The following is a 115,045-nucleotide window of genomic DNA, read 5'->3' on the forward strand; positions in this document are numbered from 1 at the left end:
GTGGCGTGGCTCGCCACTTCACGAATCGATCCCGCCATTTCCTCGGTGGCACTGGCGAGTGAATCAAGATACTGACGTTGGCTTTCACCCAGTGATTCACTTTCGTCGCTGCGCTGCTGCAGGCTCGATGACAAGCTATCCATCATCTCTGCGCTTTGCTGAATGGCTTTCACCATGTTTTGCTCACGCTCAAGCACTTTGTCGATGGTAATCGCGATCTGGCTGAACTCATCCCTTACTGGGAAGAAGTTCATTCGGTAGCTGAGTTCCCCATCTGCTAGCTTTAAGAGAGCTTGGTTCATGGTGTACATCGCGCCGCCGATAAAGGTCATGATGTAATAGGTCAACAGCGCAATCACCACTACCATGCCAAGCAGCAAGCTCCAATCGAGTGTGCCAAGGTAGGTGAACAAGGTGCCATCTGGTTGATAGTCAAGCTGTCCCGACGGCGTGAGCGTAAACCCGCTTTGCTGGTTTTGTAGTACCGTGCGTACTTCTTGCGCTGGCAAATCGTATTTCGCCACTAGGGCCTGAATGGCTTGGCCTTCCGCCTGCATGTTGGTTGCCACTCGCGTGTCCGACGCTGCATCGAGTGTCAGCGCTATCACTATCATTGCGAGGAGGGGAAGGAAAAAGATAAGGTAAAATTTTTCTTGGAGCCGAAGGTGGATGAGGTATTTATCAATCCATCGAAACGCTACTTCTTTCATGACGTAATCCTGTCAAACGACTGTCTCATGTAGCGTTATACAGATGTCATTATGCAATGGAAATACAGTGGAGGTGACCGATGTCTCAAAAATGCGTCAAGGCCTATGTCACAGGTCACGTTCAGGGCGTTGGCTTTCGTTATCACACCGCGCACGAGGCATTAAAACTGTCTTTGACTGGGTACGCGAAGAACTTGCCAGATGGACGTGTTGAGGTGTTGGCATGTGGCCGCGAAGAGTCGGTTGATGCCCTTATTGCATGGTTAGATCAAGGGCCGCCCACCGCGAGCGTGAATCACGTTAAACACGAAGACACTGAATGGCGTTCCGTGGATGGGTTTGCCATTCAGTAGGTCATAGGACAGTCTTTAATGGGGCCTAGTTACAAACATTTGGCGGGTTTGGGGAGGCCTGCCAATTTGGTCGCTTGTTTGGCCGGGCCTTTCGGAAAGAGCTTAAACAGGTATTTGCTGTTACCTTTCTCTGGACCGTATTCTTTTTCCATCGATTTTACCAATAAACGCACCGCCGGTGAGGTGTTGTATTCTTGGTAAAAATGGCGGACAAAGTGGATCACTTCCCAGTGGGCCTCGGTCAGTGCAATGCCTTCTTGCTCAGCCAACAAGGGAACCAGCGCTTCGTGCCAATCGTCTACGTTTTTTAAATACCCTTGCGCATCCGTTGCAACGGTTTCACCTTCATACACCAACATAGTCTTGCCTTTGTTCGTCATCCCAGCGGATGTTCTCGCCGTTGATAAGGCTGCAAAGCATAGCGAGCGACTGGAATGAGTGCAACTGACGTTTATTGCGGACAGGTTTCTTCATCACGCTTGTGCGTGCTGCTATAAAAAAAGCCGGCAATAGCCGGCTTTGGTGGTGCATACACAATTTTTGTGTGGCACTTAGTCGTCGTTCATGATGCCAAGAATGCTCAGCAGGTGAACGAAGATGTTGAAGATATTCAAATACAGCGACACGGTGGCGCGGATGTAGTTGGTCTCGCCGCCGTTAATGATGTTGCTGGTGTCATACAGAATAAAGGCGGAGAAAATCAGTACCGCAATGGTGCTGATCGCCAAGCTCAGCGCTGGGATCTGTAGGAAGATGTTCGCAACCATCGCCACCAATAGCGCAATCACACCAGCGACCAAGAAACCGCCCATGAAAGAGAAGTCTTTCTTCGATGTGATGGCGTAAGCCGACAGGCCAAGGAATACCATACCTGTGGTAGCAAGCGCCTGCATCACAATCCCTGGGCCACTCGACAGGCTCAGGTAATAGGTCAGTGTTGGGCCTAACGAGGCGCCCAGAAGGCCGGTGAACACGAAGGTCCACACGATACCCGCGGAGGAGTTCATGGTGCGAGGTAGCACAAAAAACACGATCGCCAACGCACCTAGGGTCATACCTAGCGACATCATTGGGCCGATGCCGACAGCGATAGCGATAAAGGCCGCGATAGCACTGGTGATCAGTGTCATCGATAGCAGTGCATACGTGTTACGTAGCACTTTGTTAGTAGATAACGCACTCTGCTGTGACTGGCTGTGCGAAACGATACGATCGTTCATAACGTTCTCCCGGTTGGGTTAACAATCCATTTCTTAATACGACAGTTATGTGGGCAGTCGTTCACTTTTTCAAGCTACCCACGTCCTTAACCTAAACCATGACTGGCTTTTATAAAGCAAATAATACCTTATCCGTGCTCAACGCCGATGGTGAAGTTGTAAAAGGATGTTAACCCAGCCCTTCAAGCGTGAACAAGGTAAACTTTGTTACATCAACCACTTCCACCAGATAAATACTGCTAAAAAGCCGAATAAATATATCAGGCCCACGATCGCCAGTGCGCGCATCGACTTACTCATGGTCACTTCAGGCGGTAAGCGGTGTTTGGTCACCAAAATATAGTTGAGTAATGCAAAGAACGGCGTGGTCACGAATGCAGCAATCATGGCGAAATCGAGCATGGTTAGCAATGCACCGGTCCAAAACGCGACAATACCGAGCGCTAACACGGCCGTGATTAACATCCAGCCTTGAGTCACCTGTGGCGAGGCTTGTGGCTGGCGACGCAATAAGCGCTGCGATTCAGACACGACCCGCGCATACCCGTCGATCACGGTAATGGTGCTGCCGAAGATACAGAAAAAGGCGACCACCGCAATCAAGTAGCGGGACCATTCACCAATCGTGGCGGCATACAGGCCAACCAATTGATGCGAAAAGCCAATCCCAGATTGCTTTAATTCAACGCCACTGCCATGCAACAGCAGGGCACCGAGTGATAGAAACACAATCGCCAATGCAGCGGTACCGATATAGCCGACGTTAAAATCAAACAGCGCCGCTTTAGCATTAATGGGCTCAGATTGCGCTTTACGCTTTAGCCACACCGAGGTGATGCTAGAAATTTCAATCGGGGCGGGCATCCAACCCATGGTGACCACGATAAAGCCAATCGCCGTGACTGACCAAATGGACGGAGCCTGAAAATTAGGTTCAACCGCGACAGGGTTGCCGATTGCTACAGTCACCGCGACCAAGGTGGCACAGGTAAGCGTCGCCATGATCACTTTAGATAGCCAATCCAACGCCTTGTAATGGCCAGCAATTAGAATGACCAAACAAGTCATTACGATAATGATGGAAAGGGCGGTCAGGGAAAGGTCAAACGGCACAAAATAGCTCAGCAGACTGGCGCTAAATAAAGTCAGTGCGGCTGTATTGATCACGCCGGATACCGCGCTGAGCACGATAAAAAGCCACAGATACCCGCGGCCGAGGCGGGCATAGCCCTCTACTAAGGTTTCGCCGGTTCCTGCGGTATATTGTACGCCTGCGCGGAAAAAAGGGTATTTAAAGAGATTTACCAGCAGGATCAATGCGGCCAATTGCCAACCATAAATGGCACCGGCTTTAGTTGAGGCAACCAGATGAGAACCACCCACGGCGGCAGCGGCCATCATAATGCCCGGCCCCAAGGCGCGAACACGTTGGATCACAGATAGACGCGACCCGGCCTCATGAGGAGAGACGGTTTGCATGATTGTTTCCTTTATAATAATTGCGTTGTTGTGTTTGTTTTTATCGCTATTTGATTAATTTTATTGTCAATAGCAGGTTATCAATAACATATGAGCGATCTGTGTCAATCAATCTTGCCAAAAACCCGTCTCGCAGCCTATCCGACCATCGTCGTAGCGTTCAGTGAGCGGCTGAGAATAAAATGTGATCAAAAGCAAAATTTAGCTGGAAATGCGATTCAAATCACAATAGAATGCCCGCCCAACATGCGCTCTTCGCCAGCCCAAAGGCAAAGAGTGGCTGTGTCGCGATTCGCGGCTGAAGAAAAAGTGTCCAAGGTTGGGCCCACCTTCACCGAACCCGCGGTACGATGAAACGCATGATGGAACCTCTTGCCACCTTGGCAGCGTGTCGTACTCATCTGTACCGCAAGTGCAACACAACACGGCAAGGTATTCTATTTATGCAACTTCTCTATAGTGCGGCCGGCATCGTCGCTCTGTTTTTGTGCGCCTATGCGTTCTCCTCTAACCGTAAAGCGATCAACTGGCGTACAGTGCTTGGGGCATTTGGCCTACAAGCGGGTTTTGCCGCACTGGTGCTTTACATTCCAGTAGGACAAGCCATGCTGGGCTCTATGAGCAATGGCGCGGCGAAGCTGCTTTCATTTGCCAACGAAGGCATTGAGTTTGTATTTGGTCCTCTCGCCAACGATGGGTTTATTTTCGCTGTTAAAGTTCTGCCGCTAATCATTTTTATCAGTGCGCTGATATCCCTCCTTTATCATCTCGGCATTATGCAGTGGGTTATTAAACTTCTCGGCGGTGGCATACAGCGATTACTCGGCACCAGCCGAGCAGAGTCTCTGGTGGCAACCAGCAACATCTTTCTTTCTCAGGGCGAATCTCCTTTGGTAGTTCGCCCTTTTCTTAGCCAAATGACACGCTCTGAACTCTTCGCTGTGATGGTGGGAGGCATGGCCTCGGTCGCCGGTAGTGTGTTGGGCGGATATGCGGCGATGGGTGTCGATTTGAAATACCTGATTGCCGCGAGCTTTATGGCTGCCCCCGGCGGACTTTTGATGGCAAAAATCATTGTGCCGGAAACACAGACGCCCGCAGAACAAAACCATGTAGAGATTAGTGACAGCGACCAAGCCAATGCGATTGACGCACTCGCCAGCGGCGCGATGAACGGCATGAAAGTCGCGGTGGCTGTGGGCACCATGCTGGTGGCCTTTATCAGCGTGATTGCGATGCTAAACGCTGGGCTGAGTAGTCTAGGTGAGCTGGTTGACATTGACGGTCTAAGCCTAGAAATGCTGTTTGGCTACCTGTTCTCACCGCTGGCACTACTCACCGGTGTACCGGTGCACGAGATCTTCACCGTGGGTAACTTACTTGGCCAGAAAATTGCGCTTAACGAGTTTGTTGCCTTCTTATCGTTTGCTGATATCAAAGCGAACTTGTCGGTGCAAAGCCAAGTCATTGTGACCTTTGCCTTGTGTGGCTTTGCTAATATCGGCTCGATTGCCATTCAGCTCGGCTCTATCGGTGCGATGGTGCCGGAGCGTCGCAAAGATGTGGCAAGCTTAGGCGTGCGCGCAGTGATTGCCGCCACCTTTGCCAACTTAATGAGTGCCGCACTGGCGGGTATTTTTATCGCGCTATAAGTACTGCGCGGTAACGAGACTCGGTTAAAGTGTCTCAGTAAAGTAGGGCGATTGGCGGCAAGCTAATCGCCTTTTGCTAGCAATATCGCCAACCTGATCATGGCTTGAGCGAACAGACCAAAAGCGGCAAATAAAGGGTTTACAAGCCACAGCGAACCCAATAATATACGCCGCGTTCCGGAGAGATGGCTGAGTGGTTGAAAGCACCGGTCTTGAAAACCGGCAAGGGTTAATAGCCCTTCTAGGGTTCAAATCCCTATCTCTCCGCCACATACTGAAAAGCCGCTGATTATTCAGCGGCTTTTTTGCATTTATGCCCCACAAATCCCCAAACCCTGACCACGCCAACATTTTAGACGCCTTTGCCTAAACACATTACCCAGCGTTTGATAATCTAAGTCCCCTAAAATTCTCGCCCATACATGGCCTTTTGGACGCCGCCAACCAGAGGGCGGTAGCGTGGGAGCCTATCACCTCGTTCCCACGCTCCTGCGTGGTAACGCGTGATGGGTTAGTTGGAAGCCTAAATGGGGGCAGCTATTTCATAGCGAGTATTGTGCGGATAGGGTGCGACATTTACTGGCGGAACACGGTGTTGAGCAGAGCATGAATCGACTAGGGAAATGCACCGATTGCTAACTTAAGACACTTACGAGAGAAGCTCAGAAAATATATTCAGTACTTTTATAATCGAACACGGTTACACAGCAGCATTGGCTATATGTCGCCGATAGCGTTTGAAAACAATGAACTTAACGAAAGACGTGTCCGTTAAAGTGGATCAACATCACCCGTTACACTCGGCGGTTTTGGTATGAAGTTCAGTGTGCTTTTTTATTTCAGTGTAGGGCACTTTATTGCAGGTGTTATGTTTTTGGGAGATGTGATTTGATTATTAGTTGGGAGAAATTAGAAAAAGTATTTAGGCTATTCTTTCCTGAGTTTTCAAACAAGGTAACATGGGTAGTTGTAATTGCTGGAATTAGTCTTACTTCAAGTTCTATTTTGCAAAGTGTTGTTAATTCAGTTTTGGAAAAACAGTACAACATTAGAGTGTTGGGTGAATATGATTCTCTTGTGGGAATTATCTTAGTCTTTTTTTCTCTAATTCATAATATATTACTTCAGCGTGAAAAGACGAAATTAGCATTAAACGCTCAGAATGAAAGTAATCATAAGCGTATAGAACATGATATAGCTCTATTTAATAAACTTGATGGAATTTTGAATGATGAGTATCTAATGCGATTTTTCCATGATGTAAAGGCAACACATGCATTCTACTCTAGTGAGCTGGATCCACTAGTTAATTTCATGTATGAAATCTATATAGTAAAAACACAGTTCATATCGAAACCTATTTCCACTGCCCTAGAGGATCTTAAGCCAGTAACAAAAAAATTACATAGTTTTATAATGTTGGAATTTTGTGAATATGGTCGTGCTAGAGGTGATGATGAAAAACTTTGTCTTCAACCATATTTTAATTGCGATCGTGGAGGTCGTTGGGATGATCATGAGGGAAGGGCTGAATACGCAAAATCAGTGTCAAAAATGTCTCAACTTATCAACGATTATAGCTGTTCGTATAAACGTTATCGAAAAGCAGTCAAGCTAGAGTTATTTGTTTAGCTAGCTTGGGAGCGATGGTATCTTCAAAGTTCAATAAAACATAACAAACGAGTATGTCGTCAATCGTTAAAATTTGGCGAGGTTTTTATCCCACATCACGCCGTCTTTGAGCATTGAACCTAAGCTCACCATCATCTCACGTTCACAGGCAATAATGACAATTTTTTGTAATTAATCTCTGAATAAAGAGAAAAGTGGTGTTTATCGAGCTCAACTTTTTCTCCTAAAACAGTGCCGAGCTAGACGGTGTCGTCTTGATAATTCGAGTGATGGTGAACATCGGCGATATAGAACAAGGATATTGTATGGAAATTAGGACTGGCAAGCATACAGATGTGTCGGCTATTACCGACATTTTTAACTTTTATATCGAACATACCAATGCTCGATTTGAGGTAGATCCTTTCACAGTAGAGAATCGCCAAGAATGGTTTTCGCAGTTTTCAAGTGGAACGAAGCATCAGCTTTATGTTGCGATAGAAAACGGCTTAGTATGTGGTTTTGCATGCTCCCAACCGTATAGGGTGAATTCTGCTTTTGACGATACGGTCGAGGTGACAGTGTATTTAGCGCCAGAGGCGAAAGGCAAAGGCTTAGGGACTAGACTGTATAAGCAGTTGTTCTCATCGATAAACACATGCGGAGTTCACCGCGCATTGTCCGGTATTGCATTACCAAATGATGCATCAATAGCTTTGCATAAACGCTTTGGTTTTAAAGAGGTTGGTGTTTTCAATGAGTACGCAAGAAAAAATGGGCATTATATTAGTTCAATATGGTTAGAAAAGACGTTGGATGCTATGCCTGATTGTGTTGATTAGTTCATAACTAGCGTATTTCTGCAAGGTAGCAATCAATGAGGATAAAATGAATACAGTGGATGTAATGCGAGACTACAATGAGTTTGAGCGAAAGCTTGCTCCCTCGTTTAATGGTGTAAAGGAGTCAGATAATAATCTGACGAAGTTCGTATCAAAAGATCGTTATGGTAGTTATATTTCTTTCTTTGATTTTGACGAAAATATTGCTGAATCAATAGTTAAAGAGCAGCTAGCATACTTTAGCCAACGCAACTTATGCTTTGAGTGGAAGACATATAGTACCGATAATCCAAGTAATATCGGCAGTGTATTACTCGCTAATGGTTTTGAAAAAGAAGATACCGAATCATTTATGGTTTTGGATCTTTCAAAGGCCATTGGTGAGCCCTTTGATGAATCTCAGATCACAGAGGTTTCTGACAGCACAGGCATTCGTGACGCAATAAGGGTTCAAGAACAAGTTTGGGGTGGAGATTTTGATTGGCAATATAATTACTTAGTAAGCCTCAAGGAACATTCTCCTGATTCTGTGTCTATCTACGTCGTATATGTAAATGGCCGACCAGTGACCTCTGCTTGGCTAACATTTAATGGTAATAGCCCATTTGCCGGTATTTGGGGCGGAAGCACAATCGAAGAATTTCGCGGTAATGGGTATTATAGTTTACTCCTTAATAAACGCATCGCTGAAGCGAAATCGAAAGGGGTTAAATATCTTATAATCGATGCCTCAGATATGAGTAAACCAATCGTATCAARGCGTGGATTTGAGGTCATAGCGACAACAACGGGATACACTTCACCAAATAGATAATAAACGATCAGCTGCCTCTGGCACTTCTTTCAGCGCGAGAGCAGCCAATAAGTAAGCGTATATACTGTTACCTTAAAAGTGGTACTTAGAGAGACTAGCGTCAAAATTAATTGATTAGATTTAGTTACCTCCTGTATTGAAGGCCGTGTCTAAGTGTGATTGATTATCAATAAATGGCTAATCCGTTAATTTTTAATATAGTATCGAGGGAACGATGCAAGATAAAAAAGTAAGAGACGTCTATAACGCTTACTTTCACTTTAATAATGAACGAACGCTCTCAACTGATTTAGACAGTGAACTTTTTTCGGTTGAATCTGAAGGTTGCTCTGTCTTTGTGGACAAAACACGTAGGTATGATAACCAGATAATCATCCATGAATTTTCTAGCATAGAGACTTTAGAGAGTTATCTGAGTTTTTACACACATAACTTGCCCCCTGAAATATCCGTCGAACCGCAGGCAATAACAAATGAGCTGACAACATGGTTACTAAATCGTGACTTTATGCCGGAATATGAGCATGAATTTCTCGAACTGAAGCCTGATGAGTATGTAGCGTGTACAGATAAATCCCAACAAGTGTCAGTTGAACAATGGTCACATGATAATGTTGATGATTTTTTAGCTTTACTTAAAACATCAGGTTTAGAGTGTTCGAACGAAACCTGGCAGAAGAAACGTCCGCTTTACTGCACCGATACGTTTCGTTGCTATGTTGCGAAAATAAACGGTGAGCCATGTGCTTGGGCAACGAGTTATATCGAGGGCGAATATGTAATACTCGCCAATGCGTATACACAAGAGAGTTATCGTTCGAAAGGGTGTCAAACTGCGTTACTTAGAGCACGAATTGAAGATGCTATTTCTTTAGGTTCCAAAGTAGTGCTGACTGATGTCATGCCAAACAGTACGAGTAGTCGCAACTGTAAATTAGTCGGTTTTAGGCATGTTGGTGCGAGAAGTGTATGGTGTAAAAATAGAGATAGTCATTGTTGATATTAAACTTCACATTCTCACTGTGATTAGGGGCACATGCAAGATCATGTTAATTGAGCCTAAATCACACTAACGATAGCGGCGTCGGCTGATTGCTGAGACGATTTGATGAGTTACTGGGTTACGACAGTTAATTTTTTATCGAGAAATTTGCGAGTCACTTTCAATGAAGAATGAACAAGGTTATTCCAATGGTATGTCCGTTTACCCTTCTGCATTGCTTGTACATGTACCTAACGTGAATGAAGGGCTAGAGTGGTATCGCAAGGCTTTTCCTAATGCAACGGCTATGTATTATCCAGACTTTGATTTTACTGTCCTCGACCTAAATGGTTTTCAGTTGGAAATTGTGCAAGCCGATGAAAAAGTCCGCAATGGTAAGTGCGGGACTGTGCTGTATTGGCAGGTTGATGACTTGTTAAGCACCCTAGATCACTTTAAGGCGATTGGCGCTGAGTTATACCGCGGTCCAATGGCGATCGAGCATGGACTATCGATGTGCCAAGTCACTGATCCATTTGGAAACCTCATTGGGCTCCGAGGGCCTGTTTGATGAATGAGAAGAGTTAGCAAAGGAAAAAGTCAACGAGTTGTCATCTCAATAAAATTACAATGGAATTGATTCTCAATGGAAGAAAAGACAGGAACGCGATCTGTACGTAGATGAAGCGCTTTATGGTCATCATAAACTGATACGTATTCCGTCAGCGAGTTTTTATGAACCATCAAAAATCGCAGATATATTATCTCGTGAAGTAGGTATCAAGTGTAATAACTTTGAAGAAAAACATTCGTTAAATGATGTTAGTAAACCAAATGTCACTTAGTGTTTGATGCAAGTAAGCTCGTCAAGTGATTAAGAGTAAAAAGTTCGTTGTTTATTATATAAAGGGATTTTATGGAAGAATATTGGAACCCAATGGTGCCAGAGTTAACTGTTAGTGATTTCGAAAGGTCACTCCATTTTTATCAGAATTTGCTTGGGTTCAAAATTAGAAATCAACGCACCACACCAAAATTTGCTTACTTAGAGTATGAGAAGGTTCATATCATGATTGAGCAAATGCACGACGCCGGATGGGAAACAGGGGCACTCGTCTACCCACTCGGGCGAGGTGTTAATTTCCAAATAGAGTTAAGTGATATTTCGCCGGTTCTGGAACGCTTGGTTGCGTCTGAAACGCCTCTTTATCAAGAACCACAAGAAAACTGGTATGACGAAGGGACAGTGCTTTGCGGTCAACGAGAGTTCTTGGTTCAAGATCCCGATGGCTATTTATTGCGCTTCAGTCAATTCCTCGGAGAGAAAGAAAAAACGTATTAATAATAATGCTTTATAATTGGATGGAATGCAGATGCGTAAAAAGACGGTATTGATAACAGGTGGTGGGCGAGGCATCGGTGCCTCAACGGCCAAGTTATTTGCACGAAACGGATACGTAGTTTTTATTAACTATAAGTCTAATCATCAGGCCGCATCTCGTGTCGCAAACGACATTAAGGCCGAAGGAGGGGAGTGTTACCCAATCCAAGCCGACGTTTCCAAAGAGGAAGATGCCATTAAATTGTTTTCGTCTGTGGATCAGCGAGTAGATAAACTGGATGTGCTAGTCAATAACGCTGGCATTTTGCGCCAGCAATCGCGCCTAGAAAATATGACTGCAAGTCGAATCAATGCCATTTTGGTCAACAATGTTACAGGATGTTTTCTTTGCTGTCGCGAAGCCGTTAAACGTATGTCGACGCGATCAGGTGGAGAAGGTGGTGCGATCATAAATGTCTCTTCTGGTGCGGCCCGCACTGGTTCCCCCAATGAATACATCGATTATGCTGCTTCTAAAGGAGCAGTTGATACACTGACTAAAGGCTTATCTAAAGAGGTGGCAGCGGAAGGAATTCGCGTGAATTGTGTACGTCCTGGCTTAATTTATACCGACATGCATGCAGATGGCGGCGAACCGGAGAGAGTCAAACGATTAGAAAATAAAATTCCGATGCAAAGAGGTGGGCAGCCAGAAGAAGTTGCTGAGGCCATTTTTTGGCTAGCGACTGATAAAGCTTCCTTTTCGACCGGTAACTTTTTAGATTTATCGGGTGGTTTGTAATCAATGTTCGAAACGTAACATCGAGCGAGTATCGCCATGTTTTTTATTACTTATGTAACAGAGAAACTAGCCAGTGAAAATCGTTGAGGCAACGACAGCAGATTTACAAGCATTCTTTGTCTATCTGCATGCTCAGCTTGAAGAAAATAACACCAACAGTGCGCCAAACTTCCAGCCGCTTTCTAAAGCATGTAGCTATGTATCCGAAGAGTTAAAAGCGAAGTTTCAAGACGGCTTTCAGTTTGAGGTGGGGCAGACAGGCTGGAGAAAGCTATGGTTGGCTAAAGAAGAGAATAATACCATTGTTGGTCATATTGACCTGCGTCAGTATAACGAACCGTACAAGGCTCATCGCGTTATGCTTGGGATGGGGGGTGAAAGTCGTATTAGGCGACAAGGAGTAGGGGCGGCATTAATTAATGCCGTGGTGGTGTTTTGTCAACACACAGAGCATGTCAGATGGCTTGACTTGAACGTGCTCTCTAATAATCTACCCGCTCAAAAATTATACGAAAAATGTGGCTTTAAAGTGATTGGCAATATGTCGGATTGTTATCGAATCGATGGTCATTCTGTTGATGAGTTAACGATGACCCGTGCTATCTAGCACTAACTTTTGCGCGCGTCATGGAGATAGAGATTATCTTGAGTAAGGATACACCCATGCACCTGACTTTCCGTCCCATCAATCTTGAAACCGATTTTGCTTATTGCGTAGCTGCACGTCGGGACGCTTTTGTCTGTAGCTTTGGCTCCGATGAGGGGTTTGAAGACTTTCTAACGGGCTATTATGAACGGGTGAGTGAACGCATGAATCAGCCCGAGTGGTTTTATCGGCATATTTTTGTCGATGGAGAATGGGCTGGGCAGCTTGAATTTCGCAGCACGTCACCGGAGCCTGAGACGGGTTATGTGCATCTCATCTACCTTGCACCTGCTTTTCGTGGTCGCGGGTTTGCCCCTTTGCTGCAGCGCTATATCGAAACCACCTTAGCAAACGCGGGGTGCCGGCGAGCGTTGCTTTCTGTAAGCCGTGATAATCATCGTGCGTTAGCCTTTTATCGCCAGCACGGCTGGGAATTTGTTCGCGCTAACCCCAAACATGCGAAGACTGATTTTTATCAGTGTTGGTTGCCGGCGTAGATACTTATTCGCGCCAATATGCGATTATGGCGCGATAGAATGTTTCAGTAAGCGAGTGGTTTATGACACTGATATGCCGGTCAAAAAGGCTCAATGTGCGACAGTTTCATCTCGACGATGCGCCGTTTATTGTGGAGCTGCTTAATGATGAATCGTTTATACGCTATATCGCAGATAAAAAGGTGCGTACTGAACAAGATGCTATCGAGTATCTCCGTCACGGACCGCTTGCGAGCTATCAAGCACATGGCTTTGGTTTAAATCTGGTAGAACGGCGGGAAGATGGTGAGCTCATCGGCATGTGCGGTGTGCTCAAGCGCGATGAATTGGCATATCCAGATTTAGGCTACGCGTTTTTATTGCGTTATACCGGGCAAGGATACGCCACAGAAGCTGCCGAGGCGGTGCTTGAAGCAACTCTGTTAGCGAGCGGACTGACTACGGTTCAGGCGATGACCATACCGGACAACCAACCCTCCAACCGCTTGCTCGAAAAGCTCGGGTTTCGGTTACAACACCCAATCATGCTTTATGGGCATAGCAACAATCTGTATCAATACACCCGTACCTGATCGACATTAGGCGTTATTGAGCACTGTCACCCTGAACCGTGACGCGGTGTAATCGTCTGGGGGCGTCACCATAATCGGTTACCGCGTAGTGCTGGGTGGCGCGATTGTCCCAGATAGCCACCGAGTGTTTTTGCCAGCGAAAACGAACGTGATATTTCGATTGGCGTGCTTGACTAAACAGTGTCGCGAGCCGTTGTTGGCTAGCCGCCTCTGGCCAGTCGGCAATCGCGCGAGTAAATTGCTCGTTAATAAATAGTACTTCTTGGCCGGTTTCTGGGTGGGTTTGCACCATGGCACGGCGAATGGGTGGGTAGTTTTGAGCGCGTTTCGAGACCACACTCTGGCCGTCGGCGTCTTGATGATCGTAACGACTGCCTTCAAAGGCGTGCAGTGCGTGAATGGTGTCGAGCTCGCGTAGCTCGATTTTTTCTTTGTCGGTGAGATCGGCCCATACTGCTGCCATGTCACACCAAATCGTATCCCCGCCATGTTCTGGTACATACTGCGCGTGTAAAACCGAGCACTTGGGCGGCACCGCTTGCCATGTCATGTCGGTGTGCCAATAGCTTTGGCTGGGTGGATTGCCGAGGCTGGTTTCAATCACGACCACTTGGTCGTTATCGGGTAGGTGCGGAAAAAACGGGTGAGGAGGCTCAAGCTCGCCGAAGCGTTTTGCCAGTGCGACATGGTCGTCGGTAGATAGAGGCTGCTCACGAAAGAAAAGCACTTTGTAGCGTAAAAACGCTTGGTACAGCGCCGCAAACTCAGCCTCTGAAAGCTGGGATAAATCTATATTATCGATTTGCGCCCCTAATGTATCGCCTAAAGGGGTTATCTTCATTTGAACCATACCTTACCGCCAATAAATTTATAGGCTGGTGTGCCTCGCACCAAGGTGTCACGCGCAAAGGGCTGTTCGCACTGAGGGCAGTGACACGGCGTGGTGGTGGCATCCTCAACAATCCTTTCTTTAAAGCACTTCACCAATGCACCTTTGCCGCCTTTGCGATATTTAAATAGTTGCGCATTACAGCGTTTACAGAAAATATCGATGGTTTTGGTGGGCCCTTTTTTATTTGGCTTTGCCATGTTGATTGATCAGACCTGAAAATAGAACTCACCATGATGATGGTGACGAGTGTGGAACGGGCTGTCAATCTTCTAAGCCATTGCGTCCACAAATTACTGTTTGAGTTTGCTGGCTCGCTGAATGGTGCGCTCACCGCTTAAAGTGGGTGAGCGCACGCGTCGGAACTATTGATTCAAGGCGGATGCGAGTTGTTCGAAGTATTCTTCAATTAAACGATCGTATTCGCCGCTTGCTTTCATGCTTGCAACGGTGTCGTTAACTTGCTTCACATCTTGCTCGCTCATCTGGCCTTTTTTAGAGAAGGCGATATAGCTGGGGGTGGATTCAATGGGGGGCGTTTGAATGGCAATATCCGATTGCACGCCCATTTGAACGGCAACATAGCGGGCGCCAAACTCATTGTTGACCCAAAAATCAACGCGGTTTGCTTGGAGGAGTTGGACGCATTGTTCGGGTGAGCTGACGCGTCTGACGCCTTTGAAGCGATTTTGCGCGACCATATCATCCAACCATTTTCCGTAGCTGACGTTGTTGATCAGGCAAATTTGAAACTGATTAATGGTGTTTTTATCCCAAGTTACGTTGGCAGCTTTGTTACCAATGGCGACGATATTTTGGTCAAACAGTACCTCATCAATATAGCGGGCAAATGTCTCGCGCTCGTCGGTTTTAAATGCCGTGAAAATGCCATCAGCTTCTCCGGTTTCGACATAGTTTATCGCGCGTCCCCATGGCAGTACTTGAATACTGATGGGCTTATCCATTTCTTTGAAAACGCGTTCAACCAGTTCAACAGCAACGCCATCGACCACGTTACCATCTCGCGTGATGTAGGGAGGGTATTCGAGCGTCACTAACTTGATCTGAGCACTTGCGGTAAAGGACATCGAGAGTAGAAACAGAAAGATAATCTTCTTCATAACGGACCCCTAATTGATGTTGGTGTCATGTTTACTGCAAACTTCTGATACGTCATGCCAGTATAGATAATGCACAGCGATGTCGAGGGATTGTTGCTTTTGGGGTATACGTTTTTGATGGACGAGAAGGGTGAAGTATGAAGAGGTCTGATGTCAGCACAGTGTGTATTGACGCTGATAGCGAACTATTCCCACCCCAGTGGATGAGAATAGCAAAAGAGAGTGTTGCGGTTAGTTTGCGACTTTAACGCGGATTTTGCTTTTCGCAACGCTGGTTAAGTGCAACGCCGCCATCGCGGCTTTCGCCTGTGTGTCATCAGGCATGGTCACGAAAGCAAAGCCTTTGGATTCGCCAGTCTCTTGGTCCAGCACCAGATTACATTCGGTAACATCACCATACTCAGAAAATAGCTGACGAAGTTGGTGTTCGGTAGTGGTGCGAGCAAGATTGCGAGCTAGTAATTTCATTGTTGTCCGTAATTGTCGAAGTAACAGCAGCGATTGTCTCAATAAAGGGTGGCAGGACCAAGTAATAGTTTGGCGATGTGACGAATAAGCGAATCAAAGACTCGTGTTCCGATGGTGTTTATGCGCCACCTTCCCCTAAGTCATGATTAATTTTGTCCAATAAATCGATAAGTTGCTGAGCTTGTTCATCGTCGATGCTTGGAAACCTACAGCGGATTTTTTCTGGGATGTCCGCCGCTTGATGTTGCAGGGCAATGCCTTTGTCAGACAATGTTACCCACCGCTTTCGCTTATCGTCTTCGTCTTTCACAATGGTGAGCAAGCCTTTATCGCTCATCTTTTTCAAAATCTGTGTCATCGCACCACCGTCGATGCCTGTCTTTTCCAATAGTGTCGCAATCGTGAGTTTATTGGTTTCCCAGAGCGCCATCATCACTACATATTGCGGATAGGTGAGATCTAGCTCGCTCAGCCATGCGCGATAAGCGCGCGAGATACCATTAGAGGCTTTATACAAGCGGTGACAGATTTGGCTGTTGAGCTTCAATTGTGGGTAAGTCATGAGCGAGTCATTGTCTATGTGTCTAAACGGTATTTTATTTTGTGCACAAAATATTTGCAATGCTAGGTAATGCGATCTAGTATTTTGCATGCAAAATAAATAAACCTGATGCAAGCGGCTTCACCGCACCTGCTGAGTGCGAAGCAGTGAGCCGCAAGCGGACTGGAACACAGGAGAGTGAAATGAAAGAGCTACACAGTGTTGCCTATACAGCAAAAGCTACCGCTACCGGAGGCCGTGAAGGGTCAGCAAAATCCGATGACGGACGTTTAGATGTGGCGCTTTCCACGCCTAAAGGCTTGGGTGGGAACGACGGCCAAGGCACCAACCCAGAGCAGCTTTTTGCTGCCGGTTATGCAGCGTGTTTTATTGGCGCGCTTCGTCTAGTGGCGGGTAAAGCAGGCGTGACCTTGCCCGAAGACACCCACATCAACTCTGAAGTGTCGATTGGCCCGATTGATGGCGGCTTTGGCATTGCCGTGAAGTTGGCGGTTTCTGTCGGTGATCTGGATAAAGACACTGCGCAGTCATTGGTCGAGCAAGCGCACCAGGTATGCCCGTATTCCAATGCCACGCGTGGCAATATTAAGGTCGAGCTGTCAGTGGTTTAATCTGGTAAGAAAAGATCGAATAGTGAGGAGCGCTCAACACAGCGCTCCTTTTTTACGTTTACGATCTAGCACCTGTTAGGTGCCATAGCCCACCGTGAATGCTTGCTGCAGATGCTTAGGTGTTTCGGCCTCATCAAGCATGGCGACCGCGAAGTCTTCCATTGAAATGCGAGACTGTCCGTCACTATCTGTCACTAAGGTGTCTGTCCCCAATGTGTACTGACTGGTGCGAGTACCAGGTGCGATCATGGCTGCAGGCGAGAGGTAACTCCAAATCACATCTTGGCTGGTGAGGCACTGCTCATATTGCACTTGGCACGCGCGTGCAATCTCAACCGCTGAAGCAGGGAGAAATCCTTCGGCGTTTAACACGGTTTCACCGTCAGTGCCCGGAATCATCAGTCGAGCGGCACCGCCAACAATCAGAACGCGCATTTGATGGTGGGCTGCGCCTTGGACGATCGCTTGGGTTAACACCGGTAATTGCGCTTCTTCGCCCGCGGGTGGACGTAACGCCGTAATGGCAAGATCATGACCAGTCATCATCGATGCCACCTTGTCCGCATCGCTCAAATTGGCGGCGACAGGTTTTACGCCGCCGGGTAGCTTGCTGAATGCTGCCTCGTTACGTGTCACTGCCGTGACCTTATGGCCGCGTTGCAACGCTTCCGACACAATTCGACTGCCAATATCGCCCGTGGCACCAAATACGATTATATTCATTTCGTTAGTCTCCATGTTATGACTCCTGTGTCCTTATGCCGCGCAATAGCCAGTAAAAAGGGCGGCTGTCATACGCTTGTGGTTAAACCATGATGAACTGATTAAGTTGTGATTTATTATCTATCTTGATGTAAAGATAAATTCTAAAAATCTTCACGTCAAGATAAATATGTGGATGTTTTTTTATTGAAGAAGACAGAGGGGAGCCAATGGAGATAGCGATCCGGCAAGGATGGCCGCTTGAGCAAGCACAAAACGTCGCTGAGTTATATGAGCAGGCGTTTGGGATGAAGTTCGCACGGGCAATCCCTAATCAGACAGCGCGCGTGGCGGTGTTGTCTCAGTGTTTTGTCCCAGACTTTTCGTTTTCCGCTATGCAAAACGGCAAGGTGGTGGGGTTGGCTGGGTTTCAAACTCAAACCGGCGCACTGACACAGGGCATGGGCGCGAAACAGTTGATCGATAGTTTGGGGTCCATCAAAGGCATTTGGGCCTGCGCGATATTGGCGCTGTTTGAGCGTAAAGCGGCACACAATGAATTGGTGATGGATGGCATTGCTGTTGATAGCGCGATACGAGGTCAGGGGATTGGCTCCCAATTATTGGATGCCATTATGGATTATGCCCAAGCGCATGGCTTTGAAAGCGTTCGATTAGATGTCATTGATAGCAACCCCAGGGCCCGCAAGCTTTATCAAGCCAAAGGCTTTGTCGCCACTAAAGAAGAGCGCTTTCCGCACCTAAAATGGTTAGTCGGCTTTTCCGGCGCCACCACCATGGTCAAGGCGCTGAACTAAAACAACAAGAGAGACAAGGATGTTTATGATTGAAACACGTCGACTTGTGCTGCGTGACATGCGGCCGAGCGATGAAGAGGCGTTTGTTCACTTAACGCAACACCAGAAGTACCAGCGTTTTTATAGCGAAACGGACTGCCAGCCGGAGACATACCGAGACTTACACGCGCGCTTTATCGAACAAGCCAACACAAATCCACGCGTGGCTTATCAGTTAGCGGTTATCTGCAAGCAATCAGAAAAATGTATAGGCACCGTCGGTTTAAGGCTTGAGGACAACCATCAAGCTTCCATCGGATACGGCCTAGCTGTAGAGGCGCAAGGCGCGGGGCTAATGAGAGAGGCGGCTGTCGCGCTGGCCGACTTTGGTTTTGAGTCTCTGGGTGTGCATCGGTTATATGCTGAGACTATTTACGATAATCTTGCTGCAACCAAGCTTTGTCGTTCACTTGGCATGCGACAAGAGGCCCATTTTCATCAGCATCGTTTCTTTAAAGAACGGTGGTGGGATACGGTGGTTTACGCCATATTACGACACGAATGGGAGCAAGGATGATGAGAAAAGCACTACTTGGGGCACTGATGGTGACACTGCAAGCGTGTACCAGTGCGCCCGTTGATAATGAAACGACCGACGCTGCAGAATGTGTCGGTAGTACGGCGTTGCCAAGCGCATGGGCAGACAAGTTTGTCGCTGTGGACGATCCAGCGTTACTGGCGTCTTCGTTGGGTCAGCCATTGGAAGGGAAGCTTTGCCAAGGCAAGGTATATCAGGCGACTGAAGGGGTGACAGTATATCGCGCGTGGAATAGCACCAACCCGCATAGTCAGTTTGGTCACTGGTGGTCGTTATCACAACCGTCTGGCTTGGTGGCGGATTATCGCCAAGATTATGAGATTTGTTATCAATGGTCGCCGCTCGATAAATTGGTACAGTGCACCTTGCAACCGGGCGCCAAGATTGTGGTGGGTAACGGTCAAAGTGCGAAATGTTCCGAGTATTTAACCTATCCAACCTCAAGTGCCCAACAAGTTTATCTGCAAGAGGCGGAGCAAGCGGTTCAACATTGTCAAACGTTTGATGCGGTGATGCGTTGGCAGTGATGCGCGGCAATCAACAACTCAATCACATCTAGGTGGCGAGCGCTAAGGCGGTGGGATGACAGACGGCCAATAAGTGTTTATTTCTCAATATCAATGAGATAGCCTTATTCTATGACAGGAATTGGAATAAGCACATGGAATTAGTCGTCCCCGCACGCCATCATCAAGCAGCCTTTTCGCGCTTTTATGATGATTTTGCTCAGTTTGACCCCGAGAATGCCGATTACTATCGGCCGGGGAAAGACGATTTCCCCGCTTACGTGACTCGGTTAACGGACGAGTCATTGGGTAAAAACCTTCGTAAAGGTTATGTGCCGTGTAGTCATAATTGGCTGCTTGATGCTGAGCAACAAATCATTGGCGCGATTCGTATCCGCCATCACATCAATACGCCATTTCTATCTCAAGAAGCCGGACACATTGGTTACGATATTGCGCCGTCATATCGTGGACGTGGATATGGCAAGCAAATGTTAGCCTTAGCGCTGCCCAAGGCGAGCGAGCTAGGGATAACTCGCGCTCTAATTACCGCGAATGAGGACAATATGGCATCGCGCAACGTAATTGAAGCTAATGGCGGCACGTTGGAAAACATCATTAATGGCGAAGTGTTCAATGAATCATTGGCGCGGTACTGGGTGGACATTAATGGATGATTCCCCGCGCGTAGACCAACTCGACAGCGATCGTCTGTTGCTGGTGGCACCCAATATGACCCATCAGCCTTTCATTTTAGAAGCCGTGTTGGAAAGTCAGCACACCCTTGCGCCTTTTATGGATTGGCTTCCGCACGCGTTGACCGAATCGAGCTCGATTGAAAACACCCAACAAGCGATTGATAACTTCGACATGTTTATTAATGAGCTACGCTACTCGATTTTTGAAAAGTCGACGGGGCAACTGGTGGGTGTGATCAGCTTAATCATCCGTAATATCGCGATTCCTTATTTTGAAATAGGCTATTGGTTGCGGAGCTCCAAAGAAGGCCTTGGCTATATGAGCGAAGCGGTGAGGACGCTAGAGCAGTACGCGTTTGATGGCCTTAATGCCAAGCGAGTTGAAATCAAAACCGCCTACGAAAACACCCGCAGCCGCGCGGTAGCCGAGCGTTGTGGGTATCACCAAGAGGCGATTCTTACCAATGACCGTATCTTGCCTAGCGGTGCGATTTCTAGCACTGTCGTATACGCCAAAGTGGCGGAATGAAAAATAATGAGGACTAAATCATGAGCATGGAACGCTTTTTTATCCAAGATGACATCATGTTGCATGGTGACACGGTTTCCTTGATCCCTTTATCTGCCTCGCACGCGGATGCATTAGTCGAAGCCGCTACCGATGGCAAGCTTTGGGAGCTCTGGTATACCTCGGTCCCGAACGCGGAATCGGTGGAAGGTTACATCGCTAGCGCCTTGGACGAAAAAGCGAAAGATAAAGCATTGCCGTTTGCCGTGATTGAGAAAGAATCGGGGCGAGTGATTGGGTCAACACGATTGGCCAATGCGGATGCCGCCAATAAGCGCGTGGAACTTGGTTACACTTGGTACGCCAGCCGTTATCACTGCTCGTCGGTAAACACCGAGTGTAAGCGGTTATTACTTGCTTATGCATTTGAAAGCTTGGGGGTGATTGCCGTTGAGTTTCGCACCCACTGGTTGAATCAGGCATCGCGCGCGGCCATTGCCCGTTTAGGGGCCAAACAAGATGGTGTGCTGCGTAACCACAAGATTGTGAATGGTGTGTACCGTGATACCGTTGTGTTCTCGATCATCGAAAGCGAATGGCCGGCGATTAAGCTAAACCTTGATTATAAGCTGGCGCGCTACCGTGGTTAAATTCGCGTTTTGCAATATCGTCACGTAGAGTAGCGCTTTTATTGACGAGCGCGTGCTCGAGTTGCTGAGAACCCTTATGGATACACAACCTAATAACCCGCTGCACGGGTTAACCCTACAAACCATATTGACCCGTTTGGTAGAACATTATGGTTGGTCAGGCCTCTACCAACACATCAATGTGAACTGTTTTTCTAACGATCCTTCGATGAAATCATCGTTGAAATTTTTGCGTAAAACGCAGTGGGCGCGCGATAAGGTCGAAGCCTTGTATATTGATACCTTTTGCTAAGGGTAAAATAGGCGGATTGGCTATTGGGTGGTTTTTGTTTGTAAGCGATTGATTTTAAATAACTGTCGTTAAGGTGTCGGGGTGCTGTCGTGGTAATGTCGCCCCCATTTTGCATAGTGTCGATAGGGAAGAGCACAAAGGAGCAAGGATGAACGTGAAAGCACTCAGAGTTCAAAAAGGGTGGTCGCAAGACCAATTAGCACAATTTAGTGGGTTGAGTGTTCGAACGATTCAACGTATCGAGCACGGCCACAAACCCGGATTGGAGTCGCTGAAATCGTTGGCTGCTGTGTTTGATATCGACATTACTGATTTGCAAAAGGAGGCAGACATGCAGGCAGATACTTCAATCRGTCCTGAAGAAAGAGCGATTGCCAATCGCGTCCGTGCCCTCGGCGGGTTTTATTCTCATTTGACGCGCTATGTGGTCGTGATGGCGATTTTGTTTATTATCAACTGGCAAACTAGCCCCGGCTATTACTGGGCTTGGTGGGCTGCAATGGGATGGGGGATTGCAGTGGTCAGCCACGGTGTCAGTGCTCTGGGCATTGTCGATCTCTTTGGTGATAAGTGGGAAAAACGCCAAATAGAGAAGCGACTGAACGCGCGGTCTAAGCGTTAATCGCTACCTGATAACGCCGAGCGAATGTGCCTCGGCGTTTTTGTTTTTCACCAACTAACAGACATGTTTACTGAGATGCCGCTTGTTGCTGTTGGAAGCGCGTTGCGTGCTCGACTAAGCCTTTGAACAGCGCACGCTGACAGCCAAGATAAAGCAAAAATTCCGGATGCCACTGTACCCCCAGTGTATAAGGGCGGTTAGGCGACTCAATGGCCTGTACAATGCCATCTAAATCACGTGCGCTTACCGTTAAATCCTCGCCTAACGCGTTAATCGCTTGGTTGTGTAGACTATTTATTTTGCGTCTGCCTTGCCCCAACCGTTGCTGTATATGGCCGTTGACATCACGCAATATACACAAGGTTTTCATCGGGAACACTGTCCAGCGATGAGAGGTTTTTTTGCGTTGCTCGCGCAAGCTTTGGTGCAAGGTGCCGCCCAAACAGATGTTGAGAAGCTGCGCACCACGGCAAATCCCTAGCAAGGGCTTTTGGCTCGCCAATGCGCTTTTGATAACGGCGCTCTCTAGCGCATCGCGTTCAGAGTCGTAGTTGGGTTTCACTTCGGGCTCGGCGGCGTACAGCACAGGCTCGACATCGTGCCCGCCAGTAATCACCACGCCTTGATAGGCGTTTGGATCCAGCGCGGTGCCGGGGTGTAACTGTAACGGTTTGCCACCATAAAGTTTGACTGCCGCGGCGACAAAAAAACGTGGCAGCCTTGCGCCTTTGCTCGGGCCGGTTATTGCGATGACGGGTTTATCCATAAATTGTGCACCTTTTCCGCCCAGTTATTAACGATACGCGCTAATGGGTCGTTGAGATAGCCCAAATAGGCTTTGCAACATGCGTCCAATCGCGCAGGATCGGCGGCGAGTTTTTCTACCTCCACCCAATCGTTCCATGCTTCGTGAATGCCCCAGTTTTGTTGGCTGACTTTGCTATCCGGCAACCGATAATGAAACGTGGGTCGCGCCTTAGTCAGCCCGTCGTTGACGGCCGAATTGACGCGCTCAGGGTCGAGGTGCGCGAACAAGGGCAACATATCTAGCGCACGGTTTCGTGTGGGATTATCCGCAAGGTAGTCATCAATCAGAGTATTCAGATCTGGCCAATAATCAGCGGCTAGCACACGTTCAATATATGCTTTCGGGAAAGGGTCAACATAGTTAGTTAGGCGCCGCGATAGATCAATGTCGGCCCGTTTTAAAAGCCAGTCATACAAACATAAGAATGCTTTTAAGTGCGCACAAATCGTTTTGGCGGTTAGATCAGGAAGCTCTGGATTGAGTTGCATGCCAAACGCATAAACCGGGCTGTCTTCGGTTCCTTCGGCGCCTTGTAGACGCAGTGAAGCAATTAAATCCTCGATGCTATCGAGGCGGTCTAGTGGGAGAGGTGGCGTGACAATTTCTACCGGCACGACCAGCTTGGCTGCCCACGCTAAAACGTCTTCGGCGGACTGATCGAGTTTATTGGCTAATGTTTTCTCGCTTCTGTCACTCTGGCCAAGGCGTTTTAATTTGGCATAATCAAGCTCAATCACCCAATCGCCAGCGTCATCCCCAGTTAGATGACGGTCGTAACGGCCTCCTTTTTTAACCGTGAGCGACAACTTATCTGCGACGATGCGTGCGATCTCGTCTAGCTCCATGCCGCTTAGTTCAAGTTCTACTCCGACGCGACGCGCTTCACCTTGCGCATTGTGCTCCCGAGGTGGTTGGGTGAGTCGTGATGTGTGCGTTTTCATTTAATATCCTCACCTTTATTGCTAAGCCTAGTAAACGTGATGAGGGCGGTATCGACAGAATTAAAGGTGTTTCTGCCTAACTATTAACCGTTTGCGACCTAGACAGAAAAAGCCATTGAATGTGCTTTCAATGGGATGGTGCCGCAGCAGCGGGTGAGGCAGAAGCGATATGTCGGTCTTTTGCCCAGCTATCAAGTGCGAGTTGCTTGATGCGACTGATCGCATCGTCAGGTAATTCGGTCGGGGTGCCTACTGCAATAGTGTCGTCATGATATAGGTATAAACGTGACAAAAACTGTTCAAAGGGCAGAGAAGCTTCGCCGTATTGTTCTCCTTTTCCTTGGGTTGATACCACGACATCGTGTCCCCAATTCTGCCCGCTATCGTTGTTGGGATTATAAAAATACACCCGCATGACGCTGTCTTGATCGAGGGCGATGCGTATCAAGGTAATGGCGTGCCAGCCCACAAATACCCCTTGGCTATTGGTCACGGCAATACCTACGGGTTGGGGATGAATGACTGGTATATTGCCGTTGTAGTAGGGGTGGTAGCGGCTATAGAAACGTTCGATAAATTGATCAAACGCCTTTAACATACCGGTCTGCACGTCAACCGCAATCATGAATTCACGCCCCACATACCAACCGTGAAACTCTGGGTTTATCCATTTGTGAGGGTCTTCTTGTCTGCCTACACACAGACGACCCATCTCAATATATAACTTATCTAGATGAGGAACGAGTGCAACGGACACCGGATCGGTATCAATCGGCAGTGACTGACTCAGCCCTTGCAACAAGGTACTTGAGTCCAGCGTTTGCCCCTCAAAATGCATCCGCAAGTTATTATTACAGGCCACTTGTACAATAGAGTTCAGCAAATAATCCGGGTCGTTATACGCCCACATGGATATCGCTCGCGCCGATTGGCAGGTTGGATTGTTACCTTGTGCCACACCAAGCGGCTGACCAAGCACGGACATGACACCGGCTAGTAAGTGGACGCGGGCAGGAAGGTGCTCCCCAAACGCAAGTGACAGCGCATTTGCGACGTCTGGGTGCAGGGTCAGATTAATTTGTCGCCACAGGCTGGGCGCGACGGGTGCATCGAACAAAACACCTCGCTCTAACATCATCGCGAGACCGTAAATCGCTTGAGCGGTTTGTGGATGGACAGCTTCTTGAATCAAGGTATGAACGAGCTGGCGGTAGGTGACCAAACAATCTAGCCCTGTATTACTTAAACCCAAGGCGGTAGGGAGGACATCGGATTGGTCATTCTCGAGTAGCCAGCGTAAAAAGGTCGCATGGTAATCAGAGACTAAGCCGACATCGTGCATGGCACGCGCGAAACCCATGGCTTCTTGTTGTAGTGAGTTCGCATCCATGGCGGATAGGCGTTCACAATAAGCCGGTAGGCCGGGATCGTCGTAACACCCCTGTGTTGGGCCATACAAGGCGCTGACTAAGCGATCAATCCCCAGCTTTGCGTCACCGAGTTGGATTTGCTCTTGAGACACAAGAATAGAAATGTGGTTAATCATTGTCTTGATGGGATTGACTTGGATCGGACGCTGCGCAAGTACACGCCAGACTTCGTCGACGAGCTCACTTAAAATCGTTTCATACCCCAAGTGTGCGAGTAGATATCGATAAAGCTCACTGATCGCAGGGGCGAGAGAACCCAGCCGTGTCCGGCTAGACTCATCGGAAAAGCCCATCACCCAAGATAAGTTGAGACTCAGGACTTTGGCGAGAAACTGTCGGGCGTCAGCGGCTGAAACGCGAGTCGTGCTTAATTGGCCGTCAACAATCGCGAGCATCCGTAGCTGGCTTAAACAATCAAGCACCACGGTGTTTTTCTCGGCGTACGCCAACGTATCTGGGACTAAGTTCGCTAACAAATACTCAGGTTCAGCCCAATCGGTTCCCTGAAATATGCCTGCCTCTTGCAAGGCAGGCATACGCATACATAGCGCTTCAATGCCATTTTCTTGTCCTAGCACCCGCCCACAGATATCTAAAACATGAAACTGGTGGCGGGCTTTAGCGATAGCGCTGACTTGACCAAGTTGTTCGATAGCGTGGTCAAGCTTATTCAATAAGCTAGACATAAAAGTCGAGATCTTCCTGTGCTTTTAATAGATCGCGCATAACGTGCGGATCGTCTCCGTAAAAGTGTAGTAGACCCCAGTGTGTGCCGAAAGCACTGCGCTTCGGTACTTTGTTTTCCATCGGTGACTGAAGTTCATGAAATTCAAAGTACTCGTGGTTTTCTGTTTCTTCAGGAATGGCAAGTTGGCTGACAACACGACGTCGAGGGTAGACACCAAATGTACCGGCGACACCTTTGGCATCTTTGATAGGCGTTGGGAAAAAGGCTTCTAGCTCTTCGTCAGTCGTGTGTGGGTCAAAGGCCACCACCATGGCTTGATAGCAATTGAAGCCGTAAACACGCTCAATGATTTCAAAGCCTTGGAAACCGGGTGGACGATAGGCGACTTCGCCAAAGTACATGCGGCCGTCCTTTGTGACGAAATACTCGGGATGAATAAAGCCAAAGTCGATATCAAAGGCATCAATCAGTTTTTCAATTTCTTGAGTCACCTTCTCACGGTATTTTTCAAGCTCTGGTGAGGCTGGCACGAACACAGAGTAGCCGAGCGTGACGTATTCAGAGATATTTAAAAACTGGATTTTTCGGTTTTTAATAAAGGCTTCGACGGCGAACTCCCAACCATCCAAGTGGCTCTCCATCAACAAGGGAAACTCTTCATCCGAGACTCGGTCGAGATCGTCCGGTTCGCGAATCATCCAGTGACCTTCACAGCCCGCTTTATCAAACGCTTTGAGGTGGATAGGATCGTTTGGGTCGCCATCCAGTTTCAATAAGGCCTGGTTCACTCGACGCAGAAAACGGACCACATCTGACTTATCTTGTGCTTCTTCAAAGATCCCGACGCGAATACCGCCGATTTGTGCCCGACGTTTCATCAGTGATTTATCGCGGAAGAGGAGGGCTTGGCCCATTAATTTAGGATTTTTAAGCAGAACGGCGTTAATTGCACCCGCCCACTCTACAGTTTCTTCAAACAGTGGAATCGCAACATCGACGCCCATTTCTTGCAAGGTGGTGGCAATTTCAAAAGAGCGGTCATTGAGTCGCTCAAAATTCCACGGCAAAAAAGGAATATCGTGTTCTTTAGCGTAGTCTTCAGCCCATGTGGGCGCCACGACGACGTACTGACGATCGAAACGGCTGATCGCGTCAATGGCATTTAAGCTCCACCCCAAAATGGCAACGAAGCCTTTATTAGGATCATAGTCAGCCATATTTCATCCTTTTACTTTCTGAGCATGAGTGACCACTGTCACATACTGCTGCACGGTCTTTAAGGCAAGCTGAGGATAAAAAGCAGGAAAGTGTGCAGTTGGACGACTGAAATCGACTGCATGCGCAACGTTTTCACCCGTCGGCTGGCCAAATGCGATCTTAATCGTTCATGGACTGAGAGCGCGCCGGAAAACTCGTCATTTTATTATTGATGTCGTTATTGGTTATGTGTAAAAGCATGGAATTACGCGGATAAATTTCGCTGCAGAGATAAATGACTTGGCGTGTTCAGGGAGTGAAAAAATGGCCAAAAATGTGGTGGTACTGGGAGCGGGCATGGTCGGTGTGTCAGTTGCTTGGCATCTTTTGAAGCGAGGCTACGATGTGACGGTCGTCGATAGGGTAGCGCCTGGGCAAGAAACGTCGTTCGGCAACGCAGGTATTATTCAGCGCGAAGCTGTTCGGCCCTATGCCTTTCCACGCGACCTTGCGACCTTGCTGCGTGTGTTACCTAATCGTTCTGTCGATATTCGCTATCGACCCACCAGTGTACTGCGTGCCGCGCATCCATTGCTGCAATATTGGCATTATTCGAGTGAAAACCAATACAAAAAGTTGGTCCCCGAGTATGCGGCATTGATCATGCAGTGCCTCGATACGCATGATGAAATGATCGCGTCCGCGGGCGCGGCCTCACTGATCCGTAAGCAAGGTTACCTCAAGTTATTCCGCAGCCAAAAAGCGTTGGATGAAGAGTGCGCGCGTGCCGCGTCTGACTCTGCCAGTTACGGTGTGGAGTATGAGGTGCTCAATAAAGCGCAGCTCGCTACGTTGGAGCCGCATTTAGCCGCGCCGCTAGCGGGGGCAATTCATTGGAAACAACCTTGGACTGTCACCGATCCCGGAGCCTTGGTACAAGCCTACGCCGACGATGTTATCGCCAAAGGCGGCGAGATAAAGCGTGCCAATTTGCGAGCACTTAAGCAGGAAGACGGACAGTGGGTCATCGAAACAGATCACGTGCGCCTTCGTGCGGATCAGGTTGTGATGGCGATGGGACCGTGGTCATCGTACTGGTTGCGCCAACAAGGCATAGAGGTACCTTTGTTCACCAAACGTGGTTATCACATGCACTACCAAGGTGACGCTAACACCCCGCTCAATCATTGGATTATGGRCGCTGAAGTGGGCTATTTGCTCGCACCGATGCGCGCGGGCGTGCGATTAACCACAGGGGCAGAATTGACAGCATTGGATGCTCCCTTGAACGAGCGGCAATTATCGGCAGCGGAAAAGGTAGCACGCGAGCTCTATCCACTGGGTGATCGCGTGGATGCAGCGCCCTGGAAAGGTGGGCGCCCGTGTATGCCGGATATGAAGCCTGTCATCGGACCCACGCCGAATAAACCCGGATTATGGCTCGCGTTTGGTCACGGGCACCAAGGCTTTACGCTGGGACCTGTCACTGGAAAACTTATCGGACAAATGATGGATGGCGAGAGCACATCGGTCGATATGCAGCCTTATCGTGTCGACCGGTTTTAAGTCTGAGTCCGGATGTTTCTGCTGTGCATACGGGGCTGGTTTAGGTGAAATTCGCAGCATTTAAACAGAATGAGTGAACCCAATCGCCCAATGGCGTCGTACTCTCAGTTGCTTTGAATACCGAAGCTATAAGACAATATCGCTTTGCTCTTGCAAGGTCGCCTATCGATGACATGGCGGTCCTGCATTTTCGCCGCTATCAAACTCAGCTAGGACAGTATCCATGTACGAGGAGTATTTCTCGATCGCCAAACCCGCCATCGTCGTGCGTGGTCCGGAAAATATGTCATTTATCGCCATTCTGGAAGCGAAACTACGCGAGTATGGCTGTGATGTCACTGTGATTGGGCCTGATGATGCCATGCCGGATTGGGATACGGTTCAGCTTATCAGCTGGGTGCCGGAAGGTGGCGCTCAAACCAAAACATTGCGCTGGCTTAGTGAGCAATGCCCGTTTATTGCGTTAATGGCGAGTCAAGCGGCGGCCGACCGTGTCGCGGCGCTAAATGCTGGCGCTGATGATGTATTATCGACGCCCGTTGATTTGGAAGAGTGTCTGGTGCGCTCAGCGATCGCCATGCACCGTCGCCATGCAACATCTGCGATGCGAGATACGTCCGGGCAGCTACAAATCGATAATCTCTGGATGCAAAAGGATACGCACCGCGTGCGTGTTAACGAACAGCCAGTAAAATTGACCCCGCTTCAATTTGAGTTGCTGTGGCTCCTTGCGCAGCATAAAGACACGACCCTCAGTAAACCGCTGCTGTATCGCCAAGTATTGAAGAAAACCTTCGTGCCAGATGATCGCAGTCTGGATATGCACCTGAGCCGGATCAGAAAAAAATTGGCCGATGCGGGCTTCCCTGCCGAAAGGCTCCAAACTGCGCACGGGAAAGGCTACTGCTTTATTTAGCGTCGCTTGCGGTTCGAGCAACGCGCCACTGTCGCGGGTGAGGGAGGCGTGGCAACAACAGCCCAGCGATCACGATGACAATGCCCACCACCTGAAGTTGGCTCACGGCTTGTCCCATCAAAAACGCGGTGAGTACCGCGAACACAGGCACAAAGTTAAAAAAGAGTGCTGCATTGGCTGAACCTAGATGGCGCACGCCGTTGAGCCAGAGTAAGTAACCAGCGACAGTACCCAGCACACCGATATAAAGAAGTTCAGAGACGGTCAGCGGACTTGCAACCCAAACTTCGCCAAATGGATGAACCTTTGGTGTAAGCGCACACATGATGCCAATGACGGTTGCGCCACTCAGCATGCCCAAAAACGTGTAGGGGATCACCGGCATCCAGCGGCCAATGCCTTGGCTGAAGAAGGTGTACGCACTCCATGCAAACATGCCAGTGAAAATCATCTGATCGCCTTGGTTAAAGTTTAATTCGCTGAGCACCTGCCATTGACCATTGGTGATCACCACAAGCACGCCCGATAAACTCACCACCAAGCTGAAAACTTGCCCTTTACGTGGCAATGCGCGAATCGCGATACAGGCGATAAGTGAAGTGACTAGCGGGCTGAGCGCCATGATTAATGACCCATTGGTCGCTTGGGTATACTCGAGCCCAGTGAACAAACAGAGGTTCAGGCCGCCAATCCCCACGGCGCTGACGGTGGTTGCCCACAGCCATTGTTTAGCGCTGAGTGTGGGGACGCGGGTACGGGTGAGCTTAAGATAAACGCCTAAACACATTGCGGCGACGGCAAAGCGCCAAAAGACCAAGGTGAGCGCATTCACTTCATTCAGCGCATCTTTACCAATTGGAAACGTGCTGCCCCAAAAAAAGGCACATAAAATGAGAAGGGCAACGGCTTTCCACAGTGAAGCAGTAGTTGTCATAGCAAGACCTGACTTGTTGAGTGATGTGCGCTAGTGTATAAGTTTCAAAATATGAATAAACCGGCAATATCAGAACGGTAGATTCCAAATATGAAACCTAACTATTCGTTAGACGATTTGCGCTGTTTTTGTACCGTGGCGCAGCTAGGGAGCTTTAAAGCCGCGGCGCAGCAGCTTGCCATGCCGCAATCCACCCTAAGTCGTCGTATTCGCCAGCTTGAACAGGATCTTGCTCTGCGTTTACTCAATCGTGATGCACATCGTATCTCGCTGACTCAAATTGGTCATCGCTACTTTGATCGTGCCGCAGGATTGTTCGATGAGTTGCAGGCACTCAATGATGATCTCGTCAGTGAGAAACATCACCCCCAAGGAAAAATTCGTATTAGCGCACCGATCAATGCCGGTAAGCAGTTTTTACGCCGCGTCTTTTTCGACTTTATGCGTGAGTACCCTGAGATTCAACTGGATCTTAACTTTTCCAATAGCTTGATAGATATTGAAGCGGAAGGCATGGATGTGGTGTTTCGGGTTGGGAATCCAGTGGTAGAAAATTGGATTGCACGGACGCTCACCGATATTCACTTCATTTTGTGTGCCAGTCCCGACAGTGACTATCACGACGTGCGCTCACCCAATGATCTGAGTGGTCAGCCGGTGGTGATTTGTCATCCGATGACGGTTTGGGAGCTCACACACCAGCAAACTGGGGAAGCGTTTGATTATCAAGCGACCACAGGCATACGTGCCGAAGTGGATGAAATTGAAATGTTAACTCATGCCGTGCAGGCCGGATTTGGCATCGGCTATATTCCTGATTATTCCGCGCTACCTTTGATAGAGCAGGGCGAATTACAGCGCGTGTTGCCGCAATGGTGCAGTCGAGCGCGTACGCTATTTTTGCTCTATCGAGACCGAGAACAGGTGCCTTTGCGCGTTCGATTGCTGGTGGAATTCGTCCTCGCCCGTTTTACATCCTTTTAGCGCGTAATCAGACATAAAAGGGCTGATTTCGATATAAAAGGGGCCACGTTGCAGTGGCCCCAATGGGTGCGATTTTTCGATTAATCGCTATGTTGCGTGTGTGCTGGCGACAATTCGGTGGATGCCGGTGTGATGGTTTTGGCTAAGAACAGATACATAGCAGGTACCACGAACAGGGTGAACAAGGTACCCAGTGTCATTCCACTAGCAATCACTAGCCCCATAGCAAAACGGGCCCCTGCGCCGGCGCCTGAGGCAATCAATAGCGGGATCATGGCGAGCACCGTCGCTGCCGTGGTCATCAAGATAGGGCGTAAACGGATGGCGGTCGCTTCTTCAATCGCCTCACGTTTGGTCCGTCCTTCTTGCTGGAGCTGATTGGCGAACTCGACGATCAATATACCGTGTTTAGCAATCAGACCAACGAGGGTAAGCAAGCCGACTTGGGTGTATATGTTCAAGGTGGTAAATCCGAGGCTGATAAATATCAGCGCGCCACAGACACTCATTGGCACGGTGACCAAAATAATGATCGCGTTTTTAAACGACTCAAACTGCGCCGCCAAGATCAAGAAAATCACAATCAAAGCAAAGAAGAAGGTCACGACCAGTTGCTGGCCCTCGCTCATAAACTGACGTGACTGTCCGGCATAATCAACGCTAAAGCCTGCTGGCAATTCTGTTGCTGCAATCTCTTCGAGCACACCCAGCGCTTCCCCCAAGGGAACACCAGGGCGCGGTACACCGGAAATTTTTACCGCATTCAGCTGCTGAAAACCGCGCAATGCTTGAGGCTGCACACTTTCTTCTAAGGTCACTAACGTTGACAGTTGAACCAATTCGCCGTCTTGGTTGCGGGTATAAAACTGGCGCAATTGTTCCGGTGTGAGGCGTTCATTACGCGCCACTTGGGGGATCACTCGATAAGAGCGGTTTTCCAGTGAAAAGCGTCCCGCATCCGCCCCGGATAACAATGAGCCCATATCCGCGGCGAGCTGTTGCATATCGACGCCCATCAAAGCCGCCTTTTCACGATCGATGTTGACCGTTTGTTTGGGGCGGTCAATGCTCAGATCGGTATCGACAAAGATAAACCGCCCCGTTTGCATCGCTTTGCCCACGATATTGTTCGCGACTTCATTTATTGCTTCAAAGGGTTGTGTCGAACCGATAATAAATTCAACCGGTGTGCCGCCGCCCGGAGACGGCAGTGAAGGGGGCACCAAGGCAAAGCTGCTTAAGCTCGGTTGGTTGTCCATAAAGGGTTGAATCTCGTTTTCCAAGATCGCTTGGGTACTGCGCTCTCGCTCATCCCATGGCGCGAGTACAATACCGGCTATTGCGTTATTGGTGCCGCCAGAGCCATTGATAATAAAGACGTTGTCGATTTCTGGTACATCGTCAATCAGTCGGTTTAATTCGTCGGTACTGGCAGACAACGCATCCAGCGTGGTTTGGCTGTCGGCTTCGAGTATCGAGAACACAAACCCTTGGTCTTCAGCGGGCTCAAGCTCAGAAGGACTGGTGATAAACAAGAAATAGCAAGACACTAAAACAATCGCGCCGAACGTGAGGATCACCGCATTGGTATTCAACAAGCTATGGAGTGTGCGTTGGTAGCGATGATGTAATCGGTCAAACTGCTTATCCAGCCAGTGCTCAAGGGAGCGCTCTTGGGTCGCTTTGTCCGCCTGATAGGGCTTGAGCACATAGGCACACATCATGGGCGAGAGCGTAAGCGCCACCACACCGGATAAGATCACCGACGCGGCGAGGGTAAAGGCAAATTCAACAAACAGTACCCCGGTTAAGCCACCAACAAAGCCGATGGGCAGGAATACCGCGACCAAGGTGGTCGACATGGTGATAATCGGCCACGCCAGTTCGCGCGCGCCCTCAAGCGCAGCTTGTGTTCGGCTTTTGCCTTCTTCGATATGGCGGTGCACGTTTTCAAGCATGATAATCGCATCATCGACCACCACACCGATTGCAAGCACCATGGCAAGCAGTGTCAGTAGGTTGATGGAAAACCCTAGCAGCCACATTAAAAAGAAGGTGCCGATGAGCGATACGGGGATCGCGACCGCAGGAATAATCACTGAGCGTAACGACCCCAAAAAGCCGTAAATCACAAACACCACGATGGCTAGGGCGAGAATAATCGATATCACCACTTCATCAATGGCGTTATCAATATACTCGGTTGAGTCATAGGCGATATAGGCCGATAACCCTTGAGGCAATTGGGTGGTAATGTCGGTATCCCACACCTGATTCACCGCCTCAATCACATCCAGCGCGTTGGCATCTGGCGAGACTTCGATGCCGATAAAGGTGGCATCAAGCCCATTAAAGTTCACCGATGTTTGGTAACTTTCGGCGCCGAGCTCAACGGTTGCCACATCACTCAAACGCACAACAGATTGGCCATCACTGCTGATCACCAAATCTTCAAATTGCTTAACGTCATGAATGTCCGTGGCAGCGTTCAAATCAATCGCCACGTCTTGGCCTTTGGTGCGCCCCAGCGTAGCAAGCACATTATTGCTGCGCAGGGCGGCAATCACATCCGTACCGGTGAGATCGTAAGCGGCCATTTTGACCGAGTCGAGCCAGATCCGCATCGCAAAGCTACTGGCACCCAACACATCAGCACGCTGCACACCCGGAATCGTCGACAGCTGTGGCTCGACCACCCGGACCAAGTAATCGGTAATTTGATTGTCAGTGAGGACGTCAGAGTAGAAGGCGAGGTACATTGCCGCGACTGTTTCCCCCACCTGCAGGGTAACGACGGGCTCACGGGCATCATCTGGTAGCTCAGAGCGCACCTTATTCACCTGTGCAGCAATTTGCGTGAGTGCTTCATTCGGATCGTAATCGAGACGCAAGTAGGCCTCAATGGTGCTCACACCGGCGGTTGAGGTGGAGACTAAGTAATCAATCCCTTCGGAGGCAGCAATTTCACGCTCTAGCGGCGTGGTGATAAATCCTTGAATCAGGTCGGCATCTGCACCGATATAAGTGGTAGAGACACTCACCACCGCATTTTTAATCTCGGGGAATTGGCGCACATTCATGTCGGTGATAGCGCGTAAGCCGAGCAAGATAATGAATAGGCTCACTACGGAGGCCAACACGGGTTTCTTGATAAAGACGTCGGTAAATCGCATCGAATCGCTCCTATTGATTCACAACGTTGGGATCAAGATCTTCGCTCGGCTGAACACGTTCGTTGTCACTGATCTTGATGTTGCTGCCGTTACGGAGCTTGAGGAGGCCGGAGGTAACGATACGGTCACCGGGTTGAAGACCTTCTTTAATCACAATCATGTCACCGCGTCGCGCGCCTGTTTGCACAAAGCGCTGTTGGACCGTCAATGCATCGTCTTGCTCTTGGATCACGAAGACTGCGTTGCCATACGGATTAAATTGAATCGCGCTTTGTGGTGCCAGCAAGACATTTTGCGTTTCTTCACCTTGATCAAGACTCACGCGTGCGAACATGCCTGACCGTAAAATGGCATCTGGGTTGTCAAAGGTGGCTTGAATGTCGACACTGCGACTCGAGGGCGTCACAACCGGCGAAATTGCAGTCACTGTGCCGGTAAAGACCTCGTCGGGCTGTGCGCTAATCGTGGCAGAAACGGTTTGGCCATTTTTCAGCGTGCTGAGCTGCTGCTCGGGTAAGGTAAAGTTGAGGTGGATGGGGGTCACTGACGTGAGTGTCGCAACGGCTGTCCCCGGTGCAATGAGTTGGCCAAGACTGACTTCTCGGATGCCAATGATGCCGTCGAAAGGCGCGGTTAATGCCTTTTGCTCGATGCGCGCTTTTTGGCTGTCGACGGCGGCAATCGCTTGCTTGGCTTCACTTTCTTTGCGCTTTAGCTCAGACTCGGAGATGTTTTTATCTTTAAACAGCCGTTGATAGCGTCTCAACTCAAGTTGGGCAAGCTCAGCGACGGACTCGAGCCGACGAAGCTCTGCTTCATCAACACTGGCATCCAAGGTGACCAGTAATTGTCCCTTTTTCACCGATGTCGCATTGTCGAACAAGATATTGTTGACGATGCCGCTTGCCTCGGTAGTTAGCTGGGTGTCATTAATGGCCGCAAAACTACCAATGGTGGTTTGTTGTTCACGCCAAGGGTGCGTTGAGACTGTAGTGGCCGTCACGGTGACCGTAGGGGCAGGCATGTTGTCAAAGAATTGGTTCATAAAATGATTGCCTATTGCTTTGTAAGCAAAAATTCCCCCAAAAACGAGCCCACATGCGACTAACATAATAATCAAACGTTTTATCATAAAAATCCCTGAACAGAATTGCTGTCACCACCCTTGGCTTTTTAGTACAGACGAAGGCGCAAAAGGTTGATTTAACCAATAACAAATATCGAACTGACCAATACAAACCTTATCACTGTTTGGTTCAGTCATTGGTGGTAAATTGATGATCTTGTGGATTAGCTCAGGTCAGTGTCATCAGCGAAGCCGAATAAGGAGAACGTCGATGCTACTCAATGCAAATAGCACGGTAACGGAAGCGGCGCTGCGTGCCGTGGCGCATATGCCAACGCGCAGTTTGCCGGTGCTGCTGGATAACAGCTTTAGCCAAAAACTGACCGATGCCGACTTGATGCGCATCGCGGTGTTGTTGGCCCAAAAAAGCGCTGATGAAGGAGGGTGCCCCATCGGTGCGGTGATTGTTGACAATGAGACACGTCAAATCGTCGGTAAAGGGCACAATACCTTGGTACAAGAAAATCATCCCTATAATCACGGTGAAACGGCGGCGATACGCGATGCTGGGCGAATTGATTTTAGCCAAACAACCTTGTTTACCAGTTTAAGCCCATGCGATGTGTGCGCGGCACTGATCACCATGCGCGGTTTCTCTCGAGTGGTGGTGGGGGATGTCACTAGTGCGAGCGGTAACGAGACGATGCTGAAAGAGAAAGGGGTGACGGTTGATGTGCTGGAAGATCCGCAGGGCATTGCGCTGTATCAGCAATTTCGATCCGCGTACCCCGAACAAGAGTTAGAAGATTGGCAAGGTGTAAGTGCCGTCAAGGCACGTTTAGCAAAGCGTGAATGAGAGGAGAACGACATGGATGTTGCGATTGGTCCGACAACGGATGCTAATTACAGTCAAAAGCTGACCCAAGAAAATATGACCCCTTATTATGAAGCGAGGAAAATCGCTTGGAACTCTCAGCAGTTTATAGAGAGTTGGCGAGTTTTCGATAATTATGAAATTCGCCATGAGCGAAAGCGTTGTGGCGTAATTCGTTTGAAGGCAGACGGTGAAACGCTTTTTATCCGCGATTTACAGATAGAGCCGAGTAAGCAGCGGCAAGGGATCGGCCGCGAGGCAATCGCTTGGGCGATCGCTTATGCTCAAACGTCTGGCTATGCGCATTTAGCCTTGCGTGTTTTTGCAGAAAATCCAGCCGTTTCATTATATCAAGCGCTGGGGTTTGTGGAGACAGGGCGCAGCCGAGATGCGGTTCTCACGCTTTCGTTGTCGTTAACCGCAACGTCCGAATAAATAGCAAAGCGCTTGAGCATGTCGATAGAGATGGCATGCTAGTCTTATAGACAGCGTAGTGAGTCAACATAGTGAGTGGTTGGATGACCCATTGGACACAAGCGTGTATTGCGATTTGGCTAACTCTTTTCTCCTTTCAACTATGGGCCGCACCATCGACCTCAGAGCCACTCAAGGTTTGTGTGGGTGACGGTAGCCCTTGGCCGCCATACACCTATTGGCAGGGAGAAACGCGCCAGCAAAAAGCGGACACCTTGACAGGTTATGCGACAGATTTGGTGCTCACCGCATTAGAGCGTAACGACATTGCCTATCAGCTGGTCTTTATGCCTTGGGCACGCGTGCAACATGAACTGGCGCGTGAGTCCGGCCGTTGTGATCTTACTTGGGATGCGAGTTACAAACCCGAGCGAGCGCAATATAGTCGCTTTACGCAGCCACTCTATTCGATATCCTTGGGTTATCTGTACGTGGGCGCACCTGACACACAAGCACAACCGAATTTATCGGCGACACAATCGGTTTGTGGTGTGAACGGCTATAACTATGCCGCATTTGGCGACAACCCCCGACCGAGGTTTGAAGCCAATACCTTGCAGCAAGCCTTGCGGATGTTAGAGGCGGGGCGTTGTCGCTTTCTTGCCAGTGAAATCGAGCCCGTTTTAGGGGGAATACGGCTCGAGCTCTATCAGTTCTCACGCGATCTCGCTTACATCGCGCTGCCCAACCCGAAAGCATTTCATGCTCAAGTGAGCCGATATGCGCCAAAAGCGAATGACTTAGTGGCGCAGATTGACGCGTATTTGGACAGTGCGGCTCAACGTGGTGAGTTACAAGCGCTCCGTGCACAGTATTTTCAGTCAGTTACCTCGCAGCCCTAGCCGTAACCAACGTCAGAGTAATGCGTTATCGTGTGCTACGCACAGAGGGTAGAGGGCGCTTGGCCCAGCGTGTGGACAGCTTGGTCGTTGCTAAGTGAGTGTGTAGCTTTTTAGCATATCGATGATAGGTCACTTGACGACCCGAGTGAAAACTCACCTTGAGTACCATGTTTCTCTCCTTGTGATTAACGTTGCGATAAAGTTACATTTTTATTCCAAATAAGTGTATTTAATTATTCTTAAGTCACATAAGAAAGCCTAATAGTGAATATGGGCTTACTGGGCGTACTATAACCTAACGGATCTGTGCCCTTAGGCTTGGATGGAGACGAATAAGCTAACTAATAAGGAAGATCATGACAGGGACGCCACCACTTTCAGGTCAACAGACTGCGCTGCTTCAAAGCCTCAAAGCGCACGGTATTTCAGTAAAAATATACCGCCATCAGCCTGTCTATACGTGTGAACAAGCAGACGCGCTCGGTTTGCATACTGATGCAAACCCGACCAAGAACTTACTGTTGAAAGATAGAAAGGGTAAACAGTTTTTCTTGGTGGTGTTACCGGGCAAAGCCACCGTTAATTTAGCCGGATTGAGTGAAGCCTTGGGCACGTCTCGCTTATCGTTTGCTTCATCGCAGCAACTCGACACCTATTTGCAGGCGCAATCAGGTGCCGTATCGGTATTTGATGTGATGAATGATCCTGAGCATCGCGTTAGTTTGGTGATCGCGAATGCGATATGGCAAGTCCAAGCGGTGGAATGCCAGCCTTTTTGTCATGATCAAACTTGGGTCATAGCCACGCAAGATCTCGCTCGCTGGCTACACGGTATAGGCCGAAGGTATCAAACGGTAGATCATCAGTAAGTTGATGAAACCTCATAGTTTTGTAACATAACTTATACAATGTTGACGAAAAAAAGCGCAAACAGTTGCGTATGGGTGAAAACAAATAGAAATGAGACTGGTTATCGTTTATTTTCCGGTGCGTTCAAATAATCGTTAGCTACAGGAAGTCTCATGTTGAAGAAACACCCACTTGCCGTTTTTGTGGCTGTCGCGCTGTCACCCCTTAACAGTACAGCCGCAACCAACCCGACAGAACCCGTTGATGAAGTCTATGTGGTTGAAGGCCATCAGGCACGTTTTAAGGCTAATAGCAACGAAACGGCGATGCGAATGGATGTCAGCCAACTAGAAACAGCGGGCCAAGTGGCTGTGATGGATCAAACGCTGATTCAAGAGCAAAACGCCACGACACTAGGAGATGTGTTGGTAAATGACGCCAGCATTGGTGTAGGTGGTACGGACCGCAATCGTGAGATTTTCATGCTTCGTGGTTTTGAACTTGATACCGGAACAGGCTACCTGCGTAATGGCCAGCAGCAATGGTCTTATTATCGTCATCCTGTTGAGCTGATGGAACGCGTTGAGGTGTTAAAAGGGCCAGCAGGTTTGCTCTATGGCAAGTCCGCACCGGGCGGTCTGGTGAATATGGTCACCAAACGACCAACAGCTGCGTTCCAAGCGTCAATCAGTCAGAAAGTCGGTACTAACGATTATCAACACACCGTCGCCGATGCGTCGGGTTCTCTCAACGAGAGCGGCACCTTACGTGGTCGGATGGTACTATCGAAACAAAGCGAGGGCTCATCACGTCGCTATTTAGATGGCAGTGAACCTGAGCTCGACCGCCAAATTGCAGGCTTGATGCTAGATTACGACATCACGCCTGATACCCAGCTTTCTCTTCATTATGATCGCGTGATTGATGACAGTAATAGCGATAACGGCGCCAACATCATCAATGGTAAACCGCAACTGGGTAGCCAATTTATCTGGGAAGCGCCTTGGTCGTTCATGGACATTGATGTTGAGAACTACGGAGTCGATATTGTCAGCCAATTAACGCCGGATTGGAAAGTCAAATCAGGCTACAATCGCCAAGACTACAAACGTCATTACCATGAAGGATTCGGACAGCGCGAAACGTACGACGCGAATACCCAATCGTTCAAATACTTTGCCATGGACCGTCACGACAATTGGGTACTGGATACGGCTTATCTTGATGTCACCGGTGCATTTCAGTTCGGAAATATCGATCACCAGGTGCTGATTGGCGCCAATGCGCTGCGTAATGACTATGTCGGTCAGCGTGTAATGAAGAAAAACCAAACCGCCGTGATTGGTGGTGCGTATCCGGAGCCAGATATTCATTATGGCACAGCAACTGCGCGTGATCCTGAGCCTACTGATTCCATTGGCTTTTATGCGCAAGACTTAATGACACTGAACCCACAATGGCAGCTGCTTGCAGGGCTTCGCTACGATCGCGAGGATAACGAGACGGATACGTATTATAACGTTTTGCCTAAAGCCGCGGTAATGTATCATCCGTCACCGGAAAAAACGCTGTACGTGACTTATTCTGAGAGCTTTGAGCCAAAAAATCCGGTTGATAGTGATACCGATATTAATGACGGCATGGCGCTAAAGCCGGTGAAGGGTAAGCTTTACGAGTTTGGCTATAAACAATCGTTATTGAACGACCAAGCGTTATTCAGTGCCGCCTTGTTCCAAATTGAACAGGAAAATAAAGTGGTCAAAGAGACAATCACCGGACAAGGCAGTCTCACTTCACGCACCACACAACTAGGTAAACAAACGCATAAAGGGGTTGAGGTCAGCCTTGCCGGTCAAGTGACTGACAGTTGGTCAGTGCATAGCTCAGCGACGTATTTAGATGCACGCATCGAAGACCCGTTCAATCCTGCGAACGATGGCAAACAGCCTGCCGATACGCCAGAGTGGGGCGCCAGCATTTGGTCTCGCTATGATGTCGATAACCAAACCTATGTGAACGTAGGTGCGCGTTATGTCGGTGATCGTTATGGCGATATGAAAAATACCTATCATAAGCCAGGTTACACCACCGTGAATGCAGGTGTGGGCCATACCATTAAAGCCGGTGAACAAACGGACTTGAAACTGAGTGTGAATGTTGAAAACCTCTTCAACGAAAGCTATCTCGCTGGTGGTGTACAAAATAAAACCACGTTGGGCGAAGAGCGCAAAGTCGTCCTCGGCGCGTCATTACACTTCTAATTTCACGTATCATTAATTACCGAGGCTCAGCATTGCTGGGCCTTTTTTGCGTTATCGCCGCCATATCGACTTAAGTTGAATAGCGCAAGCTTGATGACATGCTAGGTTGATCTAGTTATCTAGACAAAGTCAGCAAGGAGCGCGTTATGTCAGCCAGCAACATCTATGAGCTTGGCTTGGACAAAAGTCCAGCCAACTATCAAACACTGAGTCCACTTTCTTTCCTCGAGCGAGCCGCTAGCGTCTATCCAGATTATCCGGCTAGCGTTCATGGTCATCTATGTTGGAGTTGGCAGCAAGTGGATCAGCGATGCCGTCAATTTGCCTCGGCATTACGTCAAGCCGGCATCGGGCTAGGTGATACGGTATCGGTGATGGCCCCCAATCTGCCCGAAGTGTTTGAGTTGCATTTTAGCGTGCCGATGACAGGTGGCGTACTCAATACCATTAATACCCGGCTGGAAGCGGAAACCGTCGCGTTTATCCTCGAACATGCAGAAAGCAAAGTCTTTATCGTCGACAAAGAGATGACAGCAGTCGCAAAGCGGGCATTAAAAATGATCAAACACCGTCCACTGGTGATTGCGATTGATGATCCGCTCTATCCACATGGCGAATGTATCAGTGAAATTACGTACGAGACTTTTTTAGCACAAGGCGATGGTGATTATCAGTACGCATTGCCAGACGATGAATGGCAAGCCATTTCACTTAATTACACCTCAGGCACGACCGGCAACCCAAAAGGGGTGGTCTATCATCATCGTGGCGCCCATCTGAATGCGGTGAGTAATGTATTATCTTGGAATATGGATGCGCATCCTGTTTATCTTTGGACGCTACCCATGTTCCACTGTAATGGTTGGTGTTTCCCATGGACGGTGGCCGCAACGGCGGGGGTGAGTGTCAGTCTACGGCATGTCAGGGCAGAGCCTATCTTTGATGCGATAAAAACCCACAAAGTGACCCATTTTTGTGGTGCGCCGATTGTGCTGAACATGATGAATAACGCAGATCCGGCACTAAAAGCTGAGATTCATCATACGGTTAAAGCGATGACCGCAGGGGCGGCACCACCAGCTTCTGTGATTGAAGGGATGGAAGCGATGGGGATTGAAGTGACCCACGTTTATGGCCTCACTGAAACTTACGGCCCTTGTGTGGTGTGTGACTGGCAACACCACTGGGATCAACTTTCGCAACAAGAAAAAGCACGCATGAAAGCACGCCAAGGTGTACGGGCCCCAATGCAAGGTGGACTGATGGTTGCCGATCCGGTGACGTTTAAACCGGTGGCAAAAGATGGTGGCACGCTGGGTGAGATTTTTGTTCGCGGTAATATTGTGATGAAAGGCTACCTAAAGAATCCGAGCGCGACGGAAGACGCCATGAGTAACGGCTGGTTTCGCACTGGCGACTTAGCGGTATGGCATGCCGATAATTACATCGAAATCAAGGACAGACTCAAAGACATTATCATTAGTGGCGGGGAGAACATTTCCAGTATCGAAGTGGAAGATGTCCTGTACCGTCACCCTGATATTGAAGAAGTGGCGGTGATTGCGATGCCCGATGAAAAATGGGGAGAGGTCCCTTGTGCATTTGTCAAAACGACCGAAGCATCCGCCGTCACCGAAGCTGACATTATTGCTTTTTGCCGAGAGCAGATGGCGCACTTCAAGGCGCCGAAAAAGGTGATCTTTACTGCGCTCCCGAAAACATCGACGGGCAAAGTACAAAAGTATGTGCTTCGTCGTAAAGTCACTGAAAAGTCAGTGTAAATCATCAAGCGGTGGCGAGAAAACGCCACCGCTAACTCACCGCTATAGCAGGGCGAGGATCGCCTCGGCACTGGAGACGTCAAAGCTTTTTGGCGCTTCAAGGTTCAAATGCGTGACGATGCCATTGTCAATCACCATCGCATAGCGCTGCGAGCGAATACCCCCAAACTTCCCTGAGTCCATTTCTAGGCCTAGCGCTTGGGTAAAGCTGCCATCACCGTCGGCCAGCATATGAATCTGATTGGCGTTTTGTGCTTCGCCCCACGCCTGCATCACAAAGGCATCGTTGACGGAGACGCATGCAATCATATCGACGCCTTTTGCTTTAATTTCATCTGCGTTCACCACAAAGCCCGGTAAGTGCGACTCTGAACAGGTTGGGGTAAAGGCCCCCGGCACCGCGAACAGTACAACCTTCTTGTTGGCGAAAAGGTCAGGAATATCGTGGGTTTGCATTCCTTCAGCAGTGAGTTCGCTGAGTGTGGAAGTGGGTAAGGGTTGTCCTTGCTCAATCATGGTGACTCCTTGTTAAGTCATAGCAAAAAAGCATAATTTACCGTGACAGTGTACGCCTAACGCTTTGACAAAAATACCGACAATAACTGCGGATTTTCGCGATTTTGCCTGCAAAATAGCCGCTTTTTCCGCTTAACTGGTCTTACCAATTAAGTTCTCCTTTATCTCACATATCGGCCCTCTATAATCCGCCCTCTTTAACATCTTGTTGTAATCGACTGATTTGACATGGCGTTTACTAATAATTAACATCTGTAACTCAATATTAAAACAAGACCTCGGAGGTCTGACTAGTGAACAAGAAGCAGTATTCTCTCATTGCGCTCAGCGTATTTGCAGCAACCCAAGCCTACGGTGCTGGGTTTCAAGTATCCGAGCAATCAGCGTCAGGGCTAGGGCGCGCTTTTGCAGGCGACGCCGCGGTGGCTGATAATGCCGCGGTATTGGCACGTAACCCTGCAGCCATGATGCGATTTGACCGCGCCCAATTATCCGGTGCATTGACCCTGATTGATCCCGATGTTGATGTAAAAGATCGCACCAATAATGAATATGCCAAAGATGTGGCGCCGATGAAGGTCGTCCCTGCAGGCTTCTATGTTAGCCCGCAAGAGGGTAAATGGACGTGGGGGATTGGCCTATTCACCACCTATGGTATCGCGACGGATTACCCTGACGATATTCAAGCAGGCGACTTGGCCGGCGACACCGATTTGCTCTCAACCAACTTAAACCCGGCGATTGCGTATCAAGTCACCCCTGAACTAAGCCTTGGCGCGGGCGTTAACCTCACCTATGCCAAAGCAAAGTTAACCCGTCATAAAGGGGCGCTTGCGCCTTATTTGAACAATAAGAACAGCGTTACTAGCAATAATCCATCCGATAACTTGATTGGTCTAGAGGGTGAAACCTTTGGGTATGGTTGGAATCTTGGTGCGTTGTACGAAATCAATGAGAATCACCGTTTTGGTGTTGGCTATCGCTCTAAGGTGGACCTCGATTTTGATGATGGCACCTTTGATAGTTACGACAGTGGCCGCGCGACCTCGGCGTCGGTAAAAGGGCGCCTCGAGCTATCTTTGCCGTCTTACTGGGAAGTGTCAGGCTTTCACCAACTGACTGACGCTTTTGCCGTCCACTATAGCTATCAACACACCAATTGGAGCAGCTTTACTGAGCTGCGCGCCACCTCTGATGAATGTACCGACAATAAGGTGTGTTTTGTTAAAGACGAGTCTTACAAAGATAACGACCGTTGGTCAATCGGCTCGACGTATCAGTTTAATCAACACTGGACGGGCCGCCTTGGCTTTGCCTATGACGAACAAGCTGGTGAAGCCACGCTGAGTATCCCAGACGCTGACCGTTACTGGTATGCCACAGGTTTGACCTACCAATACGATAACGATCTCAGCATTGATGCTGGCTTTGCCATCGTGCGTAGCCGTGACGGCTCATTCACAGAAAAAAATGCGCTGAAACAAAACCTCGAGTTTGATTCTAACGGAACCGCTTACATCAGCTCTGTTCAGCTTAATTACCAGTTCTAACCGGGATATCATGATGCTTAAAACACAATTAAAATTGTCAGTCTTGGCAACCGCGATCATCTTGGCTGGGTGTGGCGACGAAAATGCCAGTGATACCAACACACCTCAATTTGAAAGTTATATTCAAACCGCCATTGACCGACCCACTTCGGTTGACTTTACCTTGCAAGGTGCTAATGCAGCAGTGCCTGTGCCTACCTTTTTGCTGATGGACAGTGAAGATGGCACGCTAAAAATACCCACGGAAGGTGACAACGCGCTTACCAACCCAAAGGCTGCCATGAATACCATGGACGGTTGGTCAACCTCGATGCCTTTGGTCTTTAATTTCCGTGGCGCAGGCCTCAATTCAGGGCTTGTGACTAATGGGGTTTATCTCATTGAACTGACCGACTCAATGACGGGAACACCTAGCGTTAAAGCTGTGCTCCAACAAGGTACCGACTTTCAAGTACTGAGCAATGCGGCCAGTGACACACTGACGGTGTTGCCTGTTAAGGATCTCAACGCCAGCAGTGAGTACATTATTGCTATAACCGATGATATTCAGGACGTAAACGGCGATCCGATTGGCATGCCATCGAGCTATGCGGGATTAAAATCCCAGACTGTCACCTATGAGAACTCACTACTTGAAGCACCAGAAGCGGTGATTCAGGGAGTTGAAAAATTGGTAGCTGCCGCAGAAGGTGTTGATCCGACCAAAATCGTCTACTCCACCTGGTTTTCAACCCAATCGGTGGGTGACAGCTTAAACTACACCAAGCTAGCGACGGCAAATGGCTTGACTGCAGGAAACCTTGCTGCTGTGTGGAAAGCGGGCGCCAACCCTAATAATGCCGATTTATCGGACGCTTACACCATCGACATTATCAGTACTCAGGACTATGACACGGCATTGGACGCCGATGCCCAGTTTACTAAGTACTTTGATCCCAATGATGCCGATAATATTAAGACGATACTCAAGACAACGTTTAGCGGCGTTAATGTTGATGTGAGCAAAGGTACCATCAAGCTACCTTACTATCTGGAAACGGATAGCAACTGGAATAGTCAGCCGTTTGAGTCAGCTACCCCTAGCTTGGTCAAAGTACTGAATGCGCTGCAAGACCCTGAACAGCAGGCGACCATCACCGCTCAGTTGACAGGAGCGGGTGTCGACGTTGCTGTATTAACGGGTAACGATAAATCACAGATAGTCAACGAGCTTTTCAAGCTAGCCGGCGTGACGCTGACCAAAGCTGATGGCAGTCAATTAGACCCTGAGCGCATTATTACCCGTTATAGCCCTGTACCGCAGATTAAATCGGTACAAGAGGTACCTTTCTTGCTGTTTACGCCAGCAACGGTTGATAGCGATACCCAACTCACGGTTTATCAGCACGGGATTACCTCGGCAAAAGAAAATGCTTACTTCTTTGCGCCTAACTTTGCTAATGCCAATCAAGCCATTATGGCGATTGATTTGCCGCTTCATGGCGAGCGTAGCTTAGATGCGAATCGCTCTGCCAACGTGGATGTGACAGCGTACCTGAACCTTAACAACTTGGCTGTGGCGCGTGACAATGTGCGCCAAAGTGAGTTGGATGTAATGGGTGTGCGCGCAGCTTTGACCGGCACCGAATTGGCGGGTGGATTCGCGGGGACGCCATTAGCGGCGATGTCGTCTTTTGCTACTTCGGCACCACGCTTGCTAGGTCATTCGCTGGGCGGTATTGTTGGCACCACTGCGTTTGCGGCGTCTAACCGTGATAACGCGGTAACAGGAGTTGGCCCTTACTATGATTTCTCTGCGCTAAGCGTAGCGAATTCTGGAGGACAAATTGCTAACTTGCTGCTCGGGTCAGACTCGTTTGGTCCTTTGATTAAGCACAGTGTCGCTTTTAAAGGCAGTGCCGCTTACCAGACCTTTGCCGGCGACAATTGTACGCTCGATAATAGCGCAGAAAACAATGTTATCTGCTACAAGACCTTTGAGGCAAATGGCTCAGCAAGTGCAAATGCTCAGGTTCAGGGTGTGATTCAGCAATTTAGCTATGCAGCCCAAACCTTGCTCGATACCGTCGATCCATATACAAATGCAAGCTATATTACTGGCAGCACCACGCCGATTTATATGCTGCAAGTTGATGGTGATGATACGGTCCCGAACGACGTTGCTTACACGGTTCCGGGCATTGTGGATAATTTTGCCGGCTCTGAGCCATTAGCCTCGAAACTTGGCCTACCAACCATCAATACCAGCTCACCCGCTGCACRAGGTGGCCAGAACTTTGTTGATTTTGCCGGTAATAACGCTAGCCATAGCACCTTTATTTTCCCGCAAACGGCGGAGCTTGCAGAACAAGCCGTGCACGCTGAAATGATCCGTCAAGCGGTTGATTTTGGTGGAGACGCCAGCTTGGATAGTATCGATAACTCAAACGGTGTGTTGAATTAACCGACGCGTTATCGTAAAGGTTCTTACCAAACTAAAGCGGCCTCGGCCGCTTTTTCTTATTATCCTTTAGTTAGGCAGCGTTGATTAGCGCCATGAGTGAATAGCCACATCCTTGGTCACTATTTCTTTGCCTTGGTTTCACGTAAACTATTCTCAATTCTATCTTGTTGAATCGAATGATGCTTATGTCTTCTTTACACGCTTTTCCCAATGTTCATCAGGCTTACCACGCCCATGTTTACTATGAGGCCGATACCGAAGCGCAGGCGGATATTATCTATCAAGCAGCCGCTGCATCGTCACTGCCGATCGATCTTGGCCGCTTTCATCGCAAATGTGTCGGCCCACACCCAAAGTGGAGCTTTCAGATCGCTTTTGACAACGCTGCCTTCGATGAGGTGATGGCATGGCTTGAGGTGCATCGGGGTGATTTAACCGTGTTTTTGCATGGCGTGACGGGCGATGACTACATAGATCACACTGACCATGTCGGTTGGATGGGCTCGTCTGTTGAACTCAATCTGGCCATGTTTAAGCCCAAGCGATGAATACATTTCTTGACTATCCGGCGCTCCTGATTTGGCATGGCGATGACGAACTCTCGTTTGCCTCCGATCCGGCGTCGCTTAACGCGCTGAGCGAAAACGTGATCACAGAAGACGATCGGCTGGTGGATAGCCAAGGCGTTTGCTGGCTAAGCCAAGACGGCGGCCAGCACTGGCAGCCGAGTGGGCAAATCATGCCACTTGAGCAGCTCGTGGCGCGTGTCCAAGCGCATTATGCGCAGATGGGTCAATGCTGTGTGGGAAAAATCCAGTTTAAAGATAGGGCCGCCGCCATCAAAAGTGTGGCGACGGCCCCTGAGAATTAACGGCTGTCAGCAATCCGACGTGACACTTTTAACGAAAAGTGCGGACGAATACGCTTGATTTTCAAGCGCTGCTTGTTACGCAATCGAATGTGGCAGAGCTCAAGTATCAAACCAAATGCCATCGCAACGTATACGTAGCCTTTGTTGATATGAATGCCAGCACCTTCGGCCATCAGCAGCAAGCCCAATAGCACCAAGAACAGCAAGGCTAAGGTTTTAAACCCAGGATAACGGCTGACCAGATTATTCACGGGTTCGGCCGCGATCATCATAATGATGGCGGCGGTTACAATGGCGGCGACCATCACGGGTACATCTTGGGTGAGACCGACCGCAGTGATCACTGAGTCCATCGAGAACACCGCATCTACCGCAACGATTTGCAGCAAAATTACTGCCATGCCGGTGCGAACTTGTGTCGAGTGGCTCACGGGTTCGCCATGACCCAACCATGCCCACAGCTCTTTGGCACTTTTTAGCAGCAAAAAGCCACCACCAAACAGCATGATAAGGTCTTTACCGGTAACCGGTTCYGTACCAATCGTAAACAGTGGCGCAGTCAACGACATGACCCATGCGATGGAGAGCAGCAAGCCAATTCGGCTAATCACGGCAAGACCAATACCCAAGGTACGCGCGAAGCGGCGTTTCTCTTTGGGGAGACGCTCACACAATACGGAAATAAAGACTAAGTTATCAACACCCAATACCACTTCAAGGGTCAGAAGGGTAAAAAAGACCACCCACGTTTGGGGTTCCATAAAGAGTGTTAACATACGATTACCTCCTCGTTAAAGGAAGCGGGGGAGGGCATAAAACGACATCGGTCGCTGTCCATGGATTGTGATTACCTCTGTGACTAATGAGCGCTTATATAATCACCGCCTTGACACCTTGGCAAGCAGAAAAACAGCGAGTTGACCAAAAATTGACAAAGCATGTAAACGATTAAACCTGTTGCTGAGTAAGACTCATCATGTTGGATTTAAAGAGGGAATAACGATGAAAAGAGGCTGGATGATTGGGTTGTTGTCCTTAATGTTGACCGGGTGCTTAGGTATGCCAAAACAAGTCACGCCAGTAACAAACTTTGAGCTTAGCCGCTATTTAGGCACTTGGTATGAAGTGGCGCGACAGGATCATTCGTTTGAACGAGGATTGTCGGATGTGACCGCGACCTATTCGTTGCGTGAAGACGGTGGCGTGAAAGTGATTAATCGTGGCTACAGCCGTGAAGAGGGAAAATGGCAAGAAGCGGAAGGCAAGGCGTACTTCGTTGAAAATGATAAAACGGGGTACCTGAAGGTTTCATTCTTTGGGCCTTTCTATGGGTCGTATGTGGTGTTTGAGCTGGATGATGATTACCAATATGCCTTTATCTCGGGGCCTGACCACGATTACCTATGGCTGCTATCGCGCACGCCAACCGTCTCGGAGTCGGTAAAGGAACAGTTTATTGCAGCGGCGAAACAGCGGGGTTTTGCCACTGAAGGGCTGCTTTTTGTCGATCACACTCGTACGGATCCCAAACATAAGAGCAATGAGCAGTAAAAGAGAAGCATCATGCGAAAAACAGACAAGAAATATGACAAAGCGATTCGAGAGGCACTGACAGAGGTTTGTGAGCTCACGATGGAAAATATCGAGGGGTTCGAGTGGCTGACGCATGAGGTGAATTATCAGCGTTTTCCACAAAGCTTAATCGTGCGGTTGATGTTTAAAGACCAGCAGACGCTAGCCAGCTTTAAACGGAGTGATGACTACCAAGCCGTTCTGAATGATATACAAACTCGCCTCACTGCTGCAGGGGTCACACTGAAAAACATCAATCGCCATATTGAGTTAGATACACTGTAAGGCTGTGACTATCCGCACACTTACCTTATGGCTGACAAGCTACAGTGTAAAGTCGGCCATAAGGAGGATGCTGTGTATCAACTCGATACGTCAATTTGGGTCGCTGATGGTGAAGCGGTCCCTTTCTTTACCTTGCCCTATACCACGCGCATGGTGGTGGTGAGGCTTGCCGACCAATCCCTGTGGATTCACAGCCCGATAAAGCTTACCGATGCATTACGCACTGAGCTAGCGTCGTTAGGGAGAGTGCGTTATTTAATCGCTCCTAACCAATTGCATCACCTCTTTTTATCCGAATGGGTTGAGGCGTTTCCTGACGCACAACTAATGGGTACCCAACAAGTGGCGAAAAAACGCGATGATCTTTGTTTTGACCACTGTTTTGAGGACGTGTCGGAGCCAGCTTGGCACGATGAGATTGCGCAATGTTTGATTACCGGCTCGCCAGTAATGACAGAATGCGTGTTTTTCCATCGGCAAAGTCAAACGCTGATTGTCACTGATTTGATTGAAAATTTTCGCCCCGAGGCATTTTCACCTTTTAAACGCAAAATGGCTGAGTGGGCAGGTGTGACAGCGCCCAATGGTAAAACGCCACTCGATTGGCGATTGAGCTTTTGGTTTCACAAAGACGAATTAGCAAAACATATTCGTACCTTGATTAATTGGACACCGCAGCGCCTTGTTATGGCACATGGCGAAATTGTAGAAGCGGCGGTCCCTCATTTATTGCGCGCATTTTCATGGCTAGGTGAAAAGCGGCTCAATGCCCCCACTCATTAAGCGAAGGAGCAACGGTATGGAAGCACGAATTAGTATTATCACTTTGGGTGTCGCTGATTTATCACGTTCGTATGAATTTTATCGCCAGTTAGGCTTTCCAACGCATAGCCATCCTGAAGAAGGCATCGTGTTTTTTAGTACCGCAGGTACACGATTAGCGTTATATCCCGCAGACTCGTTAGCCGATGATATCAAGCCCGGACTCACCGTTAACGAGACAGGGTTTGGTGGCATTACGTTAGCGCACAATACGCGTTCCAAAGAGGAAGTGGAGGAGGTGCTGGCTTTGGCAGAGCGTTGTGGCGGTCGTATTGTTAAACCTGCACAAGACGTATTTTGGGGAGGCTACAGCGGCTACTTTGCCGATCCGGATAACTATCTTTGGGAAGTGGCTTATGGCGATTGTTGGCAATTTGATGATAACGGCAGCCTGGTCTTGGATTAATGACCATGAACGCCTTACTGGAACAGCTGCAAATGCAGGGGACAGAGAACGACGCCCTGCAACAGGATAAAAGTAAAAAATGGCTGAATATTACGCCTGGAACCGGAAAATTCTTAGCGCTGTTAGTGGATGAAATTCAGCCTACTCGCATATTAGAAATTGGTACATCAATGGGGTATTCAACGTTATGGCTTGCGCGCGCGGGCGGCAATAGCGTGCAAGTGGTAACGATTGAGTGCGATGAAACAAAACATCAACATGCGCAACAGCACTTTAGACAAGCCGGCATGGATAAACGGATAGATGCTAAATTGGGTGATGCAAGTGACTGGATTGCTCGCCTTGAGGGACAGTTTGAGCTCATTTTTCTCGATGCCGATCGAAGTCAGTACCTCTCCTTTGCGCCACGTTTATTCCAACTTCTCAAGCCTCAGGGCCTGCTAGTGGTCGATAATGCTTTATCCCATGCTGACGAGATTGCCCCTTTTAAGCGATGGCTTGAGCAACAGTCTGAACTTGATGTGGGTGTACTTCCCATTGGTAAAGGTGAGCTTGTTGCCTATTTGCGTGAGTGAAAGTTGGCAGGATAAAAAAGGCGTCCCGAAAGACGCCTTTTTAGTCTCTAAACCCAGTGGTATTACGCGGCTGCTAGCGTTTGCGCTTGACGGTTTGCATGCCAGACCAAGCCAAAGCCAATAATGACCACCGCACAGGTTGACAGCATGACGGTGGTGACGGCGATCAAGCCGGAGGCTGCAAACGCAGATACTACAGCGCTCGCCACGAAGCAGACCATCATTTGCAAGAAGTTCAACAGCCCTGCAGCGGTCGCGCTACAGGATTTGAAATCTTCCAAGGCGCGATTGACGACCAGTGGGTAGATGGCACCGTTCGCTGCCGCGAGGAAACAGAACGGACCTAAAATTACCCAGATGTTGGTGACATCGGTACGCCAGCTGATCAAAAAGATAACCACGACACTGATAACAAACAGCTTAAGCAGCCAAGGCAAGATACTGTGATCTTTAAGCTTGTTGAGGGCATGACGACAGGCGTAGCCACCGACGACAAAAGCAATGGTTTGTGGAATATAGCTCAGACCAATATCCGCTTCGGTATAACCCATGGCTGACATCACGAACGGTGATCCCGTCAGGTAAGCAAAAAATGCAGCGGAACAACCTGCGAAAATAAGCATGTTACCGATGAATTTTTTTGATTTAAAAACTTGCTGATAGTCAATTACAAGTTTATCAATAATTTTAGTATCTTGTGTGGGTTTTGAAAGGCTTTCCTTTTCTCGTAAGGTAAAGGCAACAAAACCAACCCCTAACGCGAATAAAACCACAAAAATACTGCGCCAATCATATAGGGTGAGCAGGTGTGAGCCGACAAGTGGCGCCAATGCTGGCGATAAAGCGACGAGCGGCATGATGGTCGCGAACACTTTTTGGCCCAGCTTGCCTTCATAGCGGTCAATGACCACGGCTTGCCAAATCACCGCAGCGCTGCATGCTCCCAAGGCTTGAACTAGACGTGCGCCAAGCAATAAATAAATGTTATTAGCAAAAATACACACCACAGTCGCGACTAAATAAAGGCTTAAGCCAATTAGCAGCGCGGGCTTGCGGCCGATCCGATCAGACAGTGGACCATAAACCAGCTGCCCACAGGCCATCCCTAGCAAAAAAATACTCAGAGTAAGGCCGATATTGGCAGGGGAGGTCGCCAAATCGAGTCGCATCGCCTCAAAGGCAGGTAAATACATATCAGTGGCTAAAAAGCCCAGCATACTTAGCCCTGCTAGCCACAGTAGCGTCATAAACGGCACTTGTTTGTTCATTTTTTGTCTCTTGATAGAAAACTCGACATAGAGATAGTTTATGGCTGACAAAACTGGCTGTGAAACGCTATGATTTGAACATTGCTTTCAAAAAAATTGATTTGAATGTTTTCTTACCAAGATTTTCATGTGATCGATGTGGTTGCACGGCGGGGAAGTTTCTCTGCGGCGGCCGATGAATTGCACAAGGTGCCGAGTGCGGTGAGCTACACGGTACGACAGATTGAAGACAAACTGGCCGTTACTCTGTTTGAGCGACTTCACCGCCAAGTGCGGTTGACGCCGGCAGGAGAATACTTTGTGGCGCAAGCACGGGATATGCTAAAAACCATGGAAGATATTCGTCTACAAACGCAGCGAGTGGCCAACGGTTGGACACAAAGTGTCTCGTTAGCACTGGATAACGTCGTGCGCGAAGATAGCGTTAATACGTTGGTGCGGGATTTTTACGATGCGTTTCCTGATGTCGAGTTGTTGCTAACCATGGAAGTGTTTAACGGCGTATGGGATGCGTTGGCTGATGATCGAGCCGATATTGCGATTGGGGCCACGGCTGCTGTCCCAGTTAGCGGCGCGTTTCGCTATCGGGAAATGGGCACCCTGCGCTGGCGATTTGTGGTGAGCCCATCGCATCCACTCGTCCAGTGCACCCAGCCACTGGCTAATGAGCAGCTCGCGCCTTATCCGGCTATCTGTTTGGAAGATACTTCGCGCCGCTTGCCGCGCCGTACCACTTGGCTATTGGATAATCAGCGCCGTCTTACCGTCCCTAATTGGCACAGTGCCATGCAATGTTTTAAGGCCGGGCTGGGCATTGGTGTGATGCCGTCACATATGGCAGAAGACGCGATTGCGCGAGGGGAGTTGGTGGAGCTTGCCCTTGAAGAGCCGTTATTAAGCAGTCCGTGCTGTATTGCATGGCGCTCGGATAAAGAATCACCACCGGTGCGCTGGCTGCTCGACTACTTAGGCGATAAAGAGCAGCTGCAACACCAGTGGCTATAAGCTAGGAGGACGGCGTATCGAGTGTACGCAAGGTATGATAGCCCGCCCAAACTCGTGAGGCGGCGGTGATTAAACAGGCTGCGCCAAAAACGCCGGCAATCCACGCCATGTATGTTGGGAAAAGGCACATCAACACAAAACTGGCGATGGTCTCCGTCCCTTCGGTGATCCCGCCGATATAATACATCGACTTGTTAGCGTAAACTGGATTATCAATCTGGTGTTTGCTGGCCATGATCGCAAACGCTAAAAAGCTTGCGCCTGTGCCCATAAAGCAAAACAGCAAAAAACTGGCAGCAATGGCGTTATTGGCCGGATCGGCCAGCGCAAAGCCAAAAGGGATGGCAGCGTAGAAGATAAAATCGAGGGTAATGTCTAAAAAGCCCCCAGCGTCCGTGAGTCCTTGCTCGCGGGCGAGCGCACCATCAAGGCCATCAAAAAGTCGATTAATGATAATAAACACAAGTGCCAGCCAATACATCTGTAGCGCGAGAGCCGGCACCGCTAGCAGGCCGATCAAAAAGCCTGAGAGCGTGACGGTATCAGGTTTTACCCTCCATTTTGTAAGCTGCACCGCTGCTTGCTTCAATGGCCAGCGGATCACCGCGATGGCGTAACGATCAAGCATTCTGCATCTCCTCTTGCAGTGCTGAGTCAGCTGGGCGTTTAGGCCAATTTAAACAGCGGCTCTGGTCCGCAATATCCTCGGCATCATGCGTCACAATCAACGCAGGGATGTTTCGCTGCGCGATTTGCTCAAACACAAAGGTGCGAAAATCCCGACGCAGCGGCTTATCCAGCTTACTAAAGGGCTCATCAAGCAAGATAGCATCGGGGGCAGCGAGTAATGCACGCAACACACTGACTCGCGCGCGTTGGCCACCCGAAAGCTGGCTAGGGGCATAATTGGCAAACTCCGCTAAATTGACAGACGCTAATGTTGCGATGGCCTGATCACGTTTTTGCGCTTTGCGCATCGAGGATGGCAAAGCAAACGCCAAGTTTTGCCAAACATTTAAATGCGGGAAGAGTAAATCATCTTGAAACAAAATCCCGATATGGCGCTGCTCAGGCGGTAAGTGAGCAAAAGGCTCACCATTTAACGTCAGTTGACCGCTGTAATGCATGGGTGGTTGGATATGTCCCGCCAATACGCTCAGCAGGCTCGATTTTCCGCAGCCACTGGGTCCCATCACAGTAAGTATTTCTCCCGGGGCGACCGAAAATGACAAATCACGCACCAAGCATTGATCAGGCGCGTTTATGGTGAGTTGGTTGACACACAGTGTCATGGTGTTGAACTCCTGAGAAAGTTGGTGTTGATGTCGGTAAAAGACGGCGTTCAGCGATGCGGCTCAGCACAGTGGCCAAGGCGAAAACAACAAGGGGAAGCATCGCTTGCATCAGTCCATACAGGCCACTGATACGACGATCGAGACCGCTTGATAAGCTGACTGCCTCGGTAGTGAGAGTATTAATGCGTCCCGCGCCCAGCAATTGTGTGGGCAGGTATTGCGCCAAACTGACACTCGCGCCAACCGCCCACGCTAAGATAATGGCGGGCAAAAGGAGCGGCAGTTTAACTCGCCACCATGCAAGGGTGGCACTCACACCGAGGCTTCTGGCGGTTTGCATAAGCCGCATATCAAACTGCTGCCACGGCCCATCGAGTGCGAGATACACATAAGGAAACGCGAAAAAAATGTGAGCCCAAAGGGTTGCCGGCACGTGCCACTGGCCGGGAAGGCTATACACTGCCACCTGAATGCCAAACAAGATAGAGAGTTGAGGAACCAATAACGGAATGGCGATGACGGCTCTTGGCACTGAGCGTCGCTGATTGACCGAGCGTTCCAGACACCCGATGGCAAACAGCAAGGCGACACTGGCGCTGATCACCGCTAGAACGATGCTGTTCCCCACCAATGACCACACATAGCTAAGCTCTTGCTCCCAGAACCGTAAGCTATATCGACTCGGGAGCCAATCGGGAAATGACCAGCGCAGCGCGAATGACCACATCAGCAACACAGGCATAATTGCAAGGGGAGTGATAAACACCGGCCACCAGAGTGACTTGCCGGGTAACCATGCGTGGCGGCGCCCCGTGTATTGCCAGCGATTGAGACATTGGCAACCAAGCCATGCCAAAAAGCGAAATAGCAATAAGGCCAAGCCACACAGGGCAAATAACAGCAAAGCGCCGGCTGACGCTCTGGGCAATAGCGCTAAATCCGGGTCATTAAACCACTGCCATACCAATACCGCATAGGTGGGTGGCGTATTCGGCCCGAGGATCATCGCCACATCAACCACTGACAGGCTGTAGGCGATGACGGCAAAAACCGGGAAACGCATTTTGGCCAGCCAAAGCGGGAGAATGACTTTTAGCCAAGTTGCAGTGCGGTTATACCCGAGGCTGGTTGATACCATCGTCAGCCGAGAGACATCAATTTGATGCAGCACCGACAGACTCATCAACAATAAAAAGGGGGTTTCTTTTAGCGTCAGCGCCAAGGTGAGCCCAATAACATAAGGGTCTTGTACCAGCGCCCAAGTCACGGGGTTATCACCGAGAAGGGGACTTAGTAGGCGAAACAGCCAACCCGAGGGGGAAAGCAGTAAAACCAGACCAATGGCAAAGGCGACGTGTGGTAACGCAAGTARCGCAGGCAAGCGCGCACTGATCTTCTGCCAAATGGGCGTTTGCCAAGTGGCCTGTAAAATCATAAAGCTAAGTGCCACCGCGAGCAGACTACTGCCCAATCCTGAGATGAGCGTTAGCTGAATAGATTGTGATAGCCCCGGCCATGCCATGACAGCTTGCCAGCCGCTAAAGTTAGCCTCCGTCAGCCCTAGTGTAGGTAAGAATGCAAAGGCGGTCGCGAATAAGCCGCCCACCCCTGGCAACAAGGGTAGGCAACACACCGTTAGGGTGATGGCAAACAGCAAACGTGCCATATCAGCCTCTTTACTATTGGCCGTAGCGTTTCAGCCACGCACTCTCAAGCGCGGTTTGCCAGCTTGGATGTGGCTCGGGCTGGGTATTAAAGCGACTGACCTCGGCGGTGTCGAATAACTTAACCACGGGTGGATCGCCCCATACTTGGGTGTCGGCTTTACGCAGTTGTGCCTTTTCACTCATCAAGAAATTGATAGCGACCATAGCGCCGGCTTTAGCGTTGGCGTTGTATGGAATCGCCATAAAGTGAATGTTAGATAGCGCGCCTTGGTCAAAGGCAAACGCACGCGCTGACGGGGCGAGTTTTCCAGAGGCTACCGCTGCTTTTGCCGCATTGGGGTTAAACGCAATCGCCACGAGAAGCTCACCATCGTCCAACAATTGGATAGTTTCAGCACTGCCTGACGGGAACTGCGCGCCTTCGCGCCAAGCGACTTGATGCAGTTGGTCGAGATAGCGCGACAGTGGGGCGGTCACGGTGTCAAAGTCTACCTCATCAACCGGCAGGTAAAGTGCCTCGCGCACATCGGTAAGTTCCAGCAGGGCGGCTTTCAAAAAACTGGTGCCATGAAACTCGGGTGGTTTGGGGTAACTGATACGCCCAGGGAATGCTTTAGCCAAACTTAATAGTTCGGCGAAAGAGCGAGGTGGGTTGGCCAAAGTTTTCTGATCATGGATAAACACCAGCTGTCCCACCCCCCAAGGCGCTTCGAGGCCGTCTGTTGGCTCAGTGAAGTCTTCTTCAACCGGTAAACTTTTATCGACAATCTGCCAATTGGGGAGCGTGCTGACAAAAGGGCCGTACAGCAAATCATTTTCCTTCATTGATTTGAAGTTTTCGCCGTTAATCCAAACCATATCGACACTACCGCCGCTATCCTTACCTGCTGTCTTTTCGGCAAGTAGGCGATTGACGGTTTCAGCGATATCCGTCACTTTGACATGTTTCAGTGTGACACCATAATCGCGTTGTAACTCGCGACTCGCCCAGCGCAGGTAAGCATTGATCTCTTGATTGCCGCCCCATGCGTTAAAGTAAACAGTCTGGCCTTTGGCTTGTTGTTCAATACTTTCCCAACGGTCGTTTTCCGTGCTCGCAGAGGCAGTAAAACTGGCGGTACTTACAATTGCCAATGTTAACGCCGCTATCCAGTGTTTCATTGTCATCTTCCTTTTCAATTAGTGACGCATCCAACGATGATATTTTTCGACCCAGTTAAGCAGCTTCTCGGGCGCATGGGCTTGTTTCCACATCCCAGCGGTATACTTCACCGCCTCACTCATGGTGGGATACGGATGGACGGTGCCCAAAATTTTATTTAGTCCTAACCCGTGCCGCATAGCGAGAGTAAACTCTGCGAGCAAGTCGCCCGCATGCTCGCCAACAATAGTCACTCCCAGAATGGTATCTTTTCCTTTTGGTGTCAGCACCTTAATAAAACCGTGGTCATTGCCGTCAGCAATCGCGCGATCCAGATCATCAATGCCGTAGTAGGTTACTTCCACTTCTTGCTGATTGACCTTGGCTTCTTTTTCATTGATGCCCACGCGCGCGACTTCTGGTGATGTATAGGTCGCGGCAGGCATTACTGAATAATCAGCACGAAAGCGTTTAAATTGCCCAAATAGTGCATTCACCGCGGCATACCATGCTTGATGAGCACTGGCGTGGGTGAGCTGAAACGGCCCTGCTACATCACCTACCGCATAGATGTTGGGATAGGCGGTTTGCAGATACTCGTTGACTTGAACCGTGCCACGCTCGGTCACTGGAATATCGAGCTTTTCGAGACCAAAGCCTTTGGTGTTGGCACTGCGCCCTAACGCGACCAGCACCGCATCAAATGAGACAGACTTCTCACCGTCAGGGCCATCGAGTAAGGCGATTTGCTCATTATCACTGTGCTCAAATGCTTTGACTTTGTGCTGTGTTAAAACCGTGACGCCGTCACGCTCTAACGCCTGCTCAACCAACTGGGCGGCATCTTGATCTTCGCGGCTGAGAAGTTGGTCGGCCATTTCCGCGAGAGTGACTTGGCTGCCTAAACACGCAAAACTTTGTGCCAATTCTGCGCCAATGGGACCTCCGCCCAAAACCAACAACCGCGGCGGCAGGTCATTCAGGGACCAAATTGTATCTGAGGTGTAATGCGTGACCTCAGCCAAACCGGGAATCGGGGGCAACATAGGGCGTGCGCCGGTCGCAATCACGATGTTGCGGGTTGTGAGGCGTTCGCCATTCACCTCGACTTCCCATGGCGAAACGATTTGCGCTTCGCCTTGCACGCACTCCACGCCGAGCTTGGTGTAACGCTCGACCGAATCGTGGGGCTCAATTTGGGTAATCACTTGTTTAACCCGCGCCATGACTGCCGGAAAATCAACCGCTGGCGCTTGGGTATGAATGCCAAAGGCCTTAGCCTTGCCAATTTCTCGCATGGTTTTCGCCGCACGGATCAGCGCTTTTGAGGGAACACACCCTGTGTTTAGGCAGTCTCCTCCCATCGAACCTTTTTCGACCAGCGTAACCTTCGCTTTCACTACCGCCGCGATATAACTTGATACCAAGCCGCCTGCACCGGCACCAATCACTACCATATTGCGGTCAAACTGATGGGGCTTGTTCCAACCTTGATAGCGTTTACGACGCGTGATCCACGCCATGACCCACTTTGCCAGCAGTGGGAAGATACCCAGTAAGGCGAGTGAGCCAAGCACCGAGGGTGACACCACGTCGCCAAGTGCGTCGATTTGGGCCAGTTGGGTCCCTGCATTCACGTAGACTGCGGTACCCGGCAACATACCGAGCTGACTGACCCAATAGAAGGTGCGGGTTTTGAACGACGTTAGACCCATCACGAGGTTAATCAGAAAAAACGGGAAAATCGGGATCAGGCGGAGGGTCAACAGATACAAGCTACCGTCTTTCTCTATGCCGCGATTAATGGTATCGAGCTTATTGCCAAATTTGGCTTGGACCCAGTCGCGCAACATAAAGCGACTCACCAAGAAGGCGAGGGTGGCGCCAATCGAGCTAGCAAAGGAGACCAACACCAATGCCCACCAAAAGCCGAAGAGTGCCGCGCCCAATAAACTCGCCACTGCCGCACCCGGTAAGGACAGGGCGGTCATCACTACATAGCCGACAAAAAACACCAGGCTTGCGGTGGTCGCGTTTTCGATAATGTAATCATTCAATGCCACTTGTTGTGCTTTGGCGTTTTCAAGCGTGAGCCACTGGCTGAGATCTAAACTGAACCAAAGTGTTACAAGCGCCACCACCACTAAACCAAGCAATATCTTTTTTACTGGCATACTGTGTCTCGTCCGATAGTAAATGGGTCCCAGTTATTACTTTAGGTACTGTAGCTGAATTAACTGGCTGATTTGTCGGTTACATTGAGGAACTGTGTCCTTAATCGTACCTTTAACCAGACCCGACCGATCGCAAGAAACTTTCGTTTTCTGTCTGAAATTAGTTTGAATGATGATTTATTGAGCGTTTAGTGCGTTCAGAAAAAGCGACACCGCCATAAAGGCGGTGTTGGACGCGAACATTGCTCACAAAAAAGGTAGAGAGGTATAGGTGTTGTGAGGAATTAATTTTCTAAATGTTGTAATAATTCTTGGCGACGTTGAGGTGGAACCACAGACCAATGTTTGCCAGTAATCGCGCCTTCTAGTGACCACAGTAACTCCAAGCTTAGCTCTTTTTCATGCGCCGAGAGAAGAGCTTTATAGGCATTAACGGCACCTTGTTGCTGCAAATCTGCTGGAGATGTAATACCTGCTTTTTTGAGCATACGTTCGGTTGCCAGCCGTAAATTAGGTAGATCTTTTAATCTTGTTGGCGAAGTCCTGTTTTTCTCAGCTCGATCTCGCTTCGCTACTTCTAGGGCGTATTTTGCTTCTGACAATAACTTTTCTTCATCGTCCCACCATTCTTTTGGTATTGCAAAATACTTAGTTACAACTGGAAATCCTCTTTTCTTATACACGTAGGGCTCGAGGCCTTGTTGTTTTAATAGTGTTTCATTTTCTTTTCCGGCTCGTAAGTGGAGCTGGTTTTCTACGACTAAAACGAACATGGTATCGTCACAGAAAATACCGAATCCGCCAAACATTGAACGGGACTTAATGCTGCCAAATTTGGCAAATAACTTCATTGCATTCTTTAAAGCTGGTTTATCCATTTGATTAATATCTCGATGAATTACTAATGCCCAAAAAAGACGTCAAAATGTAACAAGGCAAAACCACAGAGTTGTCAACGATCTATCAAATAGTTGTCAGCTTCGATCATCAATTGTTGGCAACCCCGCTGCCATCAACTCCAAAACACTAGTGGAAGTTATTAGGCCGGTGGCTTTGCGTCCCATGCTTTCGCCATGGTTTGCCTTGTTCAAACGCTATTAAGCATATAATAATTAGACAGTGATGTCGTCCCAAGCAGCATTTAAAAGTGTGATCTTAGTTCAAGAGAGCTGTAAATGATTAATGGCTAAGTGAAGGGTTTATCGAGTTGTCTCTCATTAGACACACCGTCTCACAAAGGAGACGGTGTGTCATAAAAGTGTAATAAAAACACTAATCTATGATTTTAACTGATTGTCGACTCACTAGTGCAGGTTGCATTTCGAACACTTGCTGCTGAGTCTCGTTGTTGGCAATTCGCGCGAGCAAGAGCTTGACGGCTGTTTTGCCTAAACGGCGTTTAGGCTGGTGAATAGTTGTCAATGGTGGCGAGAAATACTCGGTGAGATCAATGTTATCGTAACCAATCACCGATATATCATCTGGCACTTTCAAGCCGTACTCGTTAAACGTACTAATCGCCGCTAATGCCATAATGTCATTAAAGCAAAAGACAGCGGTCGGGCGGTCTGACATTGTCGCCAATTGCTTCGCGGCAATTTGTGCTTGATCGGCTTCGAAATCCGCTTCAATCAGCCAGTTTTCATTCACTGTAATGTGGGCTTCTTTTAACGCACGGAAATAACCGTTTAAGCGATGCTTACAGGTATTTTTATCCATTTGGCCGGAAATACAGCCAATTTTAGTATGTCCATTATCAATAAAGTGTTTGGTGGCAAGGTAACCGCCTAATTCAGCATTATCTTCTATACGGTCTGTATCGATATGGTGACTGCCCCAATCCATCACGACCATAGGCAGATCGCGTTTTTTTTCTAATAACAGCATCAAATCTTCGTTGAGATCAGAGCACACCACAATGAGTCCGTCGACGCGCTTTTCTGACAACATACGCAGGTAGTCGCGTTGCTTTTCGAGGTTACCCTCGGTATTGCAGAGAATCAGCGTGTAGCCTTGCTTGTAGCAATAGTCTTCCACACCGTGAACAAGCTCGGCGAAAAAGGGGTTGGTGGATTTGGTCACCAGCATTCCCAGTGTACGTGTTGTGTTGCATTTCAAGCTTCGCGCCACAGCACTTGGGGCGTAGTTTAACTCTTCAACCGCTTGCCATACTTTCTCAGTCGTCTTCTCGGCGACAAAGCGGGTTTTGTTTATCACGTGTGACACCGTCGTGGTCGATACACCGGCGAGACGCGCGACATCTTTAATCGTTGCCATCTTGATTCTTCTTTGTAGTAATGCGTAGGGATCGTTACTCGCGACCTTACAGAAAAACGCCGCTGTTCGTCAGCGGCGATGTCTTTCACAATCCCGGCACATCAGACGGTTGCGAAGGTAACGAATCCGATTTCATCCATTCTCATAGCTAATCGGTTGCGCTCTCAGTTTACTTAGGTTGGCGCACACTCGCAATTGGTCTGATCAGCGAAAATGGACTAACAGACGGTTTTGTGAGCCAGCTATGATGTATTTATCAATTAAGACACGATCAGTGGGCAGTTATGCTCCGGATGAGTCAGAACGGTCAGCGGGTATTGGTAGATGTCTGCCACTCTATCACTACTAAAACACTGCCACGGATCGCCGGATAGGACGATTCGAGCTTCTTTCAGAAAATGCAGTTGATCGGCGTATTGCGCCGCCAAATTCAGATCGTGCAACACCAATAGCACTGTCATTCCTTGGTCAGCGAGTGCTCGACAGCGCTTTAGGGTGTAATGTTGATGGGTAATATCTAAGGCCGAAGTGGGTTCATCCAGCATCAGTATCGCTTGATCCGGTGCGGTTTGCGCTAGCTGTAATGACACGCGTGCCATGTGTACGCGTTGTTTTTCACCGCCAGATAGAATCGGATACGGTCGATGAGCAAGATGGCTAATATCCCATGCCGTTAGTTGCTCGTTGGCAAGGGCTGCGATCTGTTCTCGGTTTGCCTTTAGTGGTGTCGCCCCCATCTCGACCACTTCTTGCGCGGAGAATGCAAACGTGAGGCCGCTATGTTGGGGAAGGAAGGCAACTCGTCGGGCAAATTCTTCGCCTTGCCACTGGCTTTTGGGCTGTTGCCAAAACTGCACACTGCCATGCTGATGTTTGTCGCTAATCAATTGCTTTAACAGTGTACTTTTCCCCGCACCATTCGGCCCGAGTAAAACGTGTAACTGGCCGGCAGTAAAGGCGAGATCAATCTCGCTTAGCAGTTGACGGCCGTTAAGCGCATAGCTGAGCTTGGAGATTTGAAGGGCAGAATCTGTCATTCGTGAACCACTGCTTTTCGTTGTTGAATAAGAAGCCATAGAAAGAAAGGAGCACCCATTAGGGCGGTAATAATGCCAACAGGCAATTCGGCGGGGGCGACAATGACACGGGCAACAATATCGGCCAAGGTTAGTAACAGGGCACCAAGAATGGCTGATAAGGGCACTAGTGTGCGATGATCCGGGCCGGCAATTAAACGTCCAATGTGTGGGATCACTAGACCCACAAAGCCGATAAGACCGGCAGCACTTACCGCAATGCCCATTCCCGCCGCGGTCACAACAATGAGTAGGCGTTTTAAATGGTGTACATCAATGCCCAAATACGCCGCTTCGTTTTCACCGAGCAAAAGGGCATTTAAGTGGCTTGCGCGCTGGTAGGCAAATACCGTGAGTAAGCATGCAGCGATGCCAGTGAGAACAATTTGTCCCCAAGTCGCACCGGTCAGCGACCCCATCGACCAAAGGGCGATGTCTCGTAACGTTTGATTATCCGCAACATAGTTAATCAAGCCTAATGCAGCGCCGGACAAAGCACTGATCGCAATGCCCGCTAGCAACATGATGGTCACCGAACTGCCCATGGCCGTTGTGCCAATTCTGTATACAAATAGGGTTGCCAGTAGTGCACCGATAAACGCAAAGGCAGGCACCGAAAACACAAAGCTGGCCTCGATACTGCCCCAAGAGAGCAATAGCAAGCCCAGTGCGCCTCCTAATGATGCGCCGCCAGAGACACCGATAATACCCGGGTCAGCGAGAGGGTTGCGGAAAAGCCCCTGCATCAACGTGCCGCAAACGGCGAGCAATGCACCGATAAAAATACACAGCAAGGTTCGAGGTAATCGAACTTGTTGAACGATGGCGAGTACATGCGGCTCAACATTGTCATGCCAAGGGGTTAAGCTCTGTAAACTGGTCAGCCATCCAAGTTGCCATTGTCCCACCGCGATAGACGTTACCCCTACGACGACAAGTGCGACGATGAGCGCTGGAAAAACATGCGACTGTGAGGATCGAAAAGACGCTTGCATTAGTCGTTCTCTCCAACGACGGTGCGCTGAATACGAATGGCTTCATCCAGTGATTTCAGGCTAAGCCCTCCTACTAACACACTGCCGTCAATTGGAATAATACGCTGCTGTTGGAATGCGCGCGTGGCATTGAGTAAAGGCACGGCATCAGCGAGTCCTTCAATACCGCCTAGCTGGTCGAGAGAACGTTGCATGACCAAGATAAAGTCCGGATCAAAGCCCAGTAACGCTTCTGGCGACAGTGGTTTATAGCTACTGAGCGCCGCCGCAGCAGGGTTAGTCGCACCCATCAGCGACAACAAGGTATCCGGTGAGGTATTGGCACCCGCGACACTGGCAGGACGTCCTTGGTGAACCAGAAGAAACACGCCTTTGACCGCGGTTTTGGGCGCATGCGCTTTTAATGTCGCAATCTTGGTGTCTATGTCGGTCAGTAACTCTGCGGCTTTGGACTCTGTGTGGGTGAGACTCGCGACTTTTTTAATCCGTGTTTTGAGTGTCTCGACGCTGGGCTCACTAGACAGTCGAGCCACGGTTACCCCTGACGCTTCGATTTTCTCCAAAACCGGGGTGGGGCCCATTTCATCTGAGCCTACGACTAGAGTCGGTGATAAAGATAGCACACCTTCGACGGCGAGCTGGCGATGATAGCCGACATTTGGCACGTCTTTGTTCGGTAGATGGCTGGTGACATCAATGCCAACTATCTGTTCTGTTGCACCTAATTCAACCAGTAAGTCTGTTACACCGGCCCCTGCGCTGACAATGCGTGGTGATGCTGTGACAGAGAGTGAGAGTAGTGCTGAGGCGAGGGCAAGCAGTCTAACCGCGGCAGTTGCCATGATGAATTCCTTTATTTATTAAACCAGTCAATGTGAGTGCAATGCTCGACGTCAGTCCATTACACACTGTTAGAGAACGGAAATGTAATTATGAGTTACAAACCTAATTACGAGCAATTATCGTTTACATTGCTGTTAATGATCAATACAATCCTGCCAAATTGTTCATGATTCTCATTTTTGATTGGCTCAATAGGAAGACCCATGCTGGTAAAAACGGACGTCTCGGAAGTATTGACTCCTTCTACGATCAAGCTTGCTATCGGTGCTGCCCTTGGCACATTGGCATTTATTCCTTCAGCGTTGGCGGAGACGCAAAACACGGCGGATTCGTCATCAGACGTTATCGCGGTGTATGCAAGCCGCATTGACGCACAAAAAGCGAACGGTGCCGCTGCGGTCAGCACGGTATCACTCGAAGAAATTGAAAAACGGCAGGGGACCAGCGTAGCGGATCTAATTAGCCATTTACCCAATGTATCCATTGCCGGTGGTGGGCGTGATGAGTCACAAGCGATTGTGATTCGAGGGCTAAGTAGTGATAACGGGCGCGTGATTCAACTGATCGATGGTGTACGTCAGAATTTCTCTCTGGGACATCGCTCAAGCTTGTTTATCGATCCAGAGTTACTCAAGACTGTTGATGTTGTTCGTGGCCCTGCGAGTACCGTGTGGGGATCGGGGGCGATTGGTGGTGTGGTGGCGCAAAGCACCAAGTCTGCCTATGACTTTTTAGATGCTGACCAAGACATTGGTGGCTACCTAAAGCAGGGTTTCCACAGTAACGACAATGCGTCGCGTACGAGTGGCGCTGTATTTGGGCGTACGGATACGATTGATTGGCTAGTGCAGAGCTATTATCACGACGCTGATGACAATCAACTGGGCAATGGTAAAGCTTTATCCTACTCCGCGAGTCGTGAGAAAGGAGGACTTGCGAAGGTCACTTATACACCGTCTCTCGTGCACCAGTGGACTTTCTCGGCGCGCCAAGGCGACCGTGATGCCATGTCACCGTCGAATCCTTCGGTTCAAGATCCGTCAAGTAACTATCCATTGGTGTATCGCCAAACTCAAGACCAAAGTGTTGCTGTAGCCTATCAATACACACCAATGAATGATTGGATTGACCTCTCATCTCGAGTGTATTGGAACGATACGCAAATGAAAGAATATCGTTTAGTAACCGATGAGCATGATGACAACCAAATGCAAACTTTAGGATTGTCACTCACCAATCGTGCTCAGTTCAACGATATTGAATTTATCGCAGGATTTGATGGTTATCTCGATCACTACCAAACTCAGCGTGACGATAAAAGTGCGCCGGGAGAGCGTCCTGAGGGACAAGATGCGAAAGCGCGAAGCATTGGCGTGTTTGGCCAGCTAGAGATTCCGCTTGCAGAATCTTGGCAATGGACTGCGGGTCTGCGGTTCGACGATTACAAAAATGAAGACACGCGAACAACATCAACCATTGAGGATGCCAGTGACAGCCAATGGTCACCATCGACTGCACTGACGTGGAATATGACTGAGCAGTTGGCGTTGACGGCAAGCTATCAGGAAGCTTTTCGCGCGCCAAGTTTAGAGGAAATGTATGCCAGTGGAACCCATTTTGTGGTGCCAATGGGACCCTCAAAACTGATTAACCGTTTTGTCCCTAATCCAAACCTCAAACCTGAACACAGTGCAAACAAAGAATTAGCGCTGACCTACCAGTTTGCTCCGATGGCTTATCTGGATAGTGGCTATATCGATGCGCGTGTTTTCCGCAATGATGTCGAAGATTTTATCGAAATGAACGTGGATTTTATGGGAGCGACAACCACCCGCCAGAATGTAAGCAATGCCAAATTGGAGGGGGTAGAGCTGAGCTTCCATCATGAATATGGTCAGTTTAAAAGCGACTTGAGCTATAGCCAAATGGAAGGCAAGGATAAAGCAGATGGTCGTTACTTAGAGCAAATTCCCGCACATAAACTGGTTGCGGAAACGGATTATCGTTTAGCGACGTTACCGGTGAACTTGGGCGCGCGAGTGTCTCATTATGCAGATCAAAACGAGAACCCCGATCAGAAGACCTATGACGGTTATACATTGTGGGACCTGTATGCAAGCTATAGCCCTAAAGGTGCTTGGGATGGTGTGAAGTTTGATCTCGCGATCGAAAACCTCACCGATGAGTATTACACCACGGCGTGGTCTGAAGTCGACTCACCGGGGCGAGATATTAAACTCAACGTTCGCTATCAATTTTGATCAATCACTAAACATGGGCAGGGTTGTCCCTGCCCAACAGAAAACGATAACAATAGGCTGGGAGTAAACCATGACAACTACATTGACCGAGCAAGTCAATGCCTTACTCACCGAGAACGCCTCCATGCTGCCCGCCGATATGGCGACTACGCTGGGTGTCAGTGAAGGTGAGGTGGTACGCGCGATGCCATCCGAGTATCAAACTTGGGTGGATGGGCAACACGCCGAAACGGTGTTAAGTCAGGTGGCCGAGTGGGGCGGTCCGGTGACCGCGATCGTGCATTCTGGCGACTCGATATTTGAAGTGAAGGCCCCTTTTCCTAAAGGCAAGATCGCTTATGGCTACTACAACTTAATGGGAAAGCCGGGCGAAATGCATGGCCACCTAAAACTAGAGCGCATGGCGGGTATTGCATTTGTTAGTAAGCCTTTTCGCGGCAAAGTCACCCACTACATCGGCTTTTTCACCGAACAAGGTGACTCAATTTTTAAAATTTACTTGGGGCGTGACGAAAAGCGTCAGCTTCTTGAACATCAGATTGAAGCCTTCAATCAACTAAAAACACAGTTGGCAACCTCTCAATTGACAGAATCGGAGCAATAATCATGGATCAAGCTACTAAACAAGAACGTCTACAAAATCGTCTTGGCCCTGAAATTAAAGAATTTCGTGCAAACTGCCGCACCTTGCAGCTTGCAACACTCGACGCGCAAGGCAAACCCAATGTCAGTTATGCCCCTTTTGCTCAGCGTGAAGATGGCTTTTATATCTTGATCAGTGAAATTGCTCGCCATGCACGTAACCTGCAAGAAAATCCCAACCTGTCTTTGATGATGATCGAAGATGAGGGCAGTGCGAAGCAGATTTTTGCCCGTCAACGACTCAGCTTTGACGCTCAAGCCGAGATGGTGGCCCGCAATACTGAGGCGTGGCATGCTGGTATTGAGGCATTGAAAGCACGCTTTGGTGACATTATTGGTAACTTAAGTGGGTTGGAAGACTTCCGTTTATTCCGCTTGGTGCCAGAAAATGGCTTGTACGTAAAAGGGTTTGGTCAAGCGTTCCAAGTAGGCAATGATGATTTGGTGGGAATGGTTCACCTTGATCAAGGCCACCGCAAAGTGGGTAGCGACGAAGACATTAAATCGACCGACGAGATTGCGGTAAACAGTTAATATTAACCACGGCCATTTAGTCATTCACGGCAATGCCTCGCGCATTGCCGTTTTTGTATGCGCGCGCCTCAGTAACAACCGATCTGTGGATATGGTAAAGTGGCGTCTTACGCCAACGTGATAACGAACAACACCATGAACTATATCCCTTTATCCGACTATAAGCGCAAGTGGATCTTCACCCATCAATCATTACCGATTGCGGAGAGCGATCTCGCCGATATTAAACCCATGACGGAGGCCCGTGCAGGACAGCTATGGCAAGAGTTTGTCAGCAAAGACAGTCCTACGCCCGATCATTTTGGCAAACAGGATTGGCCAACTCACCAAAGCGTTTGGAAAAACCGCTTGGTATGGCAGAGCGCATGGGATAATGATGAGGATCTTCCTGATGAGTTCTTGGCGCATTTCCCCTGGGAGGACAACATTGTGATCTATTTTTGTTACGACAAACACAATGTCGTGGAGTCTCGCTGGGGAATCTTTAAAAAATATTGGAAGAACTTTCTATTCTATGATGATAAACCCATCTTGCTTGGCCGCCGCCGTAAAGAGGTGGCCATGTTTGAGCAATCGGGTGAGGTGGTTATCGGAACGCGCCAGTCTTAGTCGGCATTTAAATTGCATTGTTTTAGGTTATCAGTGAAGTCAGGGGCAATCAGGGACAGGTCATGATTAAAAATGTGGTTATTTTAAGTGTATCGCTGGCCGTAACCGGCTGCGCGGTGCCGCAGTTTTCTGACTTATGGCGTAATTACAGCACCATTGGCCTTAATGAAGAATTGCGTGGTGCGCAACAAGCGCTGGTCCATTGTCGATACGACAACACATTAGATATCGCGCAGCGGTATACTGTGATCGGCACAGACAGAGAGAAAGCGCGTGCATTTGAGCTAATGGGGGTGACCTATGATGAACAGGAAAACACGCATGAGTTCAACCACACCTTGCAGCGCTTTTTGTTCTCTGAGCCCGGCAAGGCCATGAACGAATCGCAAGTGCTGATGCAATGGCGGCAAGCGAGACTGCAAATTGAACATGAGCGGGAGTTGGCCTTGGGCCAAACACACTGTTTACAATCGACCGATCCCCCGAAAACGGGACCGCTCAAATAACAAAAGGCAGTCGATGACTGCCTTTTGTCTCTTACCCTGCATCATAGCAATGGGTTAACACGCTTTGAGAATGCTTTCGGCCAGTGTCATCAGGCGCGGATAGGCAAACTCGCTCTGCTGTGCAATGCTGGCTTGCTCTTCTAGCACCTCATGGAGAATGTCATGGGTCGTAAGTGGATTGGCCAATACCACGCGGAAAACCGTGGTGGTTCGACGTTGCCACTGCTCGGGGGTGAGACGCGTCCGTGACACAAAGGTGTTGCCGCACTCTCGCTGACGTTTTTGAATAAATTGGGTCAAATCGTTGAGTAGATCGTGCATCAAATCGACCTGTTCATCACTGGCAATCGCAAGCGCCGCTTGAACACGTTGAGGCACAAAGCGATAGGTGAGTAGGCATAACTCGGGCTCAGAAATCAGCTCATAGTCAGAGTGAGCGTCAATCATTCGCGCAAAATGAGAGGCTTTATCGATGCTCTGATCGATCAACAACTCATAACCGCGTCGCGAGATAATGTTCATACACGCGAACACTAGCATCGCCATTCCACTCCGTGAGCCCTCAAGCGTGTGGCTGCCCAAATCTTTTGAACCCTTACGCAAAATGTATTCAGCGTGATGCTCAATCGATGCGACGAGAGACGGGTCTTTAAACAGCACCATACCGGCACCCATAGGCGCATAGAGTTGCTTATGCGCATCAATGGTGACAGAGTCGGCCCGTTCAATGCCCGCCAGCTTATGTCGCTGATTATTCGACATCAAGGTCGCACCACCCCAAGCCGCATCGACGTGGAAGTGGATCCCTTCACGCTCGGCAATGTCTGCGAGAGCATTAAGCGGATCAATGTTGCCTGTTTCTGTGGTCCCTGCGACACCGACAATCGCAATTGGCTTGATATTGGCTTGGTTAAGCTCAACAATTTTCTCTTCCAGTGCATCAATGCAAATACGGTTATTGCCATCAGCAGGAATAGAAATCAGCTGGTCTCGACCGATGCCTAATACATCGGAGGCTTTGCCGAGTGAATAATGACCGCGCTCAGACACCAATATGGCTAGATCTTGGTAGCCATAATGGCGCATGGCACTGAATAGTCCCGCTTTATGAATGCCGGGAAAATCACCGTCTGGTTTCAATACATTGTTACGGGCGACCCAAAGGGCGGTCATATTGGCAATGGTGCCTCCCGAACAAAATGCCCCTAAAGAGTGGTTAGCACTGTGCATCCAGCTTTGGTAGAAGGCATCGTCTTGGCCGTAAATCAAGTTATGCAACATGCCCAAGACTTGACGCTCCAATGGCGTAAAGGCCTTCGATGTCTCGATTTTCACCGTATTTTGATTTAGCCCGATCATAATTTTAGATAACGGCATCAAAAAGTACGGCAGCGCCGATGTCATGTGACCGATAAATCGCGGCGAGGAAGTATGTACAGACTGTGCGACCAATTTATCGAGCAAAAACTGGGTATGGTCGGACACAAACGCAGGATCTTCAGGGATCGTCGGATCACTAAAGTCACTTTCAATATCTGCCAAAGAGCGATCGCTGGCGGCAATATGGTTTTGCAAAAATCGATTGAGGTTTTGCGAGATCTCTTGCTCGATTTTGCTCAGTGTGGAATCGGGCGCTTCTGGAACAGTAAAAATCCGGTGCAGCGTTTCCGGTGTGGCGTCCGCAGCTTTGTTTTGTGTTGCCATGGAATTCTTCTTTTGTATCTGCTTCGCAGTTCAAGATTGGCCATCATAAAGTGACAGGGTCACTGATGGTCACGAGAGCACTTGCTGAGAAATGGCCACAACATAGCAAAAAAACCGGCTAGCATCAGGCTTTTTTTATCAGTCAGCAAGGTGTTATCCCCAACGCGTAGGGGAGTGAAAGCGAAATGACGTCGTGCTTTGTTCACCGGTAGATGGACAAAGAGCCGGGGTGAACCGGCTCTACCTGCAACCATTCAAAACTAGGTGGCGTTTAAGCGTACAGACTATTTACACTGGCGCTGATTAATCGCGGCCATTTGATTGTTGTACTGATTAAGCGCGGTATCAATTTCTTTGGGATGGCTGAGCAAGTCAGCAAGTGCACTGCGCAGCGCATAGTTCCCTTCCATGGCTTCGCCTTGGCGAAACTCAAAGACTTCTTTGGCGAGCTTAGCTGGTGGCAATGACGATTGTGAAAGGGCTTTGACGTCTTCTTGCGTGAGTTGTAGCCAAGATTCAACTGGGGCATCGAGGCTTAGCTTGGCGGTATCGTTGCTGAGATAATAGTCAAAGGCTTGTGCGTTGAGCTTAAAATGGTTTTCTCGGCCACGTAAGAACCAATCGGCAACGTCTTTTAACGACTCGTCTTTACTGACGGTCAAGGAGACTAAATCTTGGTACCAGTTGATCGAGGCGTCAACGTAATCGTGGTATTTGGCGGTATAGCAATCCGCATTCTCGACGGGAGCCGCCTGTGACATCGCTGGCATTACCGCTGCTAACAGCGCTAGGGCATAGCGTTTCATAACATTATCCTTATCGTTATTATCATCGCTCTATGCGTTTCACTGCCACAGTTGGTGGTGACAGGGCGACATAACCGCGAGCGATACGTGAGGTTTTGGGCGTTAGTTTAAACGTTAACGGGCGACATTGTAGAACGAGCCTTTGTTAAAGTTAAATAAAACATTGATATAAAAAGCCATCTGTCGAGCTAGGTATGAGGCAGGTCGCAGATTTAGTGGTTATTTTTCGTCCGAACGATATCAAATTGCGTCCTATTATCCCGACATAGTGCGCCTTCGGTTAGCCGGTTATTGACGCTTGAGAGTGAGAAGTTGGTGCGCAAATTCCGCGAAGCCAAAACCGCCCGGTTGGGTGGTGATCCACTGTGGGGGATGGGGCAGTGAGGGTAAATGGTGCGCGATATTCGCGACGCCTACGCTCAAGGGAAACGAAGCGAACATTTGGCTGTCATTTAGCGAGTCGCCAATAAACGCAACTTGTTCACTGTATTGTTTACCGGATAAACCTTGCTCGGCTAAATAGCGAAAACTCGATACCTTCTTACTGTGATCGCCCACCCAGGCATTGATATGAATGGAGCTTGCTGTCGCATTGGCACCATAGGCGTGGAGTGCATCAAGAAGGGCTCGGATTTCATCCTTTGGCGCAGCCGGAGTGTGCTGACCTATATCAATCGCCACTTCTGCGACACGGTAGGCTTGATCGCTGGCAATGCGTCGTGCCGGATACTGAGATAAAAGCGTTTGTACGAAAGCGAGTAATGCCGCTTGTGCTTGCTGGGCAGTGTGATTGATGGTGGTGTTTAAGGTTCCGTTTTGACGCTGCATCACGAATGCACCATTTTCTCCAATCACGGCGTCAACGGGCCATGCATTTGCAATATGATCACACCAACCTGCACACGCGCCCGTTACCGGTACCACGCGGATTCCCGCATCGCGAAGTTGGCTAAGTGCCTGTAACGTTTGCCAAGGCAGCGCCCCCTGCCAAGTGAGCGTGTCGTCCACGTCTGTTAGCAACCAACGAAGGTTACGCCAGTCTGCAGCAGACTGTGACAATTGAGCAATCGGCAAAGGGGCGGTCATGGGGATACTCCGATGTTAGGATACCGTCTCAATCTGACGTTCTGTTTGTTGTAAGGTGACATCCAGTCTCTTGCCATGCTCACCGTCGAATACATGCAGGTTGTGAGCAGCTATCGTCAGCGGCAACTGATCGCCTTCTTTCACTTTGGTATGGCCTTCAAGGCGGAGCGTCAGCAAGCTGTTGGTATCACGTATGTGTCCATAAACCAGTAAATCTGCACCGAGTGACTCGGTAAGAGTTACCGTCATGGTGAACAATGCTTTACTCGTATCAACCACTTTCAAATGCTCTGGTCGTAACCCAACAGAGACGGATTGATGACCTACCACATCACAGGTTGCCAGTGTGTGTGCACCGATGTTGAGCTGACCGTGCTCGAGGCGTCCGGTAACAATGTTCATGGCGGGTGAGCCAATAAAGGTCGCGACAAACAAGCTTGCCGGTGCGTCATAAACCTCGAGTGGTGTGCCAATTTGCTCGACATTGCCACCATTAAGGACTACCAAGCGGTCGGCTAACGTCATGGCTTCGACCTGATCGTGGGTGACATACACCGCCGTGGTATTCAGTTTGCGTTGTAGGCTTTTTATCTCGAGCCGCATTTGTACCCGCAGTTTTGCATCCAGGTTTGATAGCGGCTCATCGAACAAGAAGACTTTTGGTCGACGCACAATGGCGCGGCCCATGGCAACACGTTGGCGTTGTCCGCCAGAGAGTTGATTTGGGCGTCTGTCTAGTAAGTGGTCGAGTTCAAGCATGGTCGCAACTTCTTGGACCAATTGCTGGATTTTGTCCTTTGGCGTTCCGCGGTTACGCAAGCCATAGGCCATATTATCGAACACACTCATATGCGGGTAGAGCGCGTAGTTTTGAAACACCATCGCGATATCACGTTCGCCGGGCTCCAAGTCGTTGACCTTTTTCTGGTCGATAATCAGATCGCCTTTAGAGATCCCTTCCAGACCGGCAATCATTCGTAGCAAGGTCGATTTACCGCACCCACTGGGACCGACGAGTACGATCATTTCGCCATCGTCTATGGCTAAATCAATGCCATGAATTGCTTTAAACCCGTTTGGGTACGTTTTCTCAATATGATTAAGGGTTACCGTCGCCATTTACTTCTCCGTCTCCACCAAACCTTTTACAAACAACTTTTGCATCCCCAACACGACTAAAACCGGGGGAAGCATGGCCATCAATGTGGTCGCCATTACGCGGTTCCATTCCACTTCACCATCACCGACTGAGAGCATACGTTGAATACTCATCACAATGGTGTAGTACTGGTCGTCGGTGGTGATCAAAATGGGCCAAAGGTATTGGTTCCATCCATAGATAAAGGTAATTACAAACAAAGCCGCGATATTTGTTCGAGAAAGCGGCAATAAAATGTCTTTGAAAAACTTAAAGGGGCCTGCTCCATCAATGCGTGCCGCTTCTAGCATTTCTCCGGGGACCGTCATAAAAAACTGACGGAATAAGAAAGTGGCGGTGGCACTGGCAATTAATGGAATGGTTAATCCCGGCATTGAGTTGAGCATATTGAGGTCAGCAATCACCTGAAACGTGGGCATAATACGGACTTCAACAGGCAGCATCAGGGTCATAAAAATCACCCAAAAAGCCAGCATGCGACCGGGAAAACGAAAGTACACCACCGCATAGGCCGATAAAATAGAAATGACCAGCTTACCCAGTGAAATTCCCATCGCCATTAAAAAAGAATTCCACAGCATGCCTGCGACCGAGATCTTCAGTTCGCGTGAGGTGCCTTCTGTGAGGACCTCTTGAAACACCGACAAACCTTTATCCCCAAACCACAGCGGCGTCATGCCACTGACAAACGCACTGCTATCGTGCGTAGCGGCAGTAAGTGCAAGCCATACTGGCAAGGCCACTGACGCAACACCCAGCATCAATACCAAGTGCGAGAAAAAAGTTAACCAAGGGCGACGTTCAACCATCAGTAAGCCACCTTCTTTTCAACGTATTTAAATTGGATAACGGTCAGCGCACCGACCAATAGCATGAGCACCACAGATTGCGCCGCTGATGAGCCCAGATTTAGACCGACAAAGAGAGCAGCGGGAAGATAATGGTAAAAAACCGTTTACCTGGGCCGGCGCCATCAATGGCAGCCGCTTCAATCAAGGAGCGAGGAATAGACTGCAACCCTGCGAGGAAAAACAGAAAGTTATAGCTGATCTGCTTCCATGTTGCGGCAATGATCACCATGGTCATTGCGTCTCCCGAGTGGGTAAACGGGTTCCAGTCTAGCCCCAGCGCTTTCAGCGCATGAGCCAATACACCGACGGTCGGGTTAAACATAAAGAGCCACAGTACCCCAGCGACAGCTGGTGCGACGGCATAGGGCCATACTAATAATGTTTTGTAGCCTGTGGCACCTTTAATCACACGGTCGGCCATGACTGCGAGGATAAGGGCAGAGATCAACGCGGTGCCTGCGACGGCAAAACTAAAAAACAGCGTGGTAAAAAAGGAGCCATAGTAGCTTGAATCACCGAGCAGTTCGATAAAGTTTTCCACCCCGACAAATTCGGTGCTCAGGCCGAATGGATCCTCTAATAAGGTTGATTGCCAAATGGCCTGTGCGGCGGGCCATAAAAAGAAGACAAACGTAATCAATAACTGAGGCGTGAGGAGCAGTATTGGAAACGCACAATGGTTAAATGTGGGTTTATTGGACATAGGCTTTCTCAATAACAGGAGCGGGCCTAAGGCACCGCTCCTTCATACAACAACTAACTTATTTGTTCGCTTTCGCGAATTTAGACAGCAGACCATTGGCACGCTCAACCGCTTCGTCGAGCGCTTCTTGTGCCGATTTGTCGCCAGACCAAACCGTTTCAAGCTCTTCGTTGATCACATCGCGGATCTGCACGAAGTTGCCCAAGCGAATCCCTTTTGATGCAGGGGTTGGCTCGACTTCTGTCATTTGCTTGATAGCAATGTCAGTCCCTGGGTTCTGCGCATAGAAGCCTTGTTTCTTGCTCAGCTCGTACGCTGCATGGGTGATGGGTAAGTAGCCAGTAAACTGGTGCCAATCAGCTTGGATCTCAGGCTTTGAGAGGAAAGAGAAGAACTGGGCGACACCTTTGTATTCTTCAGACTCGTGGCCTTGCAGGACCCATAGGGTGGCACCACCGATAATGGTATTGCGTGGCTGCTCGACCGCTTTGTTCCAGTACGGCAGTTTTGCAACGCCAAACTCGAAGTCCTTGACGCTTTCTTTCACACCGGCATAAGAGGCCGATGAATTCATGTACATGGCACACTCACCGCTGTAAAACAGTGGTGCACTGTCAGAGCGGCGACCACCGTATTCGAAAATGCCAGCTTGCTGCCAATCGGCCATCTTCTGAATGTGATCGACAAAAGGTGCTTTGTTGATCAACATTTTGTTGTCGATACCGGCAAAGCCATTGTCATTGGTCGCAATGGGAGCGTTGTGACGGGCGCCAAGGTTTTCAATTTGTACCCACGATTGCCAACCTGTGGTAAAGCCACATTTCGCGCCGTTCGCGAGGAGCTTTTTCGATGCGGTTTCAACGTCTTCCCAGGTTTTAGGAGGCTGAACACCGGCTTGTTTGAACAAGTCTTTGTTGTAATACAGGACGGGCGTTGAGCTATTGAAAGGCATTGACAGCATGTTGCCGTCTTCATCCGAATAATAGCCGGTGACAGACGAGAGATAATCAGATTGATCGAAGGGCTCGTTGGCATCTTTCATCAGCTTGTACACCGGATAGACGGCGCCTTTTGCTGACATCATGGTCGCGGTGCCAACTTCAAATACCTGCACAATATGAGGTTGTTTGTTGGCGCGGAACGCAGAGACGGCGCCGGTCATGGTTTCGGTATAGTTGCCTTTGTATACCGGTTTAACAATATAGTCATCCTGACTGGCATTGAACTTTTCAGCGATTTCATTCACTTTTTCGCCTAAGTTCCCGCCCATCGCGTGCCACCATTCAATTTCGGTTGCTGCGTTGGCAGAAAAAGAGGCCAACAGAAGGGCCGAAGAGATCGCGGTTAAGCGTTGGGTTTTCATGCATAACTCCTTTTGAGTGGGTGTGAACATGACGCAACTTAATGAACAAAAATGAACATAATATGAACGGATACGAAAAGGGAGATGACGATTTGATGACTTTTGACTGGGGTCGCACTTAAGGTTAAATCTCTGTTAACGAGCGCAGACTTTGTGCATGAAAATGCTGAAATATCTGACACCTGTAAGTAACAAAACTGTAAGCTAGTTCGGCGACAATGCGTCCACTGCGTGCCAAATTGGCGCTGCCATCACTGACTAAAGAGAAATGTTCAAATGAAAATTAGCCCCAAACAACTCTGTGGCCACCGGGGTGTCGCCGCGGATGCTCCTGAAAATACTTTGGCGTCGATTCGCCAAGTGCGCTTGTGGGAAATGGAATGGGTTGAAATCGATGTCCAACTGACGCAAGACGGGGTACCCGTTGTGTTTCATGATGACACACTGAGCCGTTGCACCAATGGTGTGGGGCGGTTAGGGGAAACGCCGTATGCACAGCTTGCACAGCTTGATGCCGGTGGATACTTTGACTCGCAATATCAAGGCGAGCGCGTTCCTACTTTGGCCGCCGTGCTAGCCCAAGTGGCTGCCGATGATTTACACATCAATATCGAAATAAAAACTTACCCTGAAACAGATATTCCCCGTTTGTGTGATGCGGTTGCCGCCACGCTGAGTGAAACCGGTTTCCCACTCGAGCGGGTACTGCTTTCTTCATTCTCTCTCGAGGCGCTTGCCTACTGTCAAACGGCGATGCCGAGCGTGGCAAGAGCGATTTTATGGGATGTGGTGCCCGAAGATTGGCAACGTTATCAAGATCTCGCAACCTACAGTATCCATTGTCACTATCGCGGCATAACAGAGGTACAAGCCAAAGCGATTAAAGCGAGCGGTTTAAAGATTAAATGTTACACCCCTAATCACCCTGAAGAGGTTGCTCACCTTTGGGAATGGGGGGTCGATATGATGATCACCGACGCGCCATCTAACTATTTAGGTTCTGAGCCAACGGAATGAGCGAATCTAGGAGAGGAATACGTTGACAGACGTGGCCGATTTAAACCGACGTCAGCAGGCGATTATGCGCCAGCTCAATGAGGTAGAACACTTAGAAACGGATACCTTGGCGGCCCAATTTTCGGTGACTACCCAAACTATTCGTCGTGATATCAATCAACTGTGTGCACTTGGGTTAGCGCGACGCCACCATGGTGGGATCAGTGTGCCGGCAGCGTTGGCCAATACCGACTATCAGCGACGCTTACAAAGTCACTCACGCGAAAAAGAAGCAATTGCTCAGGCGGTTGCTGCGCGTATCCCTGATGGTGTTACTGTGATGCTAGGTATCGGTACCACGGCGTCGGCGATTGCGGATCAGTTACTTTCTCGCAAAGATCTACGGGTGGTGACTAATAATCTTAAGGTGGCGCATCGGTTGGGGGCGAATCCGCATATTGATGTATGGTTAGCGGGGGGAAAACTACGCGCCAATGATCAAGATATGGTCGGCCATTCGGTGATCCAATTTTTGTCTCGTTTTCAGCCTGATATTGCCATTATTGGTTGTGCGGCTGTCAGTGAACAAGGGTGGGCGTGCGAGTTTACTCCCGATGAAGCGGCGGTGAGCGAAACGATTTTAGCCAATGCAACCGCGCGATGGTTGGTGGCGGACCGCTCAAAATGGCAACGCCAAGCGCCGGTTCGTGTGACATCGCTTACGACGTTTGATTGTGTCTTTACCAATTACACCGGATTGGATGACACCATTCCGCGCGTACTGTGTCAGCATGATGGGCCAACGGATGAGGCCTAATCTGTTGAATTAGGCCTGTGCAGATAAAATGGCGCGATAGAGGGCTTGGGTCGCCTCCTCGGGTGTTTGCTTAGGGTTATAAAAGAATTCATTAATCACATCAAAAATCGCGCTTTGGACGTAACGGGTGGTCGATAACCCATGCGACATACTTGGGCTCAGTGTGTTGTGCTGCTCGGCATAGAGAAAGGCCTGACGCGATTTTTCGGCACAGGTGTCCCCGTTCGGGAGTGGGATATCAAAGCGAATAGGCAGTGAGCCTTTGTAGCGATTGAAATCGCGTTGAAACTGGGGTGTTAACAAGTATTCGGCCATATCTGTTTGGCTTTGTCGCTCTTCGGCATTGTTTGGCTTAAAAAAGACAAAGCTATCTATGTTATAGCTAAACGCTTGCTCTGTACCGGGGACCGCGACACAGGTAAAGCTTTTTCCCTCTTGCTGATCCGCAGCAAGAAATTCACCTTTCGCCCAATCGCCCATCACTTGCATGCCCGCTTGGTTATCGATCAATAGTCGTGTGGTATCACTCCAATTCCGGCCGAGATTGTCGGAGTCGGTGTAAGGGCGCATTTTGGCTAATAGAGAAAATGATTTTGTGACACCGTCACTTAAAAGCGCATCGCGATCAAAGTCGAGAAAGGCTTGCTGATAATGTTCAGGCCCCATTACGGATAAGGCGAGTGTGTCAAACAAGGTCGCCACCTGCCAAGGTTCTCCGCCTAATGCCAGTGGGATATAGCCAGCCTGCTGTAGCTTGTCAGCAGCGGTAAAAAAGCTCTCAAAATCATGGGGAATGGCAGCCCCCGCGTCCTCAAAGGCACGCAGATTGATCCAAAGCCAGTTCACGCGGTGAATATTAATCGGGGCCGCGACATAATCCCCTTGGTATTGCATCACGTCACGAAGCGGGGCAGGGATTTTGTCTTCCCAGTGTTCTGCTTCCGCAATGTCATTGAGGTTGCGTAAAAAGCCTAAACGCGCCCATTCGGTAATCTCTGGTCCTTTAATCTGTGCGGCGAGGGGAGGATTACCACTGATTGCGCGGATCCTTAAGGTATTCATCGCGCTGATCCCCGCTTGTCCGCCGACCGCAAAATCACGCCATTGATGACCGCGTTGCTCGATCCCAGCGCGTAAAACAGAGGCCGCTTTGGCTTCTCCTGCCGACGTCCACCAATGGAGCACTTCCACCTCGCTGGCATGGGCGGCAGGCGTCACATACAGCAGTGTCGATTGAATGACGCTGGCGCACAGTGCTTTAAGAGTCAATCGCATTATTCTTCTACCCGTGGAAAACTAATATCGACTTGCAGGCCACCTTCATTGCGGTTGCTGAGTACCATGTCACCGCCGTGGGCATGAATAATATCACGCGCAATGCCAAGCCCTAACCCTGAGCCCTCGTTATCGGTATGAAGGCGCACATAGGGGTCAAAGACTGAGTCGAGCTCTTCTTCCGGGATCCCTGGCCCTTGGTCGATGAGGGTGATATCCAGCGTGTGTTCGGCATCCATCACATAGATGGTGACTTGTTCGCCGTATTTAACGCCGTTATCAATCAGGTTAGATAAACAGCGTTTAAACGCGAGAGGTTTACAGGTAAAGCCTTTCACCGCCTCACATTCGATGGTGACACGCACCCGATCTTGATTGTGGGGCTCGGCAATCACCGCCAAGAAATCAATCACATCAATCTCGGCCATGTTTTCGTGAATGTCGGTATCACGCACGGTTTGAACGGCACCTTTTACCATGATTTCGAGCTCATCCAAGTCTTTGTTCATTTTGGCGGCTTGGATATCATCATCAATCAATTCGGCTCGCAGACGTAATCGGGTTATCGGGGTTTTTAAATCATGTGACATCGAGCGAAATAGGGTTTCACGCTCTCGCAAATGTCGTTGTAATCGACGCTGCATACGGTTGAATGCGCGCGTCACAATCGCGATCTCTGCAGCGCCTTCTTCTTTGAGTGGTGGTTGTTCAATGTCTGTACTAAATAGGTTCGCTGCTTTCGCTAAGCGCTTGAGTGGCCGCGCTTGTTGACGAATTAAACTGTAAGTAAACAACAACAGTAACGCGGTGATCACCACAATAAAGACCACCTGATCCGCCGTGATCAACGTATCGTCTAAGGTGACATATGGCGCGGGGAGCAGGGCAGCGATATAAATCCACTCATTGCTTTTGAGCTCCATTTGCACCACTAAAATCGGGGGATTAAGTGGCTCAAGGCTCAGAGTATGATGCGCCCATGATTTGGGTAGGTCGCGGAGTAATATGTCGTTGTTTAAGACGCGCAGCGTCTCGGGGCGGGAAAATTCCACGTCAATGGTGCTCAGCGCGGGCAGTTGCGCCTCTAGCACTTGCGAGACGGTATTGACCGCTACCTGTTTCGCTTGGGTCTCTTCTATTGGCGTGATGGTGATTTTTTCTTTGTTGAAAGAGACAAAAAAACGGGTTCCGCCCATATTGCGTAGTTGATTTAATGCGATATGGCGGTACGCGACGGGCAAGGACTGAAAAAAGGTGGTTGTCGACGCGAACATATTCGCCAAGCTGGCTGACGCGGACTCTAACCCCGCCAGCTGCGTGCGTTTGGATTGGGTGTACCAAATTGATGTCGCGATCACCTGTGCGAGCACGACGGACAATAGGGTAAGGAGCAGCGTACGCGAGAGGAGAGAGCGCGGCACGAGCCGTTGTAACCACTCATGATTCATATTGGATCTCAGCGACAAACATATAGCCCGCACCGCGGACGGTTTTGATTAGGTTTGCTTTACCATTATCACGCAGGCGCTGTCGTAGGCGACTCACTTGGACGTCTATGCCTCGTTCTTGTGGCTGAGCGTCGCGGCCTCGGGTGGCTTGGCTAATGGCGTTGCGATCTAACAATTGGTGGGGGTTATCTATAAACAACATCAGCAGCGCATAATCCGATGCCGAGAGTTCAATCTCCATGCCGGTGACCACTTGATGTAGCTGTTGTGTCGCCGGCTCCAAGCGCCATTGCCCAAACCGAATCGCTTTCGGCCGCGATAAGGTCGTTTCTTGCAATTGTTGGGTGCGGCGAAGCAAAGCACGAATACGCGCAATGAGCTGACGAGGACTAAAGGGTTTGGCAATATAATCGTCCGCGCCCAGCTCTAAGCCAACGATTTGATCGGTCTCATCAGACACTGCGGTGAGCATAATGATTGGCACGCTGGAGTCTTTGCGAATGGCTTTACATAAGGTAAAGCCATCATCACCGGGAAGCATCACGTCAAGTAAGATAAGGTCCGGGTATTGGACCGCAAGCTTCGAGCGCATTTCATGACCATTTTGCGCGGTGGTCACTTCATATCCTGCTTTGGACAGATAGGCCTGCAAAAGCTCGCGAATTTCTACATCGTCATCAACCACTAAAATGCGTTTGGCTGCAGCCATAGCGCCGATACCCTTTTTTACCAACATCAATGAGCGCCATTATCGGTGGTTTGGGCCTGTGATGCTACTGACAATGACGCACTTTGCATAATTAATCAGCGACTTGATCAAGGTCAGACCACATCCTTTAGACAGAACGAACGAGAATGCAGGCAAACAAAGAATAAAATAGCCGAAATCGAAAAAGCCCTCCGAAGAGGGCTTTAGAAATCTTAGCGAGATGCTCGACAGGATTACTCGCTATCGCTGTGCATTGCTTTGTGAATACACAGTGCCGCGCCACCCCATGTGACCGCGAAACCTATGATCATCATTACAATTGCGCCTGTGGTCATGATTCTGTCTCCATATCGCGTGCGGGCGTTGTGGTTGAGTTCACGATAATGCCAACGACAACCATGGCTGCAACGAGCCCCCAACCTAGGGTGATGAGTTCGAATTGTGCATAGCCGCCGTATCCTTCATTAACCGTGTTGATCAAGTTTTTGGTGATGATCACGGCCAACATAATTGGGCTGACAAAGCGGATACACACTTCCATCCACTGGCCAACACTAAACTCAGACACGCGGTTAACGTATTGGCGAATATCGGAAAGTTTCACCAGCCAGCCAACGACAATGAGTTCAATCAAACAGCTTGCTAGCAGCGCTACGTTGTTGACGAAGTAGTCCACCAAATCGAGAAGCAACAGGCCGCCATTGGTTGCAAAGGCCATCGAAACCACGAAGCCAACGCCGCAGACGGCTGTCGCTGCCTTTTCACGTGCAAGGTTCAGCTTATCCATGATCGATGCAGTCACTGCTTCGATAATCGAAATGTGTGAGCTCAGCCCCGCGACGACGAGCGCAAGGAAGAACAATGGCCCGAGGATATAGGGGATCGGCAGTAAGTTGATCGCCGCTGGTAGCGTGACAAAGGCAAGCCCTACACCACCACTGACGACATCGGTAATGCCTTTACTTTGCTCTGCTGCCATGTAGCCCAAAATGGAGAAGATCAATACCCCTGCCACAATGGAGAAGCCGCAGTTGATCAGCACTGTCATCAAGGCGTTGTTGTTTACGTCCGATTTTTCAGGCAGGTAGCTGGAGTAGGCCAGCATGATGGCAAACCCAACGGACAAGGTGAAGAAAATCTGTCCATAAGCGGCCGACCAGACTTTTGCATCCAACAACTTGCTAAAGTCAGGCGCAAATAAGTAGTTCAAGCCATCAAGGGCACCTGGCAGCATCACCACGCGGCCAATCAGCAAGATCACCATGATAAATAGCAGCGGCATCATGATCTTGCTGGCTTTTTCAATCCCACCTTTGACGCCACGATAGACAGCTGCATAAGTGATTGCCCATGCGATGATCATCGGAATTGCAATATGCCATTGCCAATCGCCTAAGTTGGTGGGTGAATTTTCTCCTAGCTTCAAATAGTCAGAGAAAAAGAACGCGTTGGTATCTGTGCCCCAATCTTGGCCAAACGAGAAGCCAAAATAAGAGATGGCCCAACCAATAACGGCAACATAGTAAATACCTATGGTTGCGGCGATCAGAACTTGGAACCAGCCTAACCATTCAAACTTGGTATTGAGTTTAGAAAAGACCACAGGCGACGAGCCGCGAAGTTTTTTGCCTAACCCAAACTCCATGATCATAAAGGGGATACCGGCGGTGAGCATGGCGAAAAGGTATGGAATAAAAAAGGCGCCGCCACCGTTTTCGTAGGCCATATAAGGGAATCGCCAAATGTTCCCTAAGCCAATCGCTGACCCGACAGCGGCTAAAATAAAGCCAGCGCGCGAGCCCCATTGTTCTCGTTTCATATCTACTCCTTTGCGAATCGCTACCATCTTTCACCATATCGGTATCGCAGTGTTGTGAGGCTGCAGATCGTTTTATGGCTTATATGAAAGAAATAGCACATTCCCACAATTATAAGTTTTAACTTCCTGTTGCCCGTATGTTGAAATTTTTATCTAGGACGGGCATTGATGGCAGATTAAGCACTGGTCAGGCCTAAATCAATAGCCGCAAAACCAAGCAGTTAGCACAAAAATTTTTGTTAACTTGGTGTAAACAATTATAAGTGGTGTTTCATGCTGGGCTTTTGCTTTTTAGGTAGACGATTGAGCTGTCAAAGTTATCAATAGAGGCGAATGATCGTTATTTTGATTTGCTGTCTGGGCGACGAAAAAAACAGCAAAATGCCCCCTTGAATTTAAGTTCACACAGGTGTCTTTACTCGCAGATCCTCACGATGAGGATAGGGAAAACATGATGATCGCCTCAGATTCGCCATTTTATTCGCGACATAATAGNACATAATAGCGATGTTTTTTGTCTTTTAATCAGTAGTTTATATTTGTAAGAACGAGCCCAATCGACGTCGGTGCAGCTTTGACGGGAGAGGGTATATACTTGGATTAATAGGTATTACACCTGATCCGCGGCGTCTTTGGGTTAATCATTATGTCAACAAGGAGTATCAGCATGGATAAAACACTTGCATACGCACTGACAACCGCTGTTTGCGCGCTGGGTATGATTTTCACTTTTGCTGCTGTCGCTGTGTTGTCTTAATTATCATCGGTTCGCTGTTAACGAGAATGGACACTGGTGCCCTAATTGTGAGTAGCGACGTTGCGCGGTAAGCGTTACCATGCATAGCGGCGAGCGCACAGGAAGTGATCTAATACACTGAAAGCGATACGCTAATCAAAAGCTGTACGCTAATAAATAGCGATGCTCGCATAAAGCGTTATGCACGATGAATAAGGGGCGAAAGTGTTAAGAAGTAAGCAAGCTTTGACAGACAACTCTCCCGGTACGGCAATGCCAATTGCACCGCGCCATTTTACCCGGCCACAGCGTATCGCGCTGGTACTGCAGGGAGGCGGGCAACGCGGGATTTTTACCGCAGGCGTGCTTGATGCATTTCTTAGTGCCCGCTTTGATCCGTTTCAACTTTATTTGGGGACGTCTGCCGGCGCACTCAACTTGACGGCATATGTATGCCAGCAGCACCGTTATGGGCATCGGTTTATCACTGAGCTCACCACGCAAGAGCGCTTTTTCCACCTGATGAAGTATGTGCGTCGCCAACACCATATGGATTTAGATTGGGCGCTTAGTACGGCATTGCCGGGTCATGAAGCTGCGCTGGACATTGAAACAGCGAAGCTACACTTGAACGGAAGAGAGGCCTACGCGTGCGTGACTGAGGTTGATACCCTGAAACCGGCCTTTTTCTCGATTACCGATGACACTTGGCCAGATGCACTCAAAGCAACCTGTGCCATCCCTTTGCTTTATCCGCACCCGGTTTGCATTAATGGTAAGCGCTATGTTGACGGTGGCGTGAGTGCCGCTGTTCCAGCGAAAGAAGCCTTCGCTCGTGGGGCAGATATTATTGTGGTGATTCGCACCGAGCCGACGTTGGAGCAAGACAAAGGCGGCCCAGAAGATCAAAGCCACTTTTTGGATACATTACGGACCAAGTTTGAAGCCAAAAAGCCGCAGTTTAAGCTCTCTGACTATCTCTCTAATTTTGAATTTAAGTACCGTCTAACCCGGTTTGAGACCTTCCAGAAGGAGTTGAACAAGCAGTTGGCCGAACTTTCCGAACGCTACAAGTCCAGCCGTGAGCAATGGGTGAGCCGTGTTCGTGATGGAATGAGAGAAAAAGCGATGCAAAACGGTGGACGCTGGCTCTTTGGCGGCGACACGATTTACCGGTTGCAGTCGTTATCGGGTAAACCGCTGAGCAGCGAGATGCTCAAAATGCTCACTACGCACTATCAAAGCTATCAAAACGAATTGCAGTTTTTAGCCGAGCCACCACCTCGGGCACAGGTGTTACAAATTGCGCCGAGCGCACCGCTACAAAGCAGTGCATTATTGAGTAAGCCTGAACAACTCGATGCGGACTATCAACTGGGCTTATCGCTTGGCAATCAGTTTATGGCGCAATACGGCGATGCTCTCAATACCATATCAACCGTTAAAAGTGAGGCTTTTGAGCCCACCTCAGTAGCGTTACCACACCAAGGATAGGCGATGACGGAGTTTGAAAAAATGCAGCGGGGGTTGCCGTATTCCCCAGCCGATGAGGAATTAACCTTATTTCGCTATGCTGCGCGCCGCTTATGCCAACAGTTTAATCGTATCGATCCTGAAGACGCCGATAACCTTGCGATAGTAACGACCAAGCTATTTGCAGGGATCGGATCCAATGTGGACATTGATGCGCCGTTTTTTTGTCACTACGGGATGAATATTGAAATCGGCGATAACGTTAGTATTGGACCTAATTGCACCATGCTTGATGGGGCCCATGTTCGGATTGGGCATAATGTCAGCATTGGTCCCAATGTGGGCATCTATACCACGCGCCATCGCGTACTGCCGCTCGACATTGCTCGTGGAGAGTGTGAAACCTCACAAAGCGTGATTGTTGGCAATAACGTCATTATCGAGGGTAACACTGTGATCAAAGCAGGCGTTGCGATTGGTGAAGGTGTGGTAATTGAGGCGGGATCAGTGGTGGATACAGATATCGAACCTTTTTCCATTGTTGCAGGTAATCCAGCCGAGGTTGTCCGGCGTTTACAATAGAGGTAGCCATTACTTGGGTGGAAAATGTTATAATATAACATTTTCTAATTGGCATCCTGGTAACGCTGTAGTAATGTTAACGCCCTGATTCGGGTGTCAGTAGTAAGAGACAAATTCTAATGGTAAAAGTAAGGGCTCGGGTGCCTCTGAACGTTGGAGTAGGGAGCCACATCCCTGCCGAAATTCTATCTTTTGAAGGACTAGCGTCTGGACAGGAGCACGTTGCGCTTATTTTTAAACAAGCGGACGTGACCGATCCAACTCCCCTAGTGCGAATGCATTCTGAGTGCTTAACGGGCGATGTATTCCATTCATCACGGTGTGATTGTGGTGAGCAGCTCGAAGAAACGATCCAAAAGATGGGGGAAGATGGCGGGATTATCCTCTATCTTCGTCAAGAAGGGCGTGGAATTGGCCTTTACAATAAGCTTGATGCTTATGAGCTACAAAGCCAAGGCATGACCACTTACGAAGCCAATAACCATCTTGGCTTTGCAGACGATTTACGTGACTTTACTGAAGCCGCACAAATGCTAAAAGCCTTGGACATTCATCGCATTCGGTTAGTGACCAACAACCCGAAAAAAATCGAAGAACTCCAAGCTGCCGGTATTGATCTCAAAGAAGTGATTGGCACCAAAGCGCACCTCAAAGAAGGCAATCGCAATTATTTAAAAGCCAAAATTGAGCATGGCAAACATCGTCTGAATATCGAGCAAGATTAAGCGGTAGTGAGTTGTGCTTAGTCGCAAACTTTACGCAAGGGCAGTGACAGTCACTGCCCTTTTTCGATACAGTGCGGCGCGATATATAAGCTTTCACTCAAGGACGAGTCATGAAAACGCAATTTTGGCAGTATGTTTTCCCACCTTTGCCACCCATTGCGATGTTACTCACCGTGGGTTTCGGTGTGTTGCTCAACCACTATTTTTCTTTTCCGTTCAGATTAGGTTCGCCATATTGGGCTGGGTTTCCGCTTGCTCTGGCTATTGGGCTGCTGGTGGCGGCGAAGTGGGCATTTCATCGTCATCACACCACCGTTGATCCAATCAAAGAGCCATCAGCCTTAGTCACAACCGGCATTTATGCCTATACGCGCAATCCGATGTATCTCGCTTTGGTACTGATCATCGTTAGTGCTGGATTCTACTTTAATTCTCTTTGGTGTTGGGGCTTGGTTCCCGCCTATATGACCTACCTGTCAATGACCTTTATCTTCTCTGAAGAGCAGCGACTCGCTGCGCATTGGCCCGACGATTTTACTGAATATCGGGCACAAGTCAGACGCTGGATTTAAGGTTAGAAAAACTAATCTCAATCATGATAAAGAATCGTGTTGCGGCGACTAAACGCCCATTGCTTTCCTCACTGCTCAGGCCTATTATCGCGCTGTCTTTGGTTGTGATGTTTTTCGTGTGCCTAGCGTAGAACTTTGCAACATCCACTTATCAAATCATTATTTCGCATAATTCATTTTTAGGAGTGTAGGAATGTCTTCGGCAATGCCTATGGGTAAGTTGTTGCTGCTCATTGTAATGCTGGCTGCGGTGGGTCAAATGACTCAAACCATGTATGTTCCATCGATTGCAGCGATGGCCGCAGATTTCTCGGTATCACCGGCGCTATTGCAGGCGGTGATGGCGTGCTACTTGATCCCATACGGGCTGTCTCAGTTTATTTATGGCCCCATCTCCGACCGTATTGGGCGTAAGCCCGTTATATTGGCCGGCCTTGCCATATTCTTGGTCGGGACAGGGATCACGCTGTTAGCACATTCCTATTCGTGGTTTTTAGTGGGCAGTGTGGTGCAAGGCGCTGGGATTGGCTGTGGTGGCGCCATGGCGCGAACCTTAACCCGAGATTGTTTCTCTGGCGCGAAGTTGCACCGTGCCAACAGTTTGGTGAGTATGGGGCTTATTTTCTCACCATTAATTGCGCCTTTATTAGGAGGATACCTTACCGAGGTGTTGAACTGGCGGGCGAGTTACTTTTTCTTGCTGCTGCTAGCGATCGTGGTCTATGCAGTGATGGCGCTGCGTTTTACCGAAACGTTACCGCAAGAGGCACGTCAGCCTGGTAACTTTATCGGTCGTTACCGCCATGTCATGAGCTCGCGGCGTTTTCGAGGTTACCTGCTGTGTTTGATCACGGTTTTCTCGGGCGTGTCGGTCTTTGAAGCGGCCGCTGGGGTGATTATGTCTGATGGATTATATTTATCACCGACGCTGATCAGTGTCCTTTTTGTAGCGCCACTGCCTGCCTATTTAGTGGGCTCGGGCCTATCTAGCCGCTTTGCCGATACCATAGGCTACTATGCGACATTGACGCTGGGTAGCGTAATGGCACTAATGGGGGCAGGGATCCTTGTTGTATCAGGATTAATGGGCGAGATTTCTGTGTATAGCTTGATTGGTGGCGGTTGTGTGTATTTCGCCGGTGCAGGCGTGTTATTCCCAGCGGCCAGTACGGGGGCACTGAGCCCATTTCCTTATCATGCGGGCACAGCGGGTGCTATCTTGGGGGGCGCTCAAAACCTGCTTGCAGGTCTTGTGACGCTAGCGGCCAGTCGATTAGGTGTCGCGAGTCAGCTTTCTCTGGGCTCAATGATGCTTGCTCTCRGCATACTGGCGAGCATTGGCTTGATGATGAGTTATCGTGCGGACCAACACGGGGACGATCCTACCTCGGCACCGGTCCACTAAGGATACAAATGCAAACGGCAGCATGGGCTGCCGTTTTTAACTTCTCATCCAGACCATAGCGGTCGAGAAAGGCGAGCTGTCACGTCAATCATAGACGTGAGGTCTGCCATCAGTGCAGCTGTGTGGGGCTGCGTTTCCACAATAAGTGGCAGAATTTTTCTTCCGGATCGCGGCTGAGTAGCATACGCACAAACACATCGGCCAAGGCGCCTTCTTTTGCCATCCCAATTTGTACTTCCGCACAGTGGGCGAGGTTGATGTCAGACCCGACATGCTCAGGCCAATCGCTGCCGACTTCAACCACGATGGCGCCGCCGTCTTCCTCAAAATGGGATTCGTATGCTGCCAAATCGTCATACTCCAAATTATCCGGTGCCATCTCCGCGAAGATCTCAAAGGCGGTTTCGAGGATTTCATCCAAGCTCATTAGCGCTGATTGCGTCATTGGGTGCTCTCTATTCGTTCTGGGCGYGCTCGGACTATACCACGGTGGTTACGAATTCTCAGCCCGTCAATTATCCAACGCGACAGCTGGCAAGGATTATGCTTAACTTTACGCAGAGCCCTGTACTCAATTTAAGCAAGCGCGTTGATACAGCGTGAGATTCGGTGGTAGAGCGTTGATTTGTCCATGCAGATGACCAACAATAGCGCACGCATTCAACCTTGTGTGAAAGTCGTGACTCAGTTGCAATCTCAAACGGCTTATTTACCAGAGCCGGATCGGCGCTCGCCGCTACAATCTGAATTTATCCCTGTCATGGTCAAAGCGATCAAACAGCTTCGTGCTTTGATCGGTAAGCGGCTTCACAGTGTGTACGTGAGCGGCGATATTGTCTGGCGTCGTGCGACAGTGGGGGAGTCTGTCCTGCATTTAACCGTGGTATGCCACCAACCACTAACGCTTGACCAATCCAGTGCCATGAATACCTTGTTATGGCGAATTAAAACCAGCCATAGCAAAGTCATCGATGGCTGTCATATCGACACTGTGACAGCGTCACAAGTTCGTGATTTGGCCGAAATCTTTCACTGGGGCTTCTTTTTCAAACATCGTGCAATGTGCCTGTATGGTCAAGATCTTTCCGAGAGTTTTGGCCTTTTCGAGGCGAGTTGGGAAGTAGCGAAAGCGATGAATCCTGATTTGAGCGGTAAACTGGCACGTGCCAAGCATAAAATTCAAGCGGCCACGACATGGAACACGCAACTGACTGCAGCTCAGCGCATTGCCGATACCTTAATTCGTGGTGCGTTTGGTTTGGTATTGCATAAAGAAGGAACGTGGACGGAATCTCTACCTGACTGTGCAGAATTGTTTATTAAGCATTATCCTGCTAAACAACAAGCAATTGAGCGACTTTTTATCCTGCTAGATCGCAAACCTGTAAAAAAACGTGCTGTTATGATGCTCCTCAATGACTTTGGTGACTGGTTGATCAAAGAATATGCACGTATTGACTTTAAAATCGGTTAGCAGGACCAATACGCAGTGTATATCAACCCGTTATCCAAAAACGTGGTTACGATAATCTGTGAGCTGGCCCACCTTATACCCTACAAGTTGCTAACGGAATCTGATCTTGGTCAATAAAATAGTGTAACAAACTTTTCACAAATGAAGGTTTGATGAACTATAAAACGCAATTGAGCCGTAGCAGTTGTGCTCTATGGATGTATTTATTCAGTATTTATGACTAAATAAACATTTACATCGCATGCATGATTCGGTAATCTCGATTGCAGATAGTCACCGTGAGTGAATAATTAATCGACAATTTGTCGTTTTATCACTGTGACACAAATAAAAATTCAGGATTCAGACGTATGCAAAAAACTGACTCTCTCTCGACGACGGTGCCTTCGATGAGAAATATTCTGATGTTCGCCATCCCATCGCTTCTTGGCTTACTCCTCTTTATGACGCCGGTAAATTTCGGCGACGGTGTCACCATCCCCATTGCGGTCATGGCAGGAAGTGTTCTTGATCTATTGGGCGGCTCGGCAACCGCTGTGGTCACCGCATTGGTGGTTTTCAGTGCGGTCACCTCATTGATTGTCACGCTAGCCAAACCCCGCTTTATTACTCGTCACGGTTTCCTCAACGGCCTATTCAATGTTTCACCGATTTGGCTAGCCACCCGTGTGATTGGTGGTGTATTTGTTGCCATGACCTTCTTCGGTTACGGCTCTGAACTGATCATGGGTGAGCTTACTGGCGCGTTTGTGCTTAACGATCTGCTGCCCATCCTGCTGTCTGTGTTTATTTTTGCCGGATTGCTGTTGCCATTGCTGACCAGTTTTGGCCTGCTGGAGATGTTAGGCGCCGTTTTCACCAAAGTGATGCGTCCATTATTTGGCTTGCCTGGCCGCTCGGCGGTTGACTGTGCGGCATCTTGGTTAGGCGACGGCAGTGTCGGTATTTTGATGACGAGCAAGCAATACGAGCAAGGTTTTTACACGCAGCGTGAAGCCGCGGTTGTCGGTACCACCTTCTCAGCGGTATCGATCAGCTTTAGCTTGGTTGTGATCGCCCAAGTTGACTTGATGCACATGTTTACTTGGTTCTACTTGGCGGTGTGTCTGGCGGGGATTGCTGCAGCGATTATTGTTCCTCGTCTTCCGCCACTTTGCTGGAAAAAAGACGAGTTGATTGACGGCTCAACCCGCGAATCGAACGAAGAAGTGTTGCCTGAAGGCCATACTACGCTGAGCTACGGCTTACAGTGCGCGCTTAACCGTGCTGAAAAAATTCGCTCGGTGAACAGCGTACTCAAAGAAGGGGCTCAAAACGCAGTTGACATGGTATTGGGCGTACTCCCTGTCGTGATGGCGATTGGTACAGCGGCATTGATGGTGGCTGAGTACACCAGTATCTTTAACGTACTAGGTGCACCGTTTGTTCCTCTGCTTGAGCTACTGCATATTCCTGAGGCGGTGAAAGCATCAGAAACCATGGTGATTGGTTTTGCGGATATGTTCATCCCTGCCATTCTTGCCGCGGAAATTGATAGCGAAATGACTCGCTTTGTGATTGCAGCGATGTCGGTCACGCAGCTGATTTACATGTCCGAAGTTGGCGCTTTGCTGCTAGGCAGTAAAATTCCAGTCAAAATCTGGGAACTGTTTGTGATCTTTATTTTGCGTACCTTGGTGACCTTACCGGTGATCGCTGGTGTTGCACATTTGATTTTCTAAGCCGATAGGCCAAGAACAGTCTGTTAAGCGCCTCGCGTTTTCAACGTGGGGCGTTTTTTTTGGGTCACGAATCCATGCAGTAGCACGTTATGCTTGGTATGGTAAATGCACGCGGATTATCTCGCATGTCACCACTCGTCTATCACGACATGATGAGCGGTAAGGGTTTAATAAGGAGATGGGATGAAAATAGTGACACTTCATGGGCTGTACATGCACGGTGTTTTTTTGATCCCGCTAAGTGAACGCCTAGAAAAGCAAGGACATGAGGTGCTCAACCTTTCTTATAACACCCTAGATCCGGACTTTGAGCAAATTGCTCGTCGCATCAATGCGTTTATTGATCATCAGCCCACGATTTTAATCGGCCACTCGATGGGCGGGCTGATTATTCGTCGCTATTTAGAGCAGAGTGCGCAATTAGACGATAACCCTGCTGATGCGGTGCATGCGGTGATTACCCTCGGCACCCCCCATCAAGGAGCAACACTCGCCAAGGTGTTTGATGATTTAGGGTGGGGCGGCTGGCTGTTCCAACGGAGCCAATCTATTTTGTTGCCCGATCAGGTGATTCCCTGGCAGGGATTACCGCCTTTGCACAGTATTGCTGGAAATTGCCCGTGGGGCCCAGCATCGCTGCTGATAAAGAACCAAGTTTGCGACGGTACTGTGCTGGTCGAAGAAACCAAAATCGAAGGCATGAGCAGCCATGATATCTTTCCGCTCACCCACATTGCATTGCTGTTTTCTCGTCGGGTGAGCGATAAAGTGATCGCCATTATCGACAGCTACCAGCCTGCTTCCGACCAAGCCGTACAAGTTGAACCCTAACGCTAATGTGACGGAACCTCATCGGCGAGCCAGCGAGCAATAAATGTCCCCTCAGGGTCGTATTGTGCAGTTTGCTTGTCGAGATTAAACCGACGACTGCCGCGCGGGTCTGCACCGACACCGGCGAGGTATTGCCAATTACCATAGTTAGCGGCGACATCGAAATCAATCAGTTGCTGCTCAAAGTAAGCTGCGCCGTAACGCCAGTCCACACCGAGCTCATGCACCAAGCAGCTCGCGACTAATTGACGACTCCGATTCGACATCCATCCCGTGTGTTTTAGCTGGCGCATGGCGGCGTTGACGATCGGGAAATCGGTGTTGCCTTCACGCCATGCCATAAAGGCTTCGGCGTAAAACGTGGTGAGCGGACGTTTATCGGTAATGCCTTTAAAACGGAAAAAGCGCGCTCCGTAGTGGTACAACATCCACTGGAAATACTCCCGCCACAGGAGCTCAAAATAGAGCCAATAGGTAGACTCATTTTTTTCCACATTACGCTCATAACGGTCCAGCTCTGCAGCGACCCAACGCACAGACAAACAACCATTGGCTAGCCATGCGGATAAACGGGATGAAAAATCCCAACCATCCAAACCATTTCGCGTCTCTTTGTAGCGCTGAATACGATGGGTATCCCATAAGTAATGATTCAGTTGCGCGCGGCCAGCAATCTCTCCACCTTGATATGGTGCAATACGGCGATCCGATAAAGGTGCGGGCTCGGTAACTATGCCATCGATAGGACGCGGTAGGGACTCTGGCACGGCAAGCGGTAGATGTGGCGGAATGTCGCGCTTTTCGACCGCTTTTCTAAATTGCGTAAAGGTGGCTGGAATATCCGGTAAATCAAAGGGTAACTGATGCTGACTAAACAGTGTATGTGCATCAGACACCACCACACGTTGTGGAAACCGGCTAACAAGGGTATCTATTTGCTGGCGCTCAAAGGGGCCTGGGTGATCGGTGACACCAATAACATCAATCTGATGTTGAGTACACATGTCGGCGAGCACTTCCAAAGGTGCGCCTGTTCTAATAATGAGTTTTTGCCCCATGACGTCGAGCGCACGATGAAGCTCGATAAGGCTTTGCCACAAAAACGCTTCGCGCTGAGGGCCGAGATGTTTACTTTGGAAGTGATCGGCGCGAGACCAGCGCGGATCAATGACGAACACACAGGTGAGTTCGTCACAGCTCGAAGCAAGATTGGCGAGAGCAGGGTTGTCATGAATTCGAAGGTCGTGGCGAAACCACATCAGTCCGCGTTGCATGTTGATCTCCTTTTTCTYGCCAATACGCCGAGAATCGACATCCAGATTGATCAGTAAGTATGGATGCCGATGTTTTAAACAGCGAATTGGGTCTAGGATTAGATCTGTCGTTGACGTTGCGCCCAATAGCCAACAAACACAAAGACGCCTACCACAGCGCACATCAGCCATTGATCAGGCCATGCGCGCATTTTCGCGGCGAGCCAAGGGGAGACTGCCACAATAAATGCACCATAGCCAAATGCATTGATGCCAATAAACACCAAGGTGCGGACAAAAAAGTTGTGGCCGGTCAGTAAACGACGCAGGGTACGATTAATGTCGTTACCAAACACCACCAATAAAGATGCGGTGACCGCAATGGCGATCTCGTTTAACCAAGGGGTTAGCCAAGCTCCGCCTTGGGCAAGCCAAGAGATAATAATATTCATAATTCGTCACACTCTGTAGAATGCTGCTAGGTTACTGATTTCTACTAGCGACTTCCAGCCTCAGCGTAAGTCGCGCGGTAAGGAGAAAACATGAGAATTGCCTCGATAGGATTGGGTGACATCGCCCAAAAAGCATACCTGCCACTGCTTGCAAGTTGGCCCGAACTTGACTGGGTCATGTGCAGCCGCCAAGCCGATACACTAGCGGAATTGGCGCAGCAGTATCGGGTGGCGCACACAGCAGCCAATGTTGAAGAAGTATTGGCTCTGAACGTGGATGGGGTGATGATTCATGCTGCCACTCATGCTCATCCGGCGTTGGTGCGTCCGTTCTTAGCCGCAGGTATTCCCGTGTTTGTCGACAAACCGGTGGCCCAATCGGGGGCGGATGTTGAAGCTCTCTTTAACCTTGCTGAAAAGCATAATACGCCTTTGTTTGCAGGATTTAATCGCCGTTATTTACCGTTGTTAAACGCCCATTTAAACGGACAGCGCCCAGAAGATGAACTCGGCTCGCCCCTGTTATCGTTGCGGTGGGAAAAGCATCGTCATGCGCTGCCAGATGCGCCCCGTCGATTCATTTTCGATGACTTTATTCACCCGCTTGACAGTATTAACCTGCACGGTGACATGAACATTGATGATTTGGATGTGTTTGCCCAGTTTGATGAAGGACTGCTCGCGCGTTTAGATATTCGTTGGCATCGCGACAATAGCTTATTTGAAGCCAGCATGAATCGCCAATATGGCGCCACCAAGGAAACCATAGCCGCAGCCTACCGTAACGAGTGTTACTTCTTTGATGGATTTACACGCGGTGAGCGCATGCAAGACAATCAAGTCGCGCAATTGTCTCTCCCTGATTGGACGGGCATGCAGGCCAGCAAAGGGTTTGAAGCCATGCTGACCCACTGGTTTGAGGTCGTCAACACGGGCCGGATAGATGCCGCTATCACCGCACGCAGTGTGGCCTCTCATTGGGTGGCCGAAGACTTAGTCGCCTATTGTGAAGCGCTGCGAGACAATGGTTAATTTCGCTTACACGATTACGCTGTTTTTACGCGTTCTGCCGTGAGGTAAGGCATCAACAAGGCTCGCACATTTAAGGTCACATCCAATTTGGCGGCCAGCAAATACAGCCCCGCAATTTTACGATGCAAAAATAGCGCATCCGCCGGCGGCGTATGCCAATAGCCTTGCTCCATACTCAGCGCCATCCCACGGTTGCGTAAACGGGTGGCTAAATCGGCTTGACCAAAATGCGATAGCCCTCAGTAAATCGTGAGGTGTACTGACGGGTGGCACCAAAATCGAGCAAGACGATACGGCCACTTTCTGGTTGGTATAAATAATTGGCGAAGTTAGGATCTGTTTGGACTTCCCCAAACACAAACACTTCTTCAAAGAGCAGGGTAAAGAGTTGACTCACCGCGCGATGACGCACGGCAGGCTCGGCTTTTGTTAGGGTTTCAATTGGTTCACCCGCCATAAAATCCATGGTCAACACGCGATCTGTGGTTAAGGTTGAATGGATATTGGGCACCACTAAATCCGTATGGGCATTCAGCCGCTCGTTAAAGCGCATCATTGCATTCGCTTCTTTACGATAATCGGCTTCATCATGCAGCTGTTGCTTCGCTTCATCGAGTAAGGCTTGGTAATTCGCTTCTTTGGGGATCAGGCCACTCAAGCGCAATAAGGTAATCACATTATCGACATCGCTATCGATGCTGTCTTTAATCCGCGGGTACTGAACCTTCACCGCCACTTTGTCACCAGCATCAGTATAGGCTTCGTGCACTTGACCTATCGACGCTGACGCGATGGGCGAAAAACGAAAGTGGGTAAAAGCTTGCTTCCATTCGGGCCCCCACTGCTCGGTGAGTACTTGGTTAAGTTGGGTTGATGGCATAGGCGTGGCATGATTGCGTAATCGAGCCAATAAATCACTGAGCTCGGGTGGGATCAAATCTCCCGCATCCATTGACAGTAACTGACCGACCTTCATTGCCGCGCCGCGCAAATCCGCCAGTTTATCCGCTACATGAGCAATATTCGCCGGCGACATCACCAAATCTTTACGGCTCGGCCGATTGCCTTGTGCAAACTGCTTCGCACCTTCCCACGCCACATTCGACGCCACACGCCCCGCTAGGGAAGCCAACGCTCCTAACCGAGAATACCGCCCATGAGGAACCTTGCTACTTTTCATCACCGTCTCCTTGTTAACCTCTAAAGATACGACAAAAGCAGGGGAATGGTTTGGTGGAGACGAGTTGAATACACGCCAGGATATGACACGGTTCCTACCAGTTACATGACACTTCAACCAGTATCACAGCTTCGCTAATTGAGTGTCGCTTAGTTCATAGAAAACAGCTGGTTATGTTTTATCCTGTCTAGCTAAGTAGTAGCATTTGCTTACAAAATTAGTCTGTAGGGTAAATGCTAATGAAGCTGATGTTTAAAACAAAAATACTGCTGCTTGCCATTGTGCCGCTAATTGCCTCGATATTGATTTTGAGTGCGATCACGGCACATAACGAGCGGACATTAATAGAAGAGAACATTGCCACGTTTCGGGAAAAATTAGTCAACGAGCGAAAAAAACAACTCGAAGAAGTGACTCAGGTGGCCGAGAACATTGTAGAACGCATCAATCCCGGTACCAGTGAGGCACGTCTGGCGGCGCTGAAAACGGCGCTTACTGATGTGAAATTTGGCGAAGCGGGTTACTTTTTTATCTACAACAAACAGGGGATTAATGTGTTTCACCCTGTTAAACCAGCCCTTGAAGGGAAAAACCTGATTGATTTTACCGATCCGAAAGGCAACAAGGTTATTCAAGGCCTGCTTGAGGCCGCACAGCGAGGCGATGGCTTTTTCAATTTTATGTTTGATAAGCCCGGCGCTGACCAGCTGATTGAGAAAATTGGCTATGCGGTGATGATCAATAATGGTCGATGGTTGCTTGGTACCGGTGCCTATATCGATGATATCGAGCGAGAGGTAGCCGCTTATCGCAGTGAAGCAGAGCAAGCATTGGATGCTAAGATCTGGCGTTTAACCTTGCTTGGTTTGGGCACGGTGATTATCACAGTGTTGCTAGTGAGCTGGTTTGCGCAGCGCATTGGTGAACCAGTGAAAAACATGCTCGATAAGCTTAATGATATTGCCAGTGGCGAGGGCGATCTCACTCAGCGCTTGCATGTGCACGGCCATGATGAAATTGCCCAACTTGGTCATGCGTTTAATCGCTTTGTGGACAAACTGCAGCAAACTATTCAACGGGTCGCTCAGGTCACTGCACAAGTGAATAGCACTGCCAGTGATATGGCGCGGCAGACCGCGACGGTAGCCCAGCACTTACAAACTCATGATAACGAAACCGAGCAAGTGGTAACCGCGGTGACAGAGATGAGCTCTGCTGCGCAAGAAGTAGCACAAAACACCACGCAGGTTGCTGATGCGGCTACGTCTGCCACCCAAGATGCGCAAAACGCGCAAACCCAAGTGCATGAATCTATCGCGTCGGTTGAGCGGTTGGTGGCGAAAATGAGCGAGTCGAGTCAGCAGGTGGATCAGCTTAAAGCCCAGTCAGATAAAATCACCTCGGTACTGTCTGTGATTGGTGAAATTGCCGAGCAAACCAATCTGCTGGCGCTAAATGCAGCGATTGAAGCCGCCCGTGCGGGCGAGCAGGGTAGAGGCTTTGCGGTGGTGGCCGATGAAGTGCGCACCTTGGCCAGTCGTACCCAAACCAGCACTCATGAGATCCGTGACATGCTTGATGGTCTCCATGTGCATGTAGATAGTGCCGTCAAAACTATTGCCGACAGTGATCAAGAGTGCCAAAGCATGGCAACGATTTCAGCGCAAATTGGCGAACGAATCACCTCGGTGAGTGCGGCTTTCTCGCAAGTAAACGATATGACCTCGCAAATTGCTAGCGCGGCGTCAGAGCAAACCACGGTCACAGAAGATATTCATCGTAATCTGGTATCGATTCGCGACATTGTCGCTAGCTTGTTGACCTCCAGTGAGGCATCGTCACACGCTGCGGAAGAGCTGAGCTCGCTTGGCCAAGATCTCGATACCTTGGTCGGGCAATTTAAAGTCGCCTAAATCTCTCTTGATTCGCACCCACGCGAAAGCGTACGCGCAAGGCGTACGCGCAAGGCGTGATAAAAACGTTAAAGGACGCTTACGGCAAGCGTCCTTTCGCTTTACAATAGGAATTTTAGCGGTATTATGCTCACGCAAACGTTTGCTTTGAACATATTGTGCGCTATTGAGAGGGTTTCATGCTGCCTGATGTCGAGATCTGTCGTAACACCACACTCGCCCCCATATCTACCATTGCCAAGCAAGTTGGCCTCCTTGACTCAGAGTTTAAAACGCAAGGTAGCTATAAAGCCAAAATCTCTCTCGATTGCTTAAAGCGTCTTGCGCCCAACCCAACCGGAAAGTTAGTCCTGGTCACCGCTATAACTCCCACGCCCTTGGGTGAAGGCAAAACCGTCACCACCATTGGTTTGGCGCAAGGCTTGGCGAAGCTGAATCATTCTGTGACAGCATGTATTCGTCAGCCTTCGATGGGGCCCGTATTTGGTGTGAAAGGTGGCGCAGCTGGCGGTGGTTATTCGCAAGTGGCTCCGATGGAGGAGCTCAACCTCCACCTGACGGGAGATATTCATGCGGTGACCGCGGCGCACAACTTGGCTGCTGCGGCTATTGATGCGCGAATTTATCACGAGCAACGTCGAGGCTATGACGATTTTGAGGCGCGCAGTGGCTTAAAAGCGTTAAAAATCGACCCAAATCGCGTGGTATGGAAGCGGGTGATGGATCACAACGATCGCGCCTTGCGTATGGTAACTGTGGGTAAAAACGCGCCGGGCAAAACCATCAACGGCTACGAGCGTGAAGGCGGGTTTGATATCTCGGCCGCCTCTGAGCTAATGGCGATTTTGGCGTTGGCGAGCGATCTTCGCGATCTGCGTCAGCGCATCGGCCGCATAGTGTTGGCTTATAGCCATACCGGTGAGCCGATCACCACCGAAGATTTGCAAGTAGCTGGCGCGATGGCGGTCAGTATGAAAGAAGCGATTGAACCCACCTTGATGCAAACCCTAGAAGGCGTGCCGACACTGATTCACGCTGGTCCATTTGCCAATATTGCCCATGGCAATTCGTCAATTATCGCCGATAACATTGCCCTTAAGCTGGGTGATTATACCGTCACCGAAGGCGGCTTTGGCTCGGACATGGGGTTTGAAAAAGCCTGCAACATTAAAGCGCAAGCATCCGGTAAAGCGCCAGACTGTGCAGTGATTGTGGCGACATTGCGCGGCTTAAAAGCCAACTCGAGTCACTACAATTTACAGCCTGGTCAGCCTATGCCTGACGCGCTCTTTGCGGATGATAATGAGGCATTAGTAGCAGGGTTCGAAAACCTCAAATGGCATATCAATAATGTGACTCAATATGGTGTGCCGGCGGTGGTGGCGATTAATCGCTTTCCACAAGACAGTGATGCGGAGCTTGCGACACTCAAGGCGATGATTGAAGCGCTGCCCAACAAGGTGCGGGTAGCGATCAGTGAAGGCTTTGCCCAAGGTGGCGAGGGTACGCGTGAACTAGCGGAACAAGTGGTCGCGCAATGTGAAACCAATGCATCATTCTCGCCCTTGTATCACGCCCAGCAAAGCTTGGAAGAAAAACTAATGGCGGTTGCGGAAGTTGGTTATGGTGCGGGAGGCGTGACGTTAAGTGACACCGCGAAACAGCAACTGCAACAATTTAAAGCGCAAGGATATGACGGCTTGGCAGTCTGTTTGGCGAAAACGCCACTGTCTATTTCAACCGATGGTGCGATAAAAGGCGCTCCCAAAGGCTTTGATGTACCGATCCGCGAGTTGAAATTATGCGCGGGTGCCGGATTTGTCTATGCCTTATGTGGCAACGTGATGACCATGCCCGGTCTACCGGAAAAACCAGCGTTTATGAACCTTGACCTTGATGATAAGGGTAATATTGTTGGGTTAAGTTAATGAGACTAACCCTCGCGAGAGCCGCTGTTATCAGCGGCTTTTTTGTTTGTGTTAGATGCGGCCACGCTATCATTATCTTCACGGTTGCGTGATGTGGTATCCTCTCTGACTTCAATTCTCCCACCGACTGTGAGCCTGACTTGAAAAAAATCGCGGTTTTTGTCGACGTTCAAAATATCTACTACACCACACGCCAAGCCTACGGGCGTCAGTTTAACTATCGCCAGTTGTGGCAAACCCTCAACAACATGGGTGAGGTGGCAACCGCGTATGCCTACGCCATTCGCCGCGATGACGATCAGCAAATCAAATTTCAAGATGCCCTTCGCCACATTGGTTTTACCGTCAAGCTCAAACCTTATATTCAACGCGCCGATGGCAGTACCAAAGGCGATTGGGATGTAGGGATTGCCATTGATGTGATGGAAACCGCGCCCGAGGTTGATACCGTGGTGCTGTTATCCGGCGATGGAGATTTTGACTTACTGATGAACAAAATCCGCGCGCGCTATCACACTGAAGCGGTGGTGCTTGGTGTGCCTTCCCTAACGGCTAATTCCTTGGTGAACAGTGTCGATCGCTTTATTGCGATTGAAGACGATATGTTGTTGTAGGCACGGCATTTATTTTGCAGTTCTGGGACAGTTTCTGATTTTATGTTGATGTTGAAGTGAGTAAACGATGTACAAATTAATCGCCCTAGATATGGACGGCACCTTGTTAAACAGCGAGAAAGCAATATCTGCTGAGAATAAGCAAGCCATTGCCCGCGCGCGTGAGAAAGGCGCGACTGTGGTATTGGCGTCCGGTCGGCCGCTTGAGGGCATGCAGCCTAAGCTAGACGAACTGGGAATCGGGTCGGATAAAGACTTTGTGCTGTATTACAACGGCTCGATGGTGAAAAACGTAGGGACCGATGAGGTGATCTTGCAAAAAGGGCTAGACGGCAAAGCCGCGAAAGCGCTGGCTCGGCACGCTGAGGCTCTGGGTGCCTCCGTGCACGCGTTTAGTACTGAGCACGGTTTGATTACACCAGCACAGAACCCGTATACCGAGATTGAGGGCAAGATCAACGGCCTAGATATTACCGTGATGGATTTCGAGACCCTAAGCGATGATCATCCGATTATCAAAGTGTTGATGGTGGCAGAGCCAAGCAAGCTAAACGAAGTGATCAGTGCGTTACCATCCGCGCTACGCGAGGAATTTACGGTAGTGCAAAGTGCGCCTTTCTTCCTCGAGTTTTTAAACCCAGCGAGCAATAAAGGGGCGGGGGTGGCCGCCATTGCAGCGCATCTAGGTATTCAACCCGGTGAGGTGATTTGCATGGGCGATGCTGAAAACGATCACGCGATGTTGGAATACGCGGGCCTTGGCATTGCGATGGTGAATGCGATGGAAGCAACCAAGCAAATCGCGGATTACATTACCGAGAGCAATGATGAGCACGGTGTGGCCAAAGCGATTGAAAAGTTTGTGTTAGCCGCGGATAGCGCCGTAGCGTAAAACGAAAAAGCATGAATCAATGGGGCGGGTATTTGAGCCTGCCTCGCTTTATTTCATGATACTGATGGCATCGTTTACTGACGTGGCGTGAGCCTATCTTGCTTTAAAGAACAGGTAGCGGTATTCGCGGAAAACAAAAAAGCCTGCTAAACAGCAGGCTCTCTGGAAATGGTGCGTCCGGGCAGACTCGAACTGCCGACCCCCGCCATGTCAAGGCGGTACTCTAACCAACTGAGCTACGGACGCGAATTTCAAAATGTGGTGCGTCTGAGTGGACTCGAACCACCGACTTCCACCATGTCAAGGTGACACTCTAACCAACTGAGTTACAGACGCATAATTTTTCGTTTCAAGCAAAGTGGTGCGTCCGAGTGGACTCGAACCACCGACCCCCGCCATGTCAAGGCGATACTCTAACCAGCTGAGCTACGGACGCACAGTGCTTGAAAGCGGGATGAATAGTAGCGAGTTCATCTGTGTCACGCAAGCGCTTGAGCGCACTTTTTTGCACATTGACGTCTGTTTGGCGATTTGGTGGTCAAATTGATGGTTTTTCACCATTTTTCTTTATGATCGCGACGTGACAGGCGGACACTTACCCGCCTAAGGTCACGTTACAGCGTTGGAACAGCTGTTGCCATACATCGGCATGATGACGAATGGCCTGTTTATACGCCGTGTATGCCTCGCCTTGCCAATAGGCGGATTTATACGCAGAAAAAGGCGGAGGCGTTTCTAGGGAGGCAAGTTGGTTTAATGTTGGCGATACATCACGATACAAGCCGTCTACGCGCGCCAAATAAGGTTGTACTTCACCCACATAATATTTGTAAAACACGGTTTTTAATCGCTCGAGGCGGGTAGTATCAAAATTTTCACCACACAGTACTTTGGATTGATTGTCAGCAATCAACTGGCTGGTTTGATTAAGCCAATCCGTATGCGCTGTCAGACTGACGAATAATGCGCCTAAAATCGGTTGTTTTTCAATACTTTCTTGCCACTCAAGAATGCTTTCATGAGTCGACGATGGCTGTTGAACCAAGCGGCCGAATTGTGTCATCGCGCTGACCGCATTGCTATGCGCGGGAAGTTCAATCGGCAACGTGTGAATCGGCAATGACCACTGTGCTTGCCAGGCGCTGCTATCAATCACCGTATTCCAGATAACGGCGGGAAGTTGCTGGGTTTTGCTTACGATGGCGTCATTGAGCGCGGTTCGGATGCTGTCATCTTTCACCTTTGGCAGGCATTGCTTAGCGACACGGATAAAACTGAGTTCGTAATCAAGCTGACGAAAGCGATCGGCGACTTTTCCCAGTGAGGAATTACGCTCGGCAATTAAATTAAACAGCCCGCATTGGCGCAGTTCATAAGCATCGAGTAACCCTAAACGGAGATCGGCGATGGGTTGTACCAGTTCCCGTTTACGAGGCAAAGAGGGTAGCGCCGGTAGGTTAAGGGCAGAGGGATCTGCATCCAACACATTTCCGAGGCGTTGTTGGTAGTCGGCCATCATGGCTTTAGCCGGATCGGCTGGTTCACAAGCAGTCAGCAAGCTTATCGATAGAACAATCAGAAGGGGAGCGAGTAAGCGCATAACACGGTGATTCCTTTAGCGTCGATGCCAGTCGATACGAAGGCGACCCGCAACTCGATCGCCTCGTCTCATAGTTTACTCATCTTGCTGAGTTTGTGTCAGCGAAAGAATAGTTGAAAGTTCATTATCGATAACTGTCATTTCGGATTGTACTCCTTCAATGTTGGCAATGCTATTCGCGACATTTTGTGCTGCATGATCAGACAATCTGAGTAGCCGTGTTACTTCATCATTTAACCCATCTGCGGAGACTTGTACTTTTTCCATCACGTTCAGGGTTAACGTTATTACCTCACTAATTTCATAAATAGCGTTATTAACGTTTTTTACGGTCTCACCAGTACTACTTAAGCTGTTTTGTGTATTTTGAGAGAGGGTACGAACTTCGTCGGCAACCACCGCAAAGCCACGACCTTGCTCGCCAGCCCGAGCAGCTTCAATAGCAGCATTTAGGGCTAGTAAGTTCGTTTGCTCTGCAATACCGTTGATGACATTCAGTATCTCTTCAATACGACTAGCATTACGGCTTAAGTCTTTCGTATACGTCTGTAGAGCTTGACTTTGGCCTTGTTGCTGAACGACTTCAGCAGCTAGAGTAGTAAACTGCTGCTGCACAGCCTGTAAAATATCCGCACTTTCAGTGGCGTAAGCCGCGACTCCCTCATAGCTATCGAGTAATGTTTGGATAAGTGATTTATATCTTGAAAGGCTTTCAATGCTATGTGATTGCAAGTCAGAGAGCTTTTGTAGGCTGGTTATCTGTTTTTCTGCGCCGTAACCACGGTAGTCTGCGTAATAGATAGGGAAATTATCAGCAAATGAATCCTCAAACGATTCGTCTGGTGCCACTTGATAAAGCATTAACGCGGTTAGGGTTTGATTTTGGTGCACACCCAGYAGTTCACCAAATGTCGAGAAACCTGCCACACTCGGGATCTGATCAAAGCAGTTTATACGCTTTAAACCGGTAGAGTTATTCAAGCGACGTAATATGCAGTCGTTAGCGAGCATAGCAAATGGGCGGCGGGGTTTTGTTTGTAAATGATGCTGGTAATCACGTGCGGTGATACTGGCAATATCATCAGCCTTCATCAAGATCAATTTGTCCCCAAATGCGAGATCACAAAAGAAGTGAAGCGTTCCCTCATTTTTATCAATGGCTGATATAGAGCGGATATAAATCTTTTCTCCAATCTTCACACCAAAAGTGTACCCATTCAGTCTTGACTCTAATTGCTCAGGTGTGCAACGAAAATGAGCACATAGTGCATCAACTGGGGATATTAGGGTTGTACTACCTGGTGTAAACACCGCAGTGACTGAGCGAGTCGCAGGATTGGCTTTGGCAATATCGATAGAAAAACTAGTAGGCTGGAAATTATGACTATTCATAATGCCGTAGCGCACACCGTTAGCGAACTTCATAAAGACGACGCTTGCTTGGTTGTTGAGTAACTTGCCGTTAAGGGCTAGTTTTGCGGCTCTAAAATCGAGCTTTCCACCTGCAGAGCCGCCTAAGAAATAGCATGGGAACCGTCGAGTGGCATAGAGTGCCTGCATAAAAAAGTTCTCGGAGCTACTCAGGCCATCGAAAAATGTCAGAGCAACGGTATCACTGGCATCGATCGCAAAGGGGACGGACAGTTGTTTGAGTGCCTGTTCAATCTTATTGACTCGAGCTGACATAGAGGTTGTCGGCTGGCCTTGTTTTATGTCTTCACAATAAAGCGGTACTGCAGACGTAAAAATATCAGCTATCACATCATCGCCAAAACTTTGTAATACAATATTATCCCATTTGCTATCGGCGCTATGGTAGAGACTGTCATGGCTGCCCCCAAGTTCGCCTGCAGTCATGACTGTGATCAAATGCTGGCAAAAGGGCATAGTTTGGCGCAATTCTTCGGTCGTTGATTCAAACGGTAAGTGAGGCGAAATGAATGCTAATACTAAGGGCGTTTTGCCTGTAGGGTTTTGTAAAACGGAAAGACGCTCAGGTGTGATATCTCTACTTGTTATTGAACAAGAAACAGCATGAACGGCATGACGGCTGGAGGTTCTGGGTGCAGAAGTGGACTTAAAAAAACGGAACATAAAACAGCTCTCACAAGATATTACAGCAATAGACAAGAGACATTGTTGTCTTGAATTTTATTCAAACTATATCGTGAGTTCCTATCCTGAAATAGACGGGAGTGTTGATCTATCTCTCTGATTTTAAATTGATTATTTTATTTCACTCAAGGGCGTGAGCTTAGTCACCTTGTTGAGGGAAAATCAGCAAGATGACTACAGTATGTAAGGCGTCATATCTAAACTCGACCGACTATCGAACAGCGGGGTCGACACTGTCGATACGGATCACCACCGCGTCGGGTCGCCAATATTCAAATTCGCAATCCATCAAGTCACCATCTTGCTTGTAGTTGATTCGGCATATTTTGAGGATGGGTTGCCCATTGGCAAGGTTCAATGCTTTGGCAACGTGAGCGGGGGCTGAGGTGGGGATGACTTCAAACCGCGAGCGTTTCGTTTCGTAGTGATATTTGTCTCGGTAAATCCCTGTCAGTGACTGGGTTAAATCCTCAGTTAAGATACCTTCAAACAAAGCGGCTTTCAGCACATTCTCGACAAACAGTACCGCTCGACCATCGATATAACGTAACCGCTCAATGATATGAATGGGCAACATAGGGCCTGCGTCCAACGCACGAGCGTACTCGCCGGATGCGACTTCGTTGCGCACTCTGATTAATCGAGTATCCGCGGTGCGATCTTGTTCGCGGATCATTTGGTGGAAGTGGGTCCGAGATAAAGGGTTATAGCCAATTCGCTCGGGGGACACATACCAACCTCGACGTTCTTCGCGATAAATCAGCCCTTCAGTCTCCAGTGAAACCAAGGCGTCTTTGACCGTAATACGCGTGGTACCGTAGAGCTCACTGAGTTCGCGTTCTGAAGGGAGTTTCTGTCCTTGATGTATCACACCTGCTTGGATTTGCTCTCGCAGATTCTGCTTGATGTATGTCAGTTGCGTACCGTATTGGCGAGTTGTCGTCACGCTCATTAGTGATCTAGTCCAGTAAAGAGTATCCCCGCAAGATAAGTCACAAAGTTAACATAAATATGACAGCTATCAGTCGCTTGGACACAGGATGCCTGCAATAAAAGTGACATGAAATGTAAGCGGAAATGTCAATCTATTGATGCCTAATCGTCATATTTGCGCCCTAGCATGCAAAACGAACTTACTGACCTAGTCCAGAAGGATAGAGACAATGAAAACATTGCTAAGTCGTTCCGTTGCTTTACCGGCGAAGCGTATGGTGCCAGCAGCACTGATCGCCGCAACACTGGCGTTTCCCACGGTGGCGAAAGAGACCAACTTGGAATCTTTGACCAAGGCTGCCCAGCAAGAGGGGGCTGTTTATAGCGTAGGTATGCCCGACAGTTGGGCGAATTGGAAAGACACGTGGGCGGATTTAAAGGCAAATTATGGGTTAACCCACCAAGACACTGACATGAGCTCGGCACAAGAAATTGCCAAATTTGAAGCTGAGAAGAAAAATGCCACCGCGGATATTGGTGACGTCGGCTTTGCATTTGCGCGTGTTGCGGTGAAAAAGGGCGTCACCCAGCCCTATAAGCCGAGTACTTGGGATGATATTCCTGACTGGGCAAAAGACAAAGACGGCCACTGGGCGTTGGCTTATACCGGCACGATCGCCTTTATCGCCAACAATAACTTGGTGAAAGATGCGCCTACATCGTGGCAGGACCTACTTGAAGGGGACTACAAGGTTACGGTCGGGGATGTGGGCGTTGCGTCTCAGGCAAACAATGCTGTCTTAGCGGCTTCATTTGCCAATGGCGGTGATGAATCTAATCTAAAACCAGCGATCGATTTCTTTGCAAAACTGGCCAAGCAGGGACGCTTATCGTTCACCAACCCAAGCATTGCGAACCTTGAAAAAGGTGAAATTGAAGTGGCTATTATGTGGGATTTCAATGCGCTGAATTACCGCGACAAAATTGATCGTGAGCGTTTCACAGTAAATATTCCTCAAGATGGCTCCGTGATTTCTGGTTACACCACCATTATCAACAAATACGCGAAAAACCCCAACGCGGCGAAGTTGGCGCGTGAGTATATTTTTAGTGACCAAGGGCAAATTAATCTTGCCGAGGGATATGCTCGTCCGATTCGTACCAATGTCACCTTACCTCAGTCGATCCAAGACAAACTGATCGCCAATGACCAATACAGCAATGTGCGCCCAGTGACGAACTTCTCGGCATGGGAAAAGTCAGCGCGCCGTCTACCTCGTCAATGGCAAGAAAGTGTGCTTATCCACCAGCAATAGAAGTCGGTTAGTATGAATAATAAGGTGATCCTTGTTGTTCTTGACGGACTGAATTATCAGGTAGCCCGTGATTGCATGGGCTATCTGAACGGTCTTGTAGAACAACCTCATTCCCAATCAGCGCTGCGCACCACGCTTTATCAGCTGCAAAGTGAATTGCCATCCATGTCTCGCCCTTTGTATGAGTGCATCTTAACCGGGATCCGCCCGATAGAAAGCGGCATCGTCAACAATACGATTGTGCGTTTATCCAAGCATGATTCAGTTTTTAGCTTGGCGAGCGCACAAGGCAAGGTAACCGCGGCTGCGGCCTATCATTGGATCAGCGAGCTATATAATCGTGCGCCTTTTGAGCCGGTTAGAGATCGCTTTACGCATGACACATCACTCAATATTCAGCATGGCTGTTTCTACCATTGGGATCATTACCCAGATGAAGCCTTGTTGTTGGACGCAGAGTATTTACGTCGTACTTTCGGGCCCGATTTTTTGCTCATCCACCCCATGAATATGGATGATCTCGGGCACAAACACGGCTTGGATTCTCAGCAATATCGCAATGGTGCGCGGCATATTGATAGTTTGCTCGCGAATTACATCGAAGCTTGGGTAGCCGACGGTTATCAAGTGCTGATCACCAGCGATCATGGGATGAATAATGACAGGTCGCACGGTGGTACGTTGGCAGAAGAGCGCGATGTACCTTTGTTTGTTATCGGTGAGCGTTTTAGCCATCAAGCCTGCCAGGTTAAACAAACCGAACTGTGCGGCACTGTGTGTCAGCTATTGCAGCTCGACCACCCCAAACCTTTTACTCAGGAATTGTTAGCATGATGGACAGTTCTCTTACTCCCACGCACACCCATACACCGACCAAAACTAAGCTCGCTTGGGTGACTCGACTTAAACGTTGGAAACCCGCGCTGTGGTTAGTTCCTTTTGGCTGCTTTTTCTATCTGTTTCAGATTGCGCCCATGGTCTGGGTGTTCGTTAATAGCTTTATTTACGACGACACATTAAGCGTCGATAACTATGTCGAAATCATCGACTCTGCCTTTATGCTTCAGGCGTTTAGTAATAGCTTGTGGCTGGCGTTTTGGTCGAGTGTGGTGGGGTTGGCCATCGCAACCTTGTTGGTGTCTTCGCTACGTCGTGTCGATTCTAAACTTCGTGATGGCGTGATTGCCTTTACCAATATGAGCAGCAACTTTGCCGGCGTGCCATTGGCGTTTGCCTTTATCATTATTTTGGGCACTAATGGCGCCATTACCTTGCTCCTCAAGCAATACGGTGTACTGGGCGAGTTTGACCTTTACGGCAAGTGGGGATTGTTGGCGATCTATATTTATTTTCAAATTCCACTTGCGGTGTTGCTTCTCTATCCCGCGTTTGATGCGTTGAGTGATGACTGGCAAGCCGCCGCTGCCCTGTTGGGGGCTCGCACATCACAATACTGGGCGCGAGTGGCCTTGCCTGTTCTCTCTCCCGCGTTATTTGGCACCTTTATTATCCTCATTGCCAATGCTATCGGCGCTTATGCCAGTGTTTATGCGCTAACGTCGGGTAATTACAACCTTGTCACCGTGCGCATTGCCAGTTTGGTATCGGGCGATTTATTCCTTGAGCCGAATCTGGCTGCGGCAATTTCTGTCATTTTGATGGTGTTACTGGCGTTTATTACCGTCGTCAACCAATGGCTTATTGCAAAAAGCTACGCGGGCAAAAAGGGGAGAAAATAGCGATGGATACGATGAATACCCGATACCACAAAACCGTGGTTTACGGCATTGTTGGCGTGATGCTAGTCCCGATCTTAGCGACCTTAATCTATTCATTCTCATCGCGTTGGGGCGCCACAGTGTTACCCGATGGATTTACGTTGGATTGGTATCTAAAGCTGGTTACCGATCCGCGTTTTTTAGAAGCATTTGGTCGCTCGCTGTTTATTTGTATCGCCGCGTTGACGCTCAGTGTGGTGTTGATCTTACCGGCAATTTTTGTCGTGTTTTACTACTTTCCATCCCTCGATAAGCTAATGAATATGCTGATCTTGCTTCCCTTTGCCGTGCCACCTGTGGTGTCTTCGGTGGGGTTACTTCAGCTTTATGCCGACAGCGAGATTGCACTGATTGGTACCCCTTGGATTTTGATTGGCACCTACTTCACTATTGCGTTGCCCTTTATGTACCGTGCGATTGCCAATAGCTTCGAGGCAATTCACCTGCATGATCTGATGGATGCCGCTCATTTACTCGGCGCGAGTACCCGCCAAGCCTTTTTACTGATCGTACTACCGAATGTGAAAAAAGGCCTCATGGCGTCGCTGTTCTTGTCGTTTTCGTTTTTACTCGGCGAGTTTGTTTTTGCCAATATCTTGGTGGGAACCCGTTACGAGACACTGCAAATCTATCTCTACAATATGCGTCAAACCAGTGGTCACTTTACTTCCGCCTTGGTCATGACCTATTTCCTGTTTATTTTCTTACTGACTTGGCTCGCAAGTCGTTTTAGCCGAGGGGTGAAATAATGAGTTACGTTCGTGCCAATAACCTGACGAAACGCTTTGGTGATAACACTGTCTTTGAAGACATTGAGTTCACGATTGAGCAAGGCGAATTTATTACTTTGTTGGGGCCGAGTGGTTGCGGTAAATCAACCTTGCTACGCAGCCTGGCCGGCTTGAACCCCGTTGATGATGGTGAGATTTGGGTAAATGGTGAAAATATTACTCACCAAACGCCTCAGCAGCGAGGGATTGGCATGGTGTTTCAGTCATACGCCTTGTTCCCCAATATGACGGTTGAAGCCAATATTGCTTTTGGATTGAAAATGAAGCGGTGGGGGACGGCTGACATCCAACGTGAAGTGGCTAAGGTTATTGCGCTGGTTGATCTGACGGGGAAGGAAAAACACTATCCACACCAATTATCTGGCGGACAGCGTCAACGTGTTGCCCTTGCTCGCGCTTTGGTCGTGAAACCGCGAATTTTATTGCTAGATGAGCCACTCTCGGCACTGGATGCCAAAATTCGCAAACACCTTCGCCAGCAAATCCGTGACATTCAAAAAGAGATGGATTTGACCACGATCTTTGTTACCCATGACCAAGAAGAAGCGATGATCATGTCAGATCGTATTTTCTTGATGGACAAAGGTGAAATCGTACAAGCGGGCACGCCGGAAGCCATTTATACCCAGCCGGCCAATGAATTTGTTGCCGGTTTTATGGGCCATTACAACTTGGTAGAGGCCAAGAAAGCGAAACAGCTGTTTAATCTGGATACCGAGTGGAAAGTGGCGATTCGCCCTGAGTCCATTTATATCAAAGAGCCGGGACGCCAATATGGCTCACATATTTCTGCGCCACGTGTCGGTCGGATCCATAATCATCAACTGCTTGGTAATGTGATTCGCTACCAAGTGGCGGTCGATGACTGCCAGCTCACCGTGGATCTACTCAATCGCTCATCTGAGCGTTTGTTGGCGAACGGTAGTCAGCTCGAGCTACTTTTTAACCTTAATGAACTCCAACCCGTGAGGCCTTAGCTATGTCGTCACATTTGTACGTTTTTGATATGGACGATACCTTGATTAATGGTGACTGTGCCATGTTGTTTAACGCGTTTTTGGTAGAAAAAGGCGTGGTGACGCAATCCGATTTTTTAAAGGAAGATCAGCGTTTAATGCAGCTTTATACGCAAGGAAAGCTCGACATGGCGAGCTACCTTCAATTTGCGATGGCGCCCCTGACCGACTTATCCGTCGAACAGGTCCATGCGTTGGTAGAAGAGTGTTTGCACACCAAAATTTTACCTAAGCAGTTTGCCGAGTCGAAAACATTGCTGGCGCAGTTAGACCGTGATGGCATCGATAGGGTGATTATTTCAGCCAGCGTTACGTTTCTTGTCGAGGCGGTGGGGCGCCACCTTGGGATCCCTGACGCCTTGGGGATTGATTTAGTGACAGCGCACAATCGTTATACCGCTACCATTGCTGGCGTACCAAGCTATCGAGAAGGGAAGGTGGCACGTTTAGAGGCATGGCTAAATGCTCAGTCAACCGACTATTCAGCGATTCACTTTTTCACCGATTCGATCAACGACTTGCCTTTATGCTTGTACGCTGATTATGTTTACTTGGTCAACCCTTGTTCGCAGTTACGCGCCCAAGCCGACCAGCCCAATTGGACGATTTTAAGTTGGGAATAGATTAAAGGTGGGAGAGGAGGCTGCCCTGCTGAAAGAAAACCTTAGCAGGGCGATAGGATTAGCGTTCTGACATGGCAAGTTGAAACTCAGAGGACTGGTTGCGCATCCAAAACAATCGCAGACCGAGCAAGAGGGCGGCGGTGGAAATACCAATAATGATCCCAACCCAAAAACCGTGAGCGCCCATTGCCGGTACCAGCCAATCTGTCATGCCTAATACGTAGCCGAGTGGCAAACCAAACACCCAGTAAGACACCAATGTTCGTTGGAAGATGGCGCGCATATCTTTATAACCACGCAGTGCACCGGCGGCAACCACTTGAATAGAGTCGGTAATTTGATATACCGCTGCCAATAACATCAAGGATGAGGCCAGTGTCGCCACTTCCACATTGTCCGAGTAGAGTGCGATGATGGGGTCGCGGAGCCAAACGGTAAGGATAGCCGTAATACACGCGGTGCTTACGCCAAGCCAAATACCAATTTTGGCCGAATTGCCCGCACCTACCGTGGTGCGTTTGCCCAGCAAATGACCCACGCGAATACTGACTGCTGCACTGAGGCTCATCGGTAGCATAAAAATCATGGTCGAAAAGTTAATCGCAACTTGGTGAGCGGCCACGGTAATCGGTCCCAGCGGAGCAATCAAAATCGCAATGGCTGCAAACAAGGTCACTTCAAAAAAGAGTGACGCGGCAACAGGGAAACCGAG

114 protein-coding genes, 4 tRNA genes, 2 pseudogenes and 1 riboswitch (1 of these 121 cut by a window edge) are annotated in these 115,045 nt (G+C 49.1%); of the genes and pseudogenes, 67 read left to right on the plus strand and 53 right to left on the minus strand.

Annotated elements, in window-relative coordinates; translation table 11 throughout:
• On the minus strand, positions 1-710 hold a 710-nt coding region (locus BZJ17_RS07220; RefSeq protein WP_131826802.1), incomplete at its 3' end, for a methyl-accepting chemotaxis protein.
• 80 nt (positions 711-790) lie between these two features.
• On the opposite strand from BZJ17_RS07220, the gene yccX reads away from it, so the two are divergent.
• Complete coding sequence (gene yccX / locus BZJ17_RS07225) at positions 791-1,063, plus strand: acylphosphatase (protein ID WP_077480235.1); 273 nt, start codon at positions 791-793, stop codon at positions 1,061-1,063.
• Positions 1,064-1,092: 29 nt separating this feature from the next.
• Here the strand turns inward: yccX and BZJ17_RS07230 are convergent, their stop codons facing one another.
• The 3 genes from BZJ17_RS07230 to BZJ17_RS07240 all read right to left on the minus strand — a co-directional run bounded on the left by BZJ17_RS07230 (position 1,093) and on the right by BZJ17_RS07240 (position 3,762).
• A complete protein-coding gene (locus tag BZJ17_RS07230; protein ID WP_069588353.1) occupies positions 1,093-1,422 on the minus strand; it encodes a TusE/DsrC/DsvC family sulfur relay protein in 330 nt (109 codons plus the stop codon).
• Between the two features lie 192 nt (positions 1,423-1,614).
• Complete coding sequence (locus BZJ17_RS07235; RefSeq protein ID WP_069588355.1) at positions 1,615-2,283, minus strand: Bax inhibitor-1/YccA family protein; 669 nt, start codon at positions 2,281-2,283, stop codon at positions 1,615-1,617.
• A gap of 207 nt (positions 2,284-2,490) precedes the next feature.
• Positions 2,491-3,762 carry a divalent metal cation transporter gene (locus BZJ17_RS07240; RefSeq protein WP_077640252.1) on the minus strand — a complete coding sequence of 424 codons (1,272 nt, stop codon included), beginning with the start codon at positions 3,760-3,762 and terminating at the stop codon, positions 2,491-2,493.
• Positions 3,763-4,205: 443 nt separating this feature from the next.
• On the opposite strand from BZJ17_RS07240, the gene BZJ17_RS07245 reads away from it, so the two are divergent.
• From BZJ17_RS07245 to BZJ17_RS07305, 12 genes are all read left to right on the plus strand, one after another.
• On the plus strand, positions 4,206-5,414 hold the full coding sequence (locus BZJ17_RS07245) for a NupC/NupG family nucleoside CNT transporter (protein WP_069588359.1): 1,209 nt from the start codon (positions 4,206-4,208) through the stop codon (positions 5,412-5,414).
• Positions 5,415-5,593: 179 nt separating this feature from the next.
• Positions 5,594-5,684 (plus strand) — tRNA-Ser (locus tag BZJ17_RS07250).
• A 618-nt stretch (positions 5,685-6,302) separates the two neighbouring features.
• A complete protein-coding gene (locus BZJ17_RS07260) occupies positions 6,303-7,046 on the plus strand; it encodes a hypothetical protein (protein WP_077640253.1) in 744 nt (247 codons plus the stop codon).
• A 305-nt stretch (positions 7,047-7,351) separates the two neighbouring features.
• Positions 7,352-7,867: a GNAT family N-acetyltransferase gene (locus tag BZJ17_RS07265; RefSeq protein WP_077640254.1), complete on the plus strand. Its 516-nt coding sequence runs from the start codon at positions 7,352-7,354 to the stop codon at positions 7,865-7,867.
• Positions 7,868-7,913: 46 nt separating this feature from the next.
• Entirely contained in the window at positions 7,914-8,681 is a 768-nt protein-coding gene (locus BZJ17_RS07270) for a GNAT family N-acetyltransferase (RefSeq protein WP_077640255.1), read from the plus strand.
• A gap of 214 nt (positions 8,682-8,895) precedes the next feature.
• Complete coding sequence (locus BZJ17_RS07275) at positions 8,896-9,681, plus strand: GNAT family N-acetyltransferase (RefSeq protein ID WP_077640256.1); 786 nt, start codon at positions 8,896-8,898, stop codon at positions 9,679-9,681.
• A 166-nt stretch (positions 9,682-9,847) separates the two neighbouring features.
• Positions 9,848-10,234 carry a VOC family protein gene (locus BZJ17_RS07280; protein ID WP_241836774.1) on the plus strand — a complete coding sequence of 129 codons (387 nt, stop codon included), beginning with the start codon at positions 9,848-9,850 and terminating at the stop codon, positions 10,232-10,234.
• A 345-nt stretch (positions 10,235-10,579) separates the two neighbouring features.
• Complete coding sequence (locus tag BZJ17_RS07285) at positions 10,580-11,005, plus strand: VOC family protein (RefSeq protein ID WP_077640258.1); 426 nt, start codon at positions 10,580-10,582, stop codon at positions 11,003-11,005.
• 31 nt (positions 11,006-11,036) lie between these two features.
• Positions 11,037-11,786, plus strand: coding sequence for an SDR family oxidoreductase (locus tag BZJ17_RS07290; RefSeq protein WP_077640259.1), 750 nt, complete (start codon positions 11,037-11,039; stop codon positions 11,784-11,786).
• Positions 11,787-11,859: 73 nt separating this feature from the next.
• The gene (locus BZJ17_RS07295) at positions 11,860-12,393 is read left to right on the plus strand and encodes a GNAT family N-acetyltransferase (protein ID WP_077640260.1); all 534 of its coding nucleotides are present in this window, start codon (positions 11,860-11,862) and stop codon (positions 12,391-12,393) included.
• A 56-nt stretch (positions 12,394-12,449) separates the two neighbouring features.
• Positions 12,450-12,929, plus strand: a complete 480-nt coding sequence (locus BZJ17_RS07300) for a GNAT family N-acetyltransferase (RefSeq protein ID WP_077640261.1) — start codon at positions 12,450-12,452, stop codon at positions 12,927-12,929.
• A 62-nt stretch (positions 12,930-12,991) separates the two neighbouring features.
• Entirely contained in the window at positions 12,992-13,501 is a 510-nt protein-coding gene (locus BZJ17_RS07305; protein ID WP_077640262.1) for a GNAT family N-acetyltransferase, read from the plus strand.
• A gap of 13 nt (positions 13,502-13,514) precedes the next feature.
• On the opposite strand, the gene BZJ17_RS07310 is transcribed toward BZJ17_RS07305, so the two are convergent.
• The 5 genes from BZJ17_RS07310 to BZJ17_RS07330 form a co-directional block, all read right to left on the minus strand.
• On the minus strand, positions 13,515-14,342 hold the full coding sequence (locus BZJ17_RS07310; protein WP_077640263.1) for a TauD/TfdA family dioxygenase: 828 nt from the start codon (positions 14,340-14,342) through the stop codon (positions 13,515-13,517).
• A complete protein-coding gene (locus tag BZJ17_RS07315) occupies positions 14,339-14,590 on the minus strand; it encodes a hypothetical protein (protein ID WP_077640264.1) in 252 nt (83 codons plus the stop codon). The genes BZJ17_RS07310 and BZJ17_RS07315 overlap by 4 nt, the downstream gene beginning before the upstream one ends.
• 165 nt (positions 14,591-14,755) lie before the next feature.
• On the minus strand, positions 14,756-15,511 hold the full coding sequence (locus tag BZJ17_RS07320) for a transporter substrate-binding domain-containing protein (RefSeq protein ID WP_077640265.1): 756 nt from the start codon (positions 15,509-15,511) through the stop codon (positions 14,756-14,758).
• 231 nt (positions 15,512-15,742) lie between these two features.
• A complete protein-coding gene (locus BZJ17_RS07325; protein ID WP_069587544.1) occupies positions 15,743-15,979 on the minus strand; it encodes an RNA-binding protein in 237 nt (78 codons plus the stop codon).
• Between the two features lie 118 nt (positions 15,980-16,097).
• Entirely contained in the window at positions 16,098-16,541 is a 444-nt protein-coding gene (locus BZJ17_RS07330; protein ID WP_077640266.1) for a MarR family winged helix-turn-helix transcriptional regulator, read from the minus strand.
• A gap of 182 nt (positions 16,542-16,723) precedes the next feature.
• Between BZJ17_RS07330 and BZJ17_RS07335 the strand changes: the two genes are divergently transcribed.
• Entirely contained in the window at positions 16,724-17,152 is a 429-nt protein-coding gene (locus BZJ17_RS07335; protein ID WP_077640267.1) for an organic hydroperoxide resistance protein, read from the plus strand.
• A 75-nt stretch (positions 17,153-17,227) separates the two neighbouring features.
• On the opposite strand, the gene BZJ17_RS07340 is transcribed toward BZJ17_RS07335, so the two are convergent.
• Positions 17,228-17,875 (minus strand): NAD(P)H-binding protein, encoded by a 648-nt coding sequence (locus BZJ17_RS07340; RefSeq protein ID WP_077640351.1) that lies wholly within the window; start codon positions 17,873-17,875, stop codon positions 17,228-17,230.
• A 209-nt stretch (positions 17,876-18,084) separates the two neighbouring features.
• Between BZJ17_RS07340 and BZJ17_RS07345 the strand changes: the two genes are divergently transcribed.
• From BZJ17_RS07345 to BZJ17_RS07380, 8 genes are all read left to right on the plus strand, one after another.
• The gene (locus BZJ17_RS07345; protein WP_077640268.1) at positions 18,085-18,672 is read left to right on the plus strand and encodes a GNAT family N-acetyltransferase; all 588 of its coding nucleotides are present in this window, start codon (positions 18,085-18,087) and stop codon (positions 18,670-18,672) included.
• 19 nt (positions 18,673-18,691) lie between these two features.
• Complete coding sequence (locus tag BZJ17_RS07350; RefSeq protein WP_077640269.1) at positions 18,692-19,228, plus strand: GNAT family protein; 537 nt, start codon at positions 18,692-18,694, stop codon at positions 19,226-19,228.
• On the plus strand, positions 19,228-19,776 hold the full coding sequence (locus BZJ17_RS17410; RefSeq protein ID WP_077640352.1) for a hypothetical protein: 549 nt from the start codon (positions 19,228-19,230) through the stop codon (positions 19,774-19,776). Before BZJ17_RS07350 ends, BZJ17_RS17410 begins: the two co-directional genes overlap by 1 nt.
• Positions 19,777-19,910: 134 nt before the next feature.
• Entirely contained in the window at positions 19,911-20,432 is a 522-nt protein-coding gene (locus BZJ17_RS07360) for a GNAT family N-acetyltransferase (protein ID WP_077640270.1), read from the plus strand.
• A complete protein-coding gene (locus BZJ17_RS07365; protein WP_077640271.1) occupies positions 20,425-20,982 on the plus strand; it encodes a GNAT family protein in 558 nt (185 codons plus the stop codon). Before BZJ17_RS07360 ends, BZJ17_RS07365 begins: the two co-directional genes overlap by 8 nt.
• Before the next feature lie 20 nt (positions 20,983-21,002).
• A complete protein-coding gene (locus tag BZJ17_RS07370; RefSeq protein WP_077640272.1) occupies positions 21,003-21,611 on the plus strand; it encodes a GNAT family protein in 609 nt (202 codons plus the stop codon).
• Between the two features lie 76 nt (positions 21,612-21,687).
• The gene (locus BZJ17_RS07375; RefSeq protein ID WP_046073336.1) at positions 21,688-21,903 is read left to right on the plus strand and encodes a VF530 family protein; all 216 of its coding nucleotides are present in this window, start codon (positions 21,688-21,690) and stop codon (positions 21,901-21,903) included.
• Positions 21,904-22,051: 148 nt separating this feature from the next.
• Positions 22,052-22,525: a 2TM domain-containing protein gene (locus BZJ17_RS07380; RefSeq protein ID WP_077640273.1), complete on the plus strand. Its 474-nt coding sequence runs from the start codon at positions 22,052-22,054 to the stop codon at positions 22,523-22,525.
• 67 nt (positions 22,526-22,592) lie between these two features.
• Here the strand turns inward: BZJ17_RS07380 and BZJ17_RS07385 are convergent, their stop codons facing one another.
• From BZJ17_RS07385 to BZJ17_RS07400, 4 genes are all read right to left on the minus strand, one after another.
• Positions 22,593-23,291 carry a gamma-glutamyl-gamma-aminobutyrate hydrolase family protein gene (locus BZJ17_RS07385; protein WP_077640274.1) on the minus strand — a complete coding sequence of 233 codons (699 nt, stop codon included), beginning with the start codon at positions 23,289-23,291 and terminating at the stop codon, positions 22,593-22,595.
• Positions 23,267-24,274 carry an amidoligase family protein gene (locus BZJ17_RS07390; RefSeq protein ID WP_077640275.1) on the minus strand — a complete coding sequence of 336 codons (1,008 nt, stop codon included), beginning with the start codon at positions 24,272-24,274 and terminating at the stop codon, positions 23,267-23,269. Before BZJ17_RS07390 ends, BZJ17_RS07385 begins: the two co-directional genes overlap by 25 nt.
• Positions 24,275-24,401: 127 nt before the next feature.
• On the minus strand, positions 24,402-26,390 hold the full coding sequence (locus BZJ17_RS07395) for a hypothetical protein (RefSeq protein ID WP_077640276.1): 1,989 nt from the start codon (positions 26,388-26,390) through the stop codon (positions 24,402-24,404).
• Positions 26,383-27,609, minus strand: coding sequence for a carboxylate--amine ligase (locus BZJ17_RS07400; RefSeq protein ID WP_069587552.1), 1,227 nt, complete (start codon positions 27,607-27,609; stop codon positions 26,383-26,385). Before BZJ17_RS07400 ends, BZJ17_RS07395 begins: the two co-directional genes overlap by 8 nt.
• A 304-nt stretch (positions 27,610-27,913) precedes the next feature.
• On the opposite strand from BZJ17_RS07400, the gene BZJ17_RS07405 reads away from it, so the two are divergent.
• Positions 27,914-29,155, plus strand: a complete 1,242-nt coding sequence (locus tag BZJ17_RS07405; protein ID WP_077640277.1) for an FAD-dependent oxidoreductase — start codon at positions 27,914-27,916, stop codon at positions 29,153-29,155.
• A 223-nt stretch (positions 29,156-29,378) separates the two neighbouring features.
• Positions 29,379-30,071: a response regulator transcription factor gene (locus BZJ17_RS07410; protein WP_077640278.1), complete on the plus strand. Its 693-nt coding sequence runs from the start codon at positions 29,379-29,381 to the stop codon at positions 30,069-30,071.
• Here BZJ17_RS07410 and BZJ17_RS07415 read toward each other — a convergent pair.
• Complete coding sequence (locus BZJ17_RS07415; RefSeq protein WP_077640279.1) at positions 30,064-31,005, minus strand: DMT family transporter; 942 nt, start codon at positions 31,003-31,005, stop codon at positions 30,064-30,066. The two genes, BZJ17_RS07410 and BZJ17_RS07415, sit on opposite strands and share 8 nt — an antisense overlap.
• A gap of 90 nt (positions 31,006-31,095) precedes the next feature.
• Between BZJ17_RS07415 and BZJ17_RS07420 the strand changes: the two genes are divergently transcribed.
• On the plus strand, positions 31,096-31,989 hold the full coding sequence (locus BZJ17_RS07420) for a LysR family transcriptional regulator (RefSeq protein ID WP_077640280.1): 894 nt from the start codon (positions 31,096-31,098) through the stop codon (positions 31,987-31,989).
• An 80-nt stretch (positions 31,990-32,069) separates the two neighbouring features.
• On the opposite strand, the gene BZJ17_RS07425 is transcribed toward BZJ17_RS07420, so the two are convergent.
• Together BZJ17_RS07425 and BZJ17_RS07430 are read right to left on the minus strand one after the other, a co-directional pair.
• A complete protein-coding gene (locus tag BZJ17_RS07425) occupies positions 32,070-35,162 on the minus strand; it encodes an efflux RND transporter permease subunit (RefSeq protein ID WP_077640281.1) in 3,093 nt (1,030 codons plus the stop codon).
• A 10-nt stretch (positions 35,163-35,172) separates the two neighbouring features.
• A complete protein-coding gene (locus tag BZJ17_RS07430; protein WP_241836775.1) occupies positions 35,173-36,207 on the minus strand; it encodes an efflux RND transporter periplasmic adaptor subunit in 1,035 nt (344 codons plus the stop codon).
• A 292-nt stretch (positions 36,208-36,499) separates the two neighbouring features.
• On the opposite strand from BZJ17_RS07430, the gene BZJ17_RS07435 reads away from it, so the two are divergent.
• From BZJ17_RS07435 to BZJ17_RS07460, 6 genes are all read left to right on the plus strand, one after another.
• Positions 36,500-37,084, plus strand: coding sequence for a nucleoside deaminase (locus BZJ17_RS07435; protein WP_069587559.1), 585 nt, complete (start codon positions 36,500-36,502; stop codon positions 37,082-37,084).
• Positions 37,085-37,096: 12 nt separating this feature from the next.
• Positions 37,097-37,537 carry a GNAT family N-acetyltransferase gene (locus tag BZJ17_RS07440; protein ID WP_069587560.1) on the plus strand — a complete coding sequence of 147 codons (441 nt, stop codon included), beginning with the start codon at positions 37,097-37,099 and terminating at the stop codon, positions 37,535-37,537.
• An 83-nt stretch (positions 37,538-37,620) separates the two neighbouring features.
• Positions 37,621-38,418: a transporter substrate-binding domain-containing protein gene (locus BZJ17_RS07445; RefSeq protein WP_077640284.1), complete on the plus strand. Its 798-nt coding sequence runs from the start codon at positions 37,621-37,623 to the stop codon at positions 38,416-38,418.
• A 356-nt stretch (positions 38,419-38,774) separates the two neighbouring features.
• Positions 38,775-39,287, plus strand: a complete 513-nt coding sequence (locus tag BZJ17_RS07450; protein ID WP_077640285.1) for a prolyl-tRNA synthetase associated domain-containing protein — start codon at positions 38,775-38,777, stop codon at positions 39,285-39,287.
• A gap of 153 nt (positions 39,288-39,440) precedes the next feature.
• Complete coding sequence (locus tag BZJ17_RS07455; protein WP_077640286.1) at positions 39,441-41,528, plus strand: TonB-dependent receptor; 2,088 nt, start codon at positions 39,441-39,443, stop codon at positions 41,526-41,528.
• A gap of 146 nt (positions 41,529-41,674) precedes the next feature.
• Positions 41,675-43,309: an acyl-CoA synthetase gene (locus tag BZJ17_RS07460; RefSeq protein ID WP_077640287.1), complete on the plus strand. Its 1,635-nt coding sequence runs from the start codon at positions 41,675-41,677 to the stop codon at positions 43,307-43,309.
• Positions 43,310-43,351: 42 nt separating this feature from the next.
• Here the strand turns inward: BZJ17_RS07460 and BZJ17_RS07465 are convergent, their stop codons facing one another.
• Positions 43,352-43,825, minus strand: coding sequence for a peroxiredoxin (locus BZJ17_RS07465; protein WP_077640288.1), 474 nt, complete (start codon positions 43,823-43,825; stop codon positions 43,352-43,354).
• A gap of 293 nt (positions 43,826-44,118) precedes the next feature.
• On the opposite strand from BZJ17_RS07465, the gene BZJ17_RS07470 reads away from it, so the two are divergent.
• From BZJ17_RS07470 to BZJ17_RS07485, 4 genes are all read left to right on the plus strand, one after another.
• The gene (locus BZJ17_RS07470; RefSeq protein ID WP_077640289.1) at positions 44,119-45,375 is read left to right on the plus strand and encodes an outer membrane protein transport protein; all 1,257 of its coding nucleotides are present in this window, start codon (positions 44,119-44,121) and stop codon (positions 45,373-45,375) included.
• A 10-nt stretch (positions 45,376-45,385) separates the two neighbouring features.
• On the plus strand, positions 45,386-47,818 hold the full coding sequence (locus BZJ17_RS07475; RefSeq protein ID WP_241836776.1) for a VolA/Pla-1 family phospholipase: 2,433 nt from the start codon (positions 45,386-45,388) through the stop codon (positions 47,816-47,818).
• Between the two features lie 185 nt (positions 47,819-48,003).
• Positions 48,004-48,366, plus strand: a complete 363-nt coding sequence (locus tag BZJ17_RS07480) for a DOPA 4,5-dioxygenase family protein (RefSeq protein WP_077640291.1) — start codon at positions 48,004-48,006, stop codon at positions 48,364-48,366.
• Positions 48,363-48,689: a DUF4144 family protein gene (locus BZJ17_RS07485; RefSeq protein ID WP_077640292.1), complete on the plus strand. Its 327-nt coding sequence runs from the start codon at positions 48,363-48,365 to the stop codon at positions 48,687-48,689. The genes BZJ17_RS07480 and BZJ17_RS07485 overlap by 4 nt, the downstream gene beginning before the upstream one ends.
• On the opposite strand, the gene BZJ17_RS07490 is transcribed toward BZJ17_RS07485, so the two are convergent.
• Positions 48,686-49,465 (minus strand): TerC family protein, encoded by a 780-nt coding sequence (locus BZJ17_RS07490; protein ID WP_077640293.1) that lies wholly within the window; start codon positions 49,463-49,465, stop codon positions 48,686-48,688. The two genes, BZJ17_RS07485 and BZJ17_RS07490, sit on opposite strands and share 4 nt — an antisense overlap.
• Positions 49,466-49,691: 226 nt before the next feature.
• Here BZJ17_RS07490 and BZJ17_RS07495 point away from each other — a divergent pair, with 226 nt between their 5' ends.
• The 5 genes from BZJ17_RS07495 to BZJ17_RS07515 all read left to right on the plus strand — a co-directional run bounded on the left by BZJ17_RS07495 (position 49,692) and on the right by BZJ17_RS07515 (position 52,349).
• Complete coding sequence (locus BZJ17_RS07495) at positions 49,692-50,240, plus strand: lipocalin family protein (RefSeq protein ID WP_077640294.1); 549 nt, start codon at positions 49,692-49,694, stop codon at positions 50,238-50,240.
• A 12-nt stretch (positions 50,241-50,252) separates the two neighbouring features.
• Positions 50,253-50,546 (plus strand): hypothetical protein, encoded by a 294-nt coding sequence (locus BZJ17_RS07500; RefSeq protein ID WP_077640295.1) that lies wholly within the window; start codon positions 50,253-50,255, stop codon positions 50,544-50,546.
• A 72-nt stretch (positions 50,547-50,618) separates the two neighbouring features.
• Complete coding sequence (locus BZJ17_RS07505; RefSeq protein WP_077640296.1) at positions 50,619-51,329, plus strand: DUF4336 domain-containing protein; 711 nt, start codon at positions 50,619-50,621, stop codon at positions 51,327-51,329.
• A gap of 16 nt (positions 51,330-51,345) precedes the next feature.
• Entirely contained in the window at positions 51,346-51,774 is a 429-nt protein-coding gene (locus tag BZJ17_RS07510; RefSeq protein ID WP_077640297.1) for a VOC family protein, read from the plus strand.
• 5 nt (positions 51,775-51,779) lie between these two features.
• A complete protein-coding gene (locus BZJ17_RS07515) occupies positions 51,780-52,349 on the plus strand; it encodes an O-methyltransferase (protein ID WP_157893173.1) in 570 nt (189 codons plus the stop codon).
• Positions 52,350-52,411: 62 nt separating this feature from the next.
• Here the strand turns inward: BZJ17_RS07515 and punC are convergent, their stop codons facing one another.
• The gene (punC, locus tag BZJ17_RS07520; protein WP_077640299.1) at positions 52,412-53,617 is read right to left on the minus strand and encodes a purine nucleoside transporter PunC; all 1,206 of its coding nucleotides are present in this window, start codon (positions 53,615-53,617) and stop codon (positions 52,412-52,414) included.
• Between the two features lie 105 nt (positions 53,618-53,722).
• Here punC and punR point away from each other — a divergent pair, with 105 nt between their 5' ends.
• Entirely contained in the window at positions 53,723-54,622 is a 900-nt protein-coding gene (gene punR, locus BZJ17_RS07525) for a DNA-binding transcriptional activator PunR (protein WP_077640300.1), read from the plus strand.
• Between the two features lies 1 nt (position 54,623).
• Here punR and BZJ17_RS07530 read toward each other — a convergent pair whose 3' ends face one another.
• The 10 genes from BZJ17_RS07530 to BZJ17_RS07575 form a co-directional block, all read right to left on the minus strand.
• On the minus strand, positions 54,624-55,250 hold the full coding sequence (locus BZJ17_RS07530; protein WP_077640301.1) for a CDP-alcohol phosphatidyltransferase family protein: 627 nt from the start codon (positions 55,248-55,250) through the stop codon (positions 54,624-54,626).
• The gene (locus BZJ17_RS07535; RefSeq protein WP_077640302.1) at positions 55,243-55,914 is read right to left on the minus strand and encodes an ATP-binding cassette domain-containing protein; all 672 of its coding nucleotides are present in this window, start codon (positions 55,912-55,914) and stop codon (positions 55,243-55,245) included. Before BZJ17_RS07535 ends, BZJ17_RS07530 begins: the two co-directional genes overlap by 8 nt.
• Positions 55,874-57,583, minus strand: coding sequence for a thiamine ABC transporter permease (locus tag BZJ17_RS07540; protein ID WP_077640303.1), 1,710 nt, complete (start codon positions 57,581-57,583; stop codon positions 55,874-55,876). The genes BZJ17_RS07535 and BZJ17_RS07540 overlap by 41 nt, the downstream gene beginning before the upstream one ends.
• A gap of 13 nt (positions 57,584-57,596) precedes the next feature.
• The gene (locus BZJ17_RS07545; protein ID WP_198534120.1) at positions 57,597-58,745 is read right to left on the minus strand and encodes an ABC transporter substrate-binding protein; all 1,149 of its coding nucleotides are present in this window, start codon (positions 58,743-58,745) and stop codon (positions 57,597-57,599) included.
• Between the two features lie 18 nt (positions 58,746-58,763).
• Entirely contained in the window at positions 58,764-60,899 is a 2,136-nt protein-coding gene (lpdA, locus tag BZJ17_RS07550; protein ID WP_077640305.1) for a dihydrolipoyl dehydrogenase, read from the minus strand.
• A gap of 284 nt (positions 60,900-61,183) precedes the next feature.
• Positions 61,184-61,777 (minus strand): TfoX/Sxy family DNA transformation protein, encoded by a 594-nt coding sequence (locus BZJ17_RS07555; RefSeq protein WP_077640306.1) that lies wholly within the window; start codon positions 61,775-61,777, stop codon positions 61,184-61,186.
• A 115-nt stretch (positions 61,778-61,892) separates the two neighbouring features.
• Positions 61,893-61,992: riboswitch (cyclic di-GMP riboswitch) on the minus strand.
• A 179-nt stretch (positions 61,993-62,171) separates the two neighbouring features.
• Entirely contained in the window at positions 62,172-63,176 is a 1,005-nt protein-coding gene (gene purR, locus BZJ17_RS07560) for an HTH-type transcriptional repressor PurR (protein ID WP_077640307.1), read from the minus strand.
• A 260-nt stretch (positions 63,177-63,436) separates the two neighbouring features.
• The gene (locus BZJ17_RS07565) at positions 63,437-64,213 is read right to left on the minus strand and encodes a heme ABC transporter ATP-binding protein (protein ID WP_108743793.1); all 777 of its coding nucleotides are present in this window, start codon (positions 64,211-64,213) and stop codon (positions 63,437-63,439) included.
• Positions 64,210-65,247 carry an iron ABC transporter permease gene (locus tag BZJ17_RS07570; RefSeq protein ID WP_077640309.1) on the minus strand — a complete coding sequence of 346 codons (1,038 nt, stop codon included), beginning with the start codon at positions 65,245-65,247 and terminating at the stop codon, positions 64,210-64,212. Before BZJ17_RS07570 ends, BZJ17_RS07565 begins: the two co-directional genes overlap by 4 nt.
• Positions 65,247-66,089 carry an ABC transporter substrate-binding protein gene (locus tag BZJ17_RS07575; protein ID WP_077640310.1) on the minus strand — a complete coding sequence of 281 codons (843 nt, stop codon included), beginning with the start codon at positions 66,087-66,089 and terminating at the stop codon, positions 65,247-65,249. Before BZJ17_RS07575 ends, BZJ17_RS07570 begins: the two co-directional genes overlap by 1 nt.
• Positions 66,090-66,293: 204 nt before the next feature.
• Between BZJ17_RS07575 and BZJ17_RS07580 the strand changes: the two genes are divergently transcribed.
• From BZJ17_RS07580 to BZJ17_RS07600, 5 genes are all read left to right on the plus strand, one after another.
• On the plus strand, positions 66,294-68,351 hold the full coding sequence (locus BZJ17_RS07580; protein ID WP_077640311.1) for a TonB-dependent hemoglobin/transferrin/lactoferrin family receptor: 2,058 nt from the start codon (positions 66,294-66,296) through the stop codon (positions 68,349-68,351).
• 70 nt (positions 68,352-68,421) lie between these two features.
• Positions 68,422-68,955: a heme utilization cystosolic carrier protein HutX gene (gene hutX, locus BZJ17_RS07585; RefSeq protein WP_077640312.1), complete on the plus strand. Its 534-nt coding sequence runs from the start codon at positions 68,422-68,424 to the stop codon at positions 68,953-68,955.
• Positions 68,956-68,957: 2 nt separating this feature from the next.
• Entirely contained in the window at positions 68,958-69,527 is a 570-nt protein-coding gene (gene hutZ, locus BZJ17_RS07590) for a heme utilization protein HutZ (protein ID WP_069587586.1), read from the plus strand.
• Between the two features lie 135 nt (positions 69,528-69,662).
• Positions 69,663-70,136: a DUF2947 domain-containing protein gene (locus BZJ17_RS07595; protein WP_069587587.1), complete on the plus strand. Its 474-nt coding sequence runs from the start codon at positions 69,663-69,665 to the stop codon at positions 70,134-70,136.
• A gap of 62 nt (positions 70,137-70,198) precedes the next feature.
• Positions 70,199-70,642 carry a hypothetical protein gene (locus BZJ17_RS07600; protein ID WP_077640313.1) on the plus strand — a complete coding sequence of 148 codons (444 nt, stop codon included), beginning with the start codon at positions 70,199-70,201 and terminating at the stop codon, positions 70,640-70,642.
• A 54-nt stretch (positions 70,643-70,696) separates the two neighbouring features.
• Here the strand turns inward: BZJ17_RS07600 and panP are convergent, their stop codons facing one another.
• From panP to ugpB, 7 genes and pseudogenes are all read right to left on the minus strand, one after another.
• Positions 70,697-72,346, minus strand: coding sequence for a pyridoxal-dependent aspartate 1-decarboxylase PanP (gene panP, locus BZJ17_RS07605; RefSeq protein WP_077640314.1), 1,650 nt, complete (start codon positions 72,344-72,346; stop codon positions 70,697-70,699).
• Positions 72,347-72,630: 284 nt separating this feature from the next.
• Positions 72,631-73,152, minus strand: a complete 522-nt coding sequence (locus BZJ17_RS07610; protein ID WP_069587589.1) for a hypothetical protein — start codon at positions 73,150-73,152, stop codon at positions 72,631-72,633.
• A gap of 288 nt (positions 73,153-73,440) precedes the next feature.
• On the minus strand, positions 73,441-74,238 hold the full coding sequence (locus tag BZJ17_RS07615; RefSeq protein WP_077640315.1) for an HAD-IIB family hydrolase: 798 nt from the start codon (positions 74,236-74,238) through the stop codon (positions 73,441-73,443).
• A 15-nt stretch (positions 74,239-74,253) separates the two neighbouring features.
• Positions 74,254-75,357 (minus strand): sn-glycerol-3-phosphate ABC transporter ATP-binding protein UgpC, encoded by a 1,104-nt coding sequence (ugpC, locus tag BZJ17_RS07620; protein ID WP_077640316.1) that lies wholly within the window; start codon positions 75,355-75,357, stop codon positions 74,254-74,256.
• Positions 75,358-76,206, minus strand: coding sequence for a sn-glycerol-3-phosphate ABC transporter permease UgpE (gene ugpE / locus BZJ17_RS07625; protein WP_069587592.1), 849 nt, complete (start codon positions 76,204-76,206; stop codon positions 75,358-75,360).
• Positions 76,206-76,951, minus strand: a pseudogene (locus BZJ17_RS07630) (glycerol-3-phosphate transporter permease). The gene ugpE and the pseudogene BZJ17_RS07630 overlap by 1 nt, the downstream one beginning before the upstream one ends.
• Before the next feature lie 58 nt (positions 76,952-77,009).
• Entirely contained in the window at positions 77,010-78,314 is a 1,305-nt protein-coding gene (gene ugpB / locus BZJ17_RS07635; protein WP_077640317.1) for a sn-glycerol-3-phosphate ABC transporter substrate-binding protein UgpB, read from the minus strand.
• Positions 78,315-78,590: 276 nt separating this feature from the next.
• Here ugpB and BZJ17_RS07640 point away from each other — a divergent pair, with 276 nt between their 5' ends.
• On the plus strand, positions 78,591-79,331 hold the full coding sequence (locus tag BZJ17_RS07640) for a glycerophosphodiester phosphodiesterase family protein (protein WP_077640318.1): 741 nt from the start codon (positions 78,591-78,593) through the stop codon (positions 79,329-79,331).
• 31 nt (positions 79,332-79,362) lie between these two features.
• Entirely contained in the window at positions 79,363-80,127 is a 765-nt protein-coding gene (locus BZJ17_RS07645; protein WP_277868795.1) for a DeoR/GlpR family DNA-binding transcription regulator, read from the plus strand.
• 9 nt (positions 80,128-80,136) lie between these two features.
• Here the strand turns inward: BZJ17_RS07645 and BZJ17_RS07650 are convergent, their stop codons facing one another.
• From BZJ17_RS07650 to BZJ17_RS07665, 5 genes are all read right to left on the minus strand, one after another.
• Complete coding sequence (locus tag BZJ17_RS07650) at positions 80,137-81,402, minus strand: ABC transporter substrate-binding protein (RefSeq protein WP_077640319.1); 1,266 nt, start codon at positions 81,400-81,402, stop codon at positions 80,137-80,139.
• Entirely contained in the window at positions 81,402-82,850 is a 1,449-nt protein-coding gene (locus BZJ17_RS07655) for an ATP-binding protein (protein ID WP_077640320.1), read from the minus strand. Before BZJ17_RS07655 ends, BZJ17_RS07650 begins: the two co-directional genes overlap by 1 nt.
• Positions 82,840-83,559 (minus strand): response regulator transcription factor, encoded by a 720-nt coding sequence (locus BZJ17_RS07660; protein ID WP_069587752.1) that lies wholly within the window; start codon positions 83,557-83,559, stop codon positions 82,840-82,842. The genes BZJ17_RS07655 and BZJ17_RS07660 overlap by 11 nt, the downstream gene beginning before the upstream one ends.
• A 233-nt stretch (positions 83,560-83,792) precedes the next feature.
• Positions 83,793-83,894: a MetS family NSS transporter small subunit gene (locus tag BZJ17_RS17045; RefSeq protein ID WP_096628241.1), complete on the minus strand. Its 102-nt coding sequence runs from the start codon at positions 83,892-83,894 to the stop codon at positions 83,793-83,795.
• A complete protein-coding gene (locus BZJ17_RS07665; RefSeq protein WP_069587598.1) occupies positions 83,891-85,378 on the minus strand; it encodes a sodium-dependent transporter in 1,488 nt (495 codons plus the stop codon). Before BZJ17_RS07665 ends, BZJ17_RS17045 begins: the two co-directional genes overlap by 4 nt.
• A 982-nt stretch (positions 85,379-86,360) precedes the next feature.
• On the opposite strand from BZJ17_RS07665, the gene BZJ17_RS07670 reads away from it, so the two are divergent.
• The 5 genes from BZJ17_RS07670 to emrD all read left to right on the plus strand — a co-directional run bounded on the left by BZJ17_RS07670 (position 86,361) and on the right by emrD (position 90,871).
• A complete protein-coding gene (locus BZJ17_RS07670; protein ID WP_241836777.1) occupies positions 86,361-87,608 on the plus strand; it encodes a patatin-like phospholipase family protein in 1,248 nt (415 codons plus the stop codon).
• A 3-nt stretch (positions 87,609-87,611) separates the two neighbouring features.
• Positions 87,612-88,169 (plus strand): sugar O-acetyltransferase, encoded by a 558-nt coding sequence (locus tag BZJ17_RS07675; protein WP_077456087.1) that lies wholly within the window; start codon positions 87,612-87,614, stop codon positions 88,167-88,169.
• A gap of 119 nt (positions 88,170-88,288) precedes the next feature.
• Entirely contained in the window at positions 88,289-88,894 is a 606-nt protein-coding gene (gene ribA, locus BZJ17_RS07680; protein ID WP_077456088.1) for a GTP cyclohydrolase II, read from the plus strand.
• 110 nt (positions 88,895-89,004) lie between these two features.
• Positions 89,005-89,466 (plus strand): isoprenylcysteine carboxylmethyltransferase family protein, encoded by a 462-nt coding sequence (locus BZJ17_RS07685; RefSeq protein WP_077640322.1) that lies wholly within the window; start codon positions 89,005-89,007, stop codon positions 89,464-89,466.
• A 193-nt stretch (positions 89,467-89,659) separates the two neighbouring features.
• Positions 89,660-90,871: a multidrug efflux MFS transporter EmrD gene (emrD, locus tag BZJ17_RS07690; RefSeq protein WP_077640323.1), complete on the plus strand. Its 1,212-nt coding sequence runs from the start codon at positions 89,660-89,662 to the stop codon at positions 90,869-90,871.
• Between the two features lie 109 nt (positions 90,872-90,980).
• On the opposite strand, the gene BZJ17_RS07695 is transcribed toward emrD, so the two are convergent.
• A complete protein-coding gene (locus BZJ17_RS07695; RefSeq protein WP_077640324.1) occupies positions 90,981-91,316 on the minus strand; it encodes a DUF440 family protein in 336 nt (111 codons plus the stop codon).
• A gap of 186 nt (positions 91,317-91,502) precedes the next feature.
• Between BZJ17_RS07695 and BZJ17_RS07700 the strand changes: the two genes are divergently transcribed.
• The 3 genes from BZJ17_RS07700 (at position 91,503) to BZJ17_RS07710 (ending at position 94,897) form a co-directional block, all read left to right on the plus strand.
• Positions 91,503-92,345 (plus strand): hypothetical protein, encoded by an 843-nt coding sequence (locus BZJ17_RS07700; protein ID WP_077640325.1) that lies wholly within the window; start codon positions 91,503-91,505, stop codon positions 92,343-92,345.
• Positions 92,346-92,749: 404 nt separating this feature from the next.
• Positions 92,750-94,066, plus strand: a complete 1,317-nt coding sequence (locus tag BZJ17_RS07705) for a YjiH family protein (protein WP_077456165.1) — start codon at positions 92,750-92,752, stop codon at positions 94,064-94,066.
• A 183-nt stretch (positions 94,067-94,249) separates the two neighbouring features.
• A complete protein-coding gene (locus BZJ17_RS07710) occupies positions 94,250-94,897 on the plus strand; it encodes an alpha/beta fold hydrolase (RefSeq protein ID WP_077640326.1) in 648 nt (215 codons plus the stop codon).
• Positions 94,898-94,899: 2 nt separating this feature from the next.
• Here the strand turns inward: BZJ17_RS07710 and BZJ17_RS07715 are convergent, their stop codons facing one another.
• Entirely contained in the window at positions 94,900-96,171 is a 1,272-nt protein-coding gene (locus tag BZJ17_RS07715; RefSeq protein ID WP_077640327.1) for a DASH family cryptochrome, read from the minus strand.
• A gap of 98 nt (positions 96,172-96,269) precedes the next feature.
• Positions 96,270-96,602: a DUF3392 domain-containing protein gene (locus BZJ17_RS07720; protein WP_077640328.1), complete on the minus strand. Its 333-nt coding sequence runs from the start codon at positions 96,600-96,602 to the stop codon at positions 96,270-96,272.
• Positions 96,603-96,692: 90 nt separating this feature from the next.
• On the opposite strand from BZJ17_RS07720, the gene BZJ17_RS07725 reads away from it, so the two are divergent.
• Positions 96,693-97,634, plus strand: a complete 942-nt coding sequence (locus BZJ17_RS07725; protein WP_077640329.1) for a Gfo/Idh/MocA family oxidoreductase — start codon at positions 96,693-96,695, stop codon at positions 97,632-97,634.
• Between the two features lie 14 nt (positions 97,635-97,648).
• On the opposite strand, the pseudogene BZJ17_RS07730 reads toward BZJ17_RS07725, so the two are convergent.
• Positions 97,649-98,814 (minus strand): annotated as a pseudogene (locus tag BZJ17_RS07730) (AarF/ABC1/UbiB kinase family protein).
• A 239-nt stretch (positions 98,815-99,053) separates the two neighbouring features.
• Here BZJ17_RS07730 and BZJ17_RS07735 point away from each other — a divergent pair.
• The 4 genes from BZJ17_RS07735 (at position 99,054) to BZJ17_RS07750 (ending at position 104,161) form a co-directional block, all read left to right on the plus strand.
• On the plus strand, positions 99,054-100,727 hold the full coding sequence (locus tag BZJ17_RS07735) for a methyl-accepting chemotaxis protein (RefSeq protein ID WP_198534122.1): 1,674 nt from the start codon (positions 99,054-99,056) through the stop codon (positions 100,725-100,727).
• Positions 100,728-100,906: 179 nt separating this feature from the next.
• Positions 100,907-102,655 carry a formate--tetrahydrofolate ligase gene (locus BZJ17_RS07740; RefSeq protein WP_077640331.1) on the plus strand — a complete coding sequence of 583 codons (1,749 nt, stop codon included), beginning with the start codon at positions 100,907-100,909 and terminating at the stop codon, positions 102,653-102,655.
• A gap of 140 nt (positions 102,656-102,795) precedes the next feature.
• Positions 102,796-103,269, plus strand: a complete 474-nt coding sequence (locus tag BZJ17_RS07745) for an NYN domain-containing protein (RefSeq protein WP_077640332.1) — start codon at positions 102,796-102,798, stop codon at positions 103,267-103,269.
• 67 nt (positions 103,270-103,336) lie between these two features.
• A complete protein-coding gene (locus tag BZJ17_RS07750) occupies positions 103,337-104,161 on the plus strand; it encodes a Cof-type HAD-IIB family hydrolase (protein WP_077640333.1) in 825 nt (274 codons plus the stop codon).
• Between the two features lie 169 nt (positions 104,162-104,330).
• Here the strand turns inward: BZJ17_RS07750 and BZJ17_RS07755 are convergent.
• The 6 genes from BZJ17_RS07755 to BZJ17_RS07780 all read right to left on the minus strand — a co-directional run bounded on the left by BZJ17_RS07755 (position 104,331) and on the right by BZJ17_RS07780 (position 108,828).
• Positions 104,331-104,407, minus strand: a tRNA-Val gene (locus BZJ17_RS07755).
• A 13-nt stretch (positions 104,408-104,420) separates the two neighbouring features.
• Positions 104,421-104,497: transfer RNA gene (locus tag BZJ17_RS07760), tRNA-Val, on the minus strand.
• 23 nt (positions 104,498-104,520) lie between these two features.
• Positions 104,521-104,597 (minus strand) — tRNA-Val (locus BZJ17_RS07765).
• 159 nt (positions 104,598-104,756) lie between these two features.
• Complete coding sequence (locus BZJ17_RS07770; RefSeq protein ID WP_077640334.1) at positions 104,757-105,761, minus strand: DUF3080 domain-containing protein; 1,005 nt, start codon at positions 105,759-105,761, stop codon at positions 104,757-104,759.
• Between the two features lie 75 nt (positions 105,762-105,836).
• Positions 105,837-107,855, minus strand: coding sequence for a methyl-accepting chemotaxis protein (locus BZJ17_RS17595; protein ID WP_077640335.1), 2,019 nt, complete (start codon positions 107,853-107,855; stop codon positions 105,837-105,839).
• Between the two features lie 232 nt (positions 107,856-108,087).
• A complete protein-coding gene (locus BZJ17_RS07780; protein ID WP_077640336.1) occupies positions 108,088-108,828 on the minus strand; it encodes a UTRA domain-containing protein in 741 nt (246 codons plus the stop codon).
• 211 nt (positions 108,829-109,039) lie between these two features.
• Here BZJ17_RS07780 and BZJ17_RS07785 point away from each other — a divergent pair, with 211 nt between their 5' ends.
• The 6 genes from BZJ17_RS07785 to BZJ17_RS07810 are packed head-to-tail and all read left to right on the plus strand — an operon-like array spanning position 109,040 to position 114,333.
• Positions 109,040-110,125 (plus strand): ABC transporter substrate-binding protein, encoded by a 1,086-nt coding sequence (locus tag BZJ17_RS07785; protein ID WP_077640337.1) that lies wholly within the window; start codon positions 109,040-109,042, stop codon positions 110,123-110,125.
• 12 nt (positions 110,126-110,137) lie between these two features.
• Positions 110,138-110,959 (plus strand): alkaline phosphatase family protein, encoded by an 822-nt coding sequence (locus BZJ17_RS07790; RefSeq protein WP_077640338.1) that lies wholly within the window; start codon positions 110,138-110,140, stop codon positions 110,957-110,959.
• Positions 110,956-111,864, plus strand: a complete 909-nt coding sequence (locus BZJ17_RS07795) for an ABC transporter permease subunit (protein WP_077640339.1) — start codon at positions 110,956-110,958, stop codon at positions 111,862-111,864. The genes BZJ17_RS07790 and BZJ17_RS07795 overlap by 4 nt, the downstream gene beginning before the upstream one ends.
• Before the next feature lie 2 nt (positions 111,865-111,866).
• A complete protein-coding gene (locus BZJ17_RS07800; protein WP_077640340.1) occupies positions 111,867-112,652 on the plus strand; it encodes an ABC transporter permease in 786 nt (261 codons plus the stop codon).
• Positions 112,652-113,671 carry an ABC transporter ATP-binding protein gene (locus BZJ17_RS07805; RefSeq protein ID WP_077480533.1) on the plus strand — a complete coding sequence of 340 codons (1,020 nt, stop codon included), beginning with the start codon at positions 112,652-112,654 and terminating at the stop codon, positions 113,669-113,671. The genes BZJ17_RS07800 and BZJ17_RS07805 overlap by 1 nt, the downstream gene beginning before the upstream one ends.
• A 2-nt stretch (positions 113,672-113,673) precedes the next feature.
• Complete coding sequence (locus BZJ17_RS07810; RefSeq protein ID WP_077640341.1) at positions 113,674-114,333, plus strand: HAD family hydrolase; 660 nt, start codon at positions 113,674-113,676, stop codon at positions 114,331-114,333.
• A 58-nt stretch (positions 114,334-114,391) separates the two neighbouring features.
• Here BZJ17_RS07810 and BZJ17_RS07815 read toward each other — a convergent pair whose 3' ends face one another.
• Positions 114,392-115,045: the final stretch of an MATE family efflux transporter gene (locus tag BZJ17_RS07815; protein ID WP_069587627.1), read on the minus strand. Its footprint extends 717 nt past the window's final position; only the last 654 of its 1,371 coding nucleotides appear in the window; its start codon lies off the right edge, out of view — the gene reads right to left on this strand; it ends in the stop codon at positions 114,392-114,394.

Source organism: Salinivibrio sp. IB574 (assembly GCF_001996205.1).
Lineage (GTDB): Bacteria > Pseudomonadota > Gammaproteobacteria > Enterobacterales > Vibrionaceae > Salinivibrio > Salinivibrio proteolyticus.

Excerpts from the sequence above, each read along its gene's own strand:
- BZJ17_RS07480 (WP_077640291.1), top strand. The coding sequence starts at position 48,004 with ATGTCTTCTTTACACGCTTTTCCCAATGTTCATCAGGCTTACCACGCC.
- BZJ17_RS07810 (WP_077640341.1), top strand. The coding sequence starts at position 113,674 with ATGTCGTCACATTTGTACGTTTTTGATATGGACGATACCTTGATTAAT.
- BZJ17_RS07500 (WP_077640295.1), top strand. The coding sequence starts at position 50,253 with ATGCGAAAAACAGACAAGAAATATGACAAAGCGATTCGAGAGGCACTG.
- BZJ17_RS07300 (WP_077640261.1), top strand. The coding sequence starts at position 12,450 with ATGCACCTGACTTTCCGTCCCATCAATCTTGAAACCGATTTTGCTTAT.
- BZJ17_RS07320 (WP_077640265.1), bottom strand. The coding sequence starts at position 15,511 with ATGAAGAAGATTATCTTTCTGTTTCTACTCTCGATGTCCTTTACCGCA.
- BZJ17_RS07310 (WP_077640263.1), bottom strand. The coding sequence starts at position 14,342 with ATGAAGATAACCCCTTTAGGCGATACATTAGGGGCGCAAATCGATAAT.
- BZJ17_RS07370 (WP_077640272.1), top strand. The coding sequence starts at position 21,003 with ATGAGCATGGAACGCTTTTTTATCCAAGATGACATCATGTTGCATGGT.
- punC (WP_077640299.1), bottom strand. The coding sequence starts at position 53,617 with ATGAACAAACAAGTGCCGTTTATGACGCTACTGTGGCTAGCAGGGCTA.
- BZJ17_RS07240 (WP_077640252.1), bottom strand. The coding sequence starts at position 3,762 with ATGCAAACCGTCTCTCCTCATGAGGCCGGGTCGCGTCTATCTGTGATC.
- BZJ17_RS07230 (WP_069588353.1), bottom strand. The coding sequence starts at position 1,422 with ATGTTGGTGTATGAAGGTGAAACCGTTGCAACGGATGCGCAAGGGTAT.
- BZJ17_RS07485 (WP_077640292.1), top strand. The coding sequence starts at position 48,363 with ATGAATACATTTCTTGACTATCCGGCGCTCCTGATTTGGCATGGCGAT.
- BZJ17_RS07245 (WP_069588359.1), top strand. The coding sequence starts at position 4,206 with ATGCAACTTCTCTATAGTGCGGCCGGCATCGTCGCTCTGTTTTTGTGC.
- BZJ17_RS07555 (WP_077640306.1), bottom strand. The coding sequence starts at position 61,777 with ATGGATAAACCAGCTTTAAAGAATGCAATGAAGTTATTTGCCAAATTT.
- BZJ17_RS07235 (WP_069588355.1), bottom strand. The coding sequence starts at position 2,283 with ATGAACGATCGTATCGTTTCGCACAGCCAGTCACAGCAGAGTGCGTTA.
- BZJ17_RS07640 (WP_077640318.1), top strand. The coding sequence starts at position 78,591 with ATGAAAATTAGCCCCAAACAACTCTGTGGCCACCGGGGTGTCGCCGCG.
- BZJ17_RS07790 (WP_077640338.1), top strand. The coding sequence starts at position 110,138 with ATGAATAATAAGGTGATCCTTGTTGTTCTTGACGGACTGAATTATCAG.
- BZJ17_RS07440 (WP_069587560.1), top strand. The coding sequence starts at position 37,097 with ATGGATGTTGCGATTGGTCCGACAACGGATGCTAATTACAGTCAAAAG.
- BZJ17_RS07580 (WP_077640311.1), top strand. The coding sequence starts at position 66,294 with ATGCTGGTAAAAACGGACGTCTCGGAAGTATTGACTCCTTCTACGATC.
- BZJ17_RS07495 (WP_077640294.1), top strand. The coding sequence starts at position 49,692 with ATGAAAAGAGGCTGGATGATTGGGTTGTTGTCCTTAATGTTGACCGGG.
- BZJ17_RS07545 (WP_198534120.1), bottom strand. The coding sequence starts at position 58,745 with ATGAAACACTGGATAGCGGCGTTAACATTGGCAATTGTAAGTACCGCC.
- BZJ17_RS07325 (WP_069587544.1), bottom strand. The coding sequence starts at position 15,979 with ATGAAATTACTAGCTCGCAATCTTGCTCGCACCACTACCGAACACCAA.
- BZJ17_RS07515 (WP_157893173.1), top strand. The coding sequence starts at position 51,780 with ATGAACGCCTTACTGGAACAGCTGCAAATGCAGGGGACAGAGAACGAC.
- BZJ17_RS07720 (WP_077640328.1), bottom strand. The coding sequence starts at position 96,602 with ATGAATATTATTATCTCTTGGCTTGCCCAAGGCGGAGCTTGGCTAACC.
- BZJ17_RS07430 (WP_241836775.1), bottom strand. The coding sequence starts at position 36,207 with ATGAACCAATTCTTTGACAACATGCCTGCCCCTACGGTCACCGTGACG.
- ribA (WP_077456088.1), top strand. The coding sequence starts at position 88,289 with ATGGTAAAAGTAAGGGCTCGGGTGCCTCTGAACGTTGGAGTAGGGAGC.
- yccX (WP_077480235.1), top strand. The coding sequence starts at position 791 with ATGTCTCAAAAATGCGTCAAGGCCTATGTCACAGGTCACGTTCAGGGC.
- panP (WP_077640314.1), bottom strand. The coding sequence starts at position 72,346 with ATGGCAACACAAAACAAAGCTGCGGACGCCACACCGGAAACGCTGCAC.
- BZJ17_RS07400 (WP_069587552.1), bottom strand. The coding sequence starts at position 27,609 with ATGGCTGACTATGATCCTAATAAAGGCTTCGTTGCCATTTTGGGGTGG.
- BZJ17_RS07735 (WP_198534122.1), top strand. The coding sequence starts at position 99,054 with ATGAAGCTGATGTTTAAAACAAAAATACTGCTGCTTGCCATTGTGCCG.
- BZJ17_RS17045 (WP_096628241.1), bottom strand. The coding sequence starts at position 83,894 with ATGACCACAGGCGCAATTGTAATGATGATCATAGGTTTCGCGGTCACA.
- BZJ17_RS07410 (WP_077640278.1), top strand. The coding sequence starts at position 29,379 with ATGTACGAGGAGTATTTCTCGATCGCCAAACCCGCCATCGTCGTGCGT.
- BZJ17_RS07340 (WP_077640351.1), bottom strand. The coding sequence starts at position 17,875 with ATGAATATAATCGTATTTGGTGCCACGGGCGATATTGGCAGTCGAATT.
- BZJ17_RS07460 (WP_077640287.1), top strand. The coding sequence starts at position 41,675 with ATGTCAGCCAGCAACATCTATGAGCTTGGCTTGGACAAAAGTCCAGCC.
- ugpE (WP_069587592.1), bottom strand. The coding sequence starts at position 76,206 with ATGGTTGAACGTCGCCCTTGGTTAACTTTTTTCTCGCACTTGGTATTG.
- BZJ17_RS07290 (WP_077640259.1), top strand. The coding sequence starts at position 11,037 with ATGCGTAAAAAGACGGTATTGATAACAGGTGGTGGGCGAGGCATCGGT.
- BZJ17_RS07685 (WP_077640322.1), top strand. The coding sequence starts at position 89,005 with ATGAAAACGCAATTTTGGCAGTATGTTTTCCCACCTTTGCCACCCATT.
- BZJ17_RS07330 (WP_077640266.1), bottom strand. The coding sequence starts at position 16,541 with ATGACTTACCCACAATTGAAGCTCAACAGCCAAATCTGTCACCGCTTG.
- BZJ17_RS07345 (WP_077640268.1), top strand. The coding sequence starts at position 18,085 with ATGGAGATAGCGATCCGGCAAGGATGGCCGCTTGAGCAAGCACAAAAC.
- BZJ17_RS07705 (WP_077456165.1), top strand. The coding sequence starts at position 92,750 with ATGTTCGCCATCCCATCGCTTCTTGGCTTACTCCTCTTTATGACGCCG.
- BZJ17_RS07280 (WP_241836774.1), top strand. The coding sequence starts at position 9,848 with ATGAAGAATGAACAAGGTTATTCCAATGGTATGTCCGTTTACCCTTCT.
- BZJ17_RS07455 (WP_077640286.1), top strand. The coding sequence starts at position 39,441 with ATGTTGAAGAAACACCCACTTGCCGTTTTTGTGGCTGTCGCGCTGTCA.
- BZJ17_RS07365 (WP_077640271.1), top strand. The coding sequence starts at position 20,425 with ATGGATGATTCCCCGCGCGTAGACCAACTCGACAGCGATCGTCTGTTG.
- BZJ17_RS07350 (WP_077640269.1), top strand. The coding sequence starts at position 18,692 with ATGTTTATGATTGAAACACGTCGACTTGTGCTGCGTGACATGCGGCCG.
- BZJ17_RS07710 (WP_077640326.1), top strand. The coding sequence starts at position 94,250 with ATGAAAATAGTGACACTTCATGGGCTGTACATGCACGGTGTTTTTTTG.
- BZJ17_RS17410 (WP_077640352.1), top strand. The coding sequence starts at position 19,228 with ATGAGAAAAGCACTACTTGGGGCACTGATGGTGACACTGCAAGCGTGT.
- BZJ17_RS07465 (WP_077640288.1), bottom strand. The coding sequence starts at position 43,825 with ATGATTGAGCAAGGACAACCCTTACCCACTTCCACACTCAGCGAACTC.
- BZJ17_RS07750 (WP_077640333.1), top strand. The coding sequence starts at position 103,337 with ATGTACAAATTAATCGCCCTAGATATGGACGGCACCTTGTTAAACAGC.
- BZJ17_RS07395 (WP_077640276.1), bottom strand. The coding sequence starts at position 26,390 with ATGTCTAGCTTATTGAATAAGCTTGACCACGCTATCGAACAACTTGGT.
- ugpB (WP_077640317.1), bottom strand. The coding sequence starts at position 78,314 with ATGAAAACCCAACGCTTAACCGCGATCTCTTCGGCCCTTCTGTTGGCC.
- BZJ17_RS07805 (WP_077480533.1), top strand. The coding sequence starts at position 112,652 with ATGAGTTACGTTCGTGCCAATAACCTGACGAAACGCTTTGGTGATAAC.
- punR (WP_077640300.1), top strand. The coding sequence starts at position 53,723 with ATGTTTTCTTACCAAGATTTTCATGTGATCGATGTGGTTGCACGGCGG.
- BZJ17_RS07725 (WP_077640329.1), top strand. The coding sequence starts at position 96,693 with ATGAGAATTGCCTCGATAGGATTGGGTGACATCGCCCAAAAAGCATAC.
- BZJ17_RS07715 (WP_077640327.1), bottom strand. The coding sequence starts at position 96,171 with ATGCAACGCGGACTGATGTGGTTTCGCCACGACCTTCGAATTCATGAC.
- BZJ17_RS07615 (WP_077640315.1), bottom strand. The coding sequence starts at position 74,238 with ATGACCGCCCCTTTGCCGATTGCTCAATTGTCACAGTCTGCTGCAGAC.
- BZJ17_RS07795 (WP_077640339.1), top strand. The coding sequence starts at position 110,956 with ATGATGGACAGTTCTCTTACTCCCACGCACACCCATACACCGACCAAA.
- hutX (WP_077640312.1), top strand. The coding sequence starts at position 68,422 with ATGACAACTACATTGACCGAGCAAGTCAATGCCTTACTCACCGAGAAC.
- lpdA (WP_077640305.1), bottom strand. The coding sequence starts at position 60,899 with ATGCCAGTAAAAAAGATATTGCTTGGTTTAGTGGTGGTGGCGCTTGTA.
- BZJ17_RS07660 (WP_069587752.1), bottom strand. The coding sequence starts at position 83,559 with ATGGCTGCAGCCAAACGCATTTTAGTGGTTGATGACGATGTAGAAATT.
- BZJ17_RS07315 (WP_077640264.1), bottom strand. The coding sequence starts at position 14,590 with ATGGCAAAGCCAAATAAAAAAGGGCCCACCAAAACCATCGATATTTTC.
- ugpC (WP_077640316.1), bottom strand. The coding sequence starts at position 75,357 with ATGGCGACGGTAACCCTTAATCATATTGAGAAAACGTACCCAAACGGG.
- BZJ17_RS07800 (WP_077640340.1), top strand. The coding sequence starts at position 111,867 with ATGGATACGATGAATACCCGATACCACAAAACCGTGGTTTACGGCATT.
- BZJ17_RS07570 (WP_077640309.1), bottom strand. The coding sequence starts at position 65,247 with ATGCAAGCGTCTTTTCGATCCTCACAGTCGCATGTTTTTCCAGCGCTC.
- BZJ17_RS07740 (WP_077640331.1), top strand. The coding sequence starts at position 100,907 with ATGCTGCCTGATGTCGAGATCTGTCGTAACACCACACTCGCCCCCATA.
- BZJ17_RS07675 (WP_077456087.1), top strand. The coding sequence starts at position 87,612 with ATGACGGAGTTTGAAAAAATGCAGCGGGGGTTGCCGTATTCCCCAGCC.
- BZJ17_RS07770 (WP_077640334.1), bottom strand. The coding sequence starts at position 105,761 with ATGCGCTTACTCGCTCCCCTTCTGATTGTTCTATCGATAAGCTTGCTG.
- BZJ17_RS07600 (WP_077640313.1), top strand. The coding sequence starts at position 70,199 with ATGATTAAAAATGTGGTTATTTTAAGTGTATCGCTGGCCGTAACCGGC.
- BZJ17_RS07530 (WP_077640301.1), bottom strand. The coding sequence starts at position 55,250 with ATGCTTGATCGTTACGCCATCGCGGTGATCCGCTGGCCATTGAAGCAA.
- BZJ17_RS07445 (WP_077640284.1), top strand. The coding sequence starts at position 37,621 with ATGACCCATTGGACACAAGCGTGTATTGCGATTTGGCTAACTCTTTTC.
- BZJ17_RS07650 (WP_077640319.1), bottom strand. The coding sequence starts at position 81,402 with ATGCGATTGACTCTTAAAGCACTGTGCGCCAGCGTCATTCAATCGACA.
- BZJ17_RS07655 (WP_077640320.1), bottom strand. The coding sequence starts at position 82,850 with ATGAATCATGAGTGGTTACAACGGCTCGTGCCGCGCTCTCTCCTCTCG.
- BZJ17_RS07375 (WP_046073336.1), top strand. The coding sequence starts at position 21,688 with ATGGATACACAACCTAATAACCCGCTGCACGGGTTAACCCTACAAACC.
- BZJ17_RS07435 (WP_069587559.1), top strand. The coding sequence starts at position 36,500 with ATGCTACTCAATGCAAATAGCACGGTAACGGAAGCGGCGCTGCGTGCC.
- BZJ17_RS07510 (WP_077640297.1), top strand. The coding sequence starts at position 51,346 with ATGGAAGCACGAATTAGTATTATCACTTTGGGTGTCGCTGATTTATCA.
- purR (WP_077640307.1), bottom strand. The coding sequence starts at position 63,176 with ATGGCAACGATTAAAGATGTCGCGCGTCTCGCCGGTGTATCGACCACG.
- BZJ17_RS07390 (WP_077640275.1), bottom strand. The coding sequence starts at position 24,274 with ATGAAAACGCACACATCACGACTCACCCAACCACCTCGGGAGCACAAT.
- BZJ17_RS07565 (WP_108743793.1), bottom strand. The coding sequence starts at position 64,213 with ATGACAGATTCTGCCCTTCAAATCTCCAAGCTCAGCTATGCGCTTAAC.
- BZJ17_RS07360 (WP_077640270.1), top strand. The coding sequence starts at position 19,911 with ATGGAATTAGTCGTCCCCGCACGCCATCATCAAGCAGCCTTTTCGCGC.
- BZJ17_RS07700 (WP_077640325.1), top strand. The coding sequence starts at position 91,503 with ATGCAGATGACCAACAATAGCGCACGCATTCAACCTTGTGTGAAAGTC.
- BZJ17_RS07335 (WP_077640267.1), top strand. The coding sequence starts at position 16,724 with ATGAAAGAGCTACACAGTGTTGCCTATACAGCAAAAGCTACCGCTACC.
- BZJ17_RS07275 (WP_077640256.1), top strand. The coding sequence starts at position 8,896 with ATGCAAGATAAAAAAGTAAGAGACGTCTATAACGCTTACTTTCACTTT.
- BZJ17_RS07665 (WP_069587598.1), bottom strand. The coding sequence starts at position 85,378 with ATGAAACGAGAACAATGGGGCTCGCGCGCTGGCTTTATTTTAGCCGCT.
- BZJ17_RS07595 (WP_069587587.1), top strand. The coding sequence starts at position 69,663 with ATGAACTATATCCCTTTATCCGACTATAAGCGCAAGTGGATCTTCACC.
- hutZ (WP_069587586.1), top strand. The coding sequence starts at position 68,958 with ATGGATCAAGCTACTAAACAAGAACGTCTACAAAATCGTCTTGGCCCT.
- BZJ17_RS07285 (WP_077640258.1), top strand. The coding sequence starts at position 10,580 with ATGGAAGAATATTGGAACCCAATGGTGCCAGAGTTAACTGTTAGTGAT.
- BZJ17_RS07385 (WP_077640274.1), bottom strand. The coding sequence starts at position 23,291 with ATGGATAAACCCGTCATCGCAATAACCGGCCCGAGCAAAGGCGCAAGG.
- BZJ17_RS07575 (WP_077640310.1), bottom strand. The coding sequence starts at position 66,089 with ATGGCAACTGCCGCGGTTAGACTGCTTGCCCTCGCCTCAGCACTACTC.
- BZJ17_RS07305 (WP_077640262.1), top strand. The coding sequence starts at position 12,992 with ATGACACTGATATGCCGGTCAAAAAGGCTCAATGTGCGACAGTTTCAT.
- BZJ17_RS07425 (WP_077640281.1), bottom strand. The coding sequence starts at position 35,162 with ATGCGATTTACCGACGTCTTTATCAAGAAACCCGTGTTGGCCTCCGTA.
- BZJ17_RS07785 (WP_077640337.1), top strand. The coding sequence starts at position 109,040 with ATGAAAACATTGCTAAGTCGTTCCGTTGCTTTACCGGCGAAGCGTATG.
- BZJ17_RS07420 (WP_077640280.1), top strand. The coding sequence starts at position 31,096 with ATGAAACCTAACTATTCGTTAGACGATTTGCGCTGTTTTTGTACCGTG.
- BZJ17_RS07535 (WP_077640302.1), bottom strand. The coding sequence starts at position 55,914 with ATGACACTGTGTGTCAACCAACTCACCATAAACGCGCCTGATCAATGC.
- BZJ17_RS07695 (WP_077640324.1), bottom strand. The coding sequence starts at position 91,316 with ATGACGCAATCAGCGCTAATGAGCTTGGATGAAATCCTCGAAACCGCC.
- BZJ17_RS07415 (WP_077640279.1), bottom strand. The coding sequence starts at position 31,005 with ATGACAACTACTGCTTCACTGTGGAAAGCCGTTGCCCTTCTCATTTTA.
- BZJ17_RS07610 (WP_069587589.1), bottom strand. The coding sequence starts at position 73,152 with ATGAAACGCTATGCCCTAGCGCTGTTAGCAGCGGTAATGCCAGCGATG.
- BZJ17_RS07780 (WP_077640336.1), bottom strand. The coding sequence starts at position 108,828 with ATGAGCGTGACGACAACTCGCCAATACGGTACGCAACTGACATACATC.
- BZJ17_RS07450 (WP_077640285.1), top strand. The coding sequence starts at position 38,775 with ATGACAGGGACGCCACCACTTTCAGGTCAACAGACTGCGCTGCTTCAA.
- BZJ17_RS07265 (WP_077640254.1), top strand. The coding sequence starts at position 7,352 with ATGGAAATTAGGACTGGCAAGCATACAGATGTGTCGGCTATTACCGAC.